Annotated in this window: 99 protein-coding genes and 1 tRNA gene (2 of these 100 only partly in view); 42 read left to right on the forward strand and 58 right to left on the reverse strand. The window is 38.4% G+C overall.

The genetic code is table 11. The features are described 5' to 3' along the window. The 5 genes from SFB89_RS07790 to SFB89_RS07810 form a co-directional block, all read right to left on the reverse strand. Positions 1–483, reverse strand: partial view of a DsbA family protein gene (locus tag SFB89_RS07790; protein ID WP_331774120.1) — the 5' portion only. Its footprint begins 351 nt before the window's first position; only the first 483 of its 834 coding nucleotides appear in the window; it begins with the start codon at positions 481–483; its stop codon lies beyond the left edge, outside the window. 94 nt (positions 484–577) lie between these two features. Further along, positions 578–2,020 (reverse strand): dGTPase, encoded by a 1,443-nt coding sequence (gene dgt / locus SFB89_RS07795; RefSeq protein ID WP_331774121.1) that lies wholly within the window; start codon positions 2,018–2,020, stop codon positions 578–580. Positions 2,021–2,033: 13 nt separating this feature from the next. Continuing rightward, the gene (locus SFB89_RS07800) at positions 2,034–4,406 is read right to left on the reverse strand and encodes an SMC family ATPase (RefSeq protein WP_331774122.1); all 2,373 of its coding nucleotides are present in this window, start codon (positions 4,404–4,406) and stop codon (positions 2,034–2,036) included. Continuing rightward, complete coding sequence (locus SFB89_RS07805; protein ID WP_331774123.1) at positions 4,390–5,508, reverse strand: metallophosphoesterase family protein; 1,119 nt, start codon at positions 5,506–5,508, stop codon at positions 4,390–4,392. The genes SFB89_RS07800 and SFB89_RS07805 overlap by 17 nt, the downstream gene beginning before the upstream one ends. Before the next feature lie 117 nt (positions 5,509–5,625). Continuing rightward, on the reverse strand, positions 5,626–7,404 hold the full coding sequence (locus SFB89_RS07810) for an HD domain-containing phosphohydrolase (protein WP_331774124.1): 1,779 nt from the start codon (positions 7,402–7,404) through the stop codon (positions 5,626–5,628). 172 nt (positions 7,405–7,576) lie between these two features. Between SFB89_RS07810 and SFB89_RS07815 the strand changes: the two genes are divergently transcribed. From SFB89_RS07815 to SFB89_RS07855, 9 genes are all read left to right on the forward strand, one after another. After that, positions 7,577–7,789: an RNA-binding S4 domain-containing protein gene (locus SFB89_RS07815; protein WP_331774125.1), complete on the forward strand. Its 213-nt coding sequence runs from the start codon at positions 7,577–7,579 to the stop codon at positions 7,787–7,789. 33 nt (positions 7,790–7,822) lie between these two features. Next, complete coding sequence (locus SFB89_RS07820) at positions 7,823–8,086, forward strand: YrhK family protein (protein ID WP_331774126.1); 264 nt, start codon at positions 7,823–7,825, stop codon at positions 8,084–8,086. Between the two features lie 82 nt (positions 8,087–8,168). Further along, positions 8,169–9,179 carry an ABC transporter substrate-binding protein gene (locus SFB89_RS07825; protein ID WP_331774127.1) on the forward strand — a complete coding sequence of 337 codons (1,011 nt, stop codon included), beginning with the start codon at positions 8,169–8,171 and terminating at the stop codon, positions 9,177–9,179. 13 nt (positions 9,180–9,192) lie between these two features. Next, positions 9,193–9,954 carry an ABC transporter ATP-binding protein gene (locus SFB89_RS07830; RefSeq protein WP_331774128.1) on the forward strand — a complete coding sequence of 254 codons (762 nt, stop codon included), beginning with the start codon at positions 9,193–9,195 and terminating at the stop codon, positions 9,952–9,954. After that, positions 9,951–10,757: an ABC transporter permease gene (locus tag SFB89_RS07835; protein WP_331774129.1), complete on the forward strand. Its 807-nt coding sequence runs from the start codon at positions 9,951–9,953 to the stop codon at positions 10,755–10,757. Before SFB89_RS07830 ends, SFB89_RS07835 begins: the two co-directional genes overlap by 4 nt. Before the next feature lie 330 nt (positions 10,758–11,087). Continuing rightward, complete coding sequence (gene rd, locus SFB89_RS07840) at positions 11,088–11,252, forward strand: rubredoxin (protein ID WP_331774130.1); 165 nt, start codon at positions 11,088–11,090, stop codon at positions 11,250–11,252. Between the two features lie 7 nt (positions 11,253–11,259). Then, the gene (locus SFB89_RS07845) at positions 11,260–12,474 is read left to right on the forward strand and encodes an anaerobic nitric oxide reductase flavorubredoxin (RefSeq protein ID WP_331774131.1); all 1,215 of its coding nucleotides are present in this window, start codon (positions 11,260–11,262) and stop codon (positions 12,472–12,474) included. A gap of 57 nt (positions 12,475–12,531) precedes the next feature. After that, positions 12,532–13,128, forward strand: coding sequence for a hypothetical protein (locus SFB89_RS07850; protein ID WP_331774132.1), 597 nt, complete (start codon positions 12,532–12,534; stop codon positions 13,126–13,128). A gap of 68 nt (positions 13,129–13,196) precedes the next feature. Continuing rightward, positions 13,197–13,760: a DUF805 domain-containing protein gene (locus tag SFB89_RS07855; protein ID WP_331774133.1), complete on the forward strand. Its 564-nt coding sequence runs from the start codon at positions 13,197–13,199 to the stop codon at positions 13,758–13,760. 68 nt (positions 13,761–13,828) lie between these two features. On the opposite strand, the gene SFB89_RS07860 is transcribed toward SFB89_RS07855, so the two are convergent. Beyond that, on the reverse strand, positions 13,829–14,569 hold the full coding sequence (locus SFB89_RS07860; RefSeq protein ID WP_331774134.1) for a 3'-5' exonuclease: 741 nt from the start codon (positions 14,567–14,569) through the stop codon (positions 13,829–13,831). 170 nt (positions 14,570–14,739) lie between these two features. On the opposite strand from SFB89_RS07860, the gene SFB89_RS07865 reads away from it, so the two are divergent. Together SFB89_RS07865 and SFB89_RS07870 are read left to right on the forward strand one after the other, a co-directional pair. Further along, complete coding sequence (locus SFB89_RS07865; RefSeq protein ID WP_331774135.1) at positions 14,740–17,355, forward strand: PAS domain S-box protein; 2,616 nt, start codon at positions 14,740–14,742, stop codon at positions 17,353–17,355. Beyond that, a complete protein-coding gene (locus SFB89_RS07870; protein WP_331774136.1) occupies positions 17,345–18,859 on the forward strand; it encodes an HD domain-containing phosphohydrolase in 1,515 nt (504 codons plus the stop codon). Before SFB89_RS07865 ends, SFB89_RS07870 begins: the two co-directional genes overlap by 11 nt. A 52-nt stretch (positions 18,860–18,911) precedes the next feature. On the opposite strand, the gene SFB89_RS07875 is transcribed toward SFB89_RS07870, so the two are convergent. The 10 genes from SFB89_RS07875 to SFB89_RS07920 form a co-directional block, all read right to left on the reverse strand. Next, complete coding sequence (locus SFB89_RS07875; RefSeq protein ID WP_331774137.1) at positions 18,912–19,421, reverse strand: hypothetical protein; 510 nt, start codon at positions 19,419–19,421, stop codon at positions 18,912–18,914. A 344-nt stretch (positions 19,422–19,765) separates the two neighbouring features. After that, entirely contained in the window at positions 19,766–22,912 is a 3,147-nt protein-coding gene (locus tag SFB89_RS07880) for a type I restriction endonuclease subunit R (RefSeq protein ID WP_331774138.1), read from the reverse strand. A gap of 24 nt (positions 22,913–22,936) precedes the next feature. Next, complete coding sequence (locus tag SFB89_RS07885; protein ID WP_331774139.1) at positions 22,937–23,836, reverse strand: hypothetical protein; 900 nt, start codon at positions 23,834–23,836, stop codon at positions 22,937–22,939. Next, complete coding sequence (locus tag SFB89_RS07890) at positions 23,829–24,425, reverse strand: hypothetical protein (RefSeq protein WP_331774140.1); 597 nt, start codon at positions 24,423–24,425, stop codon at positions 23,829–23,831. Before SFB89_RS07890 ends, SFB89_RS07885 begins: the two co-directional genes overlap by 8 nt. A gap of 30 nt (positions 24,426–24,455) precedes the next feature. After that, positions 24,456–25,112 (reverse strand): abortive infection family protein, encoded by a 657-nt coding sequence (locus tag SFB89_RS07895; RefSeq protein ID WP_331774141.1) that lies wholly within the window; start codon positions 25,110–25,112, stop codon positions 24,456–24,458. 2 nt (positions 25,113–25,114) lie between these two features. After that, positions 25,115–26,227 (reverse strand): restriction endonuclease subunit S, encoded by a 1,113-nt coding sequence (locus SFB89_RS07900; RefSeq protein ID WP_331774142.1) that lies wholly within the window; start codon positions 26,225–26,227, stop codon positions 25,115–25,117. After that, on the reverse strand, positions 26,227–26,430 hold the full coding sequence (locus SFB89_RS07905; RefSeq protein ID WP_331774143.1) for a hypothetical protein: 204 nt from the start codon (positions 26,428–26,430) through the stop codon (positions 26,227–26,229). Before SFB89_RS07905 ends, SFB89_RS07900 begins: the two co-directional genes overlap by 1 nt. After that, positions 26,423–27,985, reverse strand: a complete 1,563-nt coding sequence (locus SFB89_RS07910) for a type I restriction-modification system subunit M (protein ID WP_331774144.1) — start codon at positions 27,983–27,985, stop codon at positions 26,423–26,425. The genes SFB89_RS07905 and SFB89_RS07910 overlap by 8 nt, the downstream gene beginning before the upstream one ends. A 172-nt stretch (positions 27,986–28,157) precedes the next feature. Next, positions 28,158–28,234: transfer RNA gene (locus SFB89_RS07915), tRNA-Met, on the reverse strand. Positions 28,235–28,282: 48 nt separating this feature from the next. Further along, positions 28,283–30,280 carry a hypothetical protein gene (locus SFB89_RS07920; protein ID WP_331774145.1) on the reverse strand — a complete coding sequence of 666 codons (1,998 nt, stop codon included), beginning with the start codon at positions 30,278–30,280 and terminating at the stop codon, positions 28,283–28,285. 155 nt (positions 30,281–30,435) lie between these two features. On the opposite strand from SFB89_RS07920, the gene groES reads away from it, so the two are divergent. The 3 genes from groES to metE all read left to right on the forward strand — a co-directional run bounded on the left by groES (position 30,436) and on the right by metE (position 35,055). Beyond that, on the forward strand, positions 30,436–30,702 hold the full coding sequence (groES, locus tag SFB89_RS07925) for a co-chaperone GroES (protein ID WP_331774146.1): 267 nt from the start codon (positions 30,436–30,438) through the stop codon (positions 30,700–30,702). 22 nt (positions 30,703–30,724) lie between these two features. Then, the gene (gene groL / locus SFB89_RS07930) at positions 30,725–32,368 is read left to right on the forward strand and encodes a chaperonin GroEL (protein WP_331774147.1); all 1,644 of its coding nucleotides are present in this window, start codon (positions 30,725–30,727) and stop codon (positions 32,366–32,368) included. A 413-nt stretch (positions 32,369–32,781) separates the two neighbouring features. Beyond that, positions 32,782–35,055: a 5-methyltetrahydropteroyltriglutamate--homocysteine S-methyltransferase gene (gene metE, locus SFB89_RS07935; protein WP_331774148.1), complete on the forward strand. Its 2,274-nt coding sequence runs from the start codon at positions 32,782–32,784 to the stop codon at positions 35,053–35,055. 3 nt (positions 35,056–35,058) lie between these two features. On the opposite strand, the gene SFB89_RS07940 is transcribed toward metE, so the two are convergent. The 6 genes from SFB89_RS07940 to SFB89_RS07965 form a co-directional block, all read right to left on the reverse strand. Further along, positions 35,059–35,940, reverse strand: a complete 882-nt coding sequence (locus SFB89_RS07940; protein ID WP_331774149.1) for a DMT family transporter — start codon at positions 35,938–35,940, stop codon at positions 35,059–35,061. Then, entirely contained in the window at positions 35,937–37,130 is a 1,194-nt protein-coding gene (lhgO, locus tag SFB89_RS07945; RefSeq protein ID WP_331774150.1) for an L-2-hydroxyglutarate oxidase, read from the reverse strand. Before lhgO ends, SFB89_RS07940 begins: the two co-directional genes overlap by 4 nt. Positions 37,131–37,159: 29 nt before the next feature. Further along, positions 37,160–39,118, reverse strand: coding sequence for a TRAP transporter permease (locus SFB89_RS07950; RefSeq protein ID WP_331774151.1), 1,959 nt, complete (start codon positions 39,116–39,118; stop codon positions 37,160–37,162). A gap of 57 nt (positions 39,119–39,175) precedes the next feature. Continuing rightward, complete coding sequence (locus SFB89_RS07955) at positions 39,176–40,195, reverse strand: TAXI family TRAP transporter solute-binding subunit (RefSeq protein ID WP_331774152.1); 1,020 nt, start codon at positions 40,193–40,195, stop codon at positions 39,176–39,178. Between the two features lie 103 nt (positions 40,196–40,298). Further along, positions 40,299–41,006 (reverse strand): response regulator transcription factor, encoded by a 708-nt coding sequence (locus SFB89_RS07960; protein ID WP_331774153.1) that lies wholly within the window; start codon positions 41,004–41,006, stop codon positions 40,299–40,301. Then, positions 41,003–43,651, reverse strand: a complete 2,649-nt coding sequence (locus tag SFB89_RS07965; protein ID WP_331774154.1) for a PAS domain-containing sensor histidine kinase — start codon at positions 43,649–43,651, stop codon at positions 41,003–41,005. The genes SFB89_RS07960 and SFB89_RS07965 overlap by 4 nt, the downstream gene beginning before the upstream one ends. Before the next feature lie 79 nt (positions 43,652–43,730). Here SFB89_RS07965 and SFB89_RS07970 point away from each other — a divergent pair, with 79 nt between their 5' ends. Continuing rightward, positions 43,731–44,441 carry a YebC/PmpR family DNA-binding transcriptional regulator gene (locus tag SFB89_RS07970; RefSeq protein WP_331774155.1) on the forward strand — a complete coding sequence of 237 codons (711 nt, stop codon included), beginning with the start codon at positions 43,731–43,733 and terminating at the stop codon, positions 44,439–44,441. 19 nt (positions 44,442–44,460) lie between these two features. Here the strand turns inward: SFB89_RS07970 and SFB89_RS07975 are convergent, their stop codons facing one another. Next, positions 44,461–44,955 carry an asparaginase domain-containing protein gene (locus tag SFB89_RS07975; RefSeq protein WP_331774156.1) on the reverse strand — a complete coding sequence of 165 codons (495 nt, stop codon included), beginning with the start codon at positions 44,953–44,955 and terminating at the stop codon, positions 44,461–44,463. Positions 44,956–45,024: 69 nt separating this feature from the next. Between SFB89_RS07975 and SFB89_RS07980 the strand changes: the two genes are divergently transcribed. Beyond that, positions 45,025–45,279, forward strand: a complete 255-nt coding sequence (locus SFB89_RS07980; protein ID WP_331774157.1) for a CBU_0592 family membrane protein — start codon at positions 45,025–45,027, stop codon at positions 45,277–45,279. A gap of 18 nt (positions 45,280–45,297) precedes the next feature. On the opposite strand, the gene SFB89_RS07985 is transcribed toward SFB89_RS07980, so the two are convergent. The 4 genes from SFB89_RS07985 to SFB89_RS08000 all read right to left on the reverse strand — a co-directional run bounded on the left by SFB89_RS07985 (position 45,298) and on the right by SFB89_RS08000 (position 49,775). Continuing rightward, the gene (locus tag SFB89_RS07985) at positions 45,298–45,492 is read right to left on the reverse strand and encodes a hypothetical protein (protein ID WP_331774158.1); all 195 of its coding nucleotides are present in this window, start codon (positions 45,490–45,492) and stop codon (positions 45,298–45,300) included. A 1-nt stretch (position 45,493) separates the two neighbouring features. Next, positions 45,494–47,434 carry an acetate--CoA ligase gene (gene acs / locus SFB89_RS07990; protein ID WP_331774159.1) on the reverse strand — a complete coding sequence of 647 codons (1,941 nt, stop codon included), beginning with the start codon at positions 47,432–47,434 and terminating at the stop codon, positions 45,494–45,496. Positions 47,435–47,577: 143 nt separating this feature from the next. After that, positions 47,578–48,243, reverse strand: coding sequence for a response regulator transcription factor (locus SFB89_RS07995; RefSeq protein ID WP_331774160.1), 666 nt, complete (start codon positions 48,241–48,243; stop codon positions 47,578–47,580). Then, positions 48,240–49,775 (reverse strand): sensor histidine kinase, encoded by a 1,536-nt coding sequence (locus SFB89_RS08000; protein ID WP_331774161.1) that lies wholly within the window; start codon positions 49,773–49,775, stop codon positions 48,240–48,242. The genes SFB89_RS07995 and SFB89_RS08000 overlap by 4 nt, the downstream gene beginning before the upstream one ends. 55 nt (positions 49,776–49,830) lie before the next feature. Between SFB89_RS08000 and SFB89_RS08005 the strand changes: the two genes are divergently transcribed. Then, a complete protein-coding gene (locus SFB89_RS08005; protein ID WP_331774162.1) occupies positions 49,831–50,835 on the forward strand; it encodes an agmatine deiminase family protein in 1,005 nt (334 codons plus the stop codon). A gap of 37 nt (positions 50,836–50,872) precedes the next feature. After that, positions 50,873–51,784, forward strand: a complete 912-nt coding sequence (locus tag SFB89_RS08010) for a cation diffusion facilitator family transporter (protein ID WP_331774163.1) — start codon at positions 50,873–50,875, stop codon at positions 51,782–51,784. A gap of 2 nt (positions 51,785–51,786) precedes the next feature. Here the strand turns inward: SFB89_RS08010 and SFB89_RS08015 are convergent, their stop codons facing one another. From SFB89_RS08015 to SFB89_RS08025, 3 genes are all read right to left on the reverse strand, one after another. Next, positions 51,787–52,119, reverse strand: a complete 333-nt coding sequence (locus SFB89_RS08015; protein WP_331774164.1) for a FeoA family protein — start codon at positions 52,117–52,119, stop codon at positions 51,787–51,789. 144 nt (positions 52,120–52,263) lie between these two features. Beyond that, positions 52,264–54,366, reverse strand: a complete 2,103-nt coding sequence (feoB, locus tag SFB89_RS08020; protein WP_331774165.1) for a ferrous iron transport protein B — start codon at positions 54,364–54,366, stop codon at positions 52,264–52,266. After that, the gene (locus tag SFB89_RS08025) at positions 54,359–54,583 is read right to left on the reverse strand and encodes a FeoA family protein (protein ID WP_331774166.1); all 225 of its coding nucleotides are present in this window, start codon (positions 54,581–54,583) and stop codon (positions 54,359–54,361) included. Before SFB89_RS08025 ends, feoB begins: the two co-directional genes overlap by 8 nt. A 163-nt stretch (positions 54,584–54,746) precedes the next feature. On the opposite strand from SFB89_RS08025, the gene SFB89_RS08030 reads away from it, so the two are divergent. Then, positions 54,747–55,637, forward strand: coding sequence for a carbon-nitrogen hydrolase (locus SFB89_RS08030; RefSeq protein WP_331774167.1), 891 nt, complete (start codon positions 54,747–54,749; stop codon positions 55,635–55,637). A gap of 9 nt (positions 55,638–55,646) precedes the next feature. Here the strand turns inward: SFB89_RS08030 and mgtE are convergent, their stop codons facing one another. Next, the gene (mgtE, locus tag SFB89_RS08035) at positions 55,647–57,011 is read right to left on the reverse strand and encodes a magnesium transporter (protein WP_331774168.1); all 1,365 of its coding nucleotides are present in this window, start codon (positions 57,009–57,011) and stop codon (positions 55,647–55,649) included. Between the two features lie 9 nt (positions 57,012–57,020). Then, entirely contained in the window at positions 57,021–58,205 is a 1,185-nt protein-coding gene (locus SFB89_RS08040; protein WP_331774169.1) for a peptidoglycan DD-metalloendopeptidase family protein, read from the reverse strand. A 128-nt stretch (positions 58,206–58,333) separates the two neighbouring features. On the opposite strand from SFB89_RS08040, the gene SFB89_RS08045 reads away from it, so the two are divergent. The 3 genes from SFB89_RS08045 to SFB89_RS08055 are packed head-to-tail and all read left to right on the forward strand — an operon-like array spanning position 58,334 to position 61,268. After that, complete coding sequence (locus SFB89_RS08045; protein WP_331774170.1) at positions 58,334–59,047, forward strand: plasminogen-binding N-terminal domain-containing protein; 714 nt, start codon at positions 58,334–58,336, stop codon at positions 59,045–59,047. Next, complete coding sequence (glcD, locus tag SFB89_RS08050) at positions 59,044–60,423, forward strand: glycolate oxidase subunit GlcD (protein WP_331774171.1); 1,380 nt, start codon at positions 59,044–59,046, stop codon at positions 60,421–60,423. The genes SFB89_RS08045 and glcD overlap by 4 nt, the downstream gene beginning before the upstream one ends. Beyond that, positions 60,423–61,268: a YihY family inner membrane protein gene (locus SFB89_RS08055; protein ID WP_331774172.1), complete on the forward strand. Its 846-nt coding sequence runs from the start codon at positions 60,423–60,425 to the stop codon at positions 61,266–61,268. Before glcD ends, SFB89_RS08055 begins: the two co-directional genes overlap by 1 nt. Here the strand turns inward: SFB89_RS08055 and SFB89_RS08060 are convergent. The 8 genes from SFB89_RS08060 to SFB89_RS08095 all read right to left on the reverse strand — a co-directional run bounded on the left by SFB89_RS08060 (position 61,188) and on the right by SFB89_RS08095 (position 68,529). Beyond that, complete coding sequence (locus SFB89_RS08060) at positions 61,188–62,438, reverse strand: ComEC/Rec2 family competence protein (protein ID WP_331774173.1); 1,251 nt, start codon at positions 62,436–62,438, stop codon at positions 61,188–61,190. The two genes, SFB89_RS08055 and SFB89_RS08060, sit on opposite strands and share 81 nt — an antisense overlap. A gap of 16 nt (positions 62,439–62,454) precedes the next feature. Further along, entirely contained in the window at positions 62,455–63,876 is a 1,422-nt protein-coding gene (locus SFB89_RS08065; RefSeq protein WP_331774174.1) for a replicative DNA helicase, read from the reverse strand. Next, positions 63,860–64,939 carry a flavodoxin-dependent (E)-4-hydroxy-3-methylbut-2-enyl-diphosphate synthase gene (gene ispG, locus SFB89_RS08070; protein WP_331774175.1) on the reverse strand — a complete coding sequence of 360 codons (1,080 nt, stop codon included), beginning with the start codon at positions 64,937–64,939 and terminating at the stop codon, positions 63,860–63,862. Before ispG ends, SFB89_RS08065 begins: the two co-directional genes overlap by 17 nt. A gap of 94 nt (positions 64,940–65,033) precedes the next feature. Beyond that, positions 65,034–66,878 carry a primosomal protein N' gene (locus SFB89_RS08075; RefSeq protein WP_331774176.1) on the reverse strand — a complete coding sequence of 615 codons (1,845 nt, stop codon included), beginning with the start codon at positions 66,876–66,878 and terminating at the stop codon, positions 65,034–65,036. Position 66,879: 1 nt separating this feature from the next. After that, the gene (locus SFB89_RS08080; RefSeq protein ID WP_331776073.1) at positions 66,880–67,359 is read right to left on the reverse strand and encodes a type II secretion system protein; all 480 of its coding nucleotides are present in this window, start codon (positions 67,357–67,359) and stop codon (positions 66,880–66,882) included. Between the two features lie 13 nt (positions 67,360–67,372). Next, positions 67,373–67,903, reverse strand: coding sequence for a type II secretion system protein (locus SFB89_RS08085; RefSeq protein ID WP_331774177.1), 531 nt, complete (start codon positions 67,901–67,903; stop codon positions 67,373–67,375). Between the two features lie 156 nt (positions 67,904–68,059). Further along, entirely contained in the window at positions 68,060–68,299 is a 240-nt protein-coding gene (locus tag SFB89_RS08090) for a hypothetical protein (RefSeq protein WP_331774178.1), read from the reverse strand. Then, positions 68,296–68,529: a hypothetical protein gene (locus tag SFB89_RS08095; protein ID WP_331774179.1), complete on the reverse strand. Its 234-nt coding sequence runs from the start codon at positions 68,527–68,529 to the stop codon at positions 68,296–68,298. Before SFB89_RS08095 ends, SFB89_RS08090 begins: the two co-directional genes overlap by 4 nt. A 49-nt stretch (positions 68,530–68,578) precedes the next feature. Here SFB89_RS08095 and uvrB point away from each other — a divergent pair, with 49 nt between their 5' ends. Genes uvrB through SFB89_RS08110 form a run of 3 tightly spaced genes read left to right on the forward strand, consistent with a single transcriptional unit; the run spans position 68,579 to position 73,261 of the window. After that, positions 68,579–70,555 carry an excinuclease ABC subunit UvrB gene (gene uvrB, locus SFB89_RS08100; protein ID WP_331774180.1) on the forward strand — a complete coding sequence of 659 codons (1,977 nt, stop codon included), beginning with the start codon at positions 68,579–68,581 and terminating at the stop codon, positions 70,553–70,555. Positions 70,556–70,612: 57 nt separating this feature from the next. Further along, the gene (locus SFB89_RS08105; RefSeq protein WP_331774181.1) at positions 70,613–72,736 is read left to right on the forward strand and encodes an RNA degradosome polyphosphate kinase; all 2,124 of its coding nucleotides are present in this window, start codon (positions 70,613–70,615) and stop codon (positions 72,734–72,736) included. Beyond that, positions 72,737–73,261: a gamma carbonic anhydrase family protein gene (locus SFB89_RS08110; protein WP_331774182.1), complete on the forward strand. Its 525-nt coding sequence runs from the start codon at positions 72,737–72,739 to the stop codon at positions 73,259–73,261. Here SFB89_RS08110 and SFB89_RS08115 read toward each other — a convergent pair. Genes SFB89_RS08115 through rpe form a run of 3 tightly spaced genes read right to left on the reverse strand, consistent with a single transcriptional unit; the run spans position 73,209 to position 75,269 of the window. Beyond that, positions 73,209–74,024 (reverse strand): 3'-5' exonuclease, encoded by an 816-nt coding sequence (locus SFB89_RS08115; RefSeq protein ID WP_331774183.1) that lies wholly within the window; start codon positions 74,022–74,024, stop codon positions 73,209–73,211. The two genes, SFB89_RS08110 and SFB89_RS08115, sit on opposite strands and share 53 nt — an antisense overlap. Next, entirely contained in the window at positions 74,011–74,634 is a 624-nt protein-coding gene (locus SFB89_RS08120; RefSeq protein ID WP_331774184.1) for a phosphoribosylanthranilate isomerase, read from the reverse strand. Before SFB89_RS08120 ends, SFB89_RS08115 begins: the two co-directional genes overlap by 14 nt. Then, positions 74,631–75,269: a ribulose-phosphate 3-epimerase gene (gene rpe, locus SFB89_RS08125; protein WP_331774185.1), complete on the reverse strand. Its 639-nt coding sequence runs from the start codon at positions 75,267–75,269 to the stop codon at positions 74,631–74,633. The genes SFB89_RS08120 and rpe overlap by 4 nt, the downstream gene beginning before the upstream one ends. 176 nt (positions 75,270–75,445) lie before the next feature. On the opposite strand from rpe, the gene rpmB reads away from it, so the two are divergent. The 15 genes from rpmB to pgm all read left to right on the forward strand — a co-directional run bounded on the left by rpmB (position 75,446) and on the right by pgm (position 95,542). Continuing rightward, positions 75,446–75,634, forward strand: coding sequence for a 50S ribosomal protein L28 (gene rpmB / locus SFB89_RS08130; protein ID WP_331774186.1), 189 nt, complete (start codon positions 75,446–75,448; stop codon positions 75,632–75,634). A gap of 78 nt (positions 75,635–75,712) precedes the next feature. Continuing rightward, a complete protein-coding gene (gene argJ, locus SFB89_RS08135) occupies positions 75,713–76,897 on the forward strand; it encodes a bifunctional glutamate N-acetyltransferase/amino-acid acetyltransferase ArgJ (protein ID WP_331774187.1) in 1,185 nt (394 codons plus the stop codon). A 44-nt stretch (positions 76,898–76,941) separates the two neighbouring features. After that, positions 76,942–77,169 carry a YdcH family protein gene (locus SFB89_RS08140; RefSeq protein WP_331774188.1) on the forward strand — a complete coding sequence of 76 codons (228 nt, stop codon included), beginning with the start codon at positions 76,942–76,944 and terminating at the stop codon, positions 77,167–77,169. Between the two features lie 132 nt (positions 77,170–77,301). Beyond that, positions 77,302–77,583, forward strand: coding sequence for a hypothetical protein (locus SFB89_RS08145; RefSeq protein WP_331774189.1), 282 nt, complete (start codon positions 77,302–77,304; stop codon positions 77,581–77,583). A gap of 66 nt (positions 77,584–77,649) precedes the next feature. After that, positions 77,650–80,157 (forward strand): sugar phosphate nucleotidyltransferase, encoded by a 2,508-nt coding sequence (locus SFB89_RS08150; protein ID WP_331774190.1) that lies wholly within the window; start codon positions 77,650–77,652, stop codon positions 80,155–80,157. 7 nt (positions 80,158–80,164) lie between these two features. Then, positions 80,165–82,204: a glycoside hydrolase family 57 protein gene (locus SFB89_RS08155; RefSeq protein ID WP_331774191.1), complete on the forward strand. Its 2,040-nt coding sequence runs from the start codon at positions 80,165–80,167 to the stop codon at positions 82,202–82,204. Between the two features lie 14 nt (positions 82,205–82,218). Then, positions 82,219–84,252, forward strand: a complete 2,034-nt coding sequence (locus SFB89_RS08160) for an alpha-amylase/4-alpha-glucanotransferase domain-containing protein (RefSeq protein ID WP_331774192.1) — start codon at positions 82,219–82,221, stop codon at positions 84,250–84,252. Then, positions 84,245–85,267: a galactose-1-phosphate uridylyltransferase gene (locus tag SFB89_RS08165; protein WP_331774193.1), complete on the forward strand. Its 1,023-nt coding sequence runs from the start codon at positions 84,245–84,247 to the stop codon at positions 85,265–85,267. The genes SFB89_RS08160 and SFB89_RS08165 overlap by 8 nt, the downstream gene beginning before the upstream one ends. A gap of 3 nt (positions 85,268–85,270) precedes the next feature. Continuing rightward, the gene (locus SFB89_RS08170) at positions 85,271–86,665 is read left to right on the forward strand and encodes a glycogen synthase (RefSeq protein ID WP_331774194.1); all 1,395 of its coding nucleotides are present in this window, start codon (positions 85,271–85,273) and stop codon (positions 86,663–86,665) included. After that, on the forward strand, positions 86,662–87,504 hold the full coding sequence (locus tag SFB89_RS08175; RefSeq protein WP_331774195.1) for an ROK family protein: 843 nt from the start codon (positions 86,662–86,664) through the stop codon (positions 87,502–87,504). The genes SFB89_RS08170 and SFB89_RS08175 overlap by 4 nt, the downstream gene beginning before the upstream one ends. Next, entirely contained in the window at positions 87,497–88,966 is a 1,470-nt protein-coding gene (glgA, locus tag SFB89_RS08180; protein WP_331774196.1) for a glycogen synthase GlgA, read from the forward strand. Before SFB89_RS08175 ends, glgA begins: the two co-directional genes overlap by 8 nt. A 9-nt stretch (positions 88,967–88,975) precedes the next feature. After that, entirely contained in the window at positions 88,976–90,889 is a 1,914-nt protein-coding gene (gene glgB, locus SFB89_RS08185) for a 1,4-alpha-glucan branching protein GlgB (RefSeq protein WP_331774197.1), read from the forward strand. An 81-nt stretch (positions 90,890–90,970) separates the two neighbouring features. Continuing rightward, entirely contained in the window at positions 90,971–92,215 is a 1,245-nt protein-coding gene (locus tag SFB89_RS08190) for a glucose-6-phosphate isomerase (RefSeq protein WP_331774198.1), read from the forward strand. A gap of 9 nt (positions 92,216–92,224) precedes the next feature. Further along, positions 92,225–93,868, forward strand: a complete 1,644-nt coding sequence (glgP, locus tag SFB89_RS08195; RefSeq protein ID WP_331774199.1) for an alpha-glucan family phosphorylase — start codon at positions 92,225–92,227, stop codon at positions 93,866–93,868. A 9-nt stretch (positions 93,869–93,877) separates the two neighbouring features. Next, positions 93,878–95,542, forward strand: a complete 1,665-nt coding sequence (pgm, locus tag SFB89_RS08200; RefSeq protein ID WP_331774200.1) for a phosphoglucomutase (alpha-D-glucose-1,6-bisphosphate-dependent) — start codon at positions 93,878–93,880, stop codon at positions 95,540–95,542. Positions 95,543–95,546: 4 nt separating this feature from the next. On the opposite strand, the gene SFB89_RS08205 is transcribed toward pgm, so the two are convergent. From SFB89_RS08205 to yajC, 13 genes are read right to left on the reverse strand one after another with little or no spacing between them, the layout of a single operon-like run. Then, positions 95,547–95,807: an EscU/YscU/HrcU family type III secretion system export apparatus switch protein gene (locus tag SFB89_RS08205; RefSeq protein ID WP_331774201.1), complete on the reverse strand. Its 261-nt coding sequence runs from the start codon at positions 95,805–95,807 to the stop codon at positions 95,547–95,549. Continuing rightward, positions 95,800–96,756, reverse strand: a complete 957-nt coding sequence (gene fliK / locus SFB89_RS08210) for a flagellar hook-length control protein FliK (RefSeq protein WP_331774202.1) — start codon at positions 96,754–96,756, stop codon at positions 95,800–95,802. The genes SFB89_RS08205 and fliK overlap by 8 nt, the downstream gene beginning before the upstream one ends. A 9-nt stretch (positions 96,757–96,765) precedes the next feature. Continuing rightward, on the reverse strand, positions 96,766–97,431 hold the full coding sequence (locus SFB89_RS08215) for a 3-methyladenine DNA glycosylase (protein WP_331774203.1): 666 nt from the start codon (positions 97,429–97,431) through the stop codon (positions 96,766–96,768). After that, on the reverse strand, positions 97,428–98,189 hold the full coding sequence (locus tag SFB89_RS08220; protein ID WP_331774204.1) for an ATP-binding protein: 762 nt from the start codon (positions 98,187–98,189) through the stop codon (positions 97,428–97,430). The genes SFB89_RS08215 and SFB89_RS08220 overlap by 4 nt, the downstream gene beginning before the upstream one ends. After that, positions 98,182–101,163, reverse strand: a complete 2,982-nt coding sequence (gene mfd / locus SFB89_RS08225; protein WP_443082187.1) for a transcription-repair coupling factor — start codon at positions 101,161–101,163, stop codon at positions 98,182–98,184. Before mfd ends, SFB89_RS08220 begins: the two co-directional genes overlap by 8 nt. Positions 101,164–101,204: 41 nt before the next feature. Beyond that, positions 101,205–102,146, reverse strand: a complete 942-nt coding sequence (locus tag SFB89_RS08230; protein ID WP_331774206.1) for a M23 family metallopeptidase — start codon at positions 102,144–102,146, stop codon at positions 101,205–101,207. Beyond that, a complete protein-coding gene (locus tag SFB89_RS08235; protein ID WP_331774207.1) occupies positions 102,136–103,290 on the reverse strand; it encodes a Mur ligase family protein in 1,155 nt (384 codons plus the stop codon). Before SFB89_RS08235 ends, SFB89_RS08230 begins: the two co-directional genes overlap by 11 nt. Next, entirely contained in the window at positions 103,287–104,834 is a 1,548-nt protein-coding gene (locus SFB89_RS08240; protein ID WP_331774208.1) for a GGDEF domain-containing protein, read from the reverse strand. Before SFB89_RS08240 ends, SFB89_RS08235 begins: the two co-directional genes overlap by 4 nt. Positions 104,835–104,852: 18 nt before the next feature. Next, entirely contained in the window at positions 104,853–105,350 is a 498-nt protein-coding gene (gene lptE, locus SFB89_RS08245) for an LPS assembly lipoprotein LptE (protein WP_331774209.1), read from the reverse strand. 1 nt (position 105,351) lies between these two features. Next, on the reverse strand, positions 105,352–107,802 hold the full coding sequence (gene leuS, locus SFB89_RS08250; RefSeq protein ID WP_331774210.1) for a leucine--tRNA ligase: 2,451 nt from the start codon (positions 107,800–107,802) through the stop codon (positions 105,352–105,354). A 50-nt stretch (positions 107,803–107,852) separates the two neighbouring features. Beyond that, positions 107,853–108,827, reverse strand: coding sequence for a protein translocase subunit SecF (gene secF / locus SFB89_RS08255; RefSeq protein ID WP_331774211.1), 975 nt, complete (start codon positions 108,825–108,827; stop codon positions 107,853–107,855). Then, the gene (gene secD / locus SFB89_RS08260; RefSeq protein WP_331774212.1) at positions 108,827–110,407 is read right to left on the reverse strand and encodes a protein translocase subunit SecD; all 1,581 of its coding nucleotides are present in this window, start codon (positions 110,405–110,407) and stop codon (positions 108,827–108,829) included. The genes secF and secD overlap by 1 nt, the downstream gene beginning before the upstream one ends. After that, entirely contained in the window at positions 110,400–110,672 is a 273-nt protein-coding gene (gene yajC / locus SFB89_RS08265) for a preprotein translocase subunit YajC (RefSeq protein WP_331774213.1), read from the reverse strand. Before yajC ends, secD begins: the two co-directional genes overlap by 8 nt. Here yajC and SFB89_RS08270 point away from each other — a divergent pair. Both SFB89_RS08270 and SFB89_RS08275 read left to right on the forward strand, forming a co-directional pair. Beyond that, on the forward strand, positions 110,642–111,916 hold the full coding sequence (locus SFB89_RS08270) for an apolipoprotein N-acyltransferase (RefSeq protein ID WP_331774214.1): 1,275 nt from the start codon (positions 110,642–110,644) through the stop codon (positions 111,914–111,916). The two genes, yajC and SFB89_RS08270, sit on opposite strands and share 31 nt — an antisense overlap. Positions 111,917–111,978: 62 nt before the next feature. Then, positions 111,979–112,308 carry a GlpM family protein gene (locus SFB89_RS08275; protein WP_331774215.1) on the forward strand — a complete coding sequence of 110 codons (330 nt, stop codon included), beginning with the start codon at positions 111,979–111,981 and terminating at the stop codon, positions 112,306–112,308. A 14-nt stretch (positions 112,309–112,322) separates the two neighbouring features. On the opposite strand, the gene metK is transcribed toward SFB89_RS08275, so the two are convergent. Continuing rightward, complete coding sequence (gene metK / locus SFB89_RS08280) at positions 112,323–113,564, reverse strand: methionine adenosyltransferase (RefSeq protein WP_331774216.1); 1,242 nt, start codon at positions 113,562–113,564, stop codon at positions 112,323–112,325. A 211-nt stretch (positions 113,565–113,775) separates the two neighbouring features. Beyond that, a protein-coding gene (locus SFB89_RS08285) for a sensor histidine kinase (RefSeq protein WP_331774217.1) crosses the window boundary here: on the reverse strand, positions 113,776–115,343 show its 3' portion. It continues 136 nt past the right edge of the window; the window shows 1,568 of its 1,704 coding nt (coding positions 137–1,704); its start codon lies beyond the right edge, outside the window; it ends in the stop codon at positions 113,776–113,778.

The following is a 115,343-nucleotide window of genomic DNA, read 5'->3' on the forward strand; positions in this document are numbered from 1 at the left end:
TGCAATCTTTTTAGGTTCGGCTTGAGCTTTTTTGATAATACCCGGTAAGGCGCGTCTGCAAAATGGACACAGGGGATCAGAAAAGACCACGACTTTATTTTTGGCATCCATCGTACCTGCTATGAGATGATTGGCTTGATAATACGCCGAGGTGACTTTTAAAGAGAGTGAATCTTTATAATTATGACCCGTTTGTACGTTCATCAAATCCGGTGTGACCATCTCGCCATTTGAAAACAATATATCATGCGCATTCACGCTACCATGTCCGGTAACATCAACTTTAATATGTAAAATATAACCATACCACTGACCAAAAGGTATTTTCTCTTTTTTCTCGATTTTTACCTCATCCAGAAGCATATTTTTTTGCGCCAAAAACCGTTGATTTTCAAAATGAATCACCTTTTTATCGATAGTGCTAGAAGCCGACAAACTCCCTGCTATCAATAAAAATATCGTCGCTAATTTGATTTTATTCATGAAACGATCCTCTTTTGTCATATTTTAGAATATAATCATACTTTATTAATTTAAACGCAAAATAAATCATGATACTCACCCAAAATCAAAATCTTCAAATGGCTGAGAGCTCATGATACTCATGCAGGGCAAAATCATCGGTCATTCCGCTAATATAGTCGATAATCAAGCGCACTCTATAATAATATTCCAAGATTTCAAAAGATTCTCTATCATGACGCTCAAGCTTTTTGATTTCACTTTTATACGCAGCTATTTGTTTGGATGAGATACGTTTTATCAAGCGCATCGTCACAAAAGCATCGATAGACTCATCACGCAAAAGAGCGTCAAAATCTTCACAAGAGAGCAGTAAAAGGGGCTTATAAATATCAAAGAGTTTGTTGATAATAGCATAGCCTTTGAGTTCGAGAGTTTGGACCTCTTTATTTTTGTAAATATATTTACTGGAGATATTTTGCAAAATTTTAACCGCTTTGTAGTACTTGCTTTGTTGGTCATATTCAAGCAGTGCTGCATTAAATGAGCCCTCAAAAATTGCATCATGATGTGCCACATAAATATCGGCAACATGGTAGACTAAAGCGGTCACGACTTTGGCGCGTACGAGTGTAAAAAACATATTAAACTGATAGGGTTCTTCATTTTCTTTTGCCTGTTTGTAACGCGCTTCAATGACCTCTAAAAGATAATCTTCACCCTCTTTTTCACACTCTTTTTTAATCAAGTTATAAACCGTATCAAGATTCAAAATTCCCTTTTGCACCGCATCTTCCAAATCCGCTGTCAGATAGGAGATGTCATCAGCTGCTTCCATGATATAGGTGATAGGGAAACGATGCCCTGGTTGCACTTGCAATGTGTCTTGAATCACGCCAATACTCTCTTTTTCACTATAATAAAATCCCGGCTTTTTTTGCAAATAATCCAAAGCATGTGTCGTGCTTGGTCGTGGCTCAAAGGCACCTCGGGTATATTTTAAGACTGAGAGAATTTGTGTATAGGAAAGGTTGAGACGTTGCAGTTTGATGATGAGCCGAATCGCTTGAGCATTGCCATCATAATTACAAATATCCCTCGCTAACATTGCTTTGAGCTCTTGGGTATCAGGTGTGCTTGCTGGAAAGGCTTGCAACTTTTCAAGCGCATTGTCACGCATCCATTGGTTAATCGTCTGCTCAGCAAAATGTCCAAAAGGCGGATTGCCGATATCATGGAGCAAGCTAGTCATCTCAGCAGTGGAGACAAAAGCATTGTGCAACTGATCTAAACCACACTGTTGTTCTTTACTCTGTTTGAGTTTTGCGATAATCGTCTTGGCAATAAAACGCGCCGTTTGAGAAACCTCTAGTGAGTGGGTCAAACGTGAGCGAATTGAAGCGTTGAGCTCCAGCGCAAAGACTTGGGTGCGTTTTTGCAATCTCCTTAGCGCTCCAGAGGAGAGAATCCGTCCGCGATCACTTTCAATAGACGCGTCTAAGTTGTTCATAGGATAGAGTGCTCTATCGGTGGTCAGTTTCGTGTTATAATCAATCATCAATTACCCTTTTTTAAAGCTCAATTACCCGCTCAAACATCTCTTTGATTTCCATCTCATGAGAAATTAAAAAGATTTGGCGATACTGCTCTTTTATGAGATGAAACGCTTCTAAGATTTGCATCCTGCGGCTCTCATCTTGGGAGCCAAAAACCTCATCAAAAGCCAAAAAACCAATACGACTCGCCCCATTGAGCTCCCCTAGTGTTTTTGAGATAGCAATACGCAGCACCAAATTGGCCAAATCCACCTCACCCCCACTAAAGCGCTCTATGGGGTATTTTGCCCCTTCATCATAAATATAAAAATCAAAATCATTACTGACTTCGATGTATTGATATTTCCCTTTGGTAATGCTCGCATACATCTGCGATGCAATCTCAGAGATGCGTGGGGCTACTTTGGCATTTAAGCGGGTTTTAAAAGCACCAAGACTCACTTTGATCTTCTCATAATCTTGCATGTCATCTTTTTTCTTTTGGACTTTGGCAAGCCCTATTTCATTTTGTTTAAAATCATTTTGCAACGTTTTGATTTCCCCGTCATATCGGGCAATCTGAATCTTTAGGCGATTGAGTTGGTCTAATTTTTCCTCTTTTGATTGTTGCAATGTTTCTAATGCCTTCTGTGCGACTTGATGTTCCTTCTCATCATAATGAATGTTTTGATACGCCTCTTGCTTGTTTTTTAATTGTTCATCTAGGACTTTTAGTGCCTCTTTGAAGCGTCTCCACTCCGCTTTGAGGTCTGCTTCTCTTTTGAGTTCTGCCTCTAAACGTAGCACGTGCTCATATTGGATTTTTAAAGTTTCCATAGCACGGAGTAAGCTGATATGCACCTTCTCATCATAAACATGACCCTCTAGCGCTTTGAGTGCCTCATTGTTGGCTGTGCCTTGCTCACGCACTGTGACAAATGCCTCTTTTGCACGCTCTAAATCCTTTTGTTTGCTCTGTATCAGGGTGAGTGATTGGCTAATCTCTTGCAGGGATTTTTCTAGCTTTTTTTGCTCTATTTCAGCTTTTTCTAGTGCTGTTTGAGTATTGTGGACTTTGACCTTGATTTTGTCAATCTTCTCTTCAGTGGTGGTTTTCACTATCGATTCAAGTGAGTCAATCACTTGATCATACGCATCCAAAAGTGCCCGCGTACAAGTCGGACAAGGAGATTGACGTCCCAATGTTTTGATGTTTTTGATTTTTTTCTTGGTATCTTCTACGATTCTATTTTCTGCTGAGAGTTCGGAGCGTAATTGTTGTTCTATGCCTTTGAGGCGCGTTATTTCTTTCAATAACACCGCCAGTGTAGTTTTGAATTCTTTCTCTTTGAGACGCATTTGCTCATACCCCGCACAAGCGTGTTCTAGGGATTTGATGTCATTTTTGTATTTTTGATACTGCACTCTAAGTTGTACTTGTTCTTTTTGCAAGCCCTCTTTTTGGAGATGGAAATTTTTCAATTTTTCCTGCTCTTTGAGCTTTAAATTAAGAACCTCATACTCTTTTTTCACATCCTTTTTCGCGTGAAGCTCTTTGGCTTTGGCTTCTAATATGTTTAGCTCACGTTCACATCGATTTTGATTTTGTATATTGGCTTTTTTGTCTTTTTCTAAAAGTTCCAATTCGCTGTGTGTTTTTTGTCGGTGCTCCTTGATAGTGACAAAAGTCGCTAACTCTTTTTTCACCAAAACTTCTTGAGATTTGAGCGCTAGAATCTCTTTTTCTAACACCTCGGTATCTTTTACAATCAGTGCCGTTTTATCTTTAATCTGCTGAATACTCTCATTTTTACTCTTAATCTCCTCTTCACTCAAAAGCATTTCAGCAACGGTGCTAATCTCCTTTTTGAGCTCTCTTAGTGTCAAAATCAACTCATTTTCTACAAAATCAATCTTTTCTAGACCCAAAAGACGGCGTATCATCTTTTTTCGTTCTTCATTTTTGAGAATACTCAAGCTCATGAGCTCTTTTTGTGAGGCAAAAAGCGTATGCAAAAAGGCCTCTTTACTCATCTTTATCAATTTGATAATCGCATGAGTGACCTCTTTAGCCCCTGTGGTCATCAGCGTCCCGTTTTTATAAAACTTTGCACTTGCACTCAAAGCTTTACCCCGAAATGCCCGTACGACTTGATACGTGGTATTTTCAAACTCAAAATCCAGTTTGACCAAAACCGCATCTTTATCGCTCGCTGAGGCATTGCGTAGGACCTCTTTGTATTTTCTATTTTTGAGTTCACCATAAAGAGCAAAAAGGATGGCTTCAAAGAGTGTTGATTTGCCACTACCGTTTTTACCGATGATACCGATGAGTCCTTCTGTCAATTCAATCTCAAAAGTGGTGTATTTTTTAAAATTCTCAAGGTGCAATTTAGTGAGTATCATCATTCACCTCCTCATAGCGGGCAAACAACTCTTGTACTTTGCTGTGCAATCTCTCATACTCTTGGCCATCGGCCTCTTCTTTGATATGTTCTAAAAAATACTCCTCCACAGAAGGCGCCTCAATATCACCTAGAGTGCTCTTATAATCACTCTGTACAAATTCGCGTCGAATCGTGACATGCAATGCGTGAGGGAAAAGTGCTTCAATCTCCTGGCTTTGGATTTCAATAGAGCGCATCGGGGTGAGATGGGTGAGTGTGACTTCAATCAGACAATCTTTGATATCGCTCACATCAAGCGCAGCAATGGCATGCTCAAAATCCTCACAGTTTATCTCATACGTTTTAATCGGGCGAATTTTTATCTCATGATAGCGCACTTGCAGGGCATCTGTGAGAGTAAGCTCCACAAAGCCTTTGGAGTTGCGCTTGTCATTGAGACTGGTGCGCTCACTGGAACCTGCATAATAGACATTTTTGTGTGTGCCCACCGCACCAAATCCATGCCAATGCCCAAGGGCAACATAATCCATCTTTTCAAAAAGATACTCTTTCTCCCTTGGATAAACCCACTCGCCAAATTCAGCCATCAAAAAGTGCGCCCCCACAGAACAATGGAGCATCATGATGTTTTTTTTCGCTTCATCAATCTGTGCGTCACAGCGCTCAATCTCAGCCACGGCTTTGGTCTCATCATTCATGTGAGGCAGCGTATGAAAGATAACATCATCAAACTCTATTTTTTTGTATTGTTGCTCATAAGAGACATGGATATTTTTGAAATTTTCAAAGATTTTGAGAATCGGAGAGCTCAGATTGGTCCTGGGTGTGGAGTGATTGCCAGCTATCATGATAAAAGGAATATCCAGCGCGTCGATTATCTTAAACTGCTCTAGCGCAAAAGTGATGGCGCGATTGCTCGGGGAAGCGCGATGAAAAAGATCTCCGGTATGGATGATATAATCGGGTTTCATCGCCTTTATCTCTTTGACGATAGCCGCAAAAGCGTCATAAAAATCCGCTTCTCTTTGATTGATATTTTCTTCATTTAAAATATCCAAATCACTAAAGCCCAAATGGGTATCACTAAAATGCACAATTTTCAACGCGAGCCTTTTATATTACGTAACGAAATTTTTTAAACTTTACTATTTTTTTTCTTAAAGGTCCGTTATGTTCTCTGTGGCATCCAAGGAGAGGCTTATCTTAGCCAAAGTCAAACATCAAGCATTCATATCAGACTCATGACATTGATGGCAAAAAAGTGCTTCAAAGGCTTCGATGCTAATGTCGCTTTGGATATTTTGAAGGTCCACATAGTGGTAACATGCGCTCACATGCGTCCCTTTTAGAGATTCAAAAGGCAATATATCTAGCGTATGGGGTCTTTTTTTGTGTAAGATAATAAAATCATCGCCAAAACTTCTAAAAACCAAAGCTTCGGGGAAGCGAGTGCGTAACTCTTCTGCAAATAGTGTCAACAACACATCTCCAGCATGCCATCCAAACTCATGATTGTACTCTGAAAAATGGTGCAAGTAAATACCGTGTGCCCCTTGATAATGATAGATATCTTGCTCAGAGTGTTGCAATACAAATTTGAGATATTCTCGGTTATAAGCCCCAGTTAATTGGTCATTATAAAAGTAGACAAAACGTGCTTTTTCCAGGCTGCTATTTGGGTCTTGGAAAATGGTTTGTTCAATTTCTATATCGCGCAATGCGACAACAGCAGCATCAACAACCAAAGGATGAAACTGTTTGCCTCTGAGTGCTTGAATCTCTTTGATGGCCTCTTGGATACTTTTTCGCCCTTTGTAGATGCGGTCTGTTGTCATAGCGTCAAAAGCATCTGCTAGGCACATGATATAAGAGAGTATCGGAATCTGATCTCCTTTGAGTTTTTGAGGATATCCCAATCCGTCATAGCGCTCATGATGGTGTCTCACAATCTCAGCCAAATCTTTAAAAATATCCATACTCTTTAAGATATTGTATCCCGTTGTCACATGCTCTTGTATCACAGCATACTCTGATTGATTTAACCGACTTGGTTTTAATAATATCGAATCAGGCGTAGAGATTTTGCCAATATCATGAAGCATGGACGCTCGGTATAATTGGTGGATTTCCCGCTCATTGCATCCCATCTGTCTGGCTATCAAACTCGCATAATGCGCCACTCTTCGCGTGTGCCCTGCTGTGTAACTATCTCTTTGTTCCATCAAATCTACCAAAGAATAAATATTTTGTTCATAAAGGCTGATTTGCATTTTGAAACTTTGTTGGACTTTGTTTGAAGAAAACCATATCAAAACCAGACCAAAAAGCCACACAATACAACCAAATGCAACACTACGAAATGATTGATTATAGGCATTTTCATAGGCATTTTTCAATGGAATTGAGATGGATACCCCTCCTCTAACATCACCGATTTTATAACCTTGAATACCGTGACATTTCAAACAACTCTGTTGGGTTATCATCGGTCCTAAATAACGCAAATATTGATGATGATTGATGTTGCTTTTTTCGTAAAAAGGAAGTTTGCTTTTTTCGACTATTTTCAAAGCTTTGGCTTCCCAGGGATCGGGCTTGTTTTTGGGATTCATGAGCTTACTGCTCGTAATCTTGGTGCGAATTCCATAAAGCTCAGTATAATCATGCATCATTTGAGAGAGCGTATAAGAGGGATTCATCAAGGTGAGCGATTGTCCATCATTTGTCGTGACATCACGATTTTTGATATTTTTGAGATAAGGATTAGGGGGTGTTCTCAAAGTAATGGGCACATAAACACCGCCATGAGAAGAGACCCAAGAACGGTAAGCAAAATCTTTTTGGACACTGACTTTTGCTTCATTGAGTGCCAATTCATCGGCATATTGATAAAAAGATTTGATATTATAATACAAAAAAATGAAGATAAAAATACTCCAGATTAATAGTGCAAATATTGCATATTTATTCAAAAGTTTGTAATTATTTTCCGTAGACATACAACGCCTTCATAGATATTAACAGATTATTATTTCTAAATTATAATATCGCCATAATCCAAAAAAAATTTAGAGTTTTTTCTCTATCATAAAAGTCAGAAAATCAAAATAGACCTTCTCAATATTATGTAAAATCGTGATATGATTGCATTATTATAAAGGATAACCAATCATGAAATTTGAATTACACGATGAGTATATTGAACTCTTTAAACTCATCAAAATCATGGGATTAGTAGATAGTGGTGCGCATGCGAAAATGCTCATAGAAGAAGGCTCTGTTCAAAGAAATCACGAAGTAGAACTGCGAAAACGTGCCAAAATCATTGCAGGCGATGTCATTAATGTTGCTGATACGAGTATCGAAGTCATCGCGAAACATTAATCTACGCATCTTAAAAAGGGAGAAAGAAGCCGTATGAATACCCATAATAAGGTTTTTTTAGACTTAGGTCAAGAACACATCACGATTCAACGACGATATGAAGCGTTAGGAGCTTTTAATGACCTTCTTATCGCACTGTGGTTTTTAATTGGAAGCTTTTTATTTCTGACCCATTCGCTTGTCGAAAGTGGCACGTGGTTATTTATAGCCGGTAGTGCGCAACTCCTTATCAAACCAATCATAAAATTGACCAGTTTGATTCATGTGAGTCGGGTCTATCATACAGAAAAAAGATAACTAAAAGACCTAAATAACGTATGAGAAATGAATCATTTTATAATTTTGATATAATTCTCGAGACAGAATAACAAGGAAGACAATGACACTAAAGCAGAAAATCCTAATGCTAATGATTGTGGCTTTGACACTGGACATAACACAAGCAAAAGCAGCAGAAAAAATCACCGTAGGCGCTTTGCGCTGGACGTCTCACGCCGCAAGTTTTGTGGCATATGAGCGAGGATATTTCAAGAATGCAGGTCTTAATGTGAAGTTTAAATTTTTCAAAGCCGCGCAACCTATGGCCATCGCCATCGCTTCAGGAGATGTGGATTTTGGCGTGACCGCTACCACAGGAGGTTTGATCAATCTCGCGGGCAAAGGAGCCATCAAAATCATTGGTGGGGCATTACATGAAGACAAATCTATCGATGGAATGATGATTTTGGCTTCCAAAAAAGCCTATGATGCGGGGCTGAAGACTCCTGCTGATCTTAAAGGGCACACTTTTGGTATCACCCAAACAGGCTCTTCGTTTCATTATATGGCTCACAAAATCGCTCAAAAAGAGGGATTTTTAGATTCGGATATCATATTAAAACCCTTGCAAAAAGTTGGCGCACTCATTGGCGCATTGAAAACCCAGCAAATCGATGCATTGGCGATGGTACCGCACATTGCAAAAAACTTGATTCAAAATCCCAATATCATCATGATTGGTAAAATATCAGATTATATCCCTGATTATCAAGTCACGACTGTATTTACCTCCACTAAAAATGCCCAAGACAGACCCAAACTCGTCACAGCATTTTTAAAAGCATTTTCAAAAGGAGTGGCAGACTTTGATGCGGCACTCGTTGATAAAACAGCGGGCAAAAAAGCCGAAGTAGCCATGATAAAATTAATCCACAAATATGTCTATAGCGATAAACCCTATGACAAAGCTGCACCCCTTATCAAAAACGGGGCCATGCGTCTCAATAAGGGAGCACGTTTGGATTTAAAAAGCATCCAAGACCAGCTTGATTGGTTCAAATCTGAGGGCTTTGTCAAAAACAATATTACTATGAAAATGCTCGTCGATCCACAATATGTAAAAACGTACTAAATCGGGAGTCTTTGTGAAATTACAAATCGAAGATCTCTCTCATCACTATGGTCAAGTCGAAGTACTCAGTCATATCAATTTAGAAATCAATAAACACCAAATTATCTGCTTGGTCGGTCCATCGGGTTGTGGAAAATCCACATTATTGAGGCTCTTAGGTGGTTTGGAACAACCCTCAAGTGGTCAGGTGCTCCAAATCGGTGACGCCCCGGCAAACTCACTCAACCCACTCACATACATCTTTCAAGATTTTGCCCTACTTCCTTGGCGTAGTGTGTATGATAATATCGCACTGGTACTTGAAGACCATGGCATCAAGAAAAAAGAGAAACAGGAGATTATTGCCAATGTATTAGCACGCACTAAACTCACAGAATTTGCCCATGCCATGCCCAAACAACTCAGCGGCGGGATGAAACAGCGCGTCGCCATCGCACGAGCTTTGAGTGTCCGCCCTGCGGTATTGCTCATGGATGAGCCCCTCTCCGCACTTGATAGTCAAACTTCTGCATTGTTGATTGATGATTTGATTGGATTGTGGAATCGTGAAAAATTCACCGCCTGCTATGTCACACACAATCTCGCTGAGGCCGTGCGTCTTGGGCACAAAATCGTTGTCTTATCACGCAGACCCGGTCGTATTTGTGACATCGTGGATATCGATATCCCACTCAATGAGCGCCACAATCACATCGAAGAGCTTAACAACAAGCAAAACGACCTTTGGAATCTCATGAGAGCAGAAGCCTCTATGGCAGACAAGGAACTCTTATGAATCACAAAAAGAGAGACAATCGCAAACGTGTGCCTTTTCGTGGTGGAGGCTTTACACATAAACCCCTCTTTTATGTCGGGCCACTAGTATTTGTCATCCTAATCGCCCTATTGCAATGGGGAACGACAAAGGGGTGGATTTCAAATCTCACCCTTCCCAAGCCTTCTGGAGTCGCACACGCACTCATAGAACTCTATCAATCAGGACTTTTATACAAACATCTTGTGCCTTCGCTCACGCGATTGCTTGTAGGATCGTTGATTGGTGTGAGTGCGGGTATTGTCATTGGAGTATTCATCGGACTCTTTAGTATGGCGCGTGCGGCATTGCTTCCACTAGTCGCCGCCCTCTTTCCCGTACCAAAAATCGCCCTCTTACCGCTTTTTGTCATCTGGTTTGGTATTGATGAAGGATCCAAATACGCGCTGATTGCGTTGGGCTCATTTGCTCCGATGGTAGTGGCTACATATGCAGCCATCGACAATGTCGATCGCAGTTTGATTCGCATGGGACAAAGTTTTGGACTCAAGTGGTTTTCAATCGTGCGCAAAATCGTCTTACCCGGGGCACTTCCGGGCATCCTCTCCGGTCTTAGAATCGCCCTTTCAATCTCTATTATCCTTTTGGTCGCAGCTGAAATGTTGGGGGCAAATTACGGTATTGGAGCTTATGTTCTTGAAGCGGGTTCCTTATATGATTTGGAGCGCTTGTTTGCCGGTGTTTTTATACTCTCACTCATCGGGGTGATTATCAATTGGTTGATTGGAATCTTGGAGCGGAAACTTTTGGCATGGCGTACATAAATGTAACATAATGACACAATTTTTGAAAAATTTTCTTCAAGACAAACATTTTCTACTGACACGTGGCATCTCTTGATTTTCACGCCAGTTTGGGCTCTTTTTGAATCGGTATCTACCGATAGAACCACACAAGATGACATCACTAAAATACTCTCTAATACGGTACTTTTTCTGCTATCATGATACCCACCAAAGTCCTATGACATTTGGATTGGTTTTATGACAAAAAAAATAAAAAATATGATAAAGTACCACTAGAAATCACACCGCTTTTACGGCCCTGATTTCTTCAAAAATAAAAATACAGATTGTATTTACAAGGAGTTTATCATGCAAAAATATGTTTGTAGTGTTTGTGGTTATATCTATGACCCAGAACTCGGTGATCCTGATTCTGGTATTGCGCCCGGAACGGCATTTGAAGATATCCCTGATGATTGGGTTTGCCCAGATTGTGGTGTTGCAAAAGAAGATTTTGACCCAGTAGAAGCGTAAGTTTCCCGTGAGCTTTACTATCAAAAACAACATTTACCTCGTCGGTAATGTGGATTGGGAAATTGAGCAATATCAAGGCTATAAATACTCCACACACAAAGGCTCCTCTTACAATGCCTATCTTATAAAAGAGCAGAAAAATGTCCTGATAGATACGGTTGATGCTCCTTTTACTGAAGTGTTTATCAAAAATCTCAAAAATGAAATCGACTTAAAGACAATCGATTATATCATCATCAATCACGGAGAGAAAGACCATACCGGAGCCCTTCCTGAACTCATGAAGCTCATCCCTGATACGCCGATTTACTGCACAAAAAACGGTATCAAATCGCTGCGGGGACAATACCATCAAGATTGGAATTTCAATAGTGTCAAAACAGGGGATAGACTCAGTCTGGGTGATAAAGAGTTGATATTTGTCGAAATGCCGATGCTGCATTGGCCCGATAGCATGCTGTGTTATTTGACTGAGGATAATATACTCTTTAGCAATGATGCCTTTGGACAACATTACGCTACTTCAGCGATTTACAATGATTTGGTCGATCAAGATGAGTTGTTTGTGGAGTGTTTAAAATACTACTCCAACATCCTCACACCCTACAACACAAAAGTCACTAAAAAGATAGAAGAGATTTTATCGCTCAATCTGCCTATTGATATGATTTGTCCATCACATGGCGTGCTGTGGCGTGATAATCCCACGCAAATTGTACAACTGTACCTCAAATGGGCACAGAATTATCAAGAGAATCAAATCACCATCCTGTATGACACCATGTGGGAATCGACAAGACACATGGCTGAGGCGATTGCTGAGGGGATTAAAAAATCAGATGAGACCACCATCATCAAACTCATGCATCTCTCCAAAAGAGACAAAAATGATGTCATCGCCGAAGTCTTTAAATCCAAAGCCATCTTAGTGGGTTCACCTACGGTCAACAAAGGATTGCTCACGTCCATCGCTTCCATATTTGAATTTATCAAATCTTTACAGTTCAAAGAGAAAAAAGGGGCGGCATTTGGCTCTTATGGTTGGAGTGGAGAATCCACCAAACTCATCAATGCTAGATTGGTAGAGAGTGGTTTTGATTTGGCCAATGAGGGGCTGAAGATTTCATGGAAGCCTGATGAAGAGGCACTGAGAGCGTGCATTGAATTTGGTAAAACATTTGCAGATCATGTCAATGAAAAGAAAGCTGAGAGCGTAAATTAACGATACCTTAATACCATCATCTTATAATGCAATTATCTAAAATAAAGGTAGGAGATTATGAAATATAGAAAAATATTTGATTCATTTGAAAAAATAGTCGTCCAAGATGAGTTGGCCAAGTTTTTAGGTGTCAATGAGGATGGTGTGATAGAGTTCTCATATATCGATATCATCAAGTGTGCGGGACATAGTTGTGGCACAGTTGCAGGTGCTTACCTCATCGCATTAAAGGGATTAAAAGCACTCTACAAAGAGGAACTTCCAAAACGCGGTGAGATAAAAGTAGAAATTAAACGTGCCCCAAGAGAAGAAAATGCCGGAGTCATAGGATCGGTACTTTCAAATATCACAGGCGCCAGTGTTGATCTTGGTTTTGGTGGTATTCCAACCGGAGCATTCAACCGAAGAGATACGCTTTTTTTTAAAGTAGATATGCAAGAAGATGTTCGATTGACGCGTTTGGATACCCATGAGCGTGTCGCTATAAACTACAGACCAGGAAAAGTCGTCAATCCTATGTCGATTTTGATGAGTGCCATCGCGCCTGATGCAACACAAGCAGATAAAGATAGTTTTGCTGATCGTTTTCAAGAGATGGTGCAGACACTTTTTAAAAACGCTGATACCGTGATAGAGATAAATCCTATTTCTTAGGATATCAACAACTTTATAGTACTATTTTGTTATGATTATAAACAAACAGTACTTAAAGGAGTGGTATCATGAAGGGCAAAATCTTGGATTTTAATGCGCAATCTCGCGAGGGTGTTATTTCGGGTGATGACGGTCAGCGTTATACCTTTTTGATGCAAGAGTGGCAATCAGCACAAATACGTCCAACAATAGGACAATACGTAGATTTTGTCGCACAAAATAATATCGCCACCAGTATTTATGTAGAACCAAAAGCCACCAATGGTATTGAAAATGTATTGACAAGTGAGAATATTTTTATGAGATATTATGTCGGTGTTTTGAAAAATTATGTTACATTTAGCGGACGGGCAAGACGTGAGGAATTTTGGTATTTTACCTTGTTTAGTTTTCTTATTTCTCTGCTATTATCAGCAATCAATCCCGCACTCAGTGGACTTTACAGTTTAGCTGTATTGCTTCCGACATTGGCCGTTTCAGCAAGACGCCTACACGATACGGACCGCAGTGCTTGGTGGTTATTGTTGTATCTTATCCCTATCATCGGTCTCCTCGTTTTGATTCTCTTTTTCATCTTTGATAGCAAACCCGGAGCCAACAGATTTGGAGCCAATCCTAAGGGTATCGACTAAAATTTCAAAGTATCATGAGATGTAGCACCCTTTCTAAAAAGATGCTGATGTCTCATGATAGCCTTCATTTACTTCTTTGCAATCTGCTCTAGGGTGTATTTCATATCAGAATCCAATTCCATTTTATCAATCATCCAGTTGATATAGCCCCTATCTTCTTGATAAATTTCAGCAATTTTTCTGCCTTTATATTTCCCAAATTTAAAGGTTTCGATGTAAATCGGTGTTTGCGTTAATAGCTCTAATTGTACCATCGGATTGGTGTGTGGATATTGGCTCTTGGTGCGTTTGACGAGTTCAGAGAGCAATAGCTTCATGACCAACACATCTCCAATCGCATCATGTGCTTTGATCGTAATATCGTATTTGTCGGCTTCTTGTGCCTCTTTTTTATAAAGTTCAAGCGCGTATCTGAGGTATTGGAGGGCATGAGAGGAAAAATCTTTGAGTAGATTCTTGGCACATCGCAAGGTATCGATGATACGAAACTCAGATGTAAACCCCTCTTTTTCAAGCATGCCTAAATCAAAAGGCATATTATGCGCGATGAGAAAATTCTCTTTGGTATTCAGCGCGCATAAATCTTGATAAAAATTAGTTTCTACAAACTTGCCTTTGCCTTCTATCTGATCGGGAGTAATCCCATGTACTGCCATCGCTTCGAGTTTAATCGGAACACTCGTACTACAAAGTTCATCATAAACCTTCACCGCTTTATTGCGCTCCACAATCATGGCGCCCACTTGGATGATGCGATCTTCTTCTTGCGTCCCGGTTGTCTCCGTATCAAAGAGTATGTATTTGGCCAATAGATAATCCTTATTCTTAATTGGTTAATTATTTTATTATCTTATATATTAAGCACAAAGAATCAAGCACATATTGGCCTAAAATTTTGTTGCAAATAGGCAATGATATTTAAAATCATCTTATGGTATAATAAAATCTCACCAATCAAGAAAATGTGAGAGGAATATATATGAATATCATAAAGAACATTTCTCCTCGAATCAGCTTAGTTTTCCTATATGCAGCAATTGGTATATTGTGGATTTCTCTTTCTGATAATGTATTGCTCTATTTTGTCAAAGATATCGAACATCTAAGCTTGTATCAATCCTACAAAGGTTGGGCTTTTGTACTCTTCACCACCCTATTGCTCTATCTGATACTGCTATGGTATGGAAAAATATTACACGCGACAATGCAATCGCGAAATCAAACAGAAAAAAAATTTAATCTCCTCTATGAAGATGCACCAAACCCCTACCAATCGCTTGATCAAGAGGGGAAGATTATCGCGGTCAATCAAAAATGGTTAGACCTATTAGGCTATCAAAGACAAGAAATTATAGGCCGTTGGTTTAAAGACATGCTCGCACCACAAAGTATTGCAACATTTCAAAAAAACTTTCCCAAATTCAAAACTCACGGTTATGTTAAAGGGGTTGAATTTGACATGCTTCATAAAGATGGTCATATTGTGCCTGTTTTACTTCATGGACAAATCTCTTATGATTCCAATCATACGGTAATCCAAACACATTGTGCCTTTGAAGATATCTCTAACAGACGGCAAGTAGAACATCTCAATCGTGTCTTAAAGCTCATTCGAGATGTCAATCAATCCATCGTCAGAATCAAAAACCGTGATGAACTACTACAAGAGAGTTGCGAGATCTTAATCTCATCGGATCTTTATCAGTATGCATGGATCAAGATTACACAAGATCATTTCCAAAAACTCTATTATACTTCAAAGCAAGAAGATATATTTGATGCTTTTAAAACAAAAATTAGTGGAGGTTGGATTCCCTCTTGTATACATCTTTTGGATCAAAAAAATAACACTTATGCCTATATTCAAAATACCAAAGAGTCTTGTCAAGACTGTCCCATAAAAGACTCTGACACACTCCAAGGACATGCCTATCTTCTCAAACTTCAACATGGCAACTCTCAATATGGTTATTTGGCGGTCTATTCTTTCGATTCGTTTGATGAAAAAGAGTTCGCACTACTTGAAGAAGTCGCCGGAGATATCGCTTATGGCATCTTTAATATTGAAACCGAACAAATCCTAAAAGACAAGGAAGAACGCTACCGTTTCGTAGTAGAAGCGACAACCGATGGATTTTGGGATTATGATATCTTAAACCAAAAAGTATATTATTCATCACGATGGAAAGAAATCCTTGGATACGAAGATGAGGAATTAGAAAACACGCTAGAGACTTGGAAAAATCGCATACACCCAGATGACAAACAAACAATATTATCCGATTTTGAATTATCTCAGGAAAAAGGCACAAAGCACTATCGTAATATTTATAGACTCCAACATAAAGATGGACATTGGGTCTGGATTGAATCAACTGGACAAACAATCTATGATACAAGCGGTAAAGCGATTCGGATGATAGGCTCACATACCGATATCACAGAGCAAGTCACATATCGAGAAAAACTCATCTTGCAAGCAAAACTTCTCGAAGAAAAAAAACAAGAACTTGAAAATATCATCAACAATGCACCCAATCCTATCATCATACTCGAAGAAGGCGGGAAAATCTTGATGCTCAATCAAGCTTGGATCGATTCATCTGGTTTTTCTCTAGAAGACCTGCCTACTATCGATGCATGGCTTAATCTCGTATATGAGGATGCCCAAACACGAGAGAGTATTAAAAAACATATTACCTCCCTTTATGATTTAACTGAAAGCTTAGATGAGGGTGAGTTTACTTTTTTGAATAAAAACAAAGATCTCGTCACCTGGCAATTTAGCTCCGCTCCACTGGGGATCAGAGATGGCAAACGCACGATTATCGCATCAGCAATGGATGTAACCGAGTTAAAACACAAAGATGAGATGCTGATCCGCCAATCCCGTCATGCTGCCATGGGAGAGATGATAGGGATGATAGCGCATCAATGGAGACAACCGCTCTCCACCATATCCATGGATGCTAACAACATGTTACTTGATATTGCCCTAGAGCAATTAGATATGAGCCATGCAGAAAACTATGCCCACAACATCATGCAACAAACCCAACATCTCTCTCAAACGATTGATGATTTCAGAAACTTTTTCAAGCCCGATAAAGTCATTGTGACCGTAAAGATAGAAGAAATTGTGGAGCAAACATTATCAATCGTAGCTGATAGTCTAAAAAACAATAGTATCACGCTCACGACCTCGTTTGAGACCGATAAGCTAGTGGATACTTATCCGAGAGAATTGATGCAGGTTTTTGTCAATATCATCACCAATGCCAAAGATGCCCTCGTCTTGCAAAAAAAAGAAAATGCTCTCATATCGATTCGCGTTTATGAAGATCACCACTATATCAATACAACAATATGCGATAATGGCGGTGGCATCGATGAAGCCATATTGCCCAAGGTTTTTGATCCCTATTTTTCTACCAAAGATGAGAAAACAGGAACCGGTTTGGGATTATACATGGGGAAAATGATTATAGAAAAACATCTCGGGGGTATCCTTGAGGTTTGCAACAACCATGCCGGTGCTTGTTTTACTATTCGATTACTCAAAAACCCCCAAAGAGGGCATGAAAATGAAAAATAATATAACTGCTAATATAAAGTCCTTGATCGAAAAAGCAAAAAATCTTGAGATTCTTTATGTCGAAGATGAAAAGGACTTACGCGAGAAAACCGCTGCTTTTTTTAGGAAAATTTTTACGCATATTGATATTGCTATTGATGGCAAAGATGGATTAGAAAAGTATCAAAGCCAACACTACGATCTCATCATCACAGATATTTTGATGCCTAAGATGAATGGCATCGAATTCATCCGCAATATACGCAAACAAAATGAAAAACAAGAGATTATTATCATCTCTGCATATACTGAATTGTCTTATCTGATGGAATCTATCAGGTTGGGTGTCACGGGCTATTTGATCAAACCTTTGAACTTTGAGGATACGCTTAAAATCATCGAGCAATCTCTTGATAAATTGCAAGCATTTCACGATGTGGAGATGTATAGGACAAAACTCGAAACAATCGTAGAACAACGCACCAAAGAAGTCGTCGAACTGCAACGACAGCAAACTATCAATTATCAATATGCCGTGAAATCTTTTGTCAAAATGATGGAACGACGCGATACCTACACCAGTGGACACAGTGAACGGGTTGCGCAATATTCCAAAGATATTGCCAAAGAACTTGGCTGTACCAAAGAAGAATGTCAATTGATATACCAAGCTGGCATCTTACATGATATTGGAAAGATCATGACACCTGATTCTATCTTATTGAAACCAGGGAAATTGACAAAAGAGGAGTACCGTCTCATCCAAGAACATGTCACAACAGGATATGAAATCCTCTCAGAAGTCCCCATGTACAAAAATCTTGCCGATATCGTTTACTCACACCATGAAAATTTTGACGGTAGTGGCTATCCTCGATCTTTAAAAGGTGATGCCATTCCACTTCTAGGTCGCATCATGATTATAGCAGATGCCTTTGATGCCATGACCACCAGTCGGATTTACAAAAGCAGAAAAACAGTCCAAGAAGCCCTACAAGAACTACAAGACCTTAGTGGCACTCGGTATGACCCCGATATCATACCTAGCGCTATTCGTGCTCTTCAAACCATTAATATTGATGAATCGATTAATCAAACTCCAAAATCCGATATCGATGATGAGCGTTTTGCATATTTTTTCAAAGATACCCTGACCAAAGCTTATAATCATGATTATTTGGATTTTATCTTGCAAAAGAACAAAGATGAGCAGAACTTCTTATGTTTTAATATTATCTATATCAAAAATTTTACATTATACAACCAAGAACATGGCTGGGATGCGGGAGATCTTTTTTTGAAAAACTTTGCGGGTTATCTACAAACTGCATTTGAGGATTCCAAAATATTTCGCATTTTTGGTGATGATTTTCTCATCTTATCCAAAGCACATCTTGCGATTGATATCGATGAGCTTAATCGCTCAAAACTACTCCAAGAAAACCATCTTCGATGCGAACTTCGGCATCTAGAATCACAAAAATATCACATCAATAGTTATCACGATTTACAAAGTTTATCATAAAGATGACAAAGAAAGACTCCGGCTTACAAAACCGTGTCTTTCTATATCATGATTAAAAAATTCCAAGCGTCAAACGAGTAGAACCAAGCGTTTTACCGGCATCATCTACTGCTTTAATAAGAACGCTATAAACATGTCCTTTACCTCCTGAGCATGGGGCAAGATAGGCTCCTTCTGTTTTACCGTATTTTCCACCACGATGTTTTTCAACGACAGAAAATTTAGCTGGTAAATCAAATGTTTCACCCGGAATCGAAGGGATGATAACATGCGTGGTATTTTTACCAAGTTTATAAGAAATAATCCCATGACCTCCATCGCTCATGCCCTTAAAACTCTCATCACTAAAAGCTAAGACTATAGCTGAAGTATTGGCGGGAATATTATCGAGTGTAATGCTCGGCGTACTGCCAGGTTTTGTATTATAATTGCTACACACCTCTGATTTTGGAACTTCTTTTTGATTCCAAATACTATCTGTAAATTTAGCGCTTAAATTCGCAGCACTCAAACCTACAACACTTACGGCCAACATAACAAACCCTAAAACCAATCGTTTCATATCATCTCCTTTAAAAACAATTTACTTATCATATCTCTATATATTAAATGAAAGCTAAATAAGAATATTACCTATTTGGGTGATGTTTTTATTTAATGTTTATTGTATCCTTTAATATAAAATCATAAGGAGGATTAGCACGATGAGAACAAAAAAAATGAAACATTTAACATGTTTGTGCGTCAGTTTATTATTTGGTGTCTCAGCATTTGGGGCATTGGTGTCCTATAATGTACTATAAGAATACTAATTTTACCTTTTTATTTAAAAATTAAGCTTTTAAAATATATATTCTCAGAAAATTGTCTTGACTTTTGGTGGCTGTATATAGTGGTAGTATCGATTTAAGATGCAACAAGTTCATTGGCAATCATCTCTGCTTGTTTGAGTACAGTTTCAGTCGCCAACATCTGCATATCGGGAGGATAGCCAAACTGTCTCAGTGTTCTTTTAACAGCTATTTTTAACTTAGCACGAACATTTTCTTTGATAGTCCAATCTATGGAAGCATTTGCTTTTACCTTTTGAGTTAAAACAACCGCTAATTCTCTAAGCTTATCTTGTTGCATTAACTCTTTTGCACTTTCATTATTTGCAACTGCTGTATAAAAAGCATATTCAAAATCTGTAAGCCCAAGTTTTGATGCTTCACTGTCCATATCTTTTATATCTTTTGCTAGATTCATAAGCTCATCTATCACTTCAACTGCTGTGATGATTTTATTATGATATTTTTTAATAGAGTTTTCTAACATCTCCATAAGAGATTTGCTTTGCACTAGATTTGTTTTCATCCTCGTTTTGATCTCATCGTTAAGGAGTTTTTTAAGTACTTCAAGGGCGATGTTTTTATGCTTCATCCCTTGAACTTCCATGAGAAACTCTTCAGATAGTATAGAAATATCAGGCTTTTTGATTCCACTTGCATCAAATATATCTATAACTTGTTGGGTTACAAGTGCTTTATCTATGACTTGTCTAATGGTTGTTTCCAGCTCTTCATCAGTTTTTCCATCACCAGAACTCTCAAACTTCACAAGTCGTGCTTTTACAGCTTGAAAAAATGAAATTTCATCTTTTACATCCATAGCCTCTTCATGAGGAACTGCTATTGCAAAAGCTTGAGAAAGTGCACTCACTTCATTAATATATCTTTTCTTGCCATCTTCAAGTCCTAAGATGTGTTCTTCCGCTTCAAGTATGAGCGCCAATTTCCCTCGAGTATCCGCTTCAAAATAATTCTCATAAGCAAATCCATGATACATAGCAGATACCACTTCGAGTTTTTCTAACATAAGAGCAACTGCTCGTTCTTGCGCAAGTGCTGGATCACCTTTTCCACCACTATCACTATAAAATGAGAGAGCTTTTTTTAAATCACTTGCAATTCCAAGATAATCAACTACAAGTCCAGCAGGTTTATCTTTATAAACCCTATTTACCCTTGCTATGGCTTGCATAAGGTTGTGACCTTTCATAGGTTTATCTATATAAAGTGTATGTAGCGAAGGAGCATCAAATCCAGTAAGCCACATATCTCGAACGATCACAAGTTTTAACTCATCATTGATATCTTTCATACGATTGGCCAAAGAACGTCTTTGTTGTTTACTTGTATGGTATTTGGCTAACTCTGGGCCATCATGTGAACTTGCTGTCATGATAACTTTGATAACCCCTTTGTCTAAGTCATCACTATGCCACTCTGGTCTCAATGCAATAATTTCATTGTATAACTCAACGGCAATTCTCCTACTCATAGAGACAATCATACCTTTACCATCAAACACAACTTGACGGTTTTCAAAGTGAGCGACTATATCATTTGCCACTTCTTTAATTCTGTTTTTACTACCTATAAGTGCTTCAAGTTGAGTCCATTTTGCTTTTGCTTTTTGGGTATCGTTTAAATCATCATTTTTTATCTCGCTATCTAACTCTTTAACAAGCTCTTTACCTTCATCACTCAGTTGTATCTTAGCAAGTCGGCTCTCATAGTAAATCTTGACTGTAGCTCCATCTTCAACCGCTTGAGAAATATCATATATATCTATATAATCACCAAATACAGCTGGAGTGTTTACATCATGACTTTCAATAGGAGTTCCTGTAAATCCAAGATAAGTAGCATTTGGTAAAGCGTCTCTTAGATATTTTGCAAAACCATAAACAATTTTTTTGCCGATGACATTTCCATCTTTATCTTTTTCATCAACTGTTTTTGGTTTAAATCCATACTGCGTACGGTGTGCTTCATCTGCTAAAACTATGATATTTCGTCTATCTGAGAGCTCATCATAGATATTTCCCTCTTCAGGCTGAAATTTTTGAATAGTGGCAAATATAACTCCACCACTTGCTACTTTTAAAAGTTTTTTGAGATGCTCTCTATCTTGTGCTTGTATAGGTTCTTGTCTCAATAAACTCTGTGAACTAGCGAAGGTGTCAAAAAGTTGATCGTCCAAATCATTTCTATCTGTGATAACTAAAATCGTAGGATTATTCAAGCTCAATACTATCTTCCCCGTATAAAACACCATAGAGAGAGATTTACCACTCCCTTGCGTATGCCAAACGACACCACCTTTTTTATCTCCATGCTCGCTACTTGCTTTTATAGTTCTCTCAACTGCTTTATTTACTGCATAGTACTGATGATAAGCTGCTAGTTTTTTAACTGTTTCTATAGTAGTTATACCAGTTTTGCTATCCTCTTTCGTACTTTTTTCATAAACTATAAAGTTACGGATTAAGTCTAAAAGAGTTACAGGGTTTAACATGCCAGTTATCATAGTTTCTACTTGAGATATTAACTTTGAAGCTTCACTTTTACCATCACTACTTTTCCAGCTCATAAACCGTGACAAGCCTGCACTTATAGTTCCTGCTTTTGCGTCTAGTCCATCACTTATGATACAAAAAGCATTGTAAGTAAATAAAGATGGAATAACGCTTTTATAAGTCTGTATCTGCTTGTAAGCACTTGCAACAGTTGCATTTTCATCTACTGGATTTTTAAGCTCTATTACAACTAAGGGTAAGCCATTTACAAAGAGGATCAGATCTGGTCGTTTGTTGATACCATTTTCTACTATGGTAAATTGATTGGATACTACAAAATCATTACGGCTTACATCATCAAAATCTATGAGTTTAATGATTTCACCACGAGTAACGCCATCTTTTTGCACTTCAACTTTTAGCCCTTCTGTAAGCATTTTATGAAAGAGCTCATTGTCAGTTAAAAGCTCTGTTGTTATCAGCCTTTGGCATTGTTTTACAGCATATTCTATTTGCTCATTTCCTAAAGTAGGATTGATAGCAGTGAGTGAGTTTGTAAGTTTTTCTTTTAGTATCACATCTTCAAAAGATTCTCTCATAGGAGTATCGCTATCAGGTGCAATGCTAGGAGCATAGATATATTCAAAACCCTGTTTTTCTAATAGCTCTATGGCAAAAAGTTCTATTTCATTTTCAGTTATTTTAGTCATCTTGTTTACTCATTTTTAATTAAGTTATATTTTTTTATTAGCGTTTGCCATAAATGAGTCACCAGTAAAATCCCCTTGATATACTTGCTCACTACAAGCTTTCATGAAGATTTTCATATTGTTATCAGATTGAATAGAAATTTTTTCATCACTTACAAGTTCTTTTAAAACATCAAATTTATTCATATATATTAAAAATTCATTTGGATTATTTTTTATTTTTTCAAAAGTACCATTCGTTTTATAAAAAGAAATTTTCTTTAAATTTATTGAACTTATCTTATTGCTATTTATTAAATCACTATTAATATCTACTAAATTCACAAGTTCCGTATTGAATATATTATTAACATCACTTTTAGACGCTTCTTTATATAAATGTTTAAAATCCCCATGTATATTGTTTAAATGTGATAACTGCTTAAAATAAATTCTCCCAGTATCTTCACATAAAATAAAATCTACTTTATCCTCAAATTGTAAAAGGTTATTATTCTCTAAAAGTTTTGTCCCATTATCAAAAAATAAGAACTTTTTATCTTCAGCTATATATTTTTTACTTGTAATGACTTGGAAGTTGATTTTTAATTTACTATCTACTTCTTCTCCATACATAACAAGCTTAATATCATTTAATGTTAAACTATCAATATTTGACAAATCAGTACTTGACCTAAAGTGCTCATAAATCTTATCAATATGCCTCTTTACATTATTTTCCAAATCATCAGTTTCTAAATAAAACCATTCGTCATAAGCAGGAATATAATCAGGAGAGACTTTAAAATTAGTGAGATTATTATCTTCAATAGTTATAAAACTAGAAAAGTTTGGTACATTCTCTGCAAACTTATCAAATTCATCACTAGAATCAAAAAGATTATTAAACTTATTTTTTTTCAATTTACATATACATTCAGCCATTTGTATCCTTTGTATGAATTAGTAACTCTTCATCAATTTTTTTTAACTTATTTTGTTGAGATAAAAACTTATAGTCTTTTTCATTTGAGATTAAAATATATTCTGATTTATCTGTTTCTATTTTATATATTCTAATTCCTAAAATGTAGTAAAATGGATTTAAAAAACCTATTTTTGTCATATAAAAAAGTACAAATAAAAAAACAAATATTGAGTTAAAGAATACAATATTATATTCTTGTATATTTTTGAGTGATAAAGCTATGATAATAATTGATAAAAAGACAGGTAAATATTCTCTATATATTGGATTGATTTTTTTTATTGTAATTGTTAGTTCTTTAGATACTTTTGCAATATCTTTTAATAAATAGACACTTATTAAACTCATTATAAAAATAATTAATAAATATAATACAATATTCATCAACTCATTATATTGTGTAAAATCAAAAATATATTCTTTATATTCAAAGATATAATCAATATTAACTAGAAATATTTTATTGTTTAGTATGTATAAAAATATTATCCATAAAAAAGAATTGATATGAATAAAAAGCTTTAAAAATAAACTTTTTAACTTCATGACTTTACCTTAGCTTTGTTTCTAACATAATTATTCATCTTCAATATCTCTTTCGCTAGTCATAAAGTTAGTATGCTCAGTTTTATATGCTGAATAGTCAATGTTATATAAAACCTCACTTGCAGGATAAGTATAATCCTCAGTCATAGAAAAATCACCATACATTTCATCCCAAAACTCATTAAACTCTTCTTCTTGTTCATAATGGATTTTTTCTATATTTTGCTTGACTCTAGGATTTTCATTTTCAAAACTTTTAATTAAAAAACTAGCTGTAAGTATTGTTGTATTGATTAAAAATTCTTTTGTTAATTCATCTATGCCATCATTTCTAATTTGAAGTTCTTGCATAGTTCTGCCATGAGATGTAGCACCTATTTCATTTCTTAAATTACCCATCTGTTGACCAATATTTGCAATGGAAGTTGACAATTGTACTTCTAAGTCTCCTCCCTTAAAACCTATAGCCTTATAGGCTTGTTTTAATGAACCACCAATACTCTCTGTGGAATTTAACTCTATACCTTTTTCACTACAAATTTCTTTAGATATGGACTCTAAGAGAGATTTTGCATTCTCTAAAGCTGAGCCAAAATCACTATCTACAAAAGTTTCAATTCGTAATAAGTATTCTTCTAGTGGTTTCCACCTACCATATTGTTCGATTAAAACTTTTAACTTTTCCATACTTAATAATTAACCTTAACTTCACCACTCATAAGCTTAGGCAAAAGTGTATCTCTCATATTTTCAAGAGTTTTGATTTGGCCCAAACTAAAAATGATTTTTTCAAACATAGGAGATATTATTTTTGAATACTTTTCTATTTCATCTTTATCTAATTCTGCAAAAGGACAATTCTCTATATCCGTTGCACTAATATTTGGTTGAGCACTTCCTGAAGCTGTATTTATAATATAGTCATAACCAAATTCTGATGTTAAGTGCAAATAGGCAAGAAAGCACGCACCATTAAATTTCTCCCGTAACATACCAACTCGTTGATTTAGCCATAAATTTTTATCAGTATTTGGGACTATTCCCATTTTCCCAATTTCAGCACCAGTCATAGCAAAAAGAATATCACCACTATTTATTTTAAATTTCTCATCAGTTCTTATTGCAACATTGTCATCTATAAAATCACTTTCAGATATATTAACTATTGAATTTGAAATATTTTTTATTTTTATTACTAAATTATTTCCAAAATCTTGAAAATCTTTACTTTTAAAAGCGTAACCACTTTGAAGATTAACAATATTACCAATAGTTGAGTTAAAATCAGACTCTTTAAACCATTGTCTAAAAAGTGTTTGTGCTAGCTCTTCAAGGGTTTTGTTTTGGCGGTGGAGAAGGTCGATTTTATCATCAAGAGAGCTTAAAACTTCTGCTATTGCTTTTTGTTCTTCTAATGGTGGAAGTGTAATAAAAGCGTCACTTAAATCATTAATTGTAATTTGAGATTGTGCAGACCCACTATCTAAGTATCTTAAAGTTTCAATAGCATAGTAATAATAAATAAATTTATTATCAACAATATTTTTGTCAAAATCCATTTTAAGCGATAGATTAGTAAGAAAGCAATCTTCTTTAATAACTTTCACATCACCTGTTCCACCAACACCCCTTGCAACTACAATTAAATCACCTTTATTACAATTAAATTCAGGATAAGTGTATTGATATTTATATCCCGAAAATGTTGGATAATTCCCCGAATTTAATTTATCTTTTTTGGGCATTTTCCCATATGAAAAGTTACCAATATCGCCTATTCTATATTGTATCCACTCACCCATCAAACATCCCCCTCATAAAGCATATTTATAACAAGTTTGATGATTATCTCTTTTTGATCTGGGTGTGACTGTGCTACGAGCAGAGCTATAGAAGCTAAGGCATTGTCATTGATTTTAGTTTGTTTTTTGCCCTCTAAAGCCCTATGCTTAGTGGTGTGTTCCAAAATGGAACAAGTTGATTTTTTATCTAATTCTTCACTCATCAATAACAACCTTTGCCAAGTTATCATTTATCCTTTGATTTAGTATTTGTTCCTCTTTTATCTGCTCTTTAAGCTCAGCTTGCAAGCTAGTAAATCTCTCTTTAAAATCAAATTCATCATCTACCTCTTCAAGTCCTACATATCGCCCAGGGGTTAGTACATAGTTTAGCTCTTTTACTTCATCTAATGAAGCTGATTTACAAAAACCTTTTATATCTTCATACTCACTATTTCCACTCTTCCAATCATGATAAACCTTAGCTATGTGGTTTGTATCTTCATGACTTAACTCTTTTGTTCGTCTGTTGATAAGATGCCCCATATTTCGAGCGTCTATAAAAAGAATGTCTTTAGTAGTTTTTCCTCTTTTCATAAACCAAATGCTCGCTGGAATTTGAGTATTTAAAAAGAGTTTTGCAGGGAGGTTTACTATTGCATCAACTAAATTAGCTTCTATAAGAGCTTTTCTAATCTCTCCCTCATTTGATGTGTTAGAAGTGAGGCTCCCTTTTGCTAGTACAAATCCTGCTGTTCCAGTTGGGCTCAAGTGATAGAGGAAGTGTTGTATCCAAGCGTAGTTTGCATTTCCCTCTGGTGGAGTTCCATATTTCCATCTTCCATCATTTCGCAGGAGATCACCACTCCAATCACTTACATTAAAAGGTGGATTTGCGATGATAAAATCAGCTTTTAAATCTTTGTGGGCATCGTTTAAAAATGAGCCTTCATTGTTCCATTTTACTTGAGAGCTGTCTATTCCACGAATGGCAAGATTCATCTTTGCTAGACGCCATGTGGTTTGGTTTGACTCTTGACCATAGATAGATATATCGTTTATCTTGCCTTGGTGTTCTTTTACAAACTTTTCAGATTGTACAAACATACCACCACTACCACAACAAGGATCAAACACTCTACCTTTGCAGGGCTCTAACATTTTTACAAGAAGTTCAACGACACTTTTTGGCGTATAAAACTGTCCCCCTTGTTTGCCCTCAGCTAGTGCAAACTCACCTAAAAAGTATTCAAATACATGACCAAGTACATCAGCACTTCTTGCTTTGGCATCACCAAGGGCAATGTTTCCTATAAGGTCGATAAGCCCGCCCAGTGCTTTACTATCTAAGTTGTCTCTTGCATAGACTTTTGGCAGTACCCCTTTTAGTGATGGATTGTCTTTTTCTACAACATCCATAGCTTCATCGACAATTTTCCCGATATTTGGAAGTTTTGCATTTGAAAGTAAGTAGTTCCATCTAGCAGCAGGAGGGACGAAAAATACATTTTCCGCTTTATATTCATCTTTGTCTTCGGGGTCTGCTCCAACATACTCACCTTCACCAGATTTTAGTTTATTGTGAAGCTCTTCAAAACTATCAGAAATATACTTTAAAAACACAAGTCCCAATACGACATGTTTGTACTCCGCCGCATCGATGTTTTTTCGTAGCTTATCAGCTGCTTTCCATAATTGTTTCTCTAGTGATTCTTCTTGCTTCTCTTTTTGGGACAACTTTTCAACTTTTTTCAAATCATTATGCGCTAGTTTTGCCATATACCTATCTTTCTAGTAATATTAACCTATCGATGATTCTAGCTAATTAGGGCTTAATGAAAAATTCATTGGAATATTATATTTTAATGTTTGTGAGTGGGGTAAAAAGTGTGGTAAGCTATTTTGGGATGAAATGTAAAACATTTTAAATCCCTAAATTTAGGGTCTTAGATGGTGTCAAGAGGGAGACTTGAACTCCCGACCTCCGGCTTATGAGACCAGCGCTCTAACCAGCTGAGCTACCTTGACACACACTTTGAAGGTCGAAATTATATCTCGTCTAAACTTACAAATTGGTTAATTAAATAGTTTCAAGAGATCTTTGATCGGTTCTTTCAAATCTTTTGGCACATGCTTATCGATAACATCATTTATTTTCTTTTTAATATAGGTTGAGGATTTGACATCCACCTTAGGATGGTGGATATCGCCTTTAATATTTCCATTGAGATCTTTGTCTTTGATTTTGAGTTGAAATGATGCGTTGATATTTTTATCTGCGAGATTTACATGACCTGCTGGAATCTTCAGATACCCCCCATCACTCCCCATATAAAGTGCAAAATTAGTATCATCATGATCGATTGTCCCCGTGAGGTTACTATCGATAAAGCGCTCATGAGTTAGATCATATCCACTCAACATAAAAATCAAATCGCTCGTCTCCCCAGCTTTAAATTGCCCTGTAGGTGCCAGTGCGGAAAAGCGTCCCTGTTTTGAGATTAAATCATACGTGATATTAGCATCAACCTGCGAATCAAATATCTCAGGTAAAAACGCCGCATGGCTCATACGTAACGCCGATAAGTTTTGAATTCGCACATCTAGAAGATTGTTTGTAAGATCAAAAGAACTGTTTGAATCCAAGAATCCACTCATCCCCGTGAGCGTGATATTGTTATCAACGCCTAAAAATCTACCGGTTACGTCCAGTGTCCCTCGGAGTTTCATATTTGTCAAAAATTCCATATTTTCAAGCTTGCCAACAGAGAGATTATAGTCCCCCTCATATTGTTGCGTCTTGGGATCATACATGATATTTGGACTTTTTAAACTCGCCAGATTGGATAGAAAATCCACACTATTTGTGATATTTTGATCTCTATTTTCAGAGTGGACATGCAGAGAAAATGTACTGTTTTGAGGAAAATCTGTCTCTAGCAACGCACTCATATTTTGGGCTACAAAATGTCCATCATGAACACGCACATCCGATTGAAACACCCCTTTTGAGAGATCATCGATCGTAATATCACCGTCGATTAACGCATCAGTATATCTCTTGGCTTCGAACATATCCCAAACCTTGGCAGCCTGAAGTCCGACAAAATGCAATGTCGCTTGTTGATTAATCACCGATAGATCAATCAATCCACCAAATGTCTTACTTTGTGCTTTGATGACCCGATTGTCACCCTCCATCATGATATTTCCACTGAGGCGCATCTCTCCTTTGAGTTTTTGTCCCACAACCGGAGGCAACAAACCCAAACTCGGCAATACCAATGCATAATCAGCAGAAAAACGTTGATTTGCGAGGTGATATTCACTTTTGTTGAACTTTAACTGTGCGATATTTGACAAGATATTGCCAGAACTGTAGATAATGTCATTGCTGATTTTTGAATTGACTGAACCTTTGTAACTGATGGCATCTTTGAGTTTTATACCAAAATGCTTGGCGATGACATCATTGTTTAGGACTCCAAAATAGATTGTATTTTTGATGGTTCCAGCAAAATTTTCACCATCATCTGAAACTAAATCAGCCGATGCACTCAAAACACCATGCGTATAAATCGGTTGATTGAGAAACGCTAGGATATCTTCAATTCGTAAACTTTTCGCATCAATCTGTAATGTTCTTACTTTTTTATCTTTGATAGCCACCAAAAATTTCGTTTTAGACTTAAAAGCCGTCCCTTCTCCATTGATCGTGTATTCGTGTCGGTTTCCTTTTAGATTACCATCTAATAACATATGGCTTGTGATGGTCAGATACGGGGTGCGGAGATTATTGACATCAATCTTATAAATCAAATCGAAATTTTGTTTGAAAAGATTAATCTTGCCATTTACGACCAATGTCGCGTTGTGATCGATTACCATTTCAAAATCAAGAAAGTCAGGCTTTAGTGTCAATGACTCAATGTTTACATCATGATCAATATTTTTTGCAATGATTTTCCCAACATAGGGCTTCAAAATATTATTTCCAATGCTTGTAAAAAGCAAAATATAGACCAAAGAAAACAAAAACATGATAAAAACTATGATAGATACAAATATTCGCACACATTTTCCTTATAAATATTTTTTAAAATACTTTAGCCAAATGGACTAAAGTATTCTACTTTTTTCATAAAATTACTTGACATATTAGCATATTTTTAGTAAAATTCTGTCACTCAAATAAAAAGAGTGCTAAAATTTTGCTAAAAGGATAAACCATGACTTTTAAACCATTAGGAGAAAGAGTTCTTCTTCAAAGAATTGAAGAACCAAAAAAAACTGCAACAGGTATCATTATACCTGACAATGCAAAAGAAAAACCTTTAAGCGCGGAGGTGATTTCTATCAGTAAAGAAATCGAAGACGAAGGCATCATCAAAGTGGGAGACAAGGTTATCTTTGCCAAGTATGCAGGCACAGAATTAAACCTGGATGGCAAAGAATATTTAGTAATGAACAAAGATGATATCTTAGGTATTTTATAAATCAACAAGAAGGAATAAAAAAATGGCAAAAGAAATACATTACTCAGACAAAGCAAGAAATTCACTTTATGAAGGTGTTAAAAAATTAAATGATGCCGTAAAAGTAACGATGGGGCCAAGAGGACGAAATGTCCTGTTGCAAAAGAGTTTTGGTGCTCCTAGCATCACAAAAGACGGTGTTTCTGTTGCAAAAGAAATCGAGCTGGCAAATACTTTGGAAAATATGGGTGCGCAACTGGTTAAAGAAGTCGCTTCTAAGACGGCAGATCAAGCAGGAGATGGTACCACGACTGCAACTATTTTAGCTCATGCAATATTTAAAGAAGGTCTTAGAAATATCACAGCCGGAGCCAATCCGATCGAAGTCAAAAGAGGCATGGATAAAGCAAGTGAAGCGATTATGGGTGAACTCAAAAAAATCGCAAAAGAAGTAAAAAACAAAACTGAAATCGCACAAGTTGCGACTATCTCGGCAAACTCTGATGCCATCATCGGTGAGCTTATAGCAGAGGCTATGGACAAAGTCGGCAAAGACGGCGTCATCACAGTAGAAGAGGCAAAAGGCATCAATGACGAACTCGATGTCGTAGAAGGCATGCAATTTGACAGAGGCTACTTGTCGCCTTATTTTGCAACCAATACAGAAAAGATGGAAACCAAACTGGAAAATCCATATATTTTATTGTATGATAAAAAAGTTTCCAACCTCAAAGATTTACTTCCTGTTTTAGAACAGGTTCAAAAAAGCGGAAAACCTCTTTTGATCATCGCGGAAGATATTGAAGGCGAAGCGCTTGCAACTTTGGTTGTCAATAAGCTAAGAGGCGTGCTCAACATCGCAGCGGTCAAAGCTCCTGGTTTTGGCGACAGAAGAAAAGCAATGCTAGAAGATATCGCGATTTTAACAGGCGGTGAAGTGATCAGTGAAGAACTAGGTAGAAATCTAGAAAGCGCGACCATGGACGACCTTGGTGTGGCTTCATCTATCGTGATTGACAAAGACAATACCGTCATCGTAAATGGTGCCGGAGATAAGGCCAAGATAGAAGCGAGAGTTGCTCAAATCAAAGCACAAATCGTTGAAACCTCTAGCGATTATGATAAAGAAAAACTACAAGAGCGACTGGCTAAACTAAGTGGCGGCGTAGCGGTCATCAAAGTAGGTGCAGCAACAGAAACAGAGATGAAAGAGAAAAAAGACAGGGTTGATGACGCACTGAGCGCTACCAAAGCAGCTGTCGAAGAAGGTATTGTTGTAGGTGGCGGTGTCGCTCTTATTATGGCAAATTCAAAAGTGAATTTAAAACTTACAGGTGATGAAGCAATCGGCGCGGCTATCGTAAGCCGGGCGATCACAGCCCCCCTAAGACAGATTGCTGAAAATGCAGGATTTGACTCAGGCGTCGTGATCAACAAGATCAAAGAAAGTACAGTTAAAAATATCGGTTTTGATGCAGCAAGCGGTAACTATGTCAATATGTTTGAAGCGGGAATCGTAGATCCTGTTAAAGTTGAGAGAATCGCACTGAAAAATGCGGTTTCAGTTGCTAGCTTATTATTAACTACTGAAGCTACCGTTACAGATATAAAAGAAGAAAAAGCAGCTCCTGCGATGCCGGATATGAGTGGCATGGGCGGCATGGGCGGCATGGGCGGCATGATGTAACTACCCTTTAATCAAGCAATCCTTTCAAAAAACTGCTTGGAAGTCGTATATCAAGTATTATACGACTTCCAAAAAAACTCTTTTTTTTGATATAATATCATCAAAAAAGGAGTAGAAGATGCAAGTATCAAATTTTGTTGCCTATACTTCGTTTTTTAGCTCCCATCACATCAAAAAATTAGCCCGAAATATTTTAAGCTATATCAAACCTTGTCATTGCAATTATATCTTTAGATTAAAAATCAGACTTATTATGCTCTTGCATATATTTATACCTCGATGTCCTTATTACTGTACTTATTTTGCTTTTAGGCGAACTGGTGTACATCCTCCTTTTTCCTATCAAAACTTATAACCCATTTTCATAGTCGGCAATCGACACAATCAATATTATAAATAAGATAGGAATCACTATGTCAAAAAATTATGTAACCGGTTTCCCAAGAATCGGGGAACAAAGAGAATTAAAAAAAGTATTGGAGAGTTTTTGGGCAAAAAAAGTCCCATTTAATGAAGTCGAAACTATTGCAAAAAATCTCAGACAAAGACACTGGGAGTATCAAAGAAACGCGGGTATCGACTACATCAGTTCTAACGATTTCTCCCTTTATGACACTATGCTAGACACCAGCATCATGCTCAATGCCATCCCAAAAAGATTTCGGGATCTCACAGATGAAACGCTGTATTTTACGATGGCACGAGGTGATAAGACACGAATCGCCATGGAAATGACCAAATGGTTTAATACCAACTATCACTACATCGTTCCAGAATTATCACTTGAAGATCACTACAAAGCCAATGCTTCAAAAATCATAAACGAATATATGGAAGCCAAAAAGCTCGGTATCAAAACCAAGATAAATCTCATAGGTCCATTAACATTTTTAGGCCTATCAAAAAGGATTGATGGAAAAGATCCTTATGAATTTTTAGGCAGAGTATTGCCAATCTATGAAGAAGTACTTTCGCGTATCGGCACGCTTGATGATATCATCACGGTGCAGATTGATGAGCCGATCTTTGTAAAAGATTTGGAACCAAAAGTGAAAAGTCTCATCAAACCGACCTATGACAGGCTCTCAACTACGGCTTCCAATGTGAAGCTCATCGTCACAAGTTACTTTGAGCATGCAAACGAAGCCACAAAAATATTGGTCAATACTCCGATATGGGGACTTGGCCTTGATTTCGTATATGGAGAGGAAAATCTCGAAGTGCTTGATTTTATTGCAAAAAGCGGCAAACATCTGATAGCGGGCGTGGTTGATGGGCGAAATATCTGGAAAAATGATTTTCAAAAAACCCTGAATTTGCTAGATAAAATCTCGCAAACACTCGGCAAAGAAAATCTTATTATCAGCACCTCATGTTCACTTTTACATGTACCTTTTAGTATAACTCTTGAGAAACATATGAAGGAAGAAATAAAAAATTGGCTTAGTTTTGCCGTTGAAAAACTGGATGAAATCACTATAATCTCAAGGCTGTTTTTCGAGGAACATCATAAACATGACAAAAATCTACATGACGCTTTAAGAGAAAATACGCAAGCCAACCTCAACAGACGAAGCTCCAAACGCATACATGATGATCTCGTCTTACAAAAAATCAAGAATCTTCAAAAATTTCAACGGGACGGACAATTTGAAGAGCGAATCAAAATCCAGAGAAAAACCTTGGGGTATAGCGATTTAACAACTACAACCATCGGCTCATTTCCTCAAACCGGCGAGATAAGGACAGCAAGAAGCCAGTACAAAAAGAATCTCATATCAAAAAAGGATTATGAATCGTGCATGAAACATTACATCGATGAGTGTATCGCATTTCAAGAAGAGATAGATTTGGATGTTTTGGTACACGGAGAGCCGGAACGAAATGACATGGTTGAGTATTTTGGAGAACAACTCAAGGGGTATGGCTTCACTCAAAACGGATGGGTACAAAGCTATGGAAGTCGATGCGTCAAACCCCCTTTTATTTACGGAGATATCAGCAGGCCTAAACCGATGACGGTTGAGTGGATAACTTATGCACAAAGCAAAACGAACAAAATCATAAAAGGGATGCTCACAGGCCCTGTTACGATACTCAACTGGTCTTTTGTACGAGATGATAAGCCCCGACATATAGTAGCCCAGGAGATTGCTGTTGCCATCAGTGAGGAAGTTGATGACTTACAAAATGCCGGTATCAAAATCATCCAGATTGATGAAGCTGCTTTTAAAGAAGGGTATCCTCTTCGAACTGACAAAATAAAAGAGTATGAAAAGTGGGCTGTGGCAAACTTCAAACTTTGTGCTTCTACAGCCCGCAAAGAAACTCAAATCCACACACACATGTGTTATAGCGAGTTTAATGATATCATCAAAACGATTGAAGCTATGGATGCCGATGTCATCACAATAGAAACTGCACGAAGCGGCAATGAGCTTTTGAAAATCTTTAAAAAAGTCGGATACAAACAAGAGATAGGACCCGGAGTTTATGATATTCACTCTCCACGCGTTCCAAGTGTGGAGGAAATCGTCAAACAAATCAACCGATTACTTGAAGTGCTGCCAAAAGAACAGCTATGGATCAATCCTGATTGCGGACTGAAGACCAGAGGCTGGAGCGAAGTAAAACAGAGTTTGGAAAATATGGTCAAAGCGGTAAAACTTGTGAAAAGCTCGCTTTAGCGGTTATCGGCTCTTTTTTCTATTGATAAAATAGACTCCTAAAAAGATCAACCCTGCGGAGATATAATCGACCCAGTTTATATCTTCGCCTACGATAACAACACCGATAAAAAGCGCCACAACCGGCGGTAAATATGTAACCGAAGCGGCTTTGATGGAACCGAACTTCTCAATCAGATAATAATAGATAATATAGGCCAAGCCTGTACCTAAAAGCCCCAAACCCAGCACTAAACCCACCGCAGTATTGGCATCACTCCACACACGATTGATACCATCAAAATCTGTAATAAAGAGCAATATAAGCAATGCAAACCCCAACTGATATGTTGTCAGTGCGACTACTGGAATCCTGAGCGGCATGATATATTTTTTAGCATAAACAAACGATGCCCCAACACTAAGTGAGCCAGATAGCATATAAACGATACCTTTTATACTAAGAGATTCCACATGCCAGGTGAAAATACCGCTGATGGTGACAACCCCTAAAAACCCAAGCAGCAATCCTAAGAAACCAAATTTATCCGTTTTTTCATCTTTTAAAAATATGATGGAAAGCAAAAACGAGAAAAGCGGTATCGCACCGCTCAGTACACCGGCTACACCCGATGGCAGCAAAAAGGAGCCTTTGACAAAACCAAAATAATATATAACCGCTGCAAGCAATGCCATGATAATAAAATGCCTAAAATGCTTCAAGTGCGATAAAGAGAGAACTTTTGAATAATACGCATACAAAAGTACCGGAATAAACCCAAAAAGTATCCTAAAAAACACCACTTGCATCGGACTAATCAAATGAGCTGCCAATTTCATGTAGATAAAATTGCTGCCCCAGATAATCCCAAGCGCAAAAAATGCAATGACAGGGAGAAATCTCATTTATTTATCACATAATGATCCACAACCCACTCAGAAAATGGCATCGAAGAGGTAAAAGCCGGAGAGACTGCATTGAGTACGTGAATACTCACATCATCGCCTTCAACCACGAAATCCTGAACCAGTTCCAGCGTCGTCGTATCTAAAAGTTGTGCTCTGATACCCGGGGTACTCCATGTCGTAAATCCACTCATATCAAGTGGTTTCGTCAGTCCTTTTGCAAGATTTAGAAGATAGGATTTGGAGTATTTTTTCACTTCACTTACAGCAAGCGCTCTAAACCCAAAAGCATTCGTAAAAAATAATTTGGCTTCATAAAACAGGATTTGAGCCATCTCAAAAATATTAAAATTCGCAAAGCCCTTATAATTTTCCCGCCAAAAAGCAGGAATCGCTGTGGGGCCGATTTTACTAGCATTTTCAACCGCATACGTATAATGCACTCCCAAAAAAGGATTGGCGAGATTGGGAACCGGATAGACATTGGTCGTAAGTCCACAGATATTTTTTTTATCTTTGAGATAAATTCCTTTAAATGGAATGATGACATATTTGTGAGCAAAACCAAAATCTTTGGCGATTTTATCGGCATACAATCCCGCACAATTGATGAGTTTTCTAAATCTAAGTATTCGTTTGCTCGTCTGAATCTCATGCGTATCCGTTCGCTTCACATAGGCCGTATCTGTCATGATCTCCACACCCATCTCTTGAATATATTTTTTGAATTCAAGCGTGACTTCTTTGGGGTCAATCGTCGCAGTAGTAGGTGAAAATAGCGCCTTTGTTGTGGTCTTGAGATGGGGATATCGCGCGTCTAACTCTTCATCGCTCAACCAATCTAAAGCAACACCATTGACATCCCCTCTTCTTTTTAACTCTTCTAAACCCTCGACTTCATCATCGTTTTGGGCGACGACGACCTTGGCGCATTTATTGATACGCAGTCCACGTTCATCACAAAAAGTCTGAAGCCTCGCGTTGCCCTCTTTGGTAAATTTTGCCTTGAGGGAATCGGCACTATAGTAAAATCCCGCGTGTAAGACGCCGCTATTTCTGCCACTACTGTGCATACCGACATCTTCTTCTTTTTCAATCACTGCAATAGTGGCACTCTTTTGTTTTTCTTTGAGTGCGCGTGCAATATTTAATCCAATAATTCCCCCACCAATCACAACATAATCATACATATTGACATCCCCCCGAATGTTCTAGACATTTACTCATTCGTAATTGTAGCAGTTTTTAGACTCTTTTTATATCGTCTTTTGTGTAAAATAAATGCTACTATCATGATAATCACTCCCAGTATATTGGTATCTTGTACCAAATCAAAATAACTGGTCCAATTAAAAACTTGATCTTGGAAGAGTAAGAAAAACGTTGCGACCGCAAATAATCCTCGCTCTAAAATCGTCATCTTCATATCCCAATATCCCTCTGTCGTGGCGGCTACTCCTAAAAATCCCGGTATGGCAAAGGCAAATACTTCAAATCGTTCTGGCCATGTTCCTGTGATTAGAGGACTAAAAGCAAACAACAAGGGCATAATATAAAAGGCTTTGGCCGTTGAGAGTGCTTTGAAGCCTGTTTGCATCGGTGGTGTTTCAGCAATCGCAGCACCCGCAAACGCAGCCAAACAAACCGGTGGCGTCAAATTAGAGACTTGCGCCAACCAAAAAATCATCAAATGTGCCGCCAAAAGATACATCGTCGCTTGAGGGACATTCACACCCGCACTCAAAAGTGCAGCCGTCGCAGGGTCTAACATCAAGCCTACTAAAGCCGGAGCGGAGAGGACAACCAAAACCACATAAGAAGCCGTCGTTGGCAAGCCCATACCCAAGACTATCGCCGCAATAGAGACCAATAAAAGTGCGATTAAGAGACTATTGTGAGACCATTCCATAATCAACTGTGAAAAAGTAACGCCAATACCTGAGATATTTACCACACCAACAATCACTCCAATACTCACCAATAAGGTCCCTGTCACCACCATATTTTTGGAACCATCGGCTAATGCTTCTAAAATCAATCGAAAACTCATTCTTTTATTTTTAGTCAAATACGATGAAAAAACAATCGCAACCATAGAGATTCCCGCCGCATACGTTGGGGTAAAACCATAAATCAACAAGACAACTAAAGTACCAATAGGAATCAAAAAGTGAAATCCCTCACGAACAATCGGCCATGCTCTTTTATTAACATCTTCTGAAACAATATTGTGTTTTTTAGCATGAATATGAATATAAAAAGAGATTGAGATGAAGTACAACATCGCAGGCAAAATTGAAAGCACGATAATCGTAGAAAAGGCAATCTGTGTCATCTGTGCCATGATAAAAGCCCCCGCCCCCATAATCGGTGGCATAATCTGACCACCCGTACTCGCACTCGTCTCCACTGAAGCCGCGAACATCGGTCTGAATCCTGATTTTTTCATCATCGGAATAGTAATGGAGCCCGTTGAGACGACATTGGCCACAGCACTTCCTGAAATCGTTCCCATAAGAGCGGAACTAAAAAGAGCAACGTGTCCGGAGCCCCCTTTGAATTTTGAAGTGGCCACAGAAGCGAGATCGACGATGAAATCTCCCGCACCACTTTTCATCAAAAAGGCAGAAAAGAGTATAAACATAAAGACATAAGTCGCTGATATAGTTGCAATAGAACCAAAAAGTCCCTCGCCAGTATAATACATACGATATAAAAATCGCTCGACACTCATCCCTCTAAATGCAAAGACACCATCTAGCAGAGTCCCAAAATAGAGGAGGTAACCAATGGCAATGATAATCATAGTCGGAATAATATACCCCGTGGTTCTTCTTAAAATTTCTAAAGACAACAAAATCGCAAGTGTTGCATAAATCAAGTCAAATGGCCGCATATTACTGTGTGCGACAGTATAGAGGCTTTGCTCAAAAAACATCATGTATACAACAACACTTGATGTCAAAATAGCAAGAATAATATCATAAATCGGTACCCTACTTTGATCGGAATGTTTGGAGGCACGGAAGGTCAAAAAGCCAAGTGAGGCTAGAAGTGAGAAATGTGCGGCATTGAACCAGAGATTACTCATCCCTCCCCAAATATTTTGATAAAAGTGGAACAGCGATATAAAAATTGCATAGACAAATATAAACTTGTTAAGAGACTCTCTTTTCATCTTGAAATACCTTTATATAAAAGTTGCGGCATGGTAGAAGCTACCATGCCTGATTGACTATTTTGCTATTAGTCTTGCTGGGATTTTAAGCCCCATCTCTTTGTAGTATTTTGCAGCACCTGGGTGAAGTGGCATTGGGAGACCGTCGATTGCTTTTTGCAAACTCATGACTAAAGTTGCTTTATGAACGGAATGTAAAAATGGAAGGTTTTCATAAATCGTTTTTGTCAAAAGATACACTGTTTGCTCTGGAGTATCTGCGGTCACGACCAAAAGATTTGGTTGTGCGATAGTATGTACATCTTTGGTTTGTCCGGGATATGTTCCGGCTTTGATAGTAAATGGAGTCCATACCGGATAGTTATCATCAATCTTTTTAAGATCGTCTGCTGTAAAGTTTAAGATAGCTAAATTTTTTGCACCAATAGTAGCATAGGCATTGGTAACAGAACTCGTTGGTGTACCCGCTGGTGTATTCATCCCTTGGATTTTTCCATCTTGAAGGGCATTAGAACTTGGAGTGTACCCGAGATATTGTACATCCATCTTGTTATAATCAATACCCAAAGAGCTCATGATAGTTTCAGAAGAAGTTCTACTTCCTGAGTTTCTACCACCGGATGAGAAACCTTCACCGTAGAGATTTTTTAAATCCATAATATTGCCCGTTTTGGCATATTTTTTATAGACGGTAAATTGCTCGACATTTTGCCATAACATCGTGATTGATCTTAGATTTTTTTTCGCTTTTCCTTTATAGAGACCTTTTCCTTGCCATGCCATAGAACCAAACAAACCTTGCAAAATTGCAAATTTTGCTTCACCTTTATCCATCATATCAATATTTTCATTACTTCCCGCACTCGTGATTGCCGAAAAAGTGATGCCATATTTTTTTGCCAGTTTAATACTTGCAATAGTTGCAATACCGACACCAACAGGATAATACGTTCCCCCAGTACTTGCCGTAGCGATGATATATCGATGCTCTTTTTGGGCTGCATTTAGGCTACCTGCCATAGACGCAATCACTGCAGTTGTCACTAAAACTCTTTTGAGAATTTTGCTCTTAATCATGTAATCTCCTTATTTGATATAAAGAGAGTATAACATCATAATTTCAAAATAGTTTCAAAATTGTTGTTTTATATGTAATTTTTTTTGAAGTGTTACTTTTTGACTACTTTTTTTCAATCATGTAACCTTGACCTTTGAGTGAGAGTATAAAATCTTCTTTGCCAATTTTGTCTTTTAAACGCTTCATGACCGTCCGAAACGTCACATCTGATTTATTGATATCATTCCATAACGCGAGTTTAAATGTCTCAATGGTTGTGATATTTCCTATATTGTTGGCTAAAATATCTAAAAGTTGCGTCTCTTGTTTGGATAATTTCACCCATTCATCATCGCAATACAGGAGTTTGCGCTTTGGATAATAGGTGTAATGCGTATTGATAACAATGGCATCGGAGATCAAAGATTGCTCTTTTTCTTTGAGCACTTGTTCTTTCGCTTTGCTCAGGATTTTCATCATATTATCAACATTGATGGGTTTTAAAAAATAGCCCAATACTCTAAAGTTGATGGACTTCAATAGCTTTTCTTCATCTTTATACGCCGATACGATGATGAATTTTTGCTCTTTTCGTAATGCCAACATTTGTTCAATCATATCCATACCATTTAGGTTGGGCATTTTGATGTCAGTGAGCACCAAATCAAATGTTTTCCCAGCTTCTAACTCTTTTTGAAACGTTTCATAACCAATCGCACCATCGACCGCAGTCACCACATCTTCAAAGATTGTATTGAGATAAAAGCTCAAAATCTCTCTGGCATCTGCTTCATCTTCCACCAATAAAACTCTTGTGACATTTTTTTTCACGATTCCTCCTGTGTGGGCAATATAACCTTAAATTCGACACCCTCTTCGATATTATGCACCTCAATTGTCCCTAGCATACTATTTTCGATAATCATCTTCGTCATGTACAACCCAATACCCGTGCCTTGTTTTTCAAACTTTGTCGTAAAATAAGGTTCAAACATTCGGTCCATTATATCTTCTTTTATGGCTCCGGCATTATTGGCGATAATGATTTCATAACTATCATGATGCTGTCTTCCAAAGATATCGATGATACCTTGAAAAGTCTTGTCTTTTTCTAATTTCTGTGAAATCGCATCTTTGGCATTGGAGATAATATTCAAGATCGCTTGTTTAAACTCATTTTCAAAACTGCACAGTGTCGCCTCCTCGATATCTATCTGAATGTTAAAGGCCTTTGTGTCTAAATCCGAACTGGCAATCTCTTTGATGGCGAGCAAGGTCTTTTTGAGATCAAACGTAGCACGCTCTTTTGAAGGTTTATAAAAATTTCTAAAGTCATCAATCGTATGAGACATATAATCAATCTGTTTTTTACCTTTATCGATATAATTACTAATCATATCATGACTGAGTTTTTGATTATCATAATTATCCCGAATAAAATGCAAAATCAGGGAGATATTATTGAGCGGTTGACGCCATTGATGGGCTATAGCACCAATCATCTCACCCATGGCGGCTAGTTTGTTTTGTTGCACCAATAATTTGTCTTTTGCGATATTTTTAGCAACCTCATCTTTGACTTTGAGTTCCAGCTCTTGTTCGCTTTGTTTAATCGCCGTAATATCATAAATATATCCATACAGTGCCGTGACATTTCCAAAATCATCTTTGATGAAAATCGCATGAGAAAAGACCCAGCGCAACTCTTGTGTTCCCTTTTTCAAAATCCTATAAATACAAGAAAATCCCTCTTGATGGTTAGCAATATGCTCTTGCAAAGATTGCATGACTATTGGCAAATCATCTTTATAGATAATATCAGTGTACATCATGCTCTGTTGCAATAAATCATCTGGAACATATCCAAATTTGGCAATGCTCTCAGACGCAAAAGTCACAGTCAGATACGCATCATTATTCCAGCGAAATAGGACAATATCCCCCTCACGCATCAAAAGCCACGTATCATCAAGTGTTTTTTCGATTCTTTTACGATCGACTATATTCATCGCCATCATGACCAAGCGTTCTTGTTGGTGTTTTTCGTCATAAAAAATCTTGCCTCGAGATAATACCCATCGGTAACGATTGAGTTTTGTCTTGATACGATATTCTGCGATAAAATGATCACGAAGACCCCGTTTATGTTCGCTCATGATCTTTTCGACATTATCGCGATCATCCTTGTGAATTAATTCTAGCCAAGCATCATAGGAGTCAATATCACCCCGCTTGTATCCAAACATCTCAAGCCACGTATTGGAAAAGAAGATTTTTCCCGTTTTAAAGTTAATATCCCACAATCCATCGTTTGAGGCGATGATTGCGAGCTCATAGCGCTCCTTCCAAATCTGCAATAATCTATTTTTGTTTTCAAATCTTTTATTATATGAAGAGAAAACTTTTTTGATAAAATTACTAAAACTCACCGATGCAATCAAAAAGATAACGGTAAAAATTAAAATGATGACACCCACCAGTGTTTTGCGATGTTGGAAGACTTGTTGGATTTTCTTTTTCTCTGCAAGATACCGATCGACTATTTGATGATGTTTTGTTTTGATTCCCACACCAAAACTGTATTGGTAAAAATCATAAAAATTTTTAAAAAGAGTATTTTCCCGACTCTGTTTTTGATTGATTCTTTGAATCATATGCGCCTCTTTTGGGCTCAACTTTGGTAAGACATCTTTGATGCTGTGCCATTTTTTTTGATTAAAGATATTGAAAAAATATCGTTCATTATAATCATAAAAATAAAAATATTGGTGGGCTTGTGTAGAGGTCTCTTTTCCTATGGCGTGAAACAGTGTTTTGGCCGTAAATTTTTTGAGATTATCTGTAATCGAAAACGCTCCAATAAACCAATCTGTTTTTTTATCCAGTTCGAAATAATTCACTTGAATACTTTTGGTATCGTCATTTTTCCAATAAAAACTACTTTTATCACCCTGTGAAGAGATGTATAAAATCGTCAATTGAAGGGATCTTGGATTATTATAATTGTTAAAAATTAATTTTTGTATATTTTTTAATGTATTCAACCCATAAATGACATTATAAGTATTTTTTTCAAAAATAACAAAATGGATGTGCTCTTGTCGTTCAACTGACTCTAAATATGGTGTTAGCTGTGCCACGGTTGGATGATTGTTCTGAGCAGAAAGACCATTGATAGTACCTCGGATTTGAGCGACGTTGAACATTAGTTTTTTTTCAATATTTTTAAAATAGGTATGCACTTTATTGAGATTGTTATCAACATAATCGAGTAATTTTTTGTTATTTTCATAACTGCTTTGGAGTTTTGCTCTTTGTGAAATCAAATCAAGTTGTGAATTTTTATTGAAATCTAAAATAAAAGAAGCCACTAAAAAAGAGATAATAGACAATAAGAGGATAAAAAATATAGGGAAAAATACTAACATTTTCTCAATATCATGTAATCTATAAAGACGTCTTGATTTGTTAGACATTTCACTACTCCTGCATTGCTTTAGATTTACCAAATAAAACAAATAGTATAATACCAAAAAAATACAAGGACTTTACAATATGGGAAGAGCTTTTGAGTATAGAAAAGCAGCAAAACTGAAAAGATGGGGAAATATGTCCAGAGTATTTCCACGATTAGGCAGATCCATCACAATGGCAGCCAAAGAAGGCGGAACTGATCCTGAGAGTAATGCCAAGCTAAGGACGGCCATACTCAATGCCAAGGCAGAAAATATGCCAAAAGACAACATCGAAGCAGCCATAAAACGTGCGGACAGCAAAGACCTCGCTAACATGAGCGAAGTGACGTATGAGGGCAAAGGACCACACGGCTCACTCTTTTTTGTTGAATGCGCTACCGATAATCCAACACGAACCGTGGCGAAAGTCAAAAATAATTTCAAAAAAGCCGGTGGCGAAATGCTCAACAATGGGTCACTCGACTTTATGTTTTCAAGAAAATCGGTATTTGAATTTAAAAAAACTGAGGATATGGACTTAGAAGAGCTAGAATTAGAACTGATTGATGCCGGACTTGAAGAAATCGAAGAGGAAGATGGCATTGTCTTGGTGCATGGAGATTATAAAGATTTTGGAAACTTATCTCATGCATTTGAAGCGCTACATATTGAACTCTCAAAAGCAACACTAGAGCGTATTGCCAACAATCCTGTTAAATTTACGCCAGAACAACTTGAAGAGATAGAAAAAATCGTCGAAAGAGTAGAAGATGACGATGATGTCCAAGCTGTTTATACCAATATCGGATAATACGTAATCTCCATAGAGATTACGTTCTTTGAAACACACCGATTTTTCTATTTTTAAAAACATGCTGATGGGGTTCCACCAGACCGTGCATCCCGATATAAACTCCATATTTTGGAGCGTTGAGCAAATATCCAATCGACGTAGCGAAATTTGAAGTTGCTTCAGTTTTGTCAATACTCACAGGTACCATCGCTCCGCTTAGAACAATACATTTATCCGCAACAACCTTTTCTAAAAATTGAGCGGTTTGGTCCATCGTATCCGTGCCATGGACTATCATGATATGGGTAAAAGAAGAAGCCAAGATATATTGGGCTAAAATTTCACGATCGGTATCTAGCATTTCAAGACTATCTTTATAAATCAAGCCTTTTAATTCATACTGTAGATTGGGAAAGTATTGCAAGATACCTTCCAACGCAATGTTATCATGAGGCACTTCTAATGCTCCATTAAGAGGGTTGTATCGTTTATTGAAAGTGCCACCGGTATTAATGATGAGTATTTTTTCCATTTTAATCACTTTTTTATTTTAATTGTAACATGTTGTGCTATAATTTTCGCTCTAAAAAAAGGAGTAATTTTGGATATTTATCAATGGATTGGTTTTATCGGTATGATTTTTATCGTTTATGCCTATTTTTTATTGCAAACGAATCAAGTCACCAACAGCTCAACAAGATTTCAATTGTTAAATTTATCAGGGGCCACGCTCTTGATTATTTCACTCATCGTACATTTTAATCTGGGGTCATTTCTAATAGAGGTCTTTTGGATCATGATTACGCTTTATGGCATCATGAAAAATTACAAAAAGAGTAAGGGCAGCACAAAATAGTGCACTGCCCTGGATAGATTAGCCGATTTCCATACCGTATTCATCTAGCATAATATCAACATTGACATTATGTCTTTTGGCTTGTATTTTGACACCTTTGGTCCCTTTAATACTCTCCAAAAATTTTTCTACTTTACTTTCCAAATCTTTAACATTATCCATATTTTCAGGCTCATACGTAATCTTGATATCTATAACTTTATGATTTCTCATTTTAATTTCCTTTATATAGCTGTTCTATTTTGGTGATGATGCTTGGGTCTTCAAGAGTAGAGATATCTTGTGTTATCGCTTCTCCTTTAGCAATGGTGCGCAATAATCGTCTCATGATCTTACCACTTCTTGTTTTCGGAAGTCCCGGAACTAAGAGGATAGAATCGACTTTTGCAATCGGTCCGATTTCTTTAACGATTTCAGTATTGATTGCTTTTTGCAAGACATCGGCTTCCATCTCATCTTTTAAGACGATATAAGCAAACAGGCTCTCCCCTTTGATATCATCAGGTTTACCCACGATTGCAACTTCAGCAACGCCTTCAACATGAGCGATGACCGCTTCAACTTCTGCTGTTCCCATACGGTGTCCTGAGACATTGACCACATCATCGGTTCGTCCTGTGATAGTGATGTAGCCTTGCTCATCATACATCGCACCATCTCCTGAGAAGTAAACAGGTTTGCCATCTTTTTTACAATCTCCAAAATAGGATTTGACAAAGCGATCGGGATCACCCCAAATGGTACGAATCATTGAAGGCCAAGGTTTTGTGATACAAAGTAAACCTTTTTCACCTACAGGTGTCGGATTCCCGTCTTCATCAATGATTTCTGCTTTGATTCCTGGCAATGGGAACGTTGCGCTTCCTGGTTTAATCGGAGTCGCTCCTGGCAGTGGTGAAATCATATGACCACCGGTCTCTGTTTGCCACCACGTATCCACAATCGGACATCGTCCGCCACCGATTTCATTATAATACCACATCCATGCATCAGGATTGATCGGCTCACCCACGGTGCCTAAGACCTTCAAGGAGTTGAGATCATACTTGCCTGGCTCATCGGCTCCCACTTTATGAAGAAGACGAATGGCAGTAGGTGCGGTATAAAATTGATTGACACGAAGTTGTTCTATCATATCCCACCAGCGACCGGCATTTGGATACAGTGGTACGCCCTCATACATAATCGTCGTCGCACCCATCGCAAGTGGACCATAAACAATATACGTATGCCCTGTAATCCAACCCACATCGGCAGTACACCAGAAGGTATCATTCTCTTTGACATCAAAGACATGCTCCATCGTATATTGCGCCCATAGAATATATCCGGCACTTGAGTGTTGTACCCCTTTTGGTTTTCCGGTACTTCCTGAAGTATAAAGCAAGAAGAGTGGGTCTTCACTATCCATCGGTTCAGGATCACAATGTTGGGATTCATTTTTGATTAGATCATTGTAAACAAAATCACGACCTGCGACCATATCAATATCTTCAAAGTTTCGTTTTACAACCAAAACTTTACTACAACAGTCACAACCCTCTTCTAGTGCAGTATCAACTGTTGGTTTTAATAAATATGGAGTCCCACGTCGATAAGCACCATCGGCAGTGATGACTAACTTCGCCTCTGCATCGATAATACGATCTCTTAGCGCTTCTGCTGAAAATCCACCAAAAACAACCGAATGAATCGCTCCAATTTTAGCACATGCCAACATTGCAAAGGCCGCTTCAGGAATCATAGGCATATATAAAACGACGCGATCGCCCTTTTTGATGCCAAACTGGTTTTTCAAAAGGTTTGCCATACGGTTGACGCGATAATATAAAAGTAAATAAGTGATAATTCGTCGCGTGCCATCTTCACCTTCCCAGATGATTGCAGCTTTGTTTTTTCGCTCTTTCAGGTGTCTTCCGATGCACTGATGCGTCACATTCAGTTTACCGCCGACGAACCATTTATAAAAAGGTGCTTCACTCTCGTCCAACACTTTGTCATAAGGCTCAAACCAGTCGATCTTTTCTTTGGCAAGTTTATCCCAATATCCCTCATAGTCATCATCAACCTGATAACACAATTCTTTATACTCACACATATTTTTGATGCGTGCTTTTCGGCTAAACTCTCGATTTGGCTCAAAAATTTCTGACATATATCGCTCCTTATTCACGTTAATTTATCTTATCTTTTATCCATACATAATAATAAAATTTCGTAGCATTTCCATAGCATTACCCGCCACTTTCCCCTTAGTCTCTCTTTTTTTAGGCTAATGTGAAAAAAAGTAGCACATTTTCATACAAAATATTTCTCTATCTTATACCCCACTCCTTTCATGTTGACAATAAAATCTTCTTTTAAAGATTTTCTAAGGCGGCTAATCTCTGCACGTATTGTGGCATTATCAACCGGCTCATCCTTCCAGACAAAACTTCTAAATTTCTCAAAATCCACGACAATACCAAGGTTTTGCGACAAAAGTGTCAAAATTTGCAACTGTTTTTTTGTCAAGGTTTGCGCGCTGTTATTGTAAAACAACAATTGTTTTTCTTTTGAGAAACTGTAACGTTTACTCAAAACAACTTGTTGCAATTCCCTCGCATTTTGCTCTTTTTTAATCTGATTGATTTTGAACGCTAACTCTTTGAGGTGAAAGGGTTTTTTGAGATAATCAGCAGCTCCCAACTCATACGCATGACTGATATCTTCGATGTCAATCATCGCACTGATGAAGATCGTCGTCGTCGCATGTTTGGTTTTATTTAATGCCTCTAAAAGCTCTAAACCATTGAGTTTTGGCACATTGATATCCAAAAGCAAAAGATCATACCGCTCTTTTTTGAGCACCTCATACGCCTCGGTACCATTAGAGAAACACGCAATCTCATGACCTAATGATTCAAGATACTCACGAATCGAATTGCGTAGCATTGTCTCATCTTCTAAAAGTAAAATTTTCAACTCAATGCTCCATTGAAAAAATATCGAAATGTAATGACATTTTCTTGTGAAGTCACGGCAATTTTGACACCATTGACATCACAAATTTCTTTGACAATATTCAAGCCCAAACCAAAACCTCCTCGTGCCTTATCTTCTCTATAAAATTTCTCAAATAATTTATCAACATTTTGTATATAATCTCCTTTATTGGTGATTTCAAAAACAAAAAAATTCTCTTGCGCGTATAATTTCACAGATATAATTTCATTGGCAAAACTGTATTTGATAGCATTTGAGATGTTATTATCACAGAGGCGTTGCAATTGGACTTCATTAAATAAAATAAAAATATCCTCTTCGATATTGGCAATAATTTTCAGATCATTACCCCGAGCCACATCTTGGAAATATTCAACGCGCTTCGCAACAAATAATGAAAAATCAATCATATTTCGCTCATAAACAACGCGATCTTTTTTGACAATATAGCTAAGATCTCCATAAATATTTTCGATGACTTTCACTGCTGCTTCGATATTGGTCAGGTAGCTATTTTTGTCAAATTTTAAATTATACAGTTCAATATTGATCAAAATAATTGAAAGGGGCGTATTGATCTCATGTATGGCATTTCGTACAAATTTTTCTTGATAATGCAATAACTCTTTTTGTTTTTCCATCGCTTTAGTCAGCTCTGCTGTTTTCTTCTCGACAAGTTTACCCAAATCCTCATTGAGGCTCTCAAGTGCCCTATTTTTATTTTTAATTTTATCAATCATGGCATTGGCATGCAAGGCAATTTGATCAAATTCGTAAAATTCAATATGATGACGGTCAATGGGCTGATATTTGAGTGAGGCCACCTTGAAAGAATCCGTAATGTATTTCAATTCTTTTGTCAATTTCTCTGTATAGTAGCGGTATTTTATGATACTGAGAAGATACAATAAAAAAGTCAATGAGACGATTTTGAGAATAAAACCCGAGATTTTATTACGATAAACCACGCGCTTGGCATCAATAACCTTGTTGAAATCATCCAAGCTCACATCCCCGCCATATACGAGATTTCGGCTTTTAAATCTTTTAATATAGACCAAATACTCGCGTGCTTCGATACGGATATTCAAAAACCCTCCCCCTTTGGCGGCAATCTCAAAAATTGATTCTTTGATGGCGGGAGAAAAACGTTGTTTTTTTGAGTTGCACACAATTCTTTTTGTGTCATCAAAGATAAAAAAGTTGGTTTGTTCATTTTTGGTATTTAAAATCACACGCCCCATGCTGGAGAGATTTTTTTCAAAGCGCTCTTGTTGTTGGAAATTTTGAGCGTTGTAAATAATAAGATTCTCTAAAACCCTGACTTTGCGGATAATGTCGTTTTTTTGATTTTGCATGAAATCTTTTTCGATTTGAACGATTTCTCGATTAAAATCCAAATATTCATTGAAAATCACAATAAATGCCGCAGCAAAGGCAAAAATACCGGCAAAAAAGATAGCATAGATATTAATCTGATTGATACTCTTTTTTTGCCATTTTTTAAACATATTCTGCCCTTCATTATGTTAAAATTAAAATATAATACCGAAAAAAGGATAAAATTTGTCAATAAGAGTGCCAGCAGAATGGGAAAAACAAGAATTTATCTTACTCGTCTTCCCATATCCCCAAAGTGATTGGCAACACAGCATCCATGAGATTCGTCTCGCCTATGCCAATCTCATACGTACGTTGTTACCATATCAACGATGCGTGGTACTTTGTCAAGACCAACAAGCGCTCAACACTTATCTTGAGCCATCACAAAATTTAACCTCCATAGTGATTGATTTCAACGATACATGGATTCGAGATTTTGGTATCATCGGTGCGTATGAAAATCAAAAACTCAAACTCTACGACTTCACTTTTAATGCCTGGGGTGGAAAATTTGATGCACAAAAAGACAATCGTGTCAATCAAAAACTTCAAAAAACGGGACTTTTTGATGCCACACCAATGGAGACGATAGACTTCGTTTTAGAAGGTGGAAGTATCGATAGTAATGGCGATGGCGTGATTTTAAGTACCCAGAATTGTATCTATAACCAAAACCGAAATCCCCAATATTCACCCGAACAAATCCAAAAAAAGCTCAAAACATTATTAGGTGCGCGTGAGCTTATCGTACTAAAACATGGCGGATTAGAAGGTGATGATACGGATTCGCATATCGATACACTCGCACGTTTCATCGACCCAAAAACCATCGCTTACGTAGCCTGTCATGATACGGCTGATACGCATCATGATGCTTTAGCACTGATGGAACAAGAGCTGAAAAAAACGGGCTTTGATCTCTTGCCTTTACCCCTGCCAAAAGCACAATTTTTTCAAAACCATAGATTGCCTGCAACGTATTTGAATTTTATTTTCATCAACAATGCACTCATTGTCCCTACTTATGATGATCCACAAGATGCTGAAGTTCTTGGAACATTACAAGGCTTTTTCCCAAATCGAGATGTTATTGGAGTCGATGCGAGAGTTTTTATACGAGAACACGGTAGTTTGCATTGTGCAAGTATGAACTATTTTTGTTATAATTCCAATCCAACAAACTCATGATGCTTATTTTAGCACCGCAACTCACGGAGTAACTACCATGTCATTACAAAAAAAAGCCACCATCGTCTCAAGTGTTACCGCCATTGTCCTCATCGTCATCAAACTGACAATCGGAGTCATCAGTGGATCTGTAGCAGTTTTGGCGAGTGCCATCGATTCGATGCTAGATTTTATTGTTTCTGCTTTTAACTACTTTGCCATCAAAAAATCAGAACAACCAGCAGATGTCTATTTTAATTATGGTAAAGGCAAAATTGAAGCTTTAGCTGCTGTAATTGAAGGTACGATTATCGCGCTATCCGGTGTTTTTATCTTTTATGAATCTGTCAAAAAAACATTTGAACATGAAATATTAACCCATCTTGATTCATCCATTTGGGTTATGGTCATCTCCCTTGTTTTAACTATTGGATTGGTTATTTTTCTAAACTATGTTGCAAAGAAAACCGACAATATGGTCATCAAAGCCGATGCCCTGCACTACAAAACCGATGTCTATAGCAATGGCGTAATTTTAATCTCCTTGGTCGTGATTCATTTCACACAGTTTTATCTCATAGATGCCATTATGGGTATCATGATATCTTTATATATTATTTATTCGGTTTATGAGATTATCAAAGGGGGCGTTTTGGTCCTGCTAGATGTCGCGCTTGAAAAGGATCTGGTAGAGAAGATACAAACCATCATAGAATCTGAAAAAGAGATTACAGGATATCACCTGCTCAAAACACGAAAAGCCGGTAACATCAACTTTGTGGATGTCCACCTTGTCTTAGATCCGACTATGTCACTACTGCGAGCGCATTATGCCGGGGATCGTGTCGAGGATAAAATCAAAGAAATTGATTTGAAATATGACTGGGTTATCAACATACATCTTGACCCATATGATGATCTTGAGCTAAATGAGTGTCCCATACCCCATAAAAATGTCAATACAAAATAATATCAAGGCCGATTTTTGTTTTCGGCCGCCACTTCATTTTGAAGGGCTTCACAGCATCTTTCTCTGTTGCCACCCCTAAATTTTTTTCTAAATCCAAAGCCATTGCCGCCAACAGGCGTGACTTCAATAAATGCAGCTTCATCACGGCTCAGAGCAAGACACGCTGCACAATCGAGTGTCACGTGAAGAGAGTCCTGATTGAGGGTTTTTCGACAAACTTTGATAGTTGCTCCAATGCAGATGCCCATAGACATCAATCGCTCTTTAATCTCTTGTTTTAAATTGATTTTATTGATCAGGGCTTTTTGGCCTTTTTCTAATTCGCTTAATTTCATTTATAAATCTCCTTTTCAAGAAGTACAGCTTCTTGAAAATTCCTCTCACTAAAGCTTCGCCAATGGCGAGATCAACTATCAAGATTTTGGTTCTAGCATAGATATTTGAAACATGATAGTTTCAATATTCTATACTAGAATTACTTAATAACCCATCAAAGACAAGATTTTATAGGAAGCATAAGCCAAAAGCCACGCCACGACATTCGGATAGATTGTATAAAACGTTCGCCAAGCCCATTGTGGAACCTCAGCATAAAATGTACTCATCGCAGCCAGACAAGGAGAATAGATCATGACGATGATGATCAGAGCAAAGGCTGCTTTAAAATCCACATTTTCCTGCATCTTTTGAATCAGCCCCTGATTGGCCTCACCGGCACCGCCTACTGCATACAACGTTCCCATCGTAGAGACCACTACTTCTTTAGCAGCAAGTCCTGCGATTACAGAAACACTCATCCGCCAATCAAAACCCAATGGTTTAAATACTGGCTCAATAAACTTACCGACTTGCCCCAAGAAACTCCCCTCGAGCAATTTGGCATTTAAGGTGTTAATCAACGCTTTTTTTGATTCGAGGTTTTGAGTCATTTCGATTTTTTGGTTATAGCTTTGAGAGAGTTCCATATTTTTAGGATAAGAGCTTAAAAACCAAACGACCATGGAAGCTAGAGCGATAAAAGTTCCTGCTTTTTTTAGAAACATCCGTGTTTTGTTCCAAAGATCCATAAACAGCGCTTTTCCGGAAGGGAAACGATACGGTGGCATCTCCATTACAAAGGGTTCTGGCTCGCCTTTAAACAACACCACTCTGAGTACTTTCGCGACAATCAAACCCAAAAGTGCACCACCGATATAGATATAAAACAAGATATTTCCTGGATTGTAGTTAGAAAAAAATGCGGCAATAATCAAAACATAAATCGGAAGTCGCGCCCCACAGCTCATAAACCCCAAAACCAGCATCGTAATAATGCGATCTTTTGGATTTTTTAGCGTCCGTGCAGCCATGTAAGCGGGTACCGTACAACCAAAACCACTCACAAGTGGAATAAAGGCTTTACCTTGCAATCCGAAGCGTTTCAAAAATCCATCCATCAAATAAGCCGCACGGCTCATGTAACCGGTTTGTTCTAAAAGGTTGAGTCCAAAAAAGAGGATTAAAATATTAGGCAAGAACATCACCACAGCACCAACTGCTGGCAATATTCCCTCGGTTAAAATCGAATTAAAAATTCCCTGCGGCAGAAATCCTGCCAAAAAATTTGCAGTCTGAGAAAAAGCACTGTCAATGAGATTCATCGGAATGTTACCCAACTCAAAGGTAAGCTGAAACAGCGCCCACATAAAAAATAAAAATATCGGCAGCCCCAGGATCGGATGGATGAGAATATTGTCGATTTTTTCACTCAAGCTCACTTCATCATCATCCAAACTCAATGTTTGTCGTTGTAAATCATAAGCAATGGCCGCTCGTTGATTAGAAAAGATATCAATCGTGCTCTCTTCATCAAACTCATTTTCCAAGTTTTTATACATTTTTTCCAATGCATTATGCGCTTCAATGAAAATGGGCATATCATGTATCATTTTATAGACACTCTCATCACGATCCAACAAGCGAATCGCTAAAAATCTCGAATAATCATAATCTTTAAAATGTGGTGATTTTCTCAATATTTTTGCTAAATTTTCGATACGTTGTTCAATACGCTCATCATAAAATACTTTATTTTTAATCAGCTCTTTTTTACTCAGTGCTATAATCTGTGTCGTGATCTCTTCAACACCTCGATTCTCTTTGGCCGAGGTTAAAATCACAGGAATACCCAAGAGCGTTTCCAAGCTTTCTTTGTTTAAAAAGTGACTCTTTTTTTCAACCTCATCAATCATATTCAACACTAAGATAGTCTTTTTATGCATATCCAAAAGTTGTAGCGTAAAAATCAGATTTCTTGAGAGTGTATTGGCATCGACGACATTTAGGATGATATCATACTCTTCATGAAGGAGAAAATTCTTGGCCACTTGCTCTTCTGGCGTGTAGGCATTGAGCGAATAAATTCCTGGTAAATCGGTCATCTTAATATCATATAAATCGCGTTTTAAGAAAACCTCTTTTTTCTCGACTGTCACTCCGGTAAAATTTCCAACATGTAAACTGGCATTCCCCATGGAGTTGATAATCGAAGATTTCCCGACATTTGGTTGCCCTACAATGGCAACTTTGATACTTTTATTCATCAATTATGATCCCACGTGCTTCTTCTTCTCTCAACGCAATTTTTGTATTATTACTCACGATGTCCCATGTTTGTTTTGCCAATGTGTATTCTAAAACTTTAATAACGGCACCTTTGACGATGCCCATCGCAAAGAGTCTACTTTTTATTGGTTCTTTTGCTATAATCTTCTTGATAATAGCTTTTTCAGATATTTTCATATCAGATACTGTTTTCATTAGTTTTCTAATCCTTCAGTTAAATATTAAAAGAATCATAGCAAAAATAAATTAAAACCCTCTTAAATTGATAATCATTCTCATAATAATGGTTTTAAATTTATTTGCTTTGATAAAATTTTATGCTAATATTCCCATAATAAAGTTCAAATAAGGCTCGATAATGTCAAACAAAACCACATTAAAAATCGCTTTAATCCAACACGCCAACCATCCATCAAAACAAGAAACCATACAGACGACAAAAGCCATGATTCAATCCGCCGCGAAACAAGGGGCAGAACTTGTCATTCTACAAGAGTTACATCAAGATCGCTATTTTTGTATCAACGAAGATGTCAAATGCTTTGATCTTGCTGATAATTGGGAAGAAGATATCCGATTTTGGTCTGATGTTGCCAAAGAAAACCACGTCGTTCTCGTCAGCTCGTTATTTGAAAAACGCGCAGAAGGGCTCTATCACAATACGGCTGTCGTATTTGAAAAAGATGGCCAAATCGCAGGAAAATACAGAAAGATGCATATCCCAGATGATCCGGGATTTTATGAAAAATTCTATTTCACACCCGGTGATCTAGGATACCAACCAATTCAAACTAGTGTGGGCAAACTGGGTGTTTTAATCTGCTGGGATCAATGGTACCCTGAAGCGGCACGTTTGATGGCATTGGCGGGGGCTGAAATCTTAATATACCCCACCGCTATAGGATGGTTTGATGAAGACGCTCCAGAAGAAAAAGCACGCCAACTTGATGCTTGGATAGGCATACAACGAGGTCATGCCATCGCCAATGGTTTACCACTCATCGCTGTCAATCGTGTCGGCAAAGAGTTCGATAATCATCAAGCACTCGATGGTATTAGATTTTGGGGCAACTCTTTTGTATGTGGGCCACAAGGGGAAATACTAGCACAGGCAGACGCTCAAAAAGAGTGTATCCTCCTACAAGATATCGATATGCTACGCTGTGCTGAAGTGAGAAAAATTTGGCCATTTTTGAGGGATCGAAGAATTGAGACCTATGATAATATCACCAAAAGATTGATTGATTAACGTTTGATTTTATTTGAGTAAAAAGAGTGAGGCCAGACCCAAGAAACTAAAAAATCCTACCACATCGGTAAAGGTTGTCAAAATCACAGTACTCCCAATAGCCGGGTCAATCCCAACACGTTTTAGAAGAAGCGGAATCCCCGCACCAACCAATCCGGCTAGGAGTAAATTGATCTGCATCGATGAGGCAATAATCAACCCCAAGCGCCAATCTTTGAACCAGAAAAAAGCAATCAACCCCATAATGATACCAAAGAGTAAGCCATTAACGCAGGAGAGAATCAACTCTTTCCAAAGCGCCTCTTTGGCATTTTGAAAATCTACCTCGCCAAGCGCTAATTGACGCACCATAATCGTCAAGGTCTGTGTTCCGGCATTGCCTCCCATGGACGCGACAATCGGCATCAAAACCGCTAGTGCTACATAAGATTGTAGTGTCTTATCAAATAATCCGATAACAATGGAAGCAAGAATTGCTGTCAACAAATTCACAAATAACCACGATGCACGAGATTTTCCTGCTTCTGTGATATTTTCTTCATGTTCGGCTTCATCATCAACTCCGGCGAGTCCATAGATCTGCTCTGTGGCTCTCTCTTGCACGAGATCATGAATATCATCAGACGTAATACGACCGAGAAGTTTATGGTTACTATCCACTACTGGCAAACTCGTCAAGTCATAATTTTCTACAATATGGACAATCTCATCGATTTCATCGGTATCTTGGACATATTTGGGTTGAAATTCATCTTCTTTATCTTTGAGCTCTTCTCGAAATGTTTTGTTAAAATCGAACAAAATCAGATCTTCTAACGTAATCGTAAACATCAATCGACCCAGAGTATCAATAATAAAGGTGTGGTGAATATTTTCTAAGATACCCTCTCTTTTTTCTTGTTTCAATCGTTCCAAAGCATCTTGTATACGCTCATCATACGTTGCCATAAACAACTCCGTCTGCATATATGCACCGGCTTGTTCATCATCATAGCGCTTTAGTTTTTTGATTTCTTCTTGATCTTCTTTGTCCAAAAAGGAGAGAATCTCTTTGGCTTGTTCGCTATCTACATCTTCAATATCTTGGATTAAGTCAGTAGCATCATCGCTTTCCAACTCTTCAATGGCTTCTTTGAGGCTGTTTTTAGGAACATTTTCGATAATTTCTTTTAAAAATCGATCCGGAAGTTCCAGGACGATTTCACCCAAGATATCGCTTGGCATTTTTTCAAGATACTGAAAAAATAGCTCTTCATCATTTTTTTTGATATTCTTGAGAATTTTTGCTAATTCGGTCGCAGAGATTTCACTGTCATTTTTATCAGCAATGAAATCATTAAGGATATCGATGTTTTTTTCAAATTCTTCATTCACGAAAAATCCTTATTCTACGAATTTGTCTTTCATTTGTAATCTTACAATATAGTCGAATTTCTTCTCTTTTGGAGGCTCTTTATGGCTTGTCAATGCCAAGTTAATATTCTCTTTAACTTTGGCCGTATATTTTAAAAAGTCCTCTTTTTTCTTGCCGCTGAGGACACTTTTGACTAATTTGATGGCACTATCAGGATTAATCGCAAGAGAACCACGATAAAGACCAAAATGCAAGTGTGGTCCGGTACTCAAACCCGTAGATCCCACATAAGCCACAACTTGACCTTTTTTGACGTGTTTTCCCCGTTTGATCCCTCTTTTAAACTTTTTAAGATGACCGTAGAGTGTTTTATATCCACCTTCGTGCGCGATGATGATGGTATTACCATACCCACCTTTTCGCCCTGCAAATATAATCCGACCCGCGCGTGCTGCTTTGACAGGAGTGCCTCTAGGAGCTGCATAATCAATCCCTAAATGTGCGCGATAACGATGCAAGATAGGATGCCATCTTTTATAGGTAAAGCGGTCTGATATTCGGGTATAGTGCACTGGTAAACTTAAGAAAAATCCTTCCACTTCTCTTCCATGTGCATCATAATATCTATTTTTGTTATACAAAAAGACATAATGACGCTCTCCTCGTACCTCGACCATAGAAGCTTCGATTGTTGGTGATCCAAACTGTTGCCCTAATCGTATTTTTTTGGTGTAAAGGATAACGAGTTTATCGCCCTTTCTCAAATATTTAAAATTAACACTTTTTTTGTAAGATTGAATAAATTCATGAGCGAGCAAATAATTGTGTGTCGCATCGATGATATCTTGATAGGGAGATGTTTTAATATCAATCGTCAAAGTTTCTTCTTTGGTTTGATATGCGATGGGAGTAGTTGTCAAAATGTACTTATCCGCACTTTTTTCGATGTGCAGTTCTATCTCTTCTCCAACAGGTATCAAAACTTGTTCGATTTTGTCATTATCATCTCGTAGTATCTGAAACTTCGTACCTGCAATGATTTCAGTCGCAAGTTCTTTATCTTTTCCGTCTAAATCATAATAGATACTTGATGGTAGAGAATTTTTGCTTAAAAAATCAAGAAATGTTTCTCCATTTTTCCAAACAGATTCCTCCAAATACGCAGCATTTAAACAAGACGAAATAAATAAAACAAGACAGACCAATCTCCTCATAAGCACCCTTTTAAAATAATAATACCGATTATAACTTAGTGTTTCTTATAAATTGCAAAAGTTTTATTTTCGTTAAGTTATTGTATAATTTGATTTTTAATAAAATTACGAGCTAAAAGGAGCACTTTTTGAGAAAAACCCTATTGATTTTATCCATTGTTTTTTCTGTTTTGAATGCGGATGGATTATACAAAGAGTATAAAACGGATATTATTGGAATCAATGGCAATACAGCCACGATTAAAGATTCAAACGAGATTGTTATCGGCTCAAGCGGTATCGTCGTCCACCATTTTGACGCCACAACTTCGAGTATTATCGCCAGCGTTGAAGTGCGTAAAAAATCAGCAGGAACCGCCTCGTTAAAGCTCACCCCATATCAAGGACTCAAACAAGATGCCCTGCCCCAATCGGGTGTCAAACCCTCAGCGGGAGATCGCGTGATCTTGAACTATCTTTATGACAGAGCATTAGTGGTCGCACCAAGTTATCCGGTCTATAACAAGATTGTCAATACTTACAAAAATATTACTTGGGTCAATCCTGATATTCCGGCCTCTTATCTTGCAAAAATGTACAAACCAAATCCTGACAAGAAAGTATTTCAGACCATGTGCTCACAAAATGTCGCGTCATTGATCTTATTTGCATTAGATAGTGGTACATATTTTGTGGATTGTCATGATTTCAAAATCGTGAAAAAAGACAAAGCAATCGCAACAAAATCTTATCAACTACCATTTTACAGCCGTGTCACATCCATCGAAGCGGGCTGGTTTGATTTTGGTGCCACCGCCATTGATAACTATGAAAAATATTACCAAGCATTGATACGACCATGAAAACAGAACATATAGATTATTTTAAAAGTATTGTAGGGAAAGAGAATGTTTATGATGATAAAGCGCATATGCTCGCATACTCTTATGATGCCACGCGTAATCATTATGAGCCCGATGCTGTCGTTTTTCCAAGAAACGAAGAAGATGTCAGTCGTGTTTTAAAATATTGTAATGACAATCGCATCGTCATTACCCCACGGGGCGCAGGAAGTGGCTTCACAGGAGGCGCATTACCGGCAAATGGCGGTATCATCTTGGGGCTTGAAAAGCACATGAATCAGATTCTTGAAATCGACATGGAAAATCTCGTCGCCGTCGTACAACCGGGTGTGATTAACATGGATTTGCAACGAGCCGTAGAGAAAAGAGGACTCTTTTATCCTCCAGATCCTGCAAGCCAAGATTATTCTACACTTGGTGGCAATGTGAGTGAAAATGCAGGCGGTATGCGTGCTGCGAAGTATGGTATTACTAAAGATTTCGTAATGGCATTGCGTGCTGTTCTTCCAAATGGAGAGATTATCCGTGCCGGAAAGCGCACTATCAAGGATGTTGCCGGTTATAATATCGCCGGTATTTTAATAGCGAGCGAAGGTACACTTGCTGTCATCACAGAGATTACCCTCAAACTCCTTGCAAAGCCAAAACGCTCCAAAAGTGCTATGGGAATTTTCCCAAGCGTGCAAAAAGCGATGGAAGCTGTTTTTAAAACTATGGCTTCAGGTGTCACACCTGTCGCGATGGAATTTTTGGACAACCTTAGTATCCGAGCTGTGGAGCAAAAATTTCACAAAGGCTTGCCCGTAGATGCCGGCGCCATCTTAATTACCGATGTCGATGGAAACTTAGAAGAAGAGCTCGATGGGCAGTTAGAAATCATTGAAAGAAGTTTTAAAGAGAACGGTTGTAGTGAATTTAAAATCGCCAAAGACCAAGAAGAATCCGCCGCACTGTGGTTTGCTAGACGTAATGCAAGCCAGAGTATCACCATCTATGGCAGTAAAAAGCTCAATGAAGATATCACCGTACCAAGAAGCAAACTCCCAGCACTCCTTGAGGCTATCGATAAAATATCTAAAAAATACAATGTTAAAGTCCCCTGTTTTGGGCATACTGGTGATGGCAATGTCCATACCAACGTCATGGTGGATGGCAGTGATGAAGCGCAACTTCGCATCGGTCATGAGGCCATTGTCGAGATTTTCAAAGCCACGGTCGAACGGGGGGGAACCCTCAGTGGAGAACACGGTATTGGTCTTAGCAAAGCCCCTTATATGAATCTGGCTTTTAGCGATGCTGAGATGGAACTGTTTCGATCAGTCAAAAAGGCCTTTGACCCCAACAACATACTCAATCCAAACAAAATGGGATTATGATGGATTTCGCAAGATTGTGGAAAACGCTCAAAAAGATGGAGGATAAAGAGCTCGCTCATTATGCTTCCTCTCTTAGTTTTCACACTATCTTGTCTTTGATCCCGATTCTTTTGATTAGTTTTAGTATTTTTACCAAGATGCCAAGCTTCAAAGAGCAATACGGCAAAATTCAAGCCTTTATCTTCAATTCTATGATTCCCACACAACAAGATACTATCACCCAATATCTCAACAAATTCATGGAAAATACCGGCAGTATGGGTACGGTGGGGCTTATTTTTGTTTTATATGTCTCCATCATGTTCTTTTTTGATTATGAGAAAATCGTCAGCTCCATCTTTAAGGTCAAAACGCGAACCTTATGGGAATCACTTACCACCTATTGGACGATGATTACCTTGATGCCACTGGGACTGGCTATATCCTTTTACTTCTCCAAAGTTGCACAAGATTTTCTCTCCAAAAGCAGCTATACCGATTCGATTAATATCTATGCCATTTTTCCTTATTTTATCATCTGGTTTTTATTTTTTATCATGTATATCATCTCCTCCAACGTTAAAGTCAATAAAAAGATGGTCATCATCGCATCTTTTGTCGCCTCTTTAGTGTGGTATATCTCCAAGAGTCTCTTTGTCTTTTATGTGACTTACAATCAAACGTATCTTAGTATTTATGGCTCTTTTAGTATTGTGATGTTTTTCTTTTTGTGGATCTACTTTTCGTGGTTGATTTATCTCTATGGCATGAAACTCTATTGTGTTTTAAACGAGGAATATGCCCAGGGCAAAGAGGAGTATCATGAGAGTAAAACGCCGATAGAAAATCCCCAAGACGGAGAGTAAAAGATACAAAATCAAAAACCAAAACGGTGTCATGATCTCATAAAAATGCGTCTTTAAATCGAGTAAATAGACGATCTCTTTATCCAATAATCCTCCATAACCAATCAAATGCAAAAAAAGCTCCAATGGATAAAACAGTGTAAATAGCATACTAAGAAGTGGCGAGAAGAGTTGCAAGGGAGTAAAGACAGGAAAAACATAATGAACAATCGGCAACATCGCAAGATAAACCCAAAAATTCAATAAGATGAAAACCCACACTTTAGGCAGTGTGGCAAAGTATTTTAAAAACAGAAAAATATAAAAAACACCACTGACTGAAAACCAAAATGCAATCGAAAACATCAATCCAGGAAAAAGTACCAAGATAAAACACACACTCAAAAGTAGCGTTAAAAATGAGATAATTTTAATATGCCGACTGAAAAGAAAAAAGCCGAAAACGGCCATCACAAATGAGCGTAAAAAAGAAGGCGAAAAATTAATCAAATCCATATAAAAAAAGAGTATAACAAAAATCACGATGGAGAGATCTGCGGTGCGATTCCGATACGGAGCATAACGATTTTGAAAAAATGTATAAAGTGGTGTCAATAACAAAAACAAAATCATACTCAATAAACCCAGATGAAACCCACTGATGGCAATCAAATGCGAGATACCAAGCTTTTGTATCTTATCGCGCGTTATTTTACTAATGGCAGAAGAGAAAAAGAGTGCCGCAAATATCTCTTGGGTCTCTTTAGTTTTGTGCTGATTTTTGACATAGTTTTTCACCTGATACAAGGCAGTTTTCGTGGTTGTTTTTATGGGATTAAGATAAATACTTTGCGCAAAAAAGCTTTTTAAATATCCCATGAAATCAATCTGATTGGTTTTGAATTTTACAAAAACGTTCTGCGCAATGGCGACGTTTTTAGGTTTCCATGAAATCGTATAAAAACGATAACCATCATGACTTTTTAACTTGAAAACATCATAAGTCTTGCCATTTTTATTGACTTTTGTATAGTGATTTAAAACTTTGGCTTCTGTTGTATGCGTGGGATATTTGATCAGTTGTTTGTAGTGATAATATTCAAATCCTAAAGAGCATAGAAAGAGAAAACCCAATATGACAAAGGTGGCAATTACCTCTTTTTTGTTGGTAAAAAGAGGTAGTGCTTCCATCTAGGATCGGGTCACTTTATATCTTTGGTATGGAGATATTGGCCTCTTTTTTATCAGAGTTCGCATAAACTATTTCAATAGGCACTCCACCGGCATCCACAAATCGGGTGCAATTTTTTTGAAATATCATATTGGCCACCCCAATAGGACCATTTCTATTTTTACCGATAATGACTTCAGCCTCTTCTTCGGGTTTTTCAAAAAAGTTACTTTTGTACTCTTTACCCTCTTGTCTCGCACGTTGCTCTTTTTCTTTCTCTTCTCTCACCCGATAAACATCATCACGATAAACAAACAAAATAATATCCGCATCTTGTTCAATCGCTCCTGATTCCCTAAGGTCACTTAGCATCGGACGCTTATCACCACGACTCTCCAAACCTCGGTTTAGCTGGGAAAGCGCGATAATCGGAATCTCTAACTCTCTGGCTAAAAGCTTCAAACCCCGACTGATATCACTGACTTCAAGGTGCCTATCTTTGTTTCCATTACCACTCATCAATTGCAAATAATCGATAATTGCCAAAGAGATTTCAGGATGTTGGGTCTTGAGTTTTCTTAGTTTGGCTCTGACTTTATGAATATCAACATTTCCATTATCATCAACATAAAACTCTTTTTGAGAGATTTCATCTGCTGCACCTGAGAGTCTGCTCCACTCATCATCATTGAGATCACCGACTTTGATCTTCTGCAACGGGATCGATGTTTTGGCACTAAACATCCGTAACATCAACTGCTCTGCTGGCATTTCTAGGGAAAATATAGCCACCCCTTTATTATCATCTAGAGCATTTTGAGCGAGATTGAGACAAAACGCCGTCTTTCCCATCGCCGGTCTTGCCGCCACGATAATAAGATCACCATCTCCAAAACCCGTCGTAAGCTGATTGAGCTTATTAAAACCGGTATCGAGTCCTACCACGCCGAGGTTGCCACGTTTTTTCATCTCTAAAATATGGGCAATGGTAGCTTTTGACATTTCTTCGGCTTCTCGAAACTCTTTCGCTCCGGTTTCTTGCGTGATTTGATAGAGTTTTTGTTGCACCAAATCCACCACATCATGAGAAGGCAAATCTTGCTCCACCGTGACCTCTTTGATTTGGGTGGTGAGCTCAATCAACTCTCGTTTGATTGATTTTTCTCGAATCTCTTCGATGTAAGCTTTGGTCGCAGGAAGCGGATTGGTGGAGATAATCTCCAACATCGCATCTTCATCAAAACGATTATCTTGATTTAATTTCTTTTTGATAAACTCTTCATCAATCGGTAAATCTTCGCGCTCACACTCCAACATCGCTTCATAGATAAATTTATGGCTTGGGAGATAAAAATCTTGTGGTTTTAAAAGCGCGGCAATATCTTCAAAAATTCCTGGATCAAATAAAATCGAACTTAAGACGGAGCGTTCAATATTGATATTATGCAAGTTTTGCATCTGCTTCATACTCCTTTGCTGCTTGTTCCACTTCTTCTAAAAAACGCGCTACTAATTCATCTTCTTTGAGTTTAGCTACAATCTCGCCCTTCCTCATGATAAGACCCTGCCCTTTTCCATAGGCAATTGCAACATCCGCACCTTTGGCCTCACCGATGGCATTGACCACGCAACCCATCACGGAGACATTTAGCGGCGCACTAATATGCCTCGTTCGCGCTTCCACTTCAGTGACAGCTTTGACTAAATTAGCCTCAATCCTACCACAAGTGGGACAGGAGATGATATTGAGTCCACTTTTGGAAATACCACTATCTTTCAAAATCGCTTTGGCCACTTTGATCTCTTCTTCTAATTCTCCGGTAATCGACACACGCATCGTATCGCCAATTCCTTCTAGCAATAAAGACCCAAGCGCGATGGAGGATTTCACGGTAGAGTGAAACAGCGTCCCTGCTTCTGTGACTCCTAGATGAAACGGATACGCCACCAAAGGGCGCAACATACGATAAGCCTCTACGGTGCGTTGCACATCACTGGCTTTGAGAGAGACTTTGAGATTGCTAAATCCTAAATCTTCAAGATATTTGATATTATAAAGTGCAGATTCTACCATCCCTTTGGGTGTCGCGCCATATTTGATCTCAAATTGCTCTTCTAATGAGCCACTATTGACACCGATGCGAATGGGGATATTGTTGGCCTCACATGCCTTTACCACTTCTTTGACTCTACTTTTTTCACCAATATTTCCGGGGTTGATACGGATACAATCGACCACTTCTGCGGCAATCAAGGCCAAGCGATAATTAAAGTGAATATCTGCAACAAGGGGGATATTAATCTGCTCCTTGATGGCTTTGAGTGCCCGGGCATCTTCATAATCAGGTACCGCAACACGCACGATATCACATCCGGCAAAGGTAAGTCGTCTGATTTGATCGACCGTAGCATCAACATCTCGTGTTTTTGAAAAAGTCATCGATTGCACCGGAATCGGCGCATCGCCTCCGATGGCAACCCCTCCGACATGAATCTGTTTTGTCTTGTATCTTTGAATCATTTTAAGGCTCCCTGAACTTTTAAGTTCTAAATTAAATTAAATTATACGTTTTTTAAAGTATCTTTTTTATCATGAGGATTATACAAAAATTTGATTAAGAGAAAGATAATGGGTCAATGTCAATTTCGAGAGGCAGCTGTTTACACGTATGTGCAAAACGCAACAATTCCTTGCTATCAGTGCTTCTTAGTAACATATCATAACGAAATTTTCCGGCGATTTTTTCGATATTCGCCCTACCGCCCCCGACCACTTCGATCTTGGGAAAATCACGAGCAATCCTCATGACTTTGTCCAACAATTCTTGCGCTTTTTCATCTTTTTTATGTGAGATCAAAATCTTTAGTAATTTGATGAAGGGAGGATAAATCTCCTCTCTGTGTTGCATTTCATCTTTGAGAAAGCGCTCATAATCATCCATAAAATTTTGAAATACTTCAGGATTTTGTGTTTGGATATAGACCTCTCCCTCACCTGAACGCCCCGCGCGTCCTGCGATTTGGTGCACTAAAGAGACCGCTTTTTCTTTGGCTCTAAAATCTGGCATATTTAAAATCGCATCAATACCCATGATAATGCTAAGTCCAATCGCGTGATAATCATGCCCTTTGGAGAGCATCTGAGTGCCTACTAAAATATCAATCGCTCCCTCATTAAAATCTTTCAAAATAGCATTGAGTTGCGTGATGGTACGCACTTCATCACGGTCAAATTTTCCGATAGTATTGTTAGGGAAGTGCGCTTTGAGTTCGCTCACAATTTGCGCCGTACCGATTCGGTTGGTATGCAGATTTTCACCCCCACACGTCGGACAGACCTTTGGAATGCGCTCTGCATAATGACAATAATGACATACAAGAGCATTTTTATCACGATGCAAACTCATCCCCACACTACAATAAGGACACATCACCGTCGCACCACAATCAAAGCAACTCACGTATTTGAAATTAGCCCGTGTGGGCACAAAGATGATGACTTTGTGATTTGCTGCAAGATGCTCTTGAATTTTCTCTACCATCCCTGTGGTAATATCGCTGATGGTATTTTCATAGAAAAATCGCTTTTGTGAATCAAAATAGGTTCCCCTTAAGCGATATTTTGGAAGATTTTTGTAACTTCCAAGTGTCGGAGTCGCACTGCCTAGTACCACTTTAGCCTCATAGCGTTTTGCAAACAAAAGTGCGAGATCACGCGCATTGTAGCGGGGGCGCTGAGAGGATTTGTAGCTATCATCATGTTCTTCATCGACGACGATGAGTCCCAGCTTTGGGATGGGTAAAAAAAGGGCGGAGCGCGTACCAGCAATGAGAGCGATTTTGCCCTCGCTTAGACCTTGGATGATGGACTCTTTCTTGCTTTTGCTCACTTTAGAGTGCCAAATCGCAACGCGCTCACCAAACACAAGCATCAAGCGTTTTTTCATCTGAGGCGTGAGACCGATCTCTGGCATCAATAAAATAGCATTGCGGCCGTTATTGAGTGTTTCGATAATCATTTTGATATAAATCTCTGTCTTACCGCTTCCCGTATCTCCAAAAAGCAAGGAACGCTCATGATGGGATAAAAATTCATATGCTTTTTCTTGCGCTTTGGAGAGTGTAAAGGGTGAGATTATTTTAGTATCAGTTGCAAAATCAACGTTACTTTTTTGATAAGGCACAAAGAGTTTGAGGGCATCGCCTAGTGAACAGACGTAATAATCACTGATAAATTTAGCCAAAAGCAGTGTTTTTGGGGTATAAAATGCCTCTTTGACCCCCATAATCGTTTCACAATCAAACGCGGGTTTGGAAGTTTGTGAGAGTACGACACCCAGTCTTGATTTTTTATTCAGCGTCACTTCGACGATATTGCCGGCTTTCAAGTCGTATTCACTCTCATAAGTCAAAGGAGAAAGCGGAGAAGAAAGAAGCGAGATGAGAAAATAGTGTTTCAAGTTATTGGGTTAAATCTTTACAATTTTGAGTGGAATGGTCACAATCAAAAATACCACTTGTGGCATTGTAATCAAAGGCCACGGCACTGTTGCTAATTTGAACAGAATACGCGTTGGCAGCTGTTTTCACCCATGAGCCATCATGATTTTTTTTGGAGTAGATTGGATATTCTAAGATATTGCTCGTGTTTCCATCAGCATAATTAAAAAGTCTTTGGTCATTAGCATTGTAGGAAGTCACACTATCAAGATTTGCGGGGATAAAAGGCGTCGTGCCCTCAAGTAAATTTTTATTTTTTTGCATCGCGATACCACTACGAATGGCCGATACTTGGCTTTTTACTTTGACCAGCACGGCATCATCACGGCTTGCAGCAAGTCTGGGTATGGCGATGGCGGAGAGGATGCCAATCACCACGATGACAAAAATAAGCTCCATCATAGTAAAGGCAGGAGTAAATCCTGCCTTATTAGTTGTCATTGGTTTCAAATGATTACCACTGAACTTGCTTTCCAGCCATAGTAATATTGGCTTCTGTTAATGCTAAACCATTTGGATCCCAAAGCTGATTACACACATTTCCACCACTATTTGAATTAATTACTCTTAACACTGGCACACCATCAGTCTTTATCCATCTACCATTAGTCGCATTAAAATCTGTATTAGACACTGCAACACCTATCTCTGTTGGTAGAGGATGTGCAGCTGTAATTGTAACATTCATATCCGATACTTGTAGAGTTACACACTCACCTGCATCATCACTCCAAACATATCTTTCATTGCTTCCATCTTTTTTCCATTTTGTGCCATCAAGTTGTATCGCCTGAAGAATTCTGGCATCTTTCTGACCTTGATACCAAGCTGGAACGGCTTGCATTGCTGAAGTCACATCTGTTTTGATACCTGCTAGTGTGGCATCATCTCTTGTTGCTGCTAGTCTTGGAATCGCAACCGCTGCTAAAATCCCTAAAATCACGATCACGAAGATCAACTCGATCATAGTAAAACCTTTTTTCATGGTTTACTCCTTTTTATAGTTTTTGATTGATACACTTATCAATACTAAATGTTATAGTAGTCTATTAAACTTAAATTGTTACTTAAACTTTAGTGATTTGACAAAAACAGTATCGGCACGTTGCTGATTTTTTTGAGTAGTATTTGAGAGAAACGTCTAACTTTTTAGTTCGATTTCATCAAGTTCTGCGATTTTTGAGAGCATCTCTTGAATCTGTAGTTTGTTTTCATATTCATTATGTATTTTTTGCACATAAGCCGATAAAAGATCTTTGATATCAATGTTTCGTTTGCTCTTAAATGTCTTTTTCAAATCTTTTTCGAAAAATTCATAAAAATCTCCATCTACTTTGATATCAAAATCCTTCGTACCGATTTGAAGCGATATTTTGCTCATCTTCTCAAGACTTCCTCAATCTTGCCAAGAATATCATCCGCTTCGATATCTTTGCTGGTTAAATCAGCTTCAAGCTTTTGTATCTGTGCGGCTTTTGCTTCATTTTCCGCTGTTAGTGTCATGACTTGTTGCATCAAGGATTCGTTTTGAGATTTGATTTCTTCGAATCGTCGTAACAAATCATTGATCTTTTCACTCAGTTTCCCCACGCTTATTTCTTCACTAAACATATCTTATCCTTTAACTTTGATATAATTGTAACAAAAAAAAGTAAAAAATATGACAACCTTTCAATTAAATAGCAAATTTTCTCCCACAGGGGACCAACCAAAAGCCATCACCAAACTCGCAAATTCTATTAAACAGGGCAACCGCTATCAGACACTCATCGGAGTCACGGGCAGCGGCAAGACCTTCACGATGGCCAATATCATCCAAAAACTTCAGATGCCCACCCTTATCATGACACACAACAAAACACTCGCCGCACAGCTGTATAGTGAGTTTCGAAGCTTTTTTCCTAAAAATCATGTTGAGTATTTCATCTCTTATTATGATTATTATCAACCTGAAGCTTACATCCCAAGAGCGGATTTGTTTATCGAAAAAGATAGTGCGATCAATGAAGAGTTAGAGCGCCTGCGATTGAGCGCTACTGCATCACTTCTTAGTTTTGATGATGTCATCTGTGTGGCTTCGGTATCGGCCAATTATGGATTGGGAAATCCAAATGAGTACAAAAGCATGGTACAAGCTCTTGAAATCGGACAAAACATCAATCAAAAGAAACTCTTGTTGCAACTTGTCGATATGGGCTACAAAAGAAATGATGCCTTTTTTGACAGAGGTTGCTTTAGAGTCAATGGCGATGTTTTGGATATCCATCCTGCTTATAGCGAAGATGAAGCCATCCGCATCGAATTTTTCGGCGATGAGATTGAGAGTATTTACTACTTTGAAGTACTCAGTAATCAAAAAATTAAAAATGTTGACAAAGTCATCATCTACGCCGCCAATCAATTCATTGTAGGACAAGAGCGCCTCAAAATTGCGATGAAACAAATCGAAGAAGAGTTAGAGCGAAGACTTGAGGAATTTCAAAGAGCCAATAAACTCGTCGAATACCAACGCTTAAAAAGTCGCGTTGAATTTGATCTTGAGATGCTCCAAGCCACGGGTGCGTGCAAGGGTGTGGAAAATTATGCACGGTATCTCACCGGTATCAAAGAGGGAGAGACGCCTTATTCTTTGTTTGATTATTTTGAAGCCATGGGACGTGATTATCTGGTCATCGTCGATGAATCTCATGTGAGTTTGCCACAATTTCGCGGTATGTTTGCAGGTGATCGCAGTCGTAAAGAGGTGCTGGTAGAGTATGGTTTTAGACTGCCTAGTGCGCTTGATAACCGTCCTTTGATGTTTGATGAGTTTATTGACAAAGCGCCACACTATCTTTTTGTCTCAGCAACACCAAAAGAGCTAGAGTTAGAACTCTCAGGTTCTCACACTGCCGAGCAAATCATCAGACCCACCGGATTGCTTGATCCCAAAGTGGAGATTATCGACAGTGAAAACCAAGTCGCTTGGCTCTTTGATGAGATCAAAAAAACCGTAGCGGTCAATGAGCGTGTTTTGGTCACGGTACTCACCAAAAAGATGGCAGAAGAGCTCAGTCGCTACTACAACGAACTCGGACTCAAGGTCAAATACATGCACTCAGAAATCGATGCCATCGAGCGCAATCAAATCATCCGGGCCCTTCGGAATGGAGAGTTTGACGTGTTGGTTGGGATTAACCTACTAAGAGAGGGTTTGGATTTGCCTGAAGTCTCACTCGTGGCCATTCTTGATGCGGATAAAGAGGGTTTTTTACGCAGTGAAACCAGCTTGATGCAGACGATGGGAAGAGCGGCGAGAAATACACACGGTCGCGTCTTGATGTTTGCTAAAAAAATCACAGATTCCATGAAACGCGCCATCGAAACAACAGAAAAAAGAAGAAAAATCCAAGAGGCGTACAATCAAGAACATCATATCACGCCGGTGACGACAACCCGAGCACTTGATGAGAACTTAAAAGTCGAAGAGTTGGGTGATATTTATAATACTTATGATAAAAAAGATAAGATACCCCCAAGTCAGAAAAAAGAGATTATCAAATCACTCAGCCTTCAAATGCATAAAGCGGCAAAGGATTTAGAGTTTGAAAAAGCGGCAAAATTGCGAGATGAGATCGCCAAACTCAGAAAATTGTAATATTTGTAAAACATAATTTTGCTATAATTTGATTTTACTTTAATACTGAAAATTTATATGGCATCGCGCCAAGGAGAAACCATGTCCAATGTCAATGATTCAAGTTCCTATATCAACCGAGAACTATCTTGGCTCAGATTTAATACCCGAGTCCTCGAGCAAGCAAGAAAACAAGAACTTCCATTACTCGAGCGATTGAAATTTTTGGCGATTTATATCACCAACTTAGATGAATTTTATATGATTCGAGTCGCCGGTCTCAAACAACTTTTTAATGCCGGTGTTATCGTCACCGGTCCCGATCAAATGACACCTCTTGATCAATTAAGAGAGATACGAAACTATATTTCCACAGAAAAAGAAATCTTGCAAGAAACGTATCATGAGATTATCGATAAGCTCAAAGAAGAAAACCTTTTTATTAAAAACTATGAAGATTTAAGCGATGAACTTAAAGAAAAAGCTGATACCTATTTTGCTTCTAATATCCTCCCTATTATCATCCCAATTGCTGTCAATTCGACGCATCCCTTCCCGCATCTGAACAATCTCAGCTTTTCATTGGCGGTCAAACTCAGCGATGGCATCGATAGTGGGAAATTCAAATACGGAATGATTCGAATCACGCGCGTCTTGCCACGATTTTTCCAAGCCGATGACAATCACTACGTGCCGATTGAATCCATCGTGCATGAGCATGTCGAGACCATTTTTCCTGGCTACAAGCTCATCTCATCAGCGGCTTTTCGTGTCACAAGAAACGCCGATATCGTCATCGAAGAGGAAGAAGCAGATGATTTCATGATGATTATGGAGCAAGGCATCAAATTGCGTCGTAAAGGTGCTTTTGTGAGGTTAAGCATCCAAGCGGGAGCCGATCCTGATATCTTAGAATTTCTCAACAATCACATGCAGATTTTTTACAAAGATATTTATGAGTACAATACGCCTCTCAACTTAGGCGCACTTTGGCAAATTGTCGGGGACAAAGATCTTTCGCATCTGTGTTTGAACCCTTTGCACCCAAAAGTATTGCCACCTCTTGATAAAAATGAATCCATCTTTAAAACGATTAGCAAAAGCGATGTTTTGCTCTATCATCCGTATGAGAGTTTTGATCCGGTATATCGTCTCATTAAAGAGGCATCCAAAGACCCTAAAGTCATCTCAATCCGTTGTACGCTCTACCGTGTCGAGAAAAACTCACAAATTGTCCAAGCACTCATCGATGCGGCGAGTGATGGTAAACAAGTCACGGCGATGGTCGAATTAAAAGCCAGATTTGATGAAGAAAATAACCTGCACTGGGCCAAAGCTCTAGAGCAAGCCGGTGCTCATGTGATTTATGGCATTACCGGTTTTAAAGTCCATGCAAAAGTCACTCAGGTCATCCGTCAAGAAGATGGTAATCTCAAATTTTACATGCATCTTGGAACCGGTAACTACAATGGGGCTACTGCGAAAATCTACACCGATGTCAGTTTTTTCACATCCAATTATGAATTAGGTGAAGATGTCACGACATTTTTCCACATTTTATCCGGATTTTCAAAAAACCAAAAGCTTAAAAACTTGAGCATGTCACCGACCCAAATCAAATCAAAACTGTTGGCGATGATTAATAACGAAGCAAAATTTGGTGAAGAGGGACAGATTATCGCTAAAATGAACTCTCTTGTTGATTCAGATATCATCAGAGCCTTATACAATGCCTCTAATAAAGGTGTCAAAATCAGTCTCATCATAAGGGGAATCTGCTGTTTATTACCGGGCGTTCCGCAGTTGAGCGAAAATATTCGCGTCATCTCCATCGTGGGAAGATTTTTGGAACATGCCAGAATCTTTTATTTCAAAAATTCCGCACCTTGTATGTTTATCTCTAGCGCGGATTGGATGCCACGAAATTTAGAGCGTCGCTTGGAGCTCATGACACCAATCGTCGAAAAACAGTTGCAACAAAAACTCTTGGAGATTTTGCAATTACAACTCAATGATAATTATCTCGCATGGGAACTACAGAGTTCGCAAGAGTATAAAAGAGTTGAAAATGATGGCGTCAAAGTCATCAACAGTCAAAAAATACTCGAAGATTATATTAATAAAATATACAAAACCCTAAGACGCGATTCTACCTCGAATAAAGCCGAGCGTTTGACCAAAAAATTATTTAAGGAAAGCTAGATGATTTTAGAATATCAAGGGATGAAACCAAAACTAGCTGAGGGCGTTTTTATAGCGCCCAGTGCTGATTTGATTGGAGATCTTCGTATTGGAGCACAGAGTTCAATTTGGTTTGGCTGTGTGATACGTGCGGATATTCACTCCATCTACATCGGAGCCAATACCAATATACAAGATTTAAGCATGATTCATGTAGATCACTACACAAAAGAGGATAAAAGTGATGGCCATCCCACGTATATCGGTGATGATGTGACCATCGGACATCGGGTCATGTTGCACGGTTGTACGATTGGTAATGCTTGCTTGATTGGGATGAGCACAACAATATTAGATGGAGCGGTCATCGGAACAGAGTCGATTGTCGGAGCAGGCTCGCTTATCACAAAGAATAAGATATTTCCTCCAAGATCACTTATCATGGGTGCTCCTGCGAAGGTCATCAGAGAATTACGTGAGGATGAAATCCAATCTATTTATGAATCTGCTCAGAATTATCAGCACTACAAGAATACTTATCTTTAGTCTTTTTCTTTTTGCGCTTTATCGGCCTAGATAAGGCAATCAACTCTTCAGTAGTTGCAATTTGACGGGGGAGATGTTCTAAACAATAACGAAATACATAATCTGCCATTTGCGCATCCACCAAGGCACGGTGTTGATTTCCAAATGATTTTTCAAAATACTCCATCAAATATCCCAACCCATATCGTGGGGCTTCAAAACATTTTTTAGAAAGCTCAATCGTACAAAGCTTACGATTTAAAAGCGGTCCAAAACCGGCTTGTTGCAAGGATGCGGAGATAAAATTATAATCAAAATTGACATTATGTGCTACAAATACGGCATCTTTAAGAAAGAGCCTGAATTGTTCTAATACAAAATTTAATGGCGGCGCATCTTTGAGATCATCCAGTGTAATCCCAGTCAAAATCGAAATCGATTCGGGGAGTTCATTGGCATTCACAAAAGATTCAAAGGTATCGATTTCTTGATTGTTTTGGATCAAAACTGCACCCACTTCAATAATCTGGTCTTCTTTAGGATTACTACCGCTTGCCTCAATATCTACGATACAAAAGGTTTGATTTGCTATGGGCGTCTCTGCGGTTTCAAGTCGCACTTTATCCTCATCCTCACAAATAGGAAATCCCAATAATCTCAAGTTTTCAAAATCTTCCACATCGATATCTGCCAGTGCATTTTCATCATTGAGTTCTTTTATCAACGCCGCTTTATCAATCTCGTCTTTTAAAATCTTATACACCAATCTGTCAATATTTTGCAATACGTTCACCAGCCTTTTGTTTTGCTTTTTGTAAAAACTCTTTGATTTTTTCTGCATCTTTAAGACCGGGCGCTCGCTCCAAAGAACTGCTCGCATCAAAGCCATAAAAATCGTAGGCTTTTAGCTCAGCGATATTGGATGTATTCAATCCACCCGCCAAGATAATTTTGGAGCACGCAATACCTTGAAACCAAGAGGGGTCCACGCGTTTCCCTTGCCCGCCATAGCCTTCTACAAAGGCATCGACCAGCCGATATTCATCATGATACTTCAACATATCCTCAGGGCACCTCGCCCGAACGACTTTGAGATGGGGGATTGTGAGTCTCTCAAAAAAAGCAACATCTGCATCAAAATGGATTTGCGCCAATGTAATCTGTGCTATTTGGGAGCGTTGATTGATCGTTTCTGCGGTTTCATTCACAAAAAGCCCTACCTTTTCAACAAAAGGGGGCAATTTTTTAATGATAGCAGCCGCTTTCTCAGGTGCAATATAACGAGGTGATTTTTCATAAAATACAAATCCCAGCGCATCAGCACCGCATTGCACGGCATGAAGCGCATCTTGGATATTAGTGATGCCACAAATCTTGACACGAGGTGTTGTCATTTTAGACTTTTAATCGCATTCTCATAGCTAGAAGCACTAAAAACATAATTCCCCGCTACGACGATATCAACCCCTGCAATGGCAAGTTCTTTGACATTTTTATCATTAACACCGCCATCCACTTCTATTAATACATCAAGATTTTTTGCTTCAATCATCGCACGCAAAACTTTGGCTTTTTCCAACACTGAATCGATAAACTTCTGACCTCCAAAACCCGGATTGACGCTCATCAACAGAACCATATCCAAATCTTCAAGAAGATATTCTATCGCACTAGGAGGCGTGTGAGGATTGAGCACAATAGCGGGTTTAATACCATAACTTCGGATTTTTTGAATCAAACGATGGGGATGTTTTTCCTCTTCAATATGAAAAGAGATGTATTCGGGTTTAAAAGGTGCGAAAAGTTCTACAAAAAATGTATTGTTTTCTACCATTAAATGGATATCAAGTGGTTTTGTAGCTGCTTTTGCCACTGCTTTGACGACTACCGGTCCGATTGTCATATTAGGGACAAAATGTCCATCCATCACATCAACATGAACCAAATCACAACCGCCATCGCAGATATGTTTGATCTCCTCATCCAATTTTCCAAAATCTGCCGATAAGATACTGGGTGCGACTTTCATATTTAATTCTCCTTTATCTTGGGCTGGGCCCAAGATAAATTCCTCTCACTAAAGCTTCCACTTTGTGCAGAAATTTCATCTTTTTTTAAATTTTGAAGATTTTATCGTTAATTTCATAAAACCTTTATAAATTTTTGGTATAATATCAGCCTTATAAAAAATTCAAGGGATTAACTATGGCAAAAAGATGCGCAATAACGGGCAAAGGTCCAATGGTTGGAAACAATGTAAGCCATGCTCACAATAAAACAAAAAGAAGATTTCTTCCAAATCTTAGAACCGTAAGAGTAGCACTAGAAGATGGTACCACGATGAAAATCAGAGTAGCTGCTTCAACTCTTAGGACAATGAAGAAAAACGCTTAATCACATACAATATTTGGAATTGGGTTCATGCTTGATTCCAAACCTGTTTTAATCAAATCTATCAAAAAGAGTGTACAGATGTTCAATATTATTTCGCTTCAGGGCGGACTTGACAATGTCGATGGGTTTTACTCAAGTGGAATAAATGCCGGTTTTAAAAAAGATGGTGGACTCGATGTCGCTTTTATCCGAAGTGAAAAAGCATGCGATGTTAGTGCACTGTTTACTTCTAATAAATTTCAAGCTGCCCCAATAAAACATGTCAAACGCTATCCAAAAGATTTCAAGACCAATTTCATACTTATGAATTCCAAAAATGCCAATGCGATGACAGGAGTTGAAGGAATTGAGGATATTGATACCATCTTTCAAAATCTGGATAACCTCACGTTAGAGAATCCTATCATGAGCTCAACTGGTGTGATTGGATATCGTCTGGATACTCCAAAAATCATCCAAGCCGTAAAGCGTTTTGATTTCAATGAAAAAAACTCTGATGCGTGTGCCAAGGCTATCATGACAACGGATAGTTTCAAGAAAGAATTGTGTTTCAAAGTCGAATTGGATAATGGAGAATATTATCATATCGCCGGAATCTGTAAGGGTGCGGGAATGATTAATCCGGCTATGGCCACGATGCTGTGCTTTATTGTCACTGATGCCAACATACCAAAATCGGATATGGATACGCTCTTAAGAGAAAGTGTTGAGCGCTCGTTTAATTCTATCAGCGTCGATGGGGATACTTCGACCAATGACAGTGTCTTTTTACTTAGCAACAAAACCCGCGCATGCTATGACCATGATTCTTTCAAGCAAGCCTTAGATCTCATCACTAAAAATTTGGCGATGATGATCTTAAAAGATGGTGAAGGAAGCAACAAAGTCGTGGCGTTTGAAGTCAATGGCGCTGCCTCCACCCAAGAGGCAATGCATGCTGCGAAAAAATTAAGCAATTCACTATTAGTCAAAACTGCTATCTTTGGAGAAGATCCAAATTGGGGGCGCATCGCTTCGACGATTGGTGCTGCTGAGATTACGTGTGATGAAGCGTTGCTTGAGATTTATTATGATGATGTACTGATTCATTCAAAAGAACAACCCTTACTTGATGCCGCAACAGAAGCAAAAGCGTGCGCTGTTATGAAGAAGGATTCCTTTAAAATACAATGCAATTTAAATGTCGGAGATGCTTCATTTACAGCCTATGGCTGCGACCTTAGCTATGAATATGTCAAGATCAATGCAGATTATAGAACTTGAAGCATAGATTCGGTACAATCAATCACAAAATTAAGGAGGAAAAAATGTTACCAGAATATAGAGAAATCATCTCTAGTCTAAAAGTTGAAAATGCACATTTTGCAAAAGTTTTTGAACGACACAACGAATTAGATCAAAAAATTGAAGATGTAGATAGTGGTAGAGAACATCTAGAACCATTAGAGCTTGATACTTTAAAAAGAGAAAAGTTGAAGCTTAAAGATGAAGCCTACGCCTTGATATTAGAATACAAAAAAGCTCACAATTTATAATAACTTCGGAGATACGTTCGTGTCTCCAACTCACACCCTCTTCTCGCTTATATGATTATTTCATAAACATTTTTGCAACCGTTTATTTATAAATCTTCGGTATAATAACCATAACAAAAATCCAAGGAGAATATGATGGTTAAGGTCACGAAAAAAGGTAACAAATCTTGGGTAACATTTACAATATTACCTCTAGAAGCTGAAACAGTAGCCCTTTGCGGAGATTGGAGTGATTGGAAGAATGAACCCATGAAAAGTAAGAAAAATGGAGAATTTTATCTGACAAAGATTTTAAAATCAGACAATGCCTATCAGTTTGGATACAAGATTAATGGTGAAAATTGGATTTGTGATGATACGAGTGAGTTGATTGACTCCCCGTTTAATTCAAAAAACTCGCTTTTAAAGATATAATAGTTTAAGACTTCTCTTGTACCCCAAGAGACGGAACCATCTTGCCAAACTAAAAGGAGATAAATTATGAAAGCCGTCGTAATGGCAGGTGGATTTGGCACCCGAATCCAACCCCTCACACACTCAATTCCAAAACCAATGCTTCCTATTGTTAACAGACCGATGATGGAACACACGATGATGATGCTCAAAGATTTAGGCATCACAGATTTTATTGTTCTACTTTATTATAAGCCCGAGATTATCAAAGAATATTTTAAAGACGGCAGTGATTTTGGCATCACAATCAATTATATAACCCCTAATGATGACTATGGAACCGCAGGTGCAGTCAAACTCGCACAAGAATTGATAGGAGATGAAAATTTCATCATTATCAGTGGTGATTTGGTAACAGATTTTAATTTTCAAAAACTCTTTGATTTTCACAAAAAGCACAAAGCCAAACTCTCTATTGGCCTCACTTCCGTTGAAAACCCACTACAATTTGGCGTCGTCATTACCAACAAAGATCATAAGATAGAAAAATTTTTGGAAAAACCAAGCTGGGGCGAAGTCTTCAGCGATACAATCAATACCGGTATTTATATTATCGAACCTGAAATATTAAACTTTATTCCAAAAAATGAAAATTACGATTTTGGCAAGGATTTATTTCCGAGTCTCATGAAAAGTGATATTGAACTCATGGGATATAATTTGAAGGGATATTGGCGCGATGTGGGTAATCCGGAGAGTTATCGCGAAGTGCATCAAGACATCCTCTATGATCGTTTTCATTTTACTATTCCGGGACAAACCCAAAAGTATCCCGATGGCATACTCTACAGCGACACCCCATATCAACTTGATAAAAGCATTGAGATCATCGGTAATGTTGTCTTAGGTAAAAATGTTACTATTGGTAATAATGTACGATTGGGCAATGTCACTATTGGAGACGATGTCAAAATTGGCAGTGGCTCAAACATCCGTAACAGCGTTTTATGGAATCACATCACCATCGGTAAAAATGCAAAATTTGATGGTTGTGTCATCTGCTCGGATAATGTCATCGGCAAAAATGTCACCGCCAAAGCGGGATTGATATTAGCACAAAATTGTGAAGTTGGAGAGCTGGCATCATTTGAGCGAGACGTCACGATTTGGCCAGACAAGAAAGTAGAAGCCGCATCCATTGTCAGCCACTCTTTGATACTAGGAAGTAGATATAAAAACGCCATATTTGAAGGGGGAAGTGTCTCCGGAAAAAGCAATATCGAGCTCTCTTGCGACATGGCAACAAAATTAGCTGAAGCCTTTGCCTCACAACTCCCAATCGGCTCCAAAGTTGCAGTTGGTAGGGATAATGACAAAAGTTCACGAATGATAAAGCGCGCTTTTTTAGGGGGATTGCTCTCAGCCGGAATCAACGTCATTGATATGAAAGGCATCGCCTCTTCGATTCTCAGATACGCCATAGCACGAGATGATTCCATCATCGCAGGAGCACATTTTAGACGTGACATCCTCGATACAACCTGTTCACAAATCACTCTTTTTGATGAAGCTGCACTAAGGATTGATTCTAACTCCATCAAGGGAGTGGAAAAGGCATTTTTCACCGAGAAATTCAGACGTGTGGATTATTCAAAAATTGGAGAGATTGAAGAATCCCTTCATGGCAAAGAGCTGCAATCATATGCAGTAGCAGTCGAAGAGAAAATCGACCATAGTATCATCAAATGTGGTGGATTTAAGGTCGCTGTTGATGTTATGCATGGCAGCACTGCCGAAGTTTTTCCGCTTCTTTTAAATAATCTTGGTGTTGAAAATATCGTCTTAGATGCTTATTATGATAATAAAAAACTCTCCAACATCGATAATCTCCTCAATCGCGCCAAATCCAATATCTCGAGCATTGTCACAAGCCTTAATTATGATATGGGGATTATCATCTATCCTAATGCACAACGACTCTTACTCATCACCGATCAAGGTGAAGTCCTCGATAAGGTCAAAGGCTTATTAACCGTGATGTATCTGCTTAATCTCACCACCAACGAAGGAGAGCGAAAGAAAAAGGTCTTTTTACCAACATGGTCGACTGATATGATTTATTTTGAAAATTTAGAAATCGAACGAGGAAATTACTCCAACTTCAAAGCAGAAAAACTCAAAGAGTATGACTTAGTCGCCACGATGGATGGCAACTTTACCTTTACCGAATTTGGATTGAGTCGTGATGCGATGTATGCGAGCTTGAAAATCATGGAGATGCTCAGCTGTCACGGTATCAAACTCTCAGAAGTCTCTAAAAAACTTGATGACTTCTACTATACCAGTCACAAAATAGAGTGTTCGCAATCGCTCAAAGGCAAGATGATGCGCAAATTTTTGGAAGATGCCATCGGCAAAAAATCTTCCTCAATCGACGGCGTTAAGATTTGGGAAAGTAAAACCGATTGGATTTTGATGATACCAGATCAGTACAGTGACCATCTCAATATCTATATCCAAGCGATTAATGAAGCAAAGGGAGAAGAGATTTACGAAAAATATTGCAAGAAAATAGACCTATGGTCGAAACAGTGAGCCCTCTGTGTTGAACTTAAGCTTCATCTGGCACATGCACCAACCCGATTACAGAGATGACGCAGGCATCATGAAGATGCCTTGGGTTTTTTTGCATGCGATCAAAGATTATTTTGATATGCCCTGGATGCTAGCAAGACATCCCAATATTAAGGCCACGTTCAATATTACCTGTCCGCTCATAGAACAGTTAAAACTTTACTATGATGCGCCTGAGTCTCATGATTATTTTTTGAGCCTTTGGCTACAAGATACTAAAACGTTACATGAGAGTCAATTGCAGTGGATGATCAAGCTATGCAAAAGCGCACAATATGACACCATGGTCTCATCCCTGCCCTATTTCAAAACACTCTATGAGAAGACAGAATATGAAAGTCAAGAGCTTTTTGATATGCAAGTGCTCTTTATCCTCTCATGGTGTGGCGTCTATTTGCGAGAGCACAATGATCTTGTAAAAGAGCTGATTGCCAAAGAGAAAGATTTCAATCAAGATGATAAACAACGCCTACTCAAAGAATTGGCGCAATTTGTCAAAAGTATCTTTGAATACTATATCTTACTCGCCAAAGAAGCGCGTATTTGTATCTCGACGACGCCCCTAAATCACCCGATTTTGCCATTATTAGTTGATATGAACAATGCCCTTATTGCTAACAAAAGCACCAATATCCCTAAACAAAGTAGCTCCTTGAAAGAGGATGCCCTCTTGCAAATACAAAAAGCGCAAGCCTTGTTTGAAGAGACTTTTGGGTTTGCCCCTAGTGGTTTTTGGCCAGCGGAGGGAGCGGTTGATACGCAAAGCGTCCAACTCTTGCGCGACAACGGCATCCGATGGATTGCTACTGATGAAGCGATTTTGTTTAAATCACTCCAAAATAGTGATCGAAAAAATCTCTATTCTCCTTATTTATATCAAGACATGTGCATGGGCTTTCGAGATCATGGACTCAGCGATTTGGTAGGATTTACTTATAGGTTTTGGGACGCGCAAAAAGCCAGCCATCACTTTATAGAAGCGCTCAAATCGATTAATAATGACAATAAAAATGCCACTGTTTTTGTGATACTCGATGGTGAAAATGCTTGGGAATTTTACAAAAATAATGGATTTGATTTTTTTGATGCCCTCTATGATGGTCTCAACCACACTGCTTGGTGCCAGACGCTGCATATGGATGATGTGTTAAAATTACCCAAAAAACCCCTAGAGAGGCTAAGTCCTGGTAGCTGGATCAATGGTGAACTCAATACCTGGGTCGGACATAAAGAGAAAACCCGAGCTTGGGATCTTATCTATCTGACCAAACGCGATTTTGAACATCACCGAAGCAAACTGAGTCCTGAAGTGCTTGATAAAATCACTGATGAGTTTTTATTGGCAGAGTGTTCGGATTGGTTTTGGTGGTATGGCGATGACCATTACACCGACTTTGGCGGTGAGTTTGATGATCTTTTTCGAGCGCACTTGATTCATATCTATCTTTTGATGGAAATCTCGCCACCGACAGATTTGTTTGAGCCCATCACCAAACACAAAAGTTCAAAACACTTTTGGCTCCCTCCAAAATCCAATATATCTCCAAATCTCAATGGCATGCATCATTCGTTTTTTGATTGGATTGGATGTGGCACCGTTGATGAAGAGAAACTTTTTTCGACAATGGATAAAGCAAGAGGACCAATCAAAAAAATCCTTTATGGCGAAGATGAAGCATATCTCTATTTTGCATTTTTGGCCGGGGAAATTGGGTTTTCCACTTACAATCGGCTCAATATCATCATCGATCCCTTAGGCATCAATGAAGCCTTGCTTTTTGATACTGAGGTAAATCAAAATATTTCAAAACATCAAGGTAATTTAGAGATTGATTTTATTGTCAAAAATTGGTTTGATATCCGAATTAACAAAGCGGGATTAGAAGATAAATTGGTCAAATTTAGATTTGAATTGTGTCATGATCACAAAATCATACAGACCCTACCGGGATTTGGGGAACTTGATATGGATTTGACAAATAACTACACTGAAAATTGGTTTATATAATGAAAGAGGAAAATATGAAAGAAGTCAGCTTACTTTTTGGAGTTCATCTGCATCAACCCGTCGACAATTTAGGCTTTGCCGTCGATGAAGCCATCGAAAAGTGTTATCGACCTTTTTTCGAGACAATGCTCAACTATCCAGAATTCAAATTTTCACTTCATTGTAGTGGTTGGCTTTTGGATCAAATCCGACTCCATCATCCTGATATTTTTCAAGCGATGAAAACTCTCACAAAAAAGGGGACGATTGAGTGGATTAGTGCGGGATTTTATGAGCCCATACTCAGCGTTATCCCCTCTCATGATCGTGTCGCGCAGATTGAGAAACTCAACACCTTTATCAAAAAACATTTCAAGAAAGAACCTCACGGTTTATGGTTGACTGAGCGCGTTTGGGAATCCTCAATCGTGCCCGATCTCAATAAAGCAGCGATGGAATTTGCCCTGATTGATGATTATCATTTTTTAAGTAGCGGTTTTGATGCCAACTCGATGGATGGGTATTTTCAAACTGAAGAGAGTGGCAAAAAACTCGCCCTCTTCCCAATCTCAGGGGCCTTGCGCTATGCACTGCCTTTTTTCAACACAAAACGCGCGATTGATGCGATTTTGGATTGTAAAAAGCATGATGATTCTGCGGCGATTATCTTCGATGATGGTGAAAAATTTGGACTTTGGCCTAAAACTCATGAATGGGTTTATGAAAAAAAATGGCTTGAAAAATTCATCGAAGCGGTATTAGAAGACACCCGAATCAAAACCGAACATTTTAGCGATTATCTGAGACAAAACCGCTCTCGGGGTATCGCATATCTCAATAATACCTCCTATTTTGAGATGGGTGAGTGGAGTTTGAAAAGCGAACAAACGCTTGGCTTAGAAGCACTCAAAACGCAAGTAGGAACCGAATATTTTGATCATGAAGGCATCGCCTTTATCAAAGGGGGTATCTGGAAAAACTTTTTTGTCAAATATGAAGAGAGTAATTACTTACACAAAAGAATGCTCTATATGAGTCAAAGGCAAGCTCAACTCAAAACCAAAGCCAAAGAAAATCTCTACAAACTCCAAACCAATGATGTCTTCTGGCATGGGGTATTTGGAGGATTGTATCTACCCAATCTCAGAGACAATGCCTACCATTATTTAATGGCATTAGAAAAAGAGTTTGCAACCAAAAACATCCAATATGAAGTCAGTGATATCGATATGGATGGGTATGATGAGCTCAAAGTCCTCAGCAAACAACTCTCATTGGTATTCTCATCCAAAAATGGTGCTCAAATGATAGAATTTGGCACTTTAGATGGGGGTTTTAATTGGCAAAATACGCTCACAAGAAGAAAAGAAGCCTATCATGATAAGATTTTAAATCCCTCCGCACCCGCCCCCATCCAAGACCATCATGAGGATGCCATCGCGACCATTCACCACGCGCCCGAACAGATTGATGAGAGACTGCGAGAAAATCTAATTTTTGATTGGCATTTGAAATACTCTTTTGTAGATCACCTCTTGCTAGAACCCATCCAACTCTCGCAATTCAAAGCAGCAACGTTTAGAGAAATCGGTGATTTTGCCAATCAACCGTTTGAACTTGATGCAAAAAACCAAACATTTACTCGCCAAGGGGGTATCTATCTAGAGCAACACTACCCAACAGAGTTGAGTAAAAAATTCTCTTTTTCTCACACCATGGTCTCTTTAGATTGCCATGTGAAAACAGACTATAAAGGCGTGCTGTATTATGGTGTCGAATTCAATCTGCATTTTGCCCACCCCAAAGAGGTACGCTTTAATGGTGAAGCGATTCTAGATGGCCTTGTTTTGCACCACTTAGAACAGCTCATTATTTTCGATTCCTTTACCAACAAAACGCTCACCTTGAGCATGAACCAACCCTTTGATTGCACTGCATTTATCTTAAATACCGTCTCACAAAGTGAGAATGGATTTGATTTGGTCGCACAGCAAATCTCGTTTATCCTCACACTTCCATGTCATGATGATGAGCATGTCACCTTGAGTTTAGGAGTTAAAGATGTCTGAAATACGATTGGATTTACTTAAAAACAGATATACCTTGATTGCTCCAGAGCGATTGCATCGTCCTGATTTTTATAAGCATCAAGAACAACCAAAAATCAGTGAAGCCGCCTGTCCTTTTTGTGAAGGCAACGAGACGATGACCCCTCCTGAAATCTTTGCGATGCGAAGCAATGAAGCCAATGCCCCTCATTGGCTCACGCGTGTTGTTCCCAATCTCTTCAAGGCTGTTCAAATCGAACTTGAAGACAGATCCAGACGCCAGGGATTATTTGAGAGTATTCCCGGAGTCGGTGCGCACGAAGTCTTGATTGACTCTCCTTCTCATACTCACGATTGTTCCAATTTAAATGTCAATGAGATAGAAAATTGGCTCAAAAGTATCATACGTCGGATTACGGATTTGAAAAAAGATACCCGACTCGTTTATTTGAGTGTCTTTAAAAACCATGGCATCAACGGTGGCGCCACACAAGAACACCCCCATACACAAATCTTAGCCTTGCCGATTATGCCCAAAACCGAATTGGCTTTTTTAAAGCACAATATGGAATATTATCGTTTGCATGGCAGAGGAAAACTCCAAGATATCGTCGAAAATGAAAAATTTTCTAAAGACAACAGAGTGATTGGTGAGCGAGGGAATTTTATCGCATTTTGCCCATTTGCTAGTAGTTTTCCTTTTGAAGTCATGATTGCACCGACCAAAAATCTCGCCAATCTCGATGCTTGTGATTCTGATGACACCAAAGACCTCTCCGCTCTTTTAAAAGAAACATTTGCCAAACTCAACTCCCAATTGGGAGATTTTGATTATAATCTTTATTTCAAACTCTCTCCGCTTAATAGCAATTTTGAAAATGAAATCTATATGCCTTATCTACAAAAGAATTTTCGATTTAGCCTGAGTATTATCCCTCGAAACTATCGGTTCGGTGGATTTGAACTCTCATCAGAGATGATGATCAACCCAGTCGCCCCTGAAGAGTGCGCCAACCTTTTAAATGCAAAAGAGTAACACATGAAGGTTTTATTTGCCTCAAGCGAAATCGTACCTTTTGCCAAAAGCGGCGGACTCGCCGATGTCGCAGCAGCGCTACCAAAAGCACTCAGCACATCGCTGACAATCGCACGCGTGATGCCACTTTATGGTTTCATCTCAAAAGAGAGACTCACACCAACGCCTTACAACTTTTCACTACAGCTAGGAGGTATTTCTTATGAGATTGTAATCTATCACAGTGAGCAAGATGGCATGCGCACCTATTTCATCCAAGCACCGCTTTTGAGTGATACTCAACACTTATATGGCGATCATGAAGCCTATGCCAACAACGATCTGCGCTTTGGAATTTTTAGTAAAGCCTTGGTGTATTTGGCCCAAGAATTACACATCGATATTTTACATCTCAATGATTGGCACAGCGCGCTTGCGGCGTTGTGGCTAAAGGAAATCTATCCGCAAGCAAAGAGTATTTTCACCATTCACAATCTCGCTTATCAAGGGATTTTTGAAAAAGAATCTTTGAAAAGATTAGGAATTAGTGAAACCCACTTTACGATGGAGGATCTCGAATTTTACGGCCAATGCAACTTCATGAAAGCAGGCATCAAATACGCCAATGCCATCACGACAGTGAGCCCACATTATGCCAAAGAAATCTTGAGCCCTGAATTTGGCTGTGGATTGGATGGATTTTTAAACCAACACAAAAAGAAGCTAACTGGCATCATCAATGGCTTAGATACTACGCTTTTTAATGCCAAAAGTGATCCTGCACTTATTGCAAATTTTGATGAAAAGACGCTAAAAAATAAAAATAAAAATAAAAGCTACATGCTCAAAGAGACCAAACTCAAAGATATCAAACGCCCTCTTTTTATCATGATAAGCCGACTCACCGAACAAAAAGGTTTTGATATTCTGCTTCAAAGTCTTGATGCACTCTTGGCACAAGAGCTAAATCTCTTGCTATTGGTCGATGGAGCCAGTCCTTATCAAACAGCACTGCAACAGGCCGCCGATACGCATCCTAATATGGCGTTGCGCTTGGGATTTGATGAAAACCTCTCCCATCAAATCTATGCTGCGGCGGATTTTTTCTTGATGCCTTCACATTTTGAACCTTGCGGACTCGCACAGATGATTTCGTATCGCTATGGCGTGATTCCCATCGTTAGAGATACCGGAGGATTGCATGATAGTGTGCATGAAAACAGCCGCCAATGCGGTCAGGGCATACGGTTCAAACAAGCCACAGGCAATGCTTTAAAAAGAGCCATCAATCGGGCCTTAATACTCTATCACAACACAAAAAAGAAGCAAGAGATACAACGCTTCAATCTTCACTGTGATTTCTCCTTTGAGCACAGCGCACGGGAGTATCAAAAACTCTATCAAGCGGTACTATCATGATACTCGCCATTGATGCGGGGGGAACCCATCTAAGAGCCCTACTTTTAGAGAAAGAAAAAGAGGTAGCATCTTTTGAGGCCAAAAGCAGTGAGATGCCACTAGGAAGTTGGTTGACCTCTCTTTTAGAAAAAAATCCTAAAATTCGTACCGTTTGTATCTCATTTGCGGGACAAGTGAACGATGGCACCATCACAGCCGCGCCTAATATGACTGTGGATATCCCCGATATCAAAACCCACTTTGAGCGCCATTTTCCCATCACACTCTATATCGAAAATGACCTGAAATGTGCCGCAATTGCCGAGGCAAAAGCACACAAAAGTGCACATCTTTGTGCGCTTTATGTGGGTACGGGTATCGGACTTGGTGTCATCGAAGCAGGAAAACTCATAAAAGGTCATGATAATTTTGCCACTGAAATCGGGCACATCCCATTTTCACCAGCACCATTTGCATGTGGTTGCGGCAGGGATAATTGCTTGGAACTCTTTGCGTCTGGTTCAGGTCTTCACAAATGGGCACGCTATTACAATCTAAAACCCAACCAAACGCTTGACTCATTAAAAACATCACAAGAACCCCACGCCCAAAAGATTGTCACACAATTTGAAAATGCGCTCTTACACGCAGCCGGTTGTGTGATTACGCTTTTTAATCCTGAGATTTTAGTCCTAGGAGGTGGGATTATCGAGGCCAATGGTTTTTTAGTCGATTTTATCAAAACCAATATTCACACCACTGCATTGAAGCATTCAGTAAAAAATGTTATGATTGTCAAGAGCAATTTGAAACACGCCCCATTAACGGGGGCTACGCTATTAAAGGAATCTTATGTCTAAAGATAAATTAAAAGTCTTATTTGTCGCCGCAGAAGTTGTCCCCTTTGCCAAAACCGGAGGACTTGCAGATGTCTCAGGTGCCCTGCCAAAAGCTCTTAAAAAACTTGGGACTGAAATCATTGTCGTCATGCCACGATATTACAAAATCGACAAAAGCCAACTGCAAGCATTACCCGGTGCGCTAGGCGTTCCTATGGGACCCATTGGTGAGCTTTGGTGCGAAGTTTTTACCAGTTTTATACCCGGGAGCGATGTACCGATTTATTTCATCGATTATGAGGCTTATTTTGGTAGAAGTGCTTTATATGATGAAGAGGGCGAAGCTTATGAGGACAATGACAATCGATTTATCTTTTTATCAAAAGCCGCCTTACAACTCAGCAAAAAACTCTCCTTTCAACCCGATATTGTACACGCCAATGATTGGCATACGGCAATTCTTCCCATCTTGTGTCAAACACGCTTTTACGAAGATTTTGCCAACACGGCCTCCGTACTGACCATACACAATCTCCAGCATCAAGGAGAATTTTTCAAAGGTGCGATGGATGTCATGGAGGTGGGTTGGGAACATTTCAATCCTATGGAATTTCAAAAATATGAGAATGTCAATTTTCTAAGAGGAGGAATTGCCACAACTGATGCCCTCACCACTGTTTCTGAAAAATATGCCCAAGAAATTCAAACACCCGAATTTGGATTTGGCTTAGAGGAGCATATTCGCGCTCATCGTGGAAAGTTATTTGGTATTTTAAATGGGGTGGATTATCATGAGTGGAACCCCAGTTGTGATGACCATATCGCCGCCTATTATGATAGCGATGATATGAGAGGTAAAGCCCTATGCAAACGGGATTTACAAGAGTATTTTGGACTTAAAGTCGATGACAATATCCCGCTGATTGGTTTTGTTGGAAGATTTGCAGAACAAAAAGGACTCTCCATGATTGCTGAGGCAATCAGAGGACTTTTGGATTTAGACTTACAAATTGTCATCTTGGGTACCGGAGAAAAATGGGCAGAATTTTTCTTTGGTGAAGTCGCAGCAAAACACAGAGACAAATTGGGCGTACATATTGGATATAGCAATACCTTAGCCCACAAAATAGAGGCAGGCAGTGATATGTTCTTGATGCCTTCTTTGTTTGAGCCCTGTGGCTTAAATCAAATCTATTCACTGCGCTATGGCACACTCCCCATTGTCCGTGCCACCGGGGGACTGGATGATACGATTATAAACTATGAAAATGACAATCCAAATAGTAATGGTTTTAAATTTTATGAACCCAGTGCTTGGGCACTGTATCATACCATCAAATGGACACTAGAGGTGTATCACAATGAAAAATCAGAATTTTTCCAAATGCAACAACGCGCTATGGCGTTACGATTTGACTGGGAAAAAGCAGCACTTTCTTATATGAAAGTGTATCAGTTCGCACGCGACAAACATAATAACTAGGATTAGATTATGACACATGAAATGTATTACGATGTGAGTCTCTTTAGTGAATTAGATATCTATCTTTTCAAAGAAGGCACCCATACACAACTCTACAAACACTTAGGCGCACACCCCATGATGCGAGAAGATGAAGCTGGCGTTTATTTTGCACTTTGGGCTCCCAATGCTGAAGATGTGAGTGTGCGTGGAGATTTCAATAATTACGATATACACGCGCATAAACTCAAAAAAAGAGAGGATAATTCGGGTATTTGGGAAGGCTTTATCACAGCAGTTCCACAAGGTTGTAGCTATAAATATCATATCTTTACCGCCACACAAAATGCTAATGCAGACAAAGCCGACCCGTATGCTTTTTATGCAGAAATTGCGCCCCACTCTGCCTCGCGTGTTTGGGATATCGCTAATTTTCAGTGGAGCGACGAAAAATGGCTCACCAAACGTCAAAAACAAAATTCACAGCGCGTACCGATTAGTGTTTATGAAGTGCACTTAGGCTCATGGAGAAGAAAAGTCGAAGAAGATAACCGATTTTTAACGTATGAAGAATCGGCCCTTGCCTTGGCCCGTTATCTCAAAGAGATGCACTTTACGCATGTCGAACTCCTGCCCATCACAGAATATCCTTTCGTCGGCTCATGGGGCTATCAAGCCAGCGGATATTTCGCCCCCACAGCACGCTATGGTAGCCCACAAGATTTCATGACATTTGTAGATATTATGCATGCTCATGATATTGGAGTCATTTTAGATTGGGTGCCCTCTCACTTTGTGACAGACGGTCATGGTTTGATGAATTTTGATGGCACTTGTTTGTATGAACATGCCGACCCAAGAAAGGGATACCACCCACAATGGGGCAGTGCTATTTTTAATTATGACCGTAATGAAGTTCGAGAATTTCTCATTAGCTCCGCCATGTTTTGGTTGGAGATGTATCATATCGATGGCATTCGCGTGGATGCCGTGGCTTCGATGTTATATCTCAATTATGCGCGAGAAGATGGGGAATGGATTCCCAATGAATTTGGGGGAGACCTCAACCTTGGTGCTATCAAATTTTTACAACAACTCAACAAAACCATAGAAGCTTTTTATAGTGATGCCATGATATTTGCAGAAGAATCTACCAATTTCAATAAAGTCACCGGTGCGGTTGATGAGGGAGGATTGGGATTTGATTATAAATGGAATATGGGTTGGATGCATGATATTTTGAAATACATGAAAAATGACCCGATTCACAGACAATATCATCATAAAGACCTCACCTTTAGTTTCGTCTATGTTTACAATGAAAACTATATCTTGCCATTGAGTCATGATGAAGTGGTGCATATGAAAGGCTCCCTCATCAACAAAATGCCCGGAGACAATAATCAAAAATTTGCCAATTTACGTGCCATGTATGCCTTGATGTTTGCGCATCCTGGCAAGAAACTTCTCTTTATGGGTGGAGAATTTGCACAATTTGCAGAGTGGCATTATGAGCAGAGTTTGGATTGGCATCTTTTAGATTATGCACCACACCAAGGTATCAAAAATTTGATTAAAACACTCAACACACTCTATCGAAGTGAACCAGCACTCTATGAGGGCGATACTTCACCGGATGGATTTGAGTGGATTGATGAAAATGATGCACAGGCTAATGTCATCACTTTTATGAGAAAAAGTCACGATGATACGATTATTGTCATCTGTAATTTTTCAGATAAAACCCATACCGATTACCCAATAGGATTGCCTCAAGAAGGAGAATATGTCGAGATATTTAACTCCCAATCAGCCGATTTTGACGGTTGGGAAGAGCCAAGAACAAGACGCATACACACCATCAAAAAAACACAACACGGTAGAGATTATATGGCACATGTGACCTTGGGGTCACTTAGCGTTATATATCTTAAAAAAGTTTGAGTCGATGTACTCTATTTGTGCAGAAAACCTTTGGTAATGCATTAATATTTATGTATAATAAATTATAATCAGGAGGATAAGATGTTAAAATTTGATAAACAATTTAAAAACAAAAGTGCACAGTCAAATGAGCAGATACAAGATGTCATCAAAATTCTTAAAGATGAGATGGACACCAATGCGGTAGGATACTACAAACTTCCAAGCCTCTCACAAGAACATATCAAGACTTTAGAAGGTCTTGATTTTTCCAAAGTGTCACAAATAGTTGTCATCGGAATCGGTGGCTCATCCCTAGGCATCAAAGCAATCGATCAAATTTTGAGACCTTATAGTAAAACCGCTAAAGAGATGATTTTTTTAGAAAACTCTGACCCTGTGAGTATTAGCCAAAATCTCAATAAAATACAAAAAGAAAACGCCTGCTTTTTTGTCATTTCAAAATCAGGTTCTACTATTGAGACCACATCCATATTCAAGACTCTTATTAAGTTTTGCGATATTGATTTGCATCTCAAAGCGGATCAACAAAGAGTCTATGCCATCACCGATGAAGGCTCAGCACTTTCAGATTTTGCTAAAGCCAATAAAATATTAGAATTTAATATCCCTGAGAATGTAGGGGGCAGATTCTCAGTGCTCAGTGCTGTTGGAGTGGTGCCTCTTTATATTGCAGGATATGATATGGCAAAAGTCCTCCAAGGTGCAGGCGCATTTGTGGAGCGTTTTTTCAATGGCGAAGAGACCCATCTCATAGAAAAAGCTTCTTATCTCGTCCAACAGGCCACCCACACTCCTATCAATGTCCTCTTTTCCTATGCTGATCGTTTGGAGCATTTTACCAAATGGTATGTGCAATTGTGGGCCGAATCTTTAGGCAAGGTGGATAAAAAAGGCAAACACGTGGGACTCACACCGGTCGGATTGATTGGTGCGGTAGATCAACACTCCTTCTTACAACTCATTATCGAAGGACCCCGTGACAAGTGTGTCACCTTTATCAAAATTGATGATTTTAAAGCCGATTTGAGTATTCCGGACATCACCCTCAAAGGAATCGAAAAAACCAATTTTATCAATAAGAAAAAATTCAATCTTCTCATCAATGCACAATGCGATGCTACGATGCAAAGTCTTATAGACACGAAAGTAGACACCGATATCATTACGATAGATTGTGTCACACCGGAAAATGTCGGTGCTTTGATTATGTACTTTGAGCTACTGACCTCAGTGGCTGGAATCAAACTCAATATCAATACGTACGACCAACCTGGTGTTGAACTGGGTAAGCAAATATTATATAAAAATTTACAAATCAATTAAGGGATAAAAATGAATCTATTTTCATATGACATCAATAAAAAATATAACAAATCAGTCGCCTACTTTTCAATGGAATTTGCGATTGATCAAACACTCAAAATCTACTCAGGAGGTCTTGGATTTCTTGCAGGCTCACATATGAGAAGTGCGTATGATTTACGCCAAAATATTGTCGGAATTGGACTGCTTTGGAGTTTTGGATATTATGATCAATCACGCAATGAAGACCGAACGCTGCGTCCTGTTTATACGCGAAAATTTTACTATTTTTTAGAAGAACTCGAGCCAAAAGTCACGGTTAAAATTCATGGTGAAGATGTTGTCGTCAAAGCATTTTTAGTCAAACCCGAAGTCTTTGGTGCCGCACCATTGATTTTGCTCTCAACTGACACTGATGAGAATGACTACCTTGCACGAACCATCACACATAAACTGTATGATGGCAATGAGCGTACCCGAGTCGCGCAAGAGATTGTCCTTGGAATCGGAGGGGTAAAAATCTTAGAGGCCCTCCAACAAAAGATTGATATTTATCATATGAATGAGGGTCATGCACTCCCTTTAGTGTATGAACTCTACAACAAAACTCCCGACATGGAAGCCATCAAGAAACAGGTCGTTTTCACCACCCATACGCCGGAGAAAGCGGGAAATGAAGAACATAATATCAACTTTTTACATGATATGGGATTTTTCAATGGTTTGGATATGCCAACCGTTCGCAAGATTACCGGCTACGAACATGAAGATAACTTTAGTCTCACCATAGGCGCTTTGCGTAGTGCTAAGATTGCCAATGCCGTATCTAAAATCCATGCAACCGTCTCCAATGAGATGTGGGCTCATGTCGAAAATCGTTGTGAGATTATCTCGATCACCAACTCACAAAACAAAAAATACTGGACTGACAAAACACTCACAAGAAACCTAGATGAACACGAGGATTATGAACTCAATGCCAGAAAAAAACACCTCAAAAAAATCCTCTTTGATGTCGTAGCGGATCAAACAGGCAAAATGTTCAATCCAGAAGTGTTGACTATTGTTTGGGCGCGTCGTTTTGCCGAATACAAAAGACCCGGACTTTTAAAATATGATTTTGAACGTTTTGAAAAATTAATGAAAAATAGTGAAATGCCCATACAAATCATCTGGGCAGGAAAACCTTATCCGACCGATTATGGTGCGATTGATCTCTTTAATGAATTGATTAATATCAGTCATCATTACAAGAATATGGCCGTGTTAATTGGCTATGAACTCACACTCTCAAAGATGTTAAAACAAGGCAGCGATGTCTGGCTTAATACACCAAGAATCACTCGAGAAGCCAGTGGAACCAGCGGTATGGCCGCGAGTATGAATGGATCCATCCACTTTTCTATTGATGATGGATGGCACCCTGAATTTGCGCGCGATGGCAAAAATGCCTTCACGATTCCAGCGGTTGATCATACATTGCCCCTAGAAGAACAAGATCGCTTGGACAATCAACACATGATGGATATCTTGGAAAATAAAATCATCCCGACCTATTACAAAGAACACACACAATGGTTGGAGATTATGAAAAGTGCGATGACAGAGATCGAAATAGAGTTTGATTCAAGCAGGCAAGCCGATGAATATTATGAAAAAATGTTTAATTATTAAGAGGTTATCATGAGCACTACAATCCACCCCAACGCAGGGAAATTACCACCCAAAAGCTCTTTGTGTAACATTCCTGAATTAATCAGTGCGTATTACACCCAAAAACCCGATATCACAGTAAGTGCAGAAAAAGTGAGTTTTGGTACTTCTGGTCATCGTGGAAGTTCTCTTCACAATAGTTTTAATGAAGCCCATATCCTAGCTGTGACACAAGCGGTATGTGAGTACCGAAAGCAAGCAGGGATTGATGGAATTTTATTTATGGGGATGGACACACATGCCCTCTCTTACCCCGCACAAATCACTGCACTTCAAGTGCTCACGGCCAATGAAGTGCGCGTTTATATCGCAAAAGATAGTGGCTATACCCCTACTCCGGTCATCTCTCACGCGATATTGACACACAATAAAGAAAACAACACCGCGCAATGTGATGGTATCGTCATCACACCCTCACACAATCCCCCCACAGATGGTGGGTTTAAATACAATCCGCCTCATGGAGGGCCAGCAGATACGGATGTGACAGATTGGATTGAAAAAAGAGCCAATGCTATCTTAGAAAACAATCTCAAAGATGTCCGCGTCCTCAGCCTTCATGAAGCACTCCAATCGCCTTACCTCACGCAATATGATTACATCACACCTTATGTCAAGGATTTGGATACTATTTTGGATATGAATGCCATCAAAGAATCAAAAATACGCATTGGAGCTGATGCTATGGGAGGGGCAGGATTGGCCTATTATAGTGCTATAAAAGAGTATTATGGGCTCAATATGGAAATTTTTAATAACCATCTTGATGCGACCTTTTCTTTTATGCATTGTGATAAAGATGGCAAAATTCGCATGGATTGCTCCTCTCCTTATGCTATGGCGGGTTTGATTGATATGAAAGATGACTTTGATATTGCCTTTGGGAATGACACCGATTTTGATCGTCATGGTATCGTGACTAAAAGTGTGGGACTCATGAATCCCAACCACTACCTCAGCGTTGCAATCAACTATCTCGCTCAAAACAGGCCTCAATGGAGTAGTAAACTGGGTATCGGCAAGACCTTAGTCAGTAGCTCCATGATTGATCGTGTCGCACAAAGCTTGCACCGAAAAGTAATCGAAGTACCCGTAGGTTTTAAATGGTTTGTATCAGGGCTGATTCATGGTGAGATATTTTTTGGAGGGGAAGAGAGTGCGGGGGCTAGTTTCTTGAGAAAAGATGGCTCGGTATGGACAACGGACAAAGATGGTATTATCATGACCCTTCTTGCTGCTGAGATTTTAGCCACCACACATAAGGACCCTGGTGTTCACTATCAGGAACTTACCCAAAAATTTTCCAATCCTATCTACAAACGTATTGATGCCCCTGCGGATGAAAAGCAGAGAAATATCCTCAAAAATCTCAAACCCCAAGACATCAAAGCAACCACTTTGGCCGGAGAGAAAATTGAAGCAATTTTGACCAAAGCACCGGGCAATAACGCTCCAATTGGCGGGTTAAAAGTTCAAAGCCAAAATGGCTGGTTTGCGATTCGTCCATCGGGAACTGAGGCTATTTATAAGATTTATGCTGAGAGTTTTATCGATGAGGCACACTTAGCATCCATCCAGAAAGAAGCACAAGCCATCGCCAATAGTGTATGGGGAAAGACAAAAGATACGCAATAAAATCTTATTTTTTTGTTAGTGTATAGATAAACTGAAACACTTCCGCAACAGCCTTATAGAGGTTTTGCGGAATCTCTTGGTCGATTTCCACCTTGCTTAAAAGCTCCACCAAATCTTCATCTTTTTTGATAGGAAGTTGACACTCTTTTGCAATTTTAATAATATTTTTGGCCACGTCACCTTTGCCTTTGGCTTTGATTCTAGGAGCTTTATCTTTGTCTTTGTTATATTTTAATGCGACGGCTTTTTGGATATCTTTAGGCATGCAGATTAATTCCCTCACCCGTCTGTAAAGATGTCACCATGGATTGGATTTCTTGTTTGATAGAGTGGTCTTTGCGAGCATCATACATATATAAAGAAGAGACAATAAGCCCTGCATTTTGGATGGCTTCTCGCAGCACATCGGAGTATTCATTCAAAAGTTTTAAAAAGTTTTTATTTTCAGTAAAAAAAGAAATTGAGGTATAAACATCATCAAAAAGCATCGCAAAAACATCAATATCCCCAAACTCTTTCAGCGTCAGATGAATCTCGCAAAAAAATCTTTTCTCTTTCAATTTTTTGATACTGATATTGCCACCTTGTAGCCCTTCCCATGAAAAAGGAAGGTATAATATCGTCGTGTGAGAACATAATGCCATCAACTGATAATAGTGAATACTCATCAGCACTTTGTCCACTTTTGCTAAAAGATCTAGCGGCGGGATGGGATTTTGTGTTTTTAAGTGCTCTTTTATCTGAAGGAGGGAGGCTTTGATATCTCCCAAGATACTCTCTTTTATAGCAGGATTTTGTAAATTTTCTTTAGAATTTTGCGCCAATTTGGATTCAAAAAAGAGACCCGATTTTTCGATTTGTTTTTGTAAACCTTGTGCATCTAATGTCTTAATATCAACGAAGAATTTATCCAAGTTAATCACCGTCTTAGATAAAAGCGCCTCTTGTTTGATCGCATTCATAATGGATTGAATATCTAGCATTGTCGCTTTTAAATTCAAAGATATATCAATCTGTCGCAAACTGTTTAAGATATGCGCTTCAGATTGCGTTTTGGAAAACAACGCTTCAAAAAGCGCATCAAGCGTCTTTTGAATGGATTGCTTTGGTATGGAAGAGGAGGACAAGAGTGGATTTGGATTTTTATCAACGGTTGTACTCTTTAAAACATTTGTATCATGATGGCCAGATACATTGGTTTTTGAAATATCCATATTACCCTCTCAATCAATCAGTGTGCTTACCTCGACATTTTTTCCTCTGCTATGCATTTTAGCATATTCTACAATTTTGCCATGAAACCTCGCATAGATTTCATGATCACTCATCGCACGGGAGTACAAAGCATCCACACGTTTTTTATTGGTAGCAATTCCCTCTATCATCCACGCTTTTAGCGCGTCATAACTCTCAAATTCAAACCCAAAAGCTGCTAATAATCGAGCCGTGTAACTATCCACGACCAATTCATCTTTGAGACAACTATAACATAATATTGAATCCGCACTCTCCTCGCCCACACCTTTTTGGGACAATAACCACTCCCGTGTTACATTGTGTGTAAACGCTTCAAAACTGCCAAATGTCGCATCAATGGCTTTGGACAATCTTGAGAGATTTTTTGCTTTGGTATTATAAAATCCACTGGGTTTAATTAAAATCGATAATCTTCTCACGTCGATTTCTGCGAGAGATTTCAAATCCAAAACATTAGCATTTCTGAGATTGTCTAAACTTTTTTCAACCTTTTCCCATTTGGTTTGTTGCGTCAAAATCGCACCCACAACTACCTCAAAGGACCCACTATGAGGCCACCAAAACGGATCTCTTTGTGTCGCATCATACCCTCTATTTTTGAGGAGTTCTAACAATTCATAGCTATTGGTCATAACAATCTCGAAAAATAGTTATAAAACTGTTTGGCGGTACGTCCACTGCGAGATGCACGGTGCGTTGCAAAAATCTTGGCTTCTTTATGAAGCAGGTCACGATCGCCTTGAAAATCAGAAAAATAAGAATCTACAATTTTGATGTATTGCTCAAAACTGCCTTGATAAAATGAAATCCACAAACCAAACCGATCTGAGAGTGAAATCTTCTCTTCGATTGTATCGCCATAATGAATCTCATCTTCGGTGACACGGACGTCTTCATTATCTTTGTGTAATTCTGAAATCAGATGGCGCCTATTAGAACTTGCATAAATCAAGGTATTTTTAGGAGGCAATTCAATGGAGCCCTCTAATATCGGCTTCAAGCCCGTATAGCTACTATCCCCACTCTCAAAGGAGAGATCATCACAAAAGATGATAAATTTATACGGCAAATCACGAATATCATCAATAATCTCAGGTAAACTCGTCAAATCCTCTTTTGAAAATTCAATAATTCGAAGTCCTTGGTCTTTAAAGTGATTAAAGACCGCTTTGATTAATGAAGATTTTCCCGTACCGCGTGCACCCCAAAGTAGCGCATTGTTTGAGGGTGCTCCTTGTAAAAAGGCTTCTGTATTTTTAACCAATTGACTTTTTTGGTTTTCAACGCCGACAAGATCATCGAGTGTTATGGGGTCAATATCCACAATGGCTTTGAGGTCATTTTTTCTTTTGCGCCAAATTGCAGCGTGTGTGTGTTCCCAATCAATCATGATGTTTTAATCCTTTTCTCAAATATTTCAGTACCGTATCTAGTATGTCATCATCATCTTTACTACGAGATTTTAACAAAATCTTCTGTTCTTTGTCATCTTTAATTGTGATATTTTGGCCATAATTACTAATCAAAGTAATATGATTGAGTGCGGCTAAAATCTTGATGGTGATGACATCTAAAAACTGTTTGGTTATTATATCAATTTTTCCAAATCGATCCACCATCTCCTCTTCAATATCCAACACTTCTGTGATGGATTGGCACTTACTTAACCTACGGTAAAGCTCCAACCGTACGCGATCTTCAGCGATATAATCACTGTTGATATACGCCGTAACACTAAGCTTAATATCAATCTCATGATCTTGGGTACTTTTCTTGTTCAACAAAGTATTAATCGCATCTTCAAGCATTTTGAGATACAAAGAATAGCCGATATTTTTGATGTGCCCGCTTTGTGCTTCTCCCACGAGATTTCCCCCACCTCGAATTTCGAGATCATGATAGGCCAAAACCGAACCGCTTCCAAGATAAGAATTGGCCTCCAAAGAGAGCAAGCGTTTTTTGGAATCTTCGGTGAGTTTATCTTTGTTGTTGACAAGAAAATAACAATATCCCTGACGTTTTGCACGCCCGACACGACCACGTAATTGATGCAAATCTGCCATCCCAAAGTTATCTGCCGCATCGATGATGATGGTATTGACATTGGGAATATGAATACCTGATTCGATAATCGAAGTGCTCAACAATAGATCATATGCCCCTTCTTGAAATTGTAGCATCTCTTTTTCACTAATAGCTGGAGGCACTTTTGAATGCAAAACCAATATTTTCATCGATGGAATCATCAATTGCAACTCTTTTTTCTTCTGCTCAATAGAAGAGATACGATTATGCACAAAAAAGATCTGTCCACCCCGACGCATCTCTCTTAAGATAGCCTCTTTGATGACTTTTTCTTCATACTCTTTGACAAAAGTACGCACATCTTCTCGTTCTGCTGGTGGCGTGAGAAGTTTGGAATACTGCTTGATAGAACTCAGTGCCATATTGAGACTACGAGGAATCGGTGTCGCACTCATCGATAAAATATGAATATTCTCTCTCATGTTTTTAAGTTTTTCTTTTTGAGCCACTCCAAATTTATGCTCTTCATCAATCACAATTAAAGCAGGATTGTGCAAAGGTTTATCAAGCAAGGTGTGTGTTCCCACACAGACTTGCAAACTCCCCTCTCGCAACTCTTTGAGAATACGGCTTTTTTGATTTGTTGGGGTAAAGCGGTCTAGTTTTTCTACCCGAATATTATAGGGTTTAAATCGCTCATTCAAGCTTTTAAAGTGTTGTGATGACAGTAGCGTCGTAGGGGCGATGAGGATGGCTTGAAACCCACTCATAGCAACAGCAAAGATCGCATTCATAGCCACTTCTGTCTTTCCAAATCCCACATCACCACTCAACAAACGATCCATAATCTTGCCACTCTCAAGATCTGCATAAATCTCATCAATACATGTTTGCTGATCTTTGGTGTAAATAAATCCAGAATCTTCTTGAAATTGTGTTATTTCACTTTTGTGCGTGTCAATTTTCAAAGCATCAATCATCTCACGTTTTGCCGCAGTCTCAATAATCTCTTTGGCAATCGCAAAAAGTTTCTCTTTGGCTTTGCTTTTGAGGCGTTGAAAACTTCCTTTCCCCAGCTTATCAACGACCGCCAAAGTACCACTACTAGCAATATAACGATCAATAACATGAAGATTTTCCACCGGCAAGAGTAGTTTGTCCTCTCCTTGATACAAAATCAAGGCAAAATCACGAGTCGCGCCTAAAACGGTACAATTTTGCAAGCCTTTAAATACGCCAATACCGTAATTTTCATGCACAACATAATCTCCGACTTTTAACTCATCGAGTAAAATATTGGATTTTCGTACTTTTTTGATTTTGTGCTTTTTATTTAATGATATGATGATAGCCTCATCACTCATGATATTGACAATCAAAGGACTCTCTTTAAATTTTACCGTGAGAGGGTCTAGTCCTGCTTGCTTCAAAAACACTTCATTTCTGGCTAAAATTGTGATTTTTTTATCCTGATGAAACCCTAGAAAATCCACCACAGAAGAGATAGCAATGGGGCGAAAAATTTTGGGTTCTGGGATGATGGGAACCTGAGATAAACGCGCTTTTGCAGGGGGATCAAAGAGTGCTATTTCATCAATATCATTATGATAATCTTCTGCATATATGCTATCAAACGTCTCAAGATAATCATGAGAATAAGCCCCAATACCCCAAAGACTCAAAGCATGTATGTCTTTTTCAAAACTGTCGCTTTTGATTTTTGAAATCTCTTGATTAATCTGTTCATATTGCGTCTGATTTAATGAAAAAAGAGCAGGAAATAGGGTTATATCTTCCAATTCTTCTTTCTCACTTTTTTGACTCTCACAATCAAAAAACCGAAGACTCTCTACTTCATCATCAAACAATGAAATACGAATGGGTTTGTCAAGATTTGGCGGAAACAAATCGATAATATCACCACGAAAGGAGACTTCTCCTGAAGCCTCGACGATATCGGCACTTTGATATCCCCAATAAAAAAGTTGATTTTGAAATGCATTTCTATCAAGTTTCATAGCAAATTCAATGACCTGATGTTGCAATAAACTCTCATCAGGTAAGGGCACAAGAAGCGTGCGAATTGGCACAATCAAAATCTTTTTTGTAGATTTATCTGCATAGTAATGATTTAAGACATTCAACAACTCTTTGATCTCAGCACCAAAAGGGAGTAAGTCATCGCCATGGCTCACTCTTAAATCTGGCAAAACATAACTCTTTTTCCCTAAGAATTCGAGAACTTGAGCGGCTAAAAATGCTGTTTTATCATTGTCGACACCCAAAAGTGATGTGGTACGATTTTTATTGTGAAAATATTCATAACATGTAGCTTGTATCAGAGTCTGGTTTCCTTTCTTTTATATATTTTTATCATTGATTAGGGTATCACTTTTTGTGATTTTGGTGTGGTTTTAGAGGGTGCTGTAAATTGCTTGTAAAGATAAAATTTCTGGGTTACTGCCGCAATCAATGATTCCCATGGCACACGCCTCTCTTTTTTGAAAATACTTTTAAAATCATTATTATTCCATTTTATAAAAGGATACGGATTCAATGGGCGTGAGATAAATCGTACTTCATAGTGCAAATGTGGACCTGTCGATAAGCCACTGTTCCCTGTATAGCCGATAATCTGGTCTTTCTTGACAAAAGTCCCTGCTTTAACCCGCATTTTCTTACTCAAGTGCCCATACATCGTCTTGAACCCAAAATTATGGTCGATGATAATCAAATAGCCAAATCCACTGCTTTTATGATAGCCCGCATACTCCACAACACCATCAGCTGGCGCGCGCACTGGCGTGTGTCTTCGCGCTTGCAAATCAATCCCTTTGTGAAATTCTTTTTTCTTCAAAACCGGATGAATTCTCCAGCCAAATTTTCCCGTAATTCTCTTCAAAGGTACCGGTGAACCATTGGGAATATTTCGGAGCAAGGCATGTTGTTGTTGGCTGGTCAATGTTAGCGTATCTAATCTCACCGTGATTTCTTGTGTCGTATCCGGAGTGAGACCAATTAACTCTTCTATATTATTGATTTTTTCTTTGATTTCATCGTATTCTTGTGCTTTTTGCTCCATTTGTATTTTGAGTTTTTGGTTGTTTTGTTCTACTTTTGTATACTCTTGTACAACGCGATGCTTTTTGTTTTCTAACACCACAACTTGGTGCATTAAAAAATAAATTAACCCCGTCCCAACAACGCTCACAAAAGCCAAAAAAACGGCAAAATAAAGAAGCATTTTTTTGGTACTGCGTCTCATTTGATAATGCTTAGAACCTTTAGCATCTGAGATAGTGATGGTCAATTTATCCTTCATGATAAACTTTCAAAAATTGCTCCACCACACTAAAAGAACCAAAAACCAGATACGCTTCTTCTTGTTTTATCCCCTCAAAATCTATGACATCAATACTCATAGCATCGCAGATTTTTCGTATCTCTTTATCTGCCATACCCCGTGGATTATCAAAGCGTAATAGCTCGACTTTTTTGATAATAGGCGCTAATATATGCAAGATTTCTTCGTAGTTTTTATCGATAAAACTATTATAAATAAGATTGATTTTTTTATCATGAAAATGTGCGACAATCGCCTTGGCCGCCATCGGATTATGTCCCACATCAAGGGTGACATTCTTGACAATTTTTTGACATCTCCCTGCCATCAACGTCAAGGCATCTTCATGAAAATGTGTCGAAAAACCCAATAATTTCATGACACACAGTGCACTGCTAAGATTGATGGTTTGGAACTTTGGCCACTGTTTTTTCTCAACAAGCGCATGCACACGTCGTGTCTCTTCTTCGTTTAATAAATCTTTTGTAAAATAAAGCACACTGTGTCTCTTTTTTGCAATCTCTTTAGCGATGGCATTCACTTCTGCGTCATACTGAGTGGCGACTAAGGCTTGAGAGGCCATACTGTTGAGTTTGGTCGTAGCAATCTCTTTGATTGTTGTGCCTAGAAAACTTTGATGGTCCAAACCAATAGGCGTAAAAAGGCTCATGATTTTTGGGAAGATATTAGTGCCATCATGTTCACCTCCAAGTCCCGCTTCTAATACCACAAATTCACAACGTTTTGAGAATACCATCATCGCTAAAAATGTCGTATATTCAAAATACGAGAGTGTGTCGATAAAAGTCTGAGACAAGAGCTGTTGCAACCTCTGATGCGATGTTTCTAATACATCATCGCTCGCATCATGACCATTGAGCCAAATTCGTTCATTAAACTTAAAGATATGTGGCGAGGTATAATGTCCAACAGTGTGTCCTTGGTCTTGTAGCATTTGCGCTAAAAATCTTCCACTGCTCCCTTTTCCGTTGGTTCCTACGATGTGTATGATTTTGGGCAGTGTAATCGACTTTTTAATCTCTTCATACGCCAAAGGCATTCTATCATAATCGATGGTATCATAATATAAGGGCTTGTTATCTAAATATGCTGCAAGTTTCATGAAAAATCTGGCATCACCTTATTTCTTCCAGATTCTTTGGCTTTATAAAGCATTTTATCTGCATGTTCCACCGTTTCACTAAGAGATTGCATCTGACTTCGTTGTGACAAACCACAACTCACCGTCACCACAATACGTTCATTTTTATAGAGAAATTTAAAAGATTCAATAATAGTACGTATTTTTTCTGCAAAATAAAACGCTTGTTCATCAGAAATACTCGGTAAAATCACCAAAAATTCCTCTCCTCCATAACGCCCTACAAAATCTGAGCGTCTAATGTAACGTTTTAAAATTTTTCCGATATTGGAGAGGATGATATCACCGGCTTCATGTCCGTAGGTATCATTGACGACTTTAAAATGATCAATATCTAAAAAACAGAGTGAAAAATCAATCTTATAACGCAAGTACAAATCTTCCGTTCGTTTGAGTTCCTCTTCGAGTGCTCGTTTGGTAGCAGTATGCGTAGTAAAATCTTCACGCATCTCTTTTTTAGCAACCTTCAAAGCATTCTCAAGATTTTTGACTTTACTGTGCAACTTATGAATTGTCTCATGATTACTTTTCATTTTTTGGTTGAGACTTTTTGTTTCTCCCTCTAACGATGTCGCAATGCTGACAAGTTTAGCATGCACCAACTCAAAACTATCTTGTGAAAAATCAATATCTTGCAAATTTTTCTTTATAATCCCCACTTGGACATGACTGTCATCACTACTATTGATTAGGTTTATGATTCTTTTATTGATTTCATCAAGCAAACGATCTAATGAGGAGATTTTGACTTTGATTTCTTCTTTATCGAGATTAATTCGCTTATTAATAAAACGTTTTATTTCTCGTTGTACCGCTTGGGTCTCCAAAGATGATGGTTCATTTCTTAGCATATAAGAAATATCAGCCAACTCATCATTCATGCTCGAGGCAATTGAAGGCACAAGTGAGGCGATAATCAGTGGCGCAAGACTATCATAAGCGGTTGAATCCTCATCTTTTTGTAATATCTGCTTGATATCCTGCACCATTTTTTGCAAATCATCTTTATGAACACTGCCATAGGCATCTAACTCTTTTAAAAAATCATCATTGTATTGGGTCACAAATTCAAACCACTTTTCTTTGAGGGCATCGATAGATTGAAGATTTTGACTAAAATCCAGACGAGAGAGAGAACTGTTGGCTAATTCTCTTGCATCTTTATCATGCAACAACGTCACGGCTTGTAACACTCTTTTGGAGAGAAGCACCAAAGCATTAATGACCTTCGTACTATCGTGTTCATTGGCGCGATTAACTTTTGCAATCAAAAAAGAGATCAACTCTTCTATAGTTGATACCTTAAACTTTTTGAGGTCAGATTGATTTTTTTCATCGAGTTTTTTTGAGAATTTATCAATTTTCTGACAATCTTCGACAATCAAACCCTTTTTTTTTGCAACATTACAAAATACGCGATGATAATTATCAGGTGTTAGATTAAGATTTTCACGTCGTAACTGTTCGATACTCTCTTTAATAATCTCGCTAATAGCGCTGGCCATATCTCTACCTCTTTTAAACTATTTCATCATCCCGACAATCGAAATTTTTGAAATGATCTCATTTACCGCATCAAGCGAGGCATATCTAATCGCATCAAATCTTTTGGTATCAGAGATAACACTGTTGGCTTCTATTGGGAAGTCGTATTCTCCTGTTGTTGTAAAACTCTCTTTCTTGTTCAATTTCGTTTCATAGGTTGTATTTAACACCACTTTGGTTTTATACTCAATCACATAACCATCTGAATCATATACTGTTGGAACAAATGATACCGAGGCAATGCTGATATAAAGATAAGAGCTGGCTTTATCTTTACTCACTAACTTGCCTCCGAATCTTCCGACAACGGCTTCGTTGAGTGCATCTTTGATAATCACACTGTTTTTAGGGTCTTTTCTGCTGATACTAACATCTACATAGATTTTTTCACCTAAAACTTTTTGAGTATAATAGGAACTTGGTTTATAACCACAACCTAACAGAAAGACCATTAAAAAAACAGCTAAATATTTCATTTTATTTCACGACCAAATTCACTAATTTTTTTGGAACCAAAATCTCTTTGATAATTTGTTTGTCTTCAAGCCATTTTACAGCAGCCTCTTTAGCCATCTTGATGATATCCTCTTTTGCCGCGGTGGCATCTACTTCAATTTGGGTACGTTTTTTACCATTAATCGTCACCGCAATCACGATTTTATCCACTTCAAAAACTTCTTCAACCATATCAATCTTCGTGAGATTTTTCAAACCAAAAAGTTTAGAACTGATTTCCCAACAAACATGAGGGATAATCGGCTCTAAGATATTAGAAAGGATATAATAACCCTCCGTCCAGACGGCTTTGTCTTCTTGTGTATTTAAAGCATTCAAAGCTTCCATAGAAGCAGCAATCAAGGTATTGAAAGCATAACCCCCTTGAAAGACTTCTTCTGATTTTTTCAATGCTTCATAAACTTTTTTCCTTGCAAATTTTGATTCTTTGCTAAGCGCATGGTGGTCAATCACCGGCAATGTGTCACACACCTCTGCTAGCTCAACTTTAGATACCAAACGTTTGATAAACTTAAAAGCGCCTTCGACAGCATTGTCATTCCACTCTAACTCTTTTACAGGAGGAGCGGCAAAAAGGATAAACAATCGCGCCGTATCGGCACCATATTTTTTGATAATATCATCCGGGTCAACAGTATTACCTTTTGATTTACTCATTTTTGAGCCATCTTTTAAAACCATACCTTGGGTGAGTAGATTGGCAAATGGTTCACTGCATGAAACCCGACCCAAATCTCGTAATACTTTGGTAAAAAATCGAGAATACAAAAGGTGTAAAATCGCATGTTCGATGCCTCCAACATATTGGTCGACATTCATCCAATAGTCACTACTTTTTTTATCAAAAGCATTCTCTTCCCAAAGCGAAGGGTCTGTGGTATAGCGTAAAAAATACCAACTCGATTGAAAAAAGGTATCCATCGTATCGGTTTCACGCACGGCTTCATGACCACATTTTGGACACGTCGTATGTTTCCAAGTCGGATGCGACCAAAGCGGATTGCCTTCTCCTGTTAACTCAATATCATCAGGAAGTTTTATCGGTAGGTTTTCATCTTTTTCAGGTACCAAACCGCATTTTGGGCAATGCACCATCGGAATCGGCGCACCCCAATATCGCTGTCTGCTGATACCCCAATCACGAAGTTTATAATTGACCACGCGGTTACCTAAATGATTGCTTTCAAAATACTCTATAATCTTTGCTTTAGCCTCTTGCGAACTCAGCCCCGTAAAAGTATCTGAATCTACCAAATACCCATACTCGGTTGTCGCATGAGACCCATCAAAAACCTCTTTATCATTGCGGATACTCTGCTTGATTGGCAAATCATATTTTTTGGCAAATTCAAAATCTCTCTCATCATGAGCCGGCACGGCCATAACCGCACCCCCACCGTATTCAATCAAAACAAAATTAGCCACCCAAAGAGGAACTTTTTGTTGTGTTAGAGGGTGAATGACATCAAGTTCAAGATACAGACCTTTCTTCTCAGCCATCGATTTTTCTCTTGAACTCAAAGATTGCATCTCTTTGATTGCTTCGATTTTTTCAGCAGGAAGTAAATTGTTTTTGATTAAATATTTGACAATATCATGTTCAGGAGCCAAGGCGGCATAACTGATACCATAAATGGTGTCAGGTCGGGTAGTAAAAACTTTAAATTGACTAAATTGTCCCTCTAATTTTTTGTTTGATTCATCACTAAGATGAAAATCAAATTCTAGCCCTTCGCTTCTGCCAATCCAATTTTCTTGCATGGTCAATACTTGTTGCGGCCACCCCTCTTTGAGCTCTTTCAAATCATCTAGCAATTCTTGCGCATATTGGGTAATCTTAAGATAATATCCTGGCATATCTTTTTGAATGACTTCGTTATCACAGCGCCAACATTTGCCATCTTCCACTTGTTCATTAGCCAATACGGTTTGGCACGTTTCACACCAGTTAAGATTGGCGCTTTTTTGATAGACCAAACCCTTTTCAAACATCTCAATAAATATTTTTTGTTCGTGTTTGGTATAAAGCGGGTCACTGGTTGCAAATTCTCTTTTTTGGGAAAATGAAAAACCTAAAGAATTCAGCTCTTTTCGCATATAGTCAATATTTTCATAAGTCCATTTTTTAGGATGGGTATGATGTTTGATCGCGGCATTTTCAGCAGGCATTCCAAAAGAGTCCCACCCAATAGGATGTAACACATTGAAATTTTGTTTTCTATAATGTCGTGCAATGGCATCACCGATACTGTAATTTCTCACATGCCCCATATGAATCTTACCACTAGGATAAGGAAACATACTTAAGATATATTTTTTCTTTTTGCTCATATCACTATCTGGCTCAAATGCATTGTGTTCATTCCAATATTTTTGCCATTTTTCTTCTATTTGCGAAACATTATATTCCATCATTTCTCCATAAATCTATATCATCAATTTTAAGAGGAAGGCTCTAAATATTAGAGCATTCCTTTTTCATACATTGCACGAGCTTTTTCTTTCTCGATTTTTCTTTTAGCTTTTAGCGCTTCTTTTGCCTTATAACTTTGCAAATCAAATCCTAACCATTTCAACATAGGTGAGGCCACAAATACTGAACTATACGTACCAACAACAATACCGACTAAGAGGGTAAAGCTAAAGCTGCTGATAATCTCTCCTCCAAGGGCGTAGAGTGTCAGAATAACAAAGAATGTCGTCAAAGAAGTCAGAAGGGTTCTTGAGAGTGTCTTTGATACCGCATCATTGATTACATTGAAAAGATTCGTCTCTTTGGTATCGCCAATTCCCTCACGTATCCGATCAAATACAATAATCGTATCATTGAGAGAATACCCCATCAAGGTCAAGAGAGCAGCGAGTACATCGAGATTGACATCTACTTGGAACAGCGCAATGGCTCCCATAGCAATCGAAACATCATGAACCAAAGCAAGCACAGATGCGACGGCAAATCGCCATTCAAATCTAAAGGCGACATATATCAAAATAACAATAATCGACATGACCAAAGCCATCATCCCTTTTTCGCGCAGTTCGCCACCCACTTTTGGACCGACAATATCAACACGACGGATTTGAAAATCACCCGTACCTTTTAATAGTGTTTTTATCTTGTCACCGGCATCATTTTTGACGGTGCTATTCTCAGCAGTCGAAAAACGGATAATAACCTCTTGAGGTGAACCAAATTGCGTAATAGAAGCATTTTCAAATGCCTTATCTTTGGTAATATTTTCACGCATCTGTTTAATGGGTGCTGTTTTATCATATTTTACTTGTACAATAGTTCCCCCGGCAAAATCAATACCATAATTGAGACCTTTGGTGTACAAGAAAAAGTAAGAAGAGAGAATCAACACAATAGAGAAAGATATAAAAAAGTTACTTTTACCCATAAAATTATAGATTTTATCTTTTGAAAATACTTGCATTATTTACCTCTTTTTATGCCAAACCAAAATGGAAGGCTTTTACTTTTTTCGATACGTGGCATCAAAAATTGATAGATTCCATGCGTTCCTAAAATCGCTGTGAGCATTGAAGCTAAAATACCGATACTCATAGTAACAGCAAATCCTTTAATCGGACCCGTACCGTAAGCATAGAGCACAACAGCAGCAATTAATGTCGTAATATTGGCATCCAATATCGCACTCATAGCGTTGTCATAACCTTTTTCAATGGCTTTTGAAACACTCGCGCCACTCCGCAGTAATTCACGTATCCGCTCATTAATAATCACATTGGCATCCACGGCCATCCCGACGGTGAGGACAATACCTGCCATACCCGGAAGCGTCAAGGTCGCACCAAAAAGTGCCATAATCGCCACAACTAAAAAGAGGTTGATAATCAATGCAATATCCGCAATAATTCCCGCCATACCATAATAGACAATCATAAAAAGCACAACCAATGAAAAACCTGTAATCAAAGAAATCAAACTAGCTTTAATACTATCAGCACCCAAACTTGGTCCAACACTTCTTTTTTCGAGTAATGTCACAGGGGCTAATAGGGCACCACTTCTTAGTGCAATAGCCACATCATGAGCTTCTTTGACACTAAATCCGCCACTGATTTGTCCACTACCGCCACCGATTCGCTCGCGAATGACTGGTGCAGAATAAACCACATTATCCAGTACAATGGCCAAATGATTACCGACGTTTTTCGCCGTAAAATCACCAAATATCTTAGCCCCTTCACTGTTAAGCGTGAAGTTGATGACCGGTTGATTCATCTGACTAAATCCGACTTTCGCATCGGTGAGCATACTACCATCGAGTATGGGAACACTTTTGACGATATATTTTTGTTTTGGATTGGTCGCATCAGGAAAAATCACATCACCATAAGCACGGGCTTCATCTTCGCTCATACTACCTGCTTGGTCTGCTCTTTTCTCATCCACAGCCATCAATTGAAGATGGGCCGCTTTGGCGATCAGTTCGCGCGCACGTTGTTCCTCTGCTATGGTTTTGATACCTGGAAGCTCGACGAGGATTTTATCCTCACCCTGCTTGGCAACATTTGGCTCAGAGAGACCAAATTGATCAATCCGATTTCGGATTGTCTCAACCGCTTGAGAGACCGCGAATTTTTTAGTCGCAACTTGTTCTGCCGCACTCAAACTGAGTGTATAAGAGAGTTGCTCTTTTTTGATTTGTAAACCTTGGATTTTTTTCAACATCGCATCGAGATTTTTTTCTTCATCCCCATCTAAGAGTTTGAAGGTAATCAAATCATTGTGAACTCTTAAATCATTGATAATGATGTCATTGTTGTCTGTATAGAATTTGACACTTGAAGCGATTGATTTCATTTTTGATTTTATGGCTTCATCTGTTTTTACACCTAAAAGCATATGAAGTCCGCCTTGAAGATCAAGTCCTAAGGCAATTTTTGCTCCACCTTTAGTTTGGAGCAAGGTAGGCATTGTGAAGCCCACCCCAAAAATAATTGCAATGAAAAAAATCACCAAGCGGTAATTTAATCCACCCTTATTCATTTATTTTTTTCGCTATATATTCTTTTGAGACTTTTACAATTACACTCTCATTAAGTGAAACTTTGATAAAATTCTCTTCAGGTTTAACAACTTCACAGATGAGTCCTCCTGTCGTGACAACCTTGTCTCCTTTTGCGAGACCTTCGATCATCTCTTTGTGTTGTTTTGCCTGCTTTTGCTGTGGTCTGATGACCAAAAAGTAAAAAATCGCAAAAAGAACGACTAATGGAAGCAATGAAGTTAACATACTGGTACCGCCTTGCATGTAAATCCTTTAATAAAAATTTTGTAAGTGGACATTTTACCACTAATTACATAATAAAAGGCTTTGTTGTAGCTTTTTGTTTGTCTCTTTTTATTTTTTTAAGATATTTTCAAATCGATGCCAAATGGCTTCACTCCATCATCGCAATCGTTGGCTTTTATGGACTACTAAAAAGCAACCGTTTTGAATCTTTTTGGATTGGTTTTTTCATAGGAATTTTCTGGTTTTATTGGATTGCTTTAAGCTTTCGATATTATGGGCTCTCCTACCTGATTCCTTTCGTAATCCTCGCGATTGCACTCGTGTATGGCGTGATTTTTAGAGTTATTGGTGCCTTTGAAAATCATCTTGTGATTAAAACGATTTTAATCTTTTTACTCAGTTTTATCCATCCTTTTGGATTCAATTGGTTGCAGCCCCAACTCATCCTCTCTTTTAGTTTTTTTAATCCGCTTTGGATGACTTATGCCGCATTTTTAATTGGCATATTATCATGGATAAAATTGCCATCTTATTATAAATTCATCGGACTCATTTTCTTACTTTTAGCAACATGGAATCCCTCCTATCAAACACCTAAAAATCCTCTAAATATTAAAATTACAACATCCAAAATCGACCAAGCAAAAAAGTGGGATCCTAAATATCAAGCTGAGATTTTATCTGAGAATTATCGCCAAATCCATGATGCCATCACCCATCATGATGACCTCATCATCTTGCCAGAGACGGCTTTCCCCCTCTATCTTAATCAAAACCAAAATGCGCTCCAAAAACTCAAAAAACTCTCACACGATATCGATATTATCGCAGGTGCCCTCTCGTATCAAAATCAAAAAATCTATAATTCCACCTACTTTTTTCATGATGGTCATCTTCAAATCGCTAATAAAGTCGTCTTAGTCCCGTTTGGGGAGGAAATTCCACTGCCCTCTTTTATCGCCAACTTTATCAACAAAATTTTCTTTGATGGCTCAAGTGATTTTGACCATGCCAAAAAACCTCATGATTTTGTGATTGGGGGAGAAAAATATCGTAATGCCATCTGTTTTGAAGCCACTTCAGACCTGCTCTACCAAGGTGCACCACGCTTCATGATAGCCATCAGCAACAATGCATGGTTTTCACCATCAACTGAGCCAATATTGCAAAATATATTGCTTCGATATTATGCTAAAAAATATCAGACTACGATTTATCACAGCGCCAATGATGGTCTCTCTGAAATAATCAAACCCCAATAAAATTTTAATCTCAAATATATCTTTAAGAGGATAAAATTCATCAAAAAATTGGAAATATCATTATGGATTTAGCCCTCAAAGCATTACTCGGCGCTATTACGGTCATCATTATTCAACTTTTTGCTCAAAGTAAAAGTTTTTTTATCGCTGGACTCGCACCACTCTTTCCAACCTTTGCACTCATTGCCCATTATATTGTCGGAAGCCAACGTGGTAGTGCGGATTTAAAAGAGACCATTCTCTTTGGTATTTTTTCTTTGATTCCGTACTTCTTTTATATGATTTCTTTGTATTTTTTCGTCGATAGATGGTCGCTAGGAGTGGCATTGATTGCCGCTACAATCGTTTGGTTGATTGCAGCGACAATCTTGGTTTTAATATGGCTGAAATAGCCTTGTTTTTGGGATTATTTATATATCTCTTTTAGAACTTCAAAAAGCTCCAATGCATCTAATCTCTCCCATGGATAATCACTCTGTCCCACTTGTCCACGAGCCGCCACATCGGCGTATAAAAACGTCTCTTTACTTGGGGCATCAAGACCGAATTTTTTCGTAATCCAGCGAGGTGTCAGGCTGAAACTATCCAAAACAAATTGTGAGAGAATATCATCACTCACATGATTATAAGTACCAAATGTATCCACGCTCACAGAGACTGGTTTAGCAACTCCGATGGCATAAGAGAGTTGTACGGAACATTTCTTTGCCAACCCACTGGCGACGATATTTTTGGCAATCCAACGTGCGGCATACAAGCCACTTCGATCCACTTTTGTATAATCTTTGCTCGATTGTGCTCCCCCACCAATAGGTGAATATCCACCAAAACTATCCACAATCAATTTGCGTCCGGTTAAGCCTGAATCATGAAGAGAACTGTGACTAACATAACGTCCGGTTGGGTTGATATGAATGATGGTGTTCTCAGGGTCATACAAACGCGGAGGCAATGCCGTATCATCGATCAATCCCTTGATAAGCATTCGCACCTCTTCTATAGGCATACTCTCAACAGAAGGCGCAGAGACAACAATCGTATGAATTTTCTGAGGAAGACAATTCTCAAAATTCTCTTTGGTGCCATAATCCACAGTCACTTGCGTTTTGATATCTACTCCGAGTTTGTGATTGTGTTTGAGTGCATAATTATATACCTTATCACAAATCATACGAGCATACGTGATAGCTGCTGGCATGAAATCAGCCGTTTCATTACTAGCAAAACCAAACATGATGCCTTGGTCTCCTGCGCCAATTTCACCATCTTCTTGGTCAACGCCTTGGTTAATATCTAAAGATTGTTGATTTAACAGCACTTGTACAGAGACATCATCAGGATAGAGACATTGTGCTCTACTAAATGAAGATTTTCCATCATAACCTATCTTAATCAATGCATCTTTTACGATATTTTTATAATCTTCTACATCTAAATCGGCTGTCGTTTTGACTTCACCCCCGATGATAATATTCTTGCCGGCTAGAAATACTTCACTGGCCACTCTTGAGTTTTTGTCTTCGATAATCAATCGATCGACGATACTATCAGCGATAATATCAGCACATTTATCCGGATGTCCCGGGCTGACAACTTCGCTGGTAAATAAATATTGTTGGGTATTGTTGTTTTGCATTTTGTTTTCCATTTCTTTGTTTTCCTGCTTACAGACGCAACGCTTACGCACCGTCTCTAAACTTGTTTTCCATCCTTTTGTTTTCCATTTCTTTGAAGCGGTTTTAAAAACCAAAAAATAAAATTAAAAAGTTTGAATTTGAAGCATTTACATATCTTCAGTATTTGCTCACCTATTGTTTCTCAATGAGGGTGAATTATACAACTTTTAAATAAATATATTATTAAGTATTAATCGCTAATTTTATCGTAAAGGTTGCCCCTTCATTTTGGTTTTGTACGCTGATGTAGCCATTCATATTTGCTTCAATGATGATTTTACTCATATACAGACCGATACCGGTCCCTTGCCTGGCGTGTTTGGTAGTATAATAAGGCTCAAATACCCGCTCCAAATTCTCCCCATGAATGCCGCCGGCATTGTCTTCTATCTTCACAAGAGCATATTTTTCACCTTTTTTTAGCGTGAGTTTTATAAAGGGGTGTTCTATTTTTCTCTCTAAAAGAGCATCTTTAGCATTGGACAAAATATTTAAAACCGCCTGTGCAAATTCTCTAGGATAGCCCAACACATCCAAATCATATTTGATATCGATATCAAACTCGATATTATTATATTTCAGCGAAGATTCAATGATATAACTAGCACTACGGCATGCTTCTGCTAGGTTAAATTTTGTTTTTTCTTTAGACGGTTTAAAAAAATTCTGAAAATCACTAATCGTATTGGACATATGTGATAAAATAATATCACACTCTTCAATGCCTTTATTGAAAGTTTTCTCATCTAAATCATTATATTCTTGTTTCACTTGTAAATCTAGCAATATGGCATTGATTTCACCCAAGGGTTGTCGCCATTGGTGGGCAATATTTCCAATCATACTCCCCATCGCCGCGAGTTTACTCTGCTGTATCAGCAGTTGCTCTTGTTTCGTACGCTCTTTAATCTCAAGCTCTATTCGATCTTCTAAATTGTCCAACATTTCATTCATCACCACTTTTAAAGTATTGAGCTCATGAGAACTGGCACTTTTTCTTAATCGTCTTTCTAGTCTTCCTTTTTTCAAATCGTCCATCACACTCGTAGCATCTTCTATCAATGCAATATCTTTTTTTAATTTGTCTCTTAATATCTCAACATTACGGTTTATCACCACGGCGATAGCACCAAATTCATCACGATTTTTCAGATGAATTTTAATCTTTTCATCTTTGTCAATAGTTCGTCCTAAGAGGTTAAAAAATCTTTTGAGACCATTTTGTACACGCTCTAAAGAAAAGACGATATTTCTAGCAATCAGATACCCAAATAAAAGTGTCAAAATGATGACGAGAAGGACACCTGAGGTTATCATAATCTGTTTTTTTGCAAAACTTTTTTTGGCATTAGTAAACGTCGCATACGACTTTCCTAATTGTGTCTCTTGCATTTTCTCAAGTTTTGATATCAAGATATAAAACTGTTTTCGCTCGACAACCTTGGTGTGCATTAATGCACCTTTTTTATAATCCTCTTTTAAATACCCATCCGAGATATAAACAAAGCGCTTATAATTTTTATATCCATCAACGACAAAAATTAAATCTCGATAATTTTTCCAAATCGTATTAATATGTTCATCAAGCATTGAGAAAGAGTAATTTAATCGTTGGATTAAAGGAGTAATATTGCGCTCTATCTCTCTTTTGTAAACGCCATTAGGTGCTACGGTTAGCGACAAAGTCTCTTCTCGGAGTTTAAAAAGTGGCGTGATAAAATCTTGTTGAATCTTTTGAACTTTTTTGGAAT

This window comes from Sulfurospirillum sp. 1612 (assembly GCF_036556685.1).
In the GTDB taxonomy this organism is placed as follows: Bacteria; Campylobacterota; Campylobacteria; order Campylobacterales; family Sulfurospirillaceae; genus JAADIZ01.

Excerpts from the sequence above, each read along its gene's own strand:
- SFB89_RS08235 (WP_331774207.1), bottom strand. The coding sequence starts at position 103,290 with ATGAAACTTGCAGCATATTTAGATAACAAGCCCTTATATTATGATACC.
- pgm (WP_331774200.1), top strand. The coding sequence starts at position 93,878 with ATGAGCACTACAATCCACCCCAACGCAGGGAAATTACCACCCAAAAGC.
- SFB89_RS07965 (WP_331774154.1), bottom strand. The coding sequence starts at position 43,651 with ATGTCTAACAAATCAAGACGTCTTTATAGATTACATGATATTGAGAAA.
- secD (WP_331774212.1), bottom strand. The coding sequence starts at position 110,407 with ATGAATAAGGGTGGATTAAATTACCGCTTGGTGATTTTTTTCATTGCA.
- SFB89_RS07820 (WP_331774126.1), top strand. The coding sequence starts at position 7,823 with ATGAATACCCATAATAAGGTTTTTTTAGACTTAGGTCAAGAACACATC.
- SFB89_RS08095 (WP_331774179.1), bottom strand. The coding sequence starts at position 68,529 with ATGTTTAGTGAAGAAATAAGCGTGGGGAAACTGAGTGAAAAGATCAAT.
- SFB89_RS08025 (WP_331774166.1), bottom strand. The coding sequence starts at position 54,583 with ATGAAAACAGTATCTGATATGAAAATATCTGAAAAAGCTATTATCAAG.
- SFB89_RS08215 (WP_331774203.1), bottom strand. The coding sequence starts at position 97,431 with ATGACCAATAGCTATGAATTGTTAGAACTCCTCAAAAATAGAGGGTAT.
- SFB89_RS08105 (WP_331774181.1), top strand. The coding sequence starts at position 70,613 with ATGGCATCGCGCCAAGGAGAAACCATGTCCAATGTCAATGATTCAAGT.
- SFB89_RS08120 (WP_331774184.1), bottom strand. The coding sequence starts at position 74,634 with ATGACAACACCTCGTGTCAAGATTTGTGGCATCACTAATATCCAAGAT.
- SFB89_RS07855 (WP_331774133.1), top strand. The coding sequence starts at position 13,197 with ATGAAGGGCAAAATCTTGGATTTTAATGCGCAATCTCGCGAGGGTGTT.
- dgt (WP_331774121.1), bottom strand. The coding sequence starts at position 2,020 with ATGATTGATTATAACACGAAACTGACCACCGATAGAGCACTCTATCCT.
- argJ (WP_331774187.1), top strand. The coding sequence starts at position 75,713 with ATGTTCAATATTATTTCGCTTCAGGGCGGACTTGACAATGTCGATGGG.
- SFB89_RS08085 (WP_331774177.1), bottom strand. The coding sequence starts at position 67,903 with ATGAAAAAAGGTTTTACTATGATCGAGTTGATCTTCGTGATCGTGATT.
- SFB89_RS07905 (WP_331774143.1), bottom strand. The coding sequence starts at position 26,430 with ATGAGTGAAGAATTAGATAAAAAATCAACTTGTTCCATTTTGGAACAC.
- SFB89_RS07800 (WP_331774122.1), bottom strand. The coding sequence starts at position 4,406 with ATGATGATACTCACTAAATTGCACCTTGAGAATTTTAAAAAATACACC.
- SFB89_RS07895 (WP_331774141.1), bottom strand. The coding sequence starts at position 25,112 with ATGGAAAAGTTAAAAGTTTTAATCGAACAATATGGTAGGTGGAAACCA.
- glgB (WP_331774197.1), top strand. The coding sequence starts at position 88,976 with ATGACACATGAAATGTATTACGATGTGAGTCTCTTTAGTGAATTAGAT.
- groL (WP_331774147.1), top strand. The coding sequence starts at position 30,725 with ATGGCAAAAGAAATACATTACTCAGACAAAGCAAGAAATTCACTTTAT.
- SFB89_RS08205 (WP_331774201.1), bottom strand. The coding sequence starts at position 95,807 with ATGCCTAAAGATATCCAAAAAGCCGTCGCATTAAAATATAACAAAGAC.
- lhgO (WP_331774150.1), bottom strand. The coding sequence starts at position 37,130 with ATGTATGATTATGTTGTGATTGGTGGGGGAATTATTGGATTAAATATT.
- SFB89_RS07885 (WP_331774139.1), bottom strand. The coding sequence starts at position 23,836 with ATGGCTGAATGTATATGTAAATTGAAAAAAAATAAGTTTAATAATCTT.
- rpe (WP_331774185.1), bottom strand. The coding sequence starts at position 75,269 with ATGAAAGTCGCACCCAGTATCTTATCGGCAGATTTTGGAAAATTGGAT.
- SFB89_RS07975 (WP_331774156.1), bottom strand. The coding sequence starts at position 44,955 with ATGGAAAAAATACTCATCATTAATACCGGTGGCACTTTCAATAAACGA.
- SFB89_RS08040 (WP_331774169.1), bottom strand. The coding sequence starts at position 58,205 with ATGAGGAGATTGGTCTGTCTTGTTTTATTTATTTCGTCTTGTTTAAAT.
- SFB89_RS08110 (WP_331774182.1), top strand. The coding sequence starts at position 72,737 with ATGATTTTAGAATATCAAGGGATGAAACCAAAACTAGCTGAGGGCGTT.
- SFB89_RS08150 (WP_331774190.1), top strand. The coding sequence starts at position 77,650 with ATGAAAGCCGTCGTAATGGCAGGTGGATTTGGCACCCGAATCCAACCC.
- glgP (WP_331774199.1), top strand. The coding sequence starts at position 92,225 with ATGAATCTATTTTCATATGACATCAATAAAAAATATAACAAATCAGTC.
- SFB89_RS08230 (WP_331774206.1), bottom strand. The coding sequence starts at position 102,146 with ATGAAGGATAAATTGACCATCACTATCTCAGATGCTAAAGGTTCTAAG.
- SFB89_RS08000 (WP_331774161.1), bottom strand. The coding sequence starts at position 49,775 with ATGTTTAAAAAATGGCAAAAAAAGAGTATCAATCAGATTAATATCTAT.
- lptE (WP_331774209.1), bottom strand. The coding sequence starts at position 105,350 with ATGAAATATTTAGCTGTTTTTTTAATGGTCTTTCTGTTAGGTTGTGGT.
- SFB89_RS07810 (WP_331774124.1), bottom strand. The coding sequence starts at position 7,404 with ATGTCTACGGAAAATAATTACAAACTTTTGAATAAATATGCAATATTT.
- SFB89_RS08220 (WP_331774204.1), bottom strand. The coding sequence starts at position 98,189 with ATGATTGATTGGGAACACACACACGCTGCAATTTGGCGCAAAAGAAAA.
- SFB89_RS07950 (WP_331774151.1), bottom strand. The coding sequence starts at position 39,118 with ATGAAAAGAGAGTCTCTTAACAAGTTTATATTTGTCTATGCAATTTTT.
- SFB89_RS07910 (WP_331774144.1), bottom strand. The coding sequence starts at position 27,985 with ATGGCAAAACTAGCGCATAATGATTTGAAAAAAGTTGAAAAGTTGTCC.
- SFB89_RS08055 (WP_331774172.1), top strand. The coding sequence starts at position 60,423 with ATGGATTTCGCAAGATTGTGGAAAACGCTCAAAAAGATGGAGGATAAA.
- SFB89_RS07940 (WP_331774149.1), bottom strand. The coding sequence starts at position 35,940 with ATGAGATTTCTCCCTGTCATTGCATTTTTTGCGCTTGGGATTATCTGG.
- metK (WP_331774216.1), bottom strand. The coding sequence starts at position 113,564 with ATGGAAAACAAAATGCAAAACAACAATACCCAACAATATTTATTTACC.
- uvrB (WP_331774180.1), top strand. The coding sequence starts at position 68,579 with ATGACAACCTTTCAATTAAATAGCAAATTTTCTCCCACAGGGGACCAA.
- ispG (WP_331774175.1), bottom strand. The coding sequence starts at position 64,939 with ATGATTCAAAGATACAAGACAAAACAGATTCATGTCGGAGGGGTTGCC.
- leuS (WP_331774210.1), bottom strand. The coding sequence starts at position 107,802 with ATGGAATATAATGTTTCGCAAATAGAAGAAAAATGGCAAAAATATTGG.
- SFB89_RS08015 (WP_331774164.1), bottom strand. The coding sequence starts at position 52,119 with ATGAAATTAAGCGAATTAGAAAAAGGCCAAAAAGCCCTGATCAATAAA.
- SFB89_RS08060 (WP_331774173.1), bottom strand. The coding sequence starts at position 62,438 with ATGGAAGCACTACCTCTTTTTACCAACAAAAAAGAGGTAATTGCCACC.
- feoB (WP_331774165.1), bottom strand. The coding sequence starts at position 54,366 with ATGAATAAAAGTATCAAAGTTGCCATTGTAGGGCAACCAAATGTCGGG.
- SFB89_RS07890 (WP_331774140.1), bottom strand. The coding sequence starts at position 24,425 with ATGAAGTTAAAAAGTTTATTTTTAAAGCTTTTTATTCATATCAATTCT.
- SFB89_RS07955 (WP_331774152.1), bottom strand. The coding sequence starts at position 40,195 with ATGATTAAGAGCAAAATTCTCAAAAGAGTTTTAGTGACAACTGCAGTG.
- SFB89_RS08030 (WP_331774167.1), top strand. The coding sequence starts at position 54,747 with ATGTCAAACAAAACCACATTAAAAATCGCTTTAATCCAACACGCCAAC.
- SFB89_RS07815 (WP_331774125.1), top strand. The coding sequence starts at position 7,577 with ATGAAATTTGAATTACACGATGAGTATATTGAACTCTTTAAACTCATC.
- SFB89_RS08275 (WP_331774215.1), top strand. The coding sequence starts at position 111,979 with ATGGATTTAGCCCTCAAAGCATTACTCGGCGCTATTACGGTCATCATT.
- SFB89_RS08065 (WP_331774174.1), bottom strand. The coding sequence starts at position 63,876 with ATGCAAAACTTGCATAATATCAATATTGAACGCTCCGTCTTAAGTTCG.
- glgA (WP_331774196.1), top strand. The coding sequence starts at position 87,497 with ATGTCTAAAGATAAATTAAAAGTCTTATTTGTCGCCGCAGAAGTTGTC.
- SFB89_RS08165 (WP_331774193.1), top strand. The coding sequence starts at position 84,245 with ATGTCTGAAATACGATTGGATTTACTTAAAAACAGATATACCTTGATT.
- SFB89_RS07835 (WP_331774129.1), top strand. The coding sequence starts at position 9,951 with ATGAATCACAAAAAGAGAGACAATCGCAAACGTGTGCCTTTTCGTGGT.
- SFB89_RS08190 (WP_331774198.1), top strand. The coding sequence starts at position 90,971 with ATGTTAAAATTTGATAAACAATTTAAAAACAAAAGTGCACAGTCAAAT.
- SFB89_RS08010 (WP_331774163.1), top strand. The coding sequence starts at position 50,873 with ATGTCATTACAAAAAAAAGCCACCATCGTCTCAAGTGTTACCGCCATT.
- SFB89_RS08170 (WP_331774194.1), top strand. The coding sequence starts at position 85,271 with ATGAAGGTTTTATTTGCCTCAAGCGAAATCGTACCTTTTGCCAAAAGC.
- SFB89_RS07865 (WP_331774135.1), top strand. The coding sequence starts at position 14,740 with ATGAATATCATAAAGAACATTTCTCCTCGAATCAGCTTAGTTTTCCTA.
- yajC (WP_331774213.1), bottom strand. The coding sequence starts at position 110,672 with ATGCAAGGCGGTACCAGTATGTTAACTTCATTGCTTCCATTAGTCGTT.
- SFB89_RS07870 (WP_331774136.1), top strand. The coding sequence starts at position 17,345 with ATGAAAAATAATATAACTGCTAATATAAAGTCCTTGATCGAAAAAGCA.
- SFB89_RS08240 (WP_331774208.1), bottom strand. The coding sequence starts at position 104,834 with ATGGCCAGCGCTATTAGCGAGATTATTAAAGAGAGTATCGAACAGTTA.
- groES (WP_331774146.1), top strand. The coding sequence starts at position 30,436 with ATGACTTTTAAACCATTAGGAGAAAGAGTTCTTCTTCAAAGAATTGAA.
- SFB89_RS08145 (WP_331774189.1), top strand. The coding sequence starts at position 77,302 with ATGATGGTTAAGGTCACGAAAAAAGGTAACAAATCTTGGGTAACATTT.
- SFB89_RS07985 (WP_331774158.1), bottom strand. The coding sequence starts at position 45,492 with ATGAGAAATCATAAAGTTATAGATATCAAGATTACGTATGAGCCTGAA.
- SFB89_RS07900 (WP_331774142.1), bottom strand. The coding sequence starts at position 26,227 with ATGGGTGAGTGGATACAATATAGAATAGGCGATATTGGTAACTTTTCA.
- SFB89_RS07825 (WP_331774127.1), top strand. The coding sequence starts at position 8,169 with ATGACACTAAAGCAGAAAATCCTAATGCTAATGATTGTGGCTTTGACA.
- SFB89_RS08175 (WP_331774195.1), top strand. The coding sequence starts at position 86,662 with ATGATACTCGCCATTGATGCGGGGGGAACCCATCTAAGAGCCCTACTT.
- SFB89_RS08270 (WP_331774214.1), top strand. The coding sequence starts at position 110,642 with ATGAAGTTAACATACTGGTACCGCCTTGCATGTAAATCCTTTAATAAA.
- secF (WP_331774211.1), bottom strand. The coding sequence starts at position 108,827 with ATGCAAGTATTTTCAAAAGATAAAATCTATAATTTTATGGGTAAAAGT.
- SFB89_RS07880 (WP_331774138.1), bottom strand. The coding sequence starts at position 22,912 with ATGACTAAAATAACTGAAAATGAAATAGAACTTTTTGCCATAGAGCTA.
- rpmB (WP_331774186.1), top strand. The coding sequence starts at position 75,446 with ATGGCAAAAAGATGCGCAATAACGGGCAAAGGTCCAATGGTTGGAAAC.
- SFB89_RS07875 (WP_331774137.1), bottom strand. The coding sequence starts at position 19,421 with ATGAAACGATTGGTTTTAGGGTTTGTTATGTTGGCCGTAAGTGTTGTA.
- rd (WP_331774130.1), top strand. The coding sequence starts at position 11,088 with ATGCAAAAATATGTTTGTAGTGTTTGTGGTTATATCTATGACCCAGAA.
- SFB89_RS08080 (WP_331776073.1), bottom strand. The coding sequence starts at position 67,359 with ATGACAACTAATAAGGCAGGATTTACTCCTGCCTTTACTATGATGGAG.
- acs (WP_331774159.1), bottom strand. The coding sequence starts at position 47,434 with ATGTCAGAAATTTTTGAGCCAAATCGAGAGTTTAGCCGAAAAGCACGC.
- SFB89_RS07970 (WP_331774155.1), top strand. The coding sequence starts at position 43,731 with ATGGGAAGAGCTTTTGAGTATAGAAAAGCAGCAAAACTGAAAAGATGG.
- metE (WP_331774148.1), top strand. The coding sequence starts at position 32,782 with ATGTCAAAAAATTATGTAACCGGTTTCCCAAGAATCGGGGAACAAAGA.
- SFB89_RS07850 (WP_331774132.1), top strand. The coding sequence starts at position 12,532 with ATGAAATATAGAAAAATATTTGATTCATTTGAAAAAATAGTCGTCCAA.
- SFB89_RS08140 (WP_331774188.1), top strand. The coding sequence starts at position 76,942 with ATGTTACCAGAATATAGAGAAATCATCTCTAGTCTAAAAGTTGAAAAT.
- fliK (WP_331774202.1), bottom strand. The coding sequence starts at position 96,756 with ATGGATATTTCAAAAACCAATGTATCTGGCCATCATGATACAAATGTT.
- SFB89_RS08090 (WP_331774178.1), bottom strand. The coding sequence starts at position 68,299 with ATGAGCAAAATATCGCTTCAAATCGGTACGAAGGATTTTGATATCAAA.
- glcD (WP_331774171.1), top strand. The coding sequence starts at position 59,044 with ATGAAAACAGAACATATAGATTATTTTAAAAGTATTGTAGGGAAAGAG.
- SFB89_RS08160 (WP_331774192.1), top strand. The coding sequence starts at position 82,219 with ATGAAAGAAGTCAGCTTACTTTTTGGAGTTCATCTGCATCAACCCGTC.